The 115,343-nt window shown below is 45.6% G+C and carries 100 protein-coding genes and 1 other RNA gene (2 of these 101 only partly in view); 57 read left to right on the top strand and 44 right to left on the bottom strand.

What is annotated here, in order from left to right; genetic code table 11:
- From ACRRSW_RS18605 to ACRRSW_RS18565, 9 genes are all read left to right on the top strand, one after another.
- Positions 1-778: the 3' portion of a POTRA domain-containing protein gene (locus ACRRSW_RS18605; RefSeq protein WP_432460115.1), read on the top strand. It extends 776 nt beyond the left edge of the window; the window shows 778 of its 1,554 coding nt (coding positions 777-1,554); its start codon lies beyond the left edge, outside the window; it ends in the stop codon at positions 776-778.
- Positions 779-1,010: 232 nt separating this feature from the next.
- Positions 1,011-3,608, top strand: coding sequence for a bifunctional aconitate hydratase 2/2-methylisocitrate dehydratase (gene acnB, locus ACRRSW_RS18600; RefSeq protein ID WP_432456068.1), 2,598 nt, complete (start codon positions 1,011-1,013; stop codon positions 3,606-3,608).
- Positions 3,609-3,848: 240 nt separating this feature from the next.
- Positions 3,849-4,667 (top strand): winged helix-turn-helix domain-containing protein, encoded by an 819-nt coding sequence (locus ACRRSW_RS18595; RefSeq protein WP_432456069.1) that lies wholly within the window; start codon positions 3,849-3,851, stop codon positions 4,665-4,667.
- A 10-nt stretch (positions 4,668-4,677) separates the two neighbouring features.
- Entirely contained in the window at positions 4,678-5,025 is a 348-nt protein-coding gene (locus ACRRSW_RS18590; protein ID WP_432456070.1) for a YacL family protein, read from the top strand.
- Positions 5,026-5,622: 597 nt separating this feature from the next.
- On the top strand, positions 5,623-5,961 hold the full coding sequence (locus ACRRSW_RS18585; RefSeq protein WP_016400812.1) for a P-II family nitrogen regulator: 339 nt from the start codon (positions 5,623-5,625) through the stop codon (positions 5,959-5,961).
- A gap of 48 nt (positions 5,962-6,009) precedes the next feature.
- Positions 6,010-7,281: an ammonium transporter gene (locus ACRRSW_RS18580; RefSeq protein WP_432456071.1), complete on the top strand. Its 1,272-nt coding sequence runs from the start codon at positions 6,010-6,012 to the stop codon at positions 7,279-7,281.
- 138 nt (positions 7,282-7,419) lie between these two features.
- Positions 7,420-8,448: an extracellular solute-binding protein gene (locus ACRRSW_RS18575; RefSeq protein ID WP_432456072.1), complete on the top strand. Its 1,029-nt coding sequence runs from the start codon at positions 7,420-7,422 to the stop codon at positions 8,446-8,448.
- 94 nt (positions 8,449-8,542) lie between these two features.
- Complete coding sequence (locus tag ACRRSW_RS18570) at positions 8,543-10,219, top strand: ABC transporter permease (protein ID WP_432456073.1); 1,677 nt, start codon at positions 8,543-8,545, stop codon at positions 10,217-10,219.
- 15 nt (positions 10,220-10,234) lie between these two features.
- The gene (locus tag ACRRSW_RS18565) at positions 10,235-11,287 is read left to right on the top strand and encodes an ABC transporter ATP-binding protein (RefSeq protein WP_432456074.1); all 1,053 of its coding nucleotides are present in this window, start codon (positions 10,235-10,237) and stop codon (positions 11,285-11,287) included.
- A 23-nt stretch (positions 11,288-11,310) separates the two neighbouring features.
- Here the strand turns inward: ACRRSW_RS18565 and argR are convergent, their stop codons facing one another.
- Entirely contained in the window at positions 11,311-11,778 is a 468-nt protein-coding gene (argR, locus tag ACRRSW_RS18560) for a transcriptional regulator ArgR (RefSeq protein WP_432456075.1), read from the bottom strand.
- Between the two features lie 188 nt (positions 11,779-11,966).
- On the opposite strand from argR, the gene ACRRSW_RS18555 reads away from it, so the two are divergent.
- The 16 genes from ACRRSW_RS18555 to ACRRSW_RS18480 all read left to right on the top strand — a co-directional run bounded on the left by ACRRSW_RS18555 (position 11,967) and on the right by ACRRSW_RS18480 (position 27,206).
- The gene (locus ACRRSW_RS18555; protein WP_432456076.1) at positions 11,967-12,674 is read left to right on the top strand and encodes a transporter substrate-binding domain-containing protein; all 708 of its coding nucleotides are present in this window, start codon (positions 11,967-11,969) and stop codon (positions 12,672-12,674) included.
- A gap of 179 nt (positions 12,675-12,853) precedes the next feature.
- On the top strand, positions 12,854-13,786 hold the full coding sequence (gene mdh, locus ACRRSW_RS18550; RefSeq protein ID WP_432456077.1) for a malate dehydrogenase: 933 nt from the start codon (positions 12,854-12,856) through the stop codon (positions 13,784-13,786).
- A 114-nt stretch (positions 13,787-13,900) separates the two neighbouring features.
- On the top strand, positions 13,901-14,614 hold the full coding sequence (locus ACRRSW_RS18545; RefSeq protein ID WP_432456078.1) for a tetratricopeptide repeat protein: 714 nt from the start codon (positions 13,901-13,903) through the stop codon (positions 14,612-14,614).
- A 77-nt stretch (positions 14,615-14,691) separates the two neighbouring features.
- Positions 14,692-17,220, top strand: coding sequence for a ribonuclease R (gene rnr / locus ACRRSW_RS18540; RefSeq protein ID WP_432460114.1), 2,529 nt, complete (start codon positions 14,692-14,694; stop codon positions 17,218-17,220).
- Complete coding sequence (gene rlmB / locus ACRRSW_RS18535; protein WP_432461082.1) at positions 17,214-17,951, top strand: 23S rRNA (guanosine(2251)-2'-O)-methyltransferase RlmB; 738 nt, start codon at positions 17,214-17,216, stop codon at positions 17,949-17,951. The genes rnr and rlmB overlap by 7 nt, the downstream gene beginning before the upstream one ends.
- A 195-nt stretch (positions 17,952-18,146) precedes the next feature.
- Entirely contained in the window at positions 18,147-18,578 is a 432-nt protein-coding gene (rpsF, locus tag ACRRSW_RS18530; RefSeq protein WP_432460113.1) for a 30S ribosomal protein S6, read from the top strand.
- A gap of 5 nt (positions 18,579-18,583) precedes the next feature.
- Positions 18,584-18,898, top strand: coding sequence for a primosomal replication protein N (gene priB / locus ACRRSW_RS18525; protein WP_432456081.1), 315 nt, complete (start codon positions 18,584-18,586; stop codon positions 18,896-18,898).
- 4 nt (positions 18,899-18,902) lie between these two features.
- Positions 18,903-19,130: a 30S ribosomal protein S18 gene (rpsR, locus tag ACRRSW_RS18520; protein ID WP_137673721.1), complete on the top strand. Its 228-nt coding sequence runs from the start codon at positions 18,903-18,905 to the stop codon at positions 19,128-19,130.
- Positions 19,131-19,177: 47 nt separating this feature from the next.
- Positions 19,178-19,630, top strand: a complete 453-nt coding sequence (rplI, locus tag ACRRSW_RS18515; protein WP_432460112.1) for a 50S ribosomal protein L9 — start codon at positions 19,178-19,180, stop codon at positions 19,628-19,630.
- A 258-nt stretch (positions 19,631-19,888) separates the two neighbouring features.
- Complete coding sequence (locus ACRRSW_RS18510) at positions 19,889-21,064, top strand: ABC transporter substrate-binding protein (RefSeq protein WP_432461081.1); 1,176 nt, start codon at positions 19,889-19,891, stop codon at positions 21,062-21,064.
- Positions 21,061-22,749, top strand: coding sequence for an ABC transporter permease (locus ACRRSW_RS18505; protein WP_432460110.1), 1,689 nt, complete (start codon positions 21,061-21,063; stop codon positions 22,747-22,749). The genes ACRRSW_RS18510 and ACRRSW_RS18505 overlap by 4 nt, the downstream gene beginning before the upstream one ends.
- The gene (locus ACRRSW_RS18500; RefSeq protein WP_432460109.1) at positions 22,749-23,366 is read left to right on the top strand and encodes an ATP-binding cassette domain-containing protein; all 618 of its coding nucleotides are present in this window, start codon (positions 22,749-22,751) and stop codon (positions 23,364-23,366) included. The genes ACRRSW_RS18505 and ACRRSW_RS18500 overlap by 1 nt, the downstream gene beginning before the upstream one ends.
- A gap of 134 nt (positions 23,367-23,500) precedes the next feature.
- On the top strand, positions 23,501-23,794 hold the full coding sequence (locus ACRRSW_RS18495) for a c-type cytochrome (protein ID WP_432460108.1): 294 nt from the start codon (positions 23,501-23,503) through the stop codon (positions 23,792-23,794).
- A 132-nt stretch (positions 23,795-23,926) separates the two neighbouring features.
- Entirely contained in the window at positions 23,927-25,345 is a 1,419-nt protein-coding gene (dnaB, locus tag ACRRSW_RS18490) for a replicative DNA helicase (protein WP_432460107.1), read from the top strand.
- Positions 25,346-25,351: 6 nt separating this feature from the next.
- The gene (alr, locus tag ACRRSW_RS18485) at positions 25,352-26,431 is read left to right on the top strand and encodes an alanine racemase (RefSeq protein ID WP_432460106.1); all 1,080 of its coding nucleotides are present in this window, start codon (positions 25,352-25,354) and stop codon (positions 26,429-26,431) included.
- A gap of 169 nt (positions 26,432-26,600) precedes the next feature.
- Positions 26,601-27,206 (top strand): peroxiredoxin C, encoded by a 606-nt coding sequence (locus ACRRSW_RS18480; protein ID WP_432456088.1) that lies wholly within the window; start codon positions 26,601-26,603, stop codon positions 27,204-27,206.
- A 70-nt stretch (positions 27,207-27,276) separates the two neighbouring features.
- On the opposite strand, the gene ACRRSW_RS18475 is transcribed toward ACRRSW_RS18480, so the two are convergent.
- Positions 27,277-27,744: a chemotaxis protein CheX gene (locus ACRRSW_RS18475; protein ID WP_432456089.1), complete on the bottom strand. Its 468-nt coding sequence runs from the start codon at positions 27,742-27,744 to the stop codon at positions 27,277-27,279.
- Between the two features lie 411 nt (positions 27,745-28,155).
- On the opposite strand from ACRRSW_RS18475, the gene dusA reads away from it, so the two are divergent.
- Both dusA and ACRRSW_RS18465 read left to right on the top strand, forming a co-directional pair.
- A complete protein-coding gene (gene dusA, locus ACRRSW_RS18470; protein WP_432460105.1) occupies positions 28,156-29,148 on the top strand; it encodes a tRNA dihydrouridine(20/20a) synthase DusA in 993 nt (330 codons plus the stop codon).
- A gap of 116 nt (positions 29,149-29,264) precedes the next feature.
- Positions 29,265-29,903, top strand: coding sequence for a super-infection exclusion protein B (locus ACRRSW_RS18465; protein WP_432451771.1), 639 nt, complete (start codon positions 29,265-29,267; stop codon positions 29,901-29,903).
- Between the two features lie 7 nt (positions 29,904-29,910).
- On the opposite strand, the gene ACRRSW_RS18460 is transcribed toward ACRRSW_RS18465, so the two are convergent.
- Positions 29,911-30,366 carry a methylglyoxal synthase gene (locus tag ACRRSW_RS18460; RefSeq protein WP_432451772.1) on the bottom strand — a complete coding sequence of 152 codons (456 nt, stop codon included), beginning with the start codon at positions 30,364-30,366 and terminating at the stop codon, positions 29,911-29,913.
- Positions 30,367-30,683: 317 nt separating this feature from the next.
- Between ACRRSW_RS18460 and ACRRSW_RS18455 the strand changes: the two genes are divergently transcribed.
- Positions 30,684-31,280 (top strand): gamma-glutamylcyclotransferase family protein, encoded by a 597-nt coding sequence (locus ACRRSW_RS18455; protein ID WP_432451773.1) that lies wholly within the window; start codon positions 30,684-30,686, stop codon positions 31,278-31,280.
- Positions 31,281-31,326: 46 nt separating this feature from the next.
- Here the strand turns inward: ACRRSW_RS18455 and pykF are convergent, their stop codons facing one another.
- A complete protein-coding gene (gene pykF, locus ACRRSW_RS18450; RefSeq protein WP_432451774.1) occupies positions 31,327-32,739 on the bottom strand; it encodes a pyruvate kinase PykF in 1,413 nt (470 codons plus the stop codon).
- A gap of 251 nt (positions 32,740-32,990) precedes the next feature.
- Positions 32,991-33,701 (bottom strand): two-component system response regulator ArcA, encoded by a 711-nt coding sequence (gene arcA / locus ACRRSW_RS18445; protein ID WP_432451775.1) that lies wholly within the window; start codon positions 33,699-33,701, stop codon positions 32,991-32,993.
- Positions 33,702-34,047: 346 nt separating this feature from the next.
- On the opposite strand from arcA, the gene ACRRSW_RS18440 reads away from it, so the two are divergent.
- Complete coding sequence (locus ACRRSW_RS18440) at positions 34,048-34,494, top strand: DUF3293 domain-containing protein (RefSeq protein WP_432451776.1); 447 nt, start codon at positions 34,048-34,050, stop codon at positions 34,492-34,494.
- On the top strand, positions 34,466-34,963 hold the full coding sequence (locus ACRRSW_RS18435; protein WP_432451777.1) for a putative 4-hydroxy-4-methyl-2-oxoglutarate aldolase: 498 nt from the start codon (positions 34,466-34,468) through the stop codon (positions 34,961-34,963). The genes ACRRSW_RS18440 and ACRRSW_RS18435 overlap by 29 nt, the downstream gene beginning before the upstream one ends.
- On the opposite strand, the gene ACRRSW_RS18430 is transcribed toward ACRRSW_RS18435, so the two are convergent.
- Together ACRRSW_RS18430 and aceK are read right to left on the bottom strand one after the other, a co-directional pair.
- A complete protein-coding gene (locus ACRRSW_RS18430) occupies positions 34,960-35,514 on the bottom strand; it encodes a hypothetical protein (protein ID WP_432451778.1) in 555 nt (184 codons plus the stop codon). The genes ACRRSW_RS18435 and ACRRSW_RS18430 overlap by 4 nt on opposite strands.
- A gap of 122 nt (positions 35,515-35,636) precedes the next feature.
- Entirely contained in the window at positions 35,637-37,343 is a 1,707-nt protein-coding gene (aceK, locus tag ACRRSW_RS18425; protein WP_432460104.1) for a bifunctional isocitrate dehydrogenase kinase/phosphatase, read from the bottom strand.
- A 312-nt stretch (positions 37,344-37,655) separates the two neighbouring features.
- On the opposite strand from aceK, the gene thrA reads away from it, so the two are divergent.
- The 4 genes from thrA to tesB all read left to right on the top strand — a co-directional run bounded on the left by thrA (position 37,656) and on the right by tesB (position 43,701).
- Complete coding sequence (gene thrA / locus ACRRSW_RS18420; protein ID WP_432460102.1) at positions 37,656-40,127, top strand: bifunctional aspartate kinase/homoserine dehydrogenase I; 2,472 nt, start codon at positions 37,656-37,658, stop codon at positions 40,125-40,127.
- A 1-nt stretch (position 40,128) separates the two neighbouring features.
- Complete coding sequence (gene thrB, locus ACRRSW_RS18415) at positions 40,129-41,094, top strand: homoserine kinase (RefSeq protein ID WP_432451781.1); 966 nt, start codon at positions 40,129-40,131, stop codon at positions 41,092-41,094.
- A complete protein-coding gene (thrC, locus tag ACRRSW_RS18410) occupies positions 41,091-42,368 on the top strand; it encodes a threonine synthase (protein WP_432460101.1) in 1,278 nt (425 codons plus the stop codon). Before thrB ends, thrC begins: the two co-directional genes overlap by 4 nt.
- A 472-nt stretch (positions 42,369-42,840) precedes the next feature.
- Positions 42,841-43,701, top strand: a complete 861-nt coding sequence (tesB, locus tag ACRRSW_RS18405; protein ID WP_432451783.1) for an acyl-CoA thioesterase II — start codon at positions 42,841-42,843, stop codon at positions 43,699-43,701.
- A 70-nt stretch (positions 43,702-43,771) separates the two neighbouring features.
- Here the strand turns inward: tesB and grcA are convergent, their stop codons facing one another.
- Positions 43,772-44,152 carry an autonomous glycyl radical cofactor GrcA gene (grcA, locus tag ACRRSW_RS18400; protein ID WP_432460100.1) on the bottom strand — a complete coding sequence of 127 codons (381 nt, stop codon included), beginning with the start codon at positions 44,150-44,152 and terminating at the stop codon, positions 43,772-43,774.
- A 414-nt stretch (positions 44,153-44,566) separates the two neighbouring features.
- On the opposite strand from grcA, the gene ACRRSW_RS18395 reads away from it, so the two are divergent.
- Positions 44,567-45,139, top strand: coding sequence for a hemerythrin domain-containing protein (locus ACRRSW_RS18395; RefSeq protein ID WP_432460098.1), 573 nt, complete (start codon positions 44,567-44,569; stop codon positions 45,137-45,139).
- Positions 45,140-45,184: 45 nt separating this feature from the next.
- Here ACRRSW_RS18395 and ACRRSW_RS18390 read toward each other — a convergent pair whose 3' ends face one another.
- The 7 genes from ACRRSW_RS18390 to ACRRSW_RS18360 all read right to left on the bottom strand — a co-directional run bounded on the left by ACRRSW_RS18390 (position 45,185) and on the right by ACRRSW_RS18360 (position 51,596).
- Positions 45,185-46,192, bottom strand: a complete 1,008-nt coding sequence (locus tag ACRRSW_RS18390; protein WP_432460097.1) for a substrate-binding domain-containing protein — start codon at positions 46,190-46,192, stop codon at positions 45,185-45,187.
- Positions 46,193-46,223: 31 nt separating this feature from the next.
- Entirely contained in the window at positions 46,224-47,162 is a 939-nt protein-coding gene (rbsK, locus tag ACRRSW_RS18385; protein ID WP_432460096.1) for a ribokinase, read from the bottom strand.
- A gap of 99 nt (positions 47,163-47,261) precedes the next feature.
- The gene (gene rbsB / locus ACRRSW_RS18380) at positions 47,262-48,137 is read right to left on the bottom strand and encodes a ribose ABC transporter substrate-binding protein RbsB (protein ID WP_432451788.1); all 876 of its coding nucleotides are present in this window, start codon (positions 48,135-48,137) and stop codon (positions 47,262-47,264) included.
- Positions 48,138-48,169: 32 nt separating this feature from the next.
- Positions 48,170-49,156 carry a ribose ABC transporter permease gene (gene rbsC, locus ACRRSW_RS18375; protein ID WP_432460095.1) on the bottom strand — a complete coding sequence of 329 codons (987 nt, stop codon included), beginning with the start codon at positions 49,154-49,156 and terminating at the stop codon, positions 48,170-48,172.
- Complete coding sequence (gene rbsA / locus ACRRSW_RS18370; protein WP_432460094.1) at positions 49,153-50,658, bottom strand: ribose ABC transporter ATP-binding protein RbsA; 1,506 nt, start codon at positions 50,656-50,658, stop codon at positions 49,153-49,155. Before rbsA ends, rbsC begins: the two co-directional genes overlap by 4 nt.
- Before the next feature lie 25 nt (positions 50,659-50,683).
- Complete coding sequence (rbsD, locus tag ACRRSW_RS18365; RefSeq protein ID WP_432460093.1) at positions 50,684-51,103, bottom strand: D-ribose pyranase; 420 nt, start codon at positions 51,101-51,103, stop codon at positions 50,684-50,686.
- A 325-nt stretch (positions 51,104-51,428) separates the two neighbouring features.
- Positions 51,429-51,596: a DUF3545 family protein gene (locus ACRRSW_RS18360; protein ID WP_432451792.1), complete on the bottom strand. Its 168-nt coding sequence runs from the start codon at positions 51,594-51,596 to the stop codon at positions 51,429-51,431.
- 306 nt (positions 51,597-51,902) lie between these two features.
- On the opposite strand from ACRRSW_RS18360, the gene ACRRSW_RS18355 reads away from it, so the two are divergent.
- Entirely contained in the window at positions 51,903-53,312 is a 1,410-nt protein-coding gene (locus tag ACRRSW_RS18355) for an alanine/glycine:cation symporter family protein (protein WP_432451793.1), read from the top strand.
- A gap of 55 nt (positions 53,313-53,367) precedes the next feature.
- On the opposite strand, the gene ACRRSW_RS18350 is transcribed toward ACRRSW_RS18355, so the two are convergent.
- The 8 genes from ACRRSW_RS18350 to clcA form a co-directional block, all read right to left on the bottom strand.
- Positions 53,368-54,954, bottom strand: coding sequence for a pectate lyase family protein (locus ACRRSW_RS18350; protein WP_432460092.1), 1,587 nt, complete (start codon positions 54,952-54,954; stop codon positions 53,368-53,370).
- 874 nt (positions 54,955-55,828) lie between these two features.
- Positions 55,829-56,257, bottom strand: coding sequence for a Holliday junction resolvase RuvX (gene ruvX / locus ACRRSW_RS18345; RefSeq protein WP_432451795.1), 429 nt, complete (start codon positions 56,255-56,257; stop codon positions 55,829-55,831).
- 1 nt (position 56,258) lies between these two features.
- Positions 56,259-56,822 (bottom strand): YqgE/AlgH family protein, encoded by a 564-nt coding sequence (locus ACRRSW_RS18340; protein ID WP_432451796.1) that lies wholly within the window; start codon positions 56,820-56,822, stop codon positions 56,259-56,261.
- Between the two features lie 15 nt (positions 56,823-56,837).
- Complete coding sequence (gshB, locus tag ACRRSW_RS18335; RefSeq protein WP_432451797.1) at positions 56,838-57,794, bottom strand: glutathione synthase; 957 nt, start codon at positions 57,792-57,794, stop codon at positions 56,838-56,840.
- Positions 57,795-58,526 (bottom strand): 16S rRNA (uracil(1498)-N(3))-methyltransferase, encoded by a 732-nt coding sequence (gene rsmE, locus ACRRSW_RS18330; protein WP_432451798.1) that lies wholly within the window; start codon positions 58,524-58,526, stop codon positions 57,795-57,797.
- A gap of 134 nt (positions 58,527-58,660) precedes the next feature.
- Positions 58,661-59,128, bottom strand: a complete 468-nt coding sequence (locus ACRRSW_RS18325; protein WP_432451799.1) for a SprT family zinc-dependent metalloprotease — start codon at positions 59,126-59,128, stop codon at positions 58,661-58,663.
- Positions 59,129-59,203: 75 nt separating this feature from the next.
- Positions 59,204-60,355, bottom strand: coding sequence for a methionine adenosyltransferase (gene metK / locus ACRRSW_RS18320; protein WP_432451800.1), 1,152 nt, complete (start codon positions 60,353-60,355; stop codon positions 59,204-59,206).
- Positions 60,356-60,789: 434 nt separating this feature from the next.
- On the bottom strand, positions 60,790-62,202 hold the full coding sequence (clcA, locus tag ACRRSW_RS18315; RefSeq protein ID WP_432451801.1) for a H(+)/Cl(-) exchange transporter ClcA: 1,413 nt from the start codon (positions 62,200-62,202) through the stop codon (positions 60,790-60,792).
- Positions 62,203-62,773: 571 nt separating this feature from the next.
- Here clcA and tkt point away from each other — a divergent pair.
- The 13 genes from tkt to ACRRSW_RS18250 all read left to right on the top strand — a co-directional run bounded on the left by tkt (position 62,774) and on the right by ACRRSW_RS18250 (position 86,805).
- Positions 62,774-64,768, top strand: a complete 1,995-nt coding sequence (tkt, locus tag ACRRSW_RS18310; RefSeq protein WP_432451802.1) for a transketolase — start codon at positions 62,774-62,776, stop codon at positions 64,766-64,768.
- 78 nt (positions 64,769-64,846) lie between these two features.
- The gene (gene epd / locus ACRRSW_RS18305; protein ID WP_439037764.1) at positions 64,847-65,890 is read left to right on the top strand and encodes an erythrose-4-phosphate dehydrogenase; all 1,044 of its coding nucleotides are present in this window, start codon (positions 64,847-64,849) and stop codon (positions 65,888-65,890) included.
- 49 nt (positions 65,891-65,939) lie between these two features.
- Positions 65,940-67,103, top strand: coding sequence for a phosphoglycerate kinase (locus ACRRSW_RS18300; RefSeq protein ID WP_432451807.1), 1,164 nt, complete (start codon positions 65,940-65,942; stop codon positions 67,101-67,103).
- Positions 67,104-67,203: 100 nt separating this feature from the next.
- Positions 67,204-68,280, top strand: coding sequence for a class II fructose-bisphosphate aldolase (gene fbaA / locus ACRRSW_RS18295; protein ID WP_432451808.1), 1,077 nt, complete (start codon positions 67,204-67,206; stop codon positions 68,278-68,280).
- A gap of 470 nt (positions 68,281-68,750) precedes the next feature.
- Positions 68,751-76,691 carry a retention module-containing protein gene (locus ACRRSW_RS18290; RefSeq protein WP_432460089.1) on the top strand — a complete coding sequence of 2,647 codons (7,941 nt, stop codon included), beginning with the start codon at positions 68,751-68,753 and terminating at the stop codon, positions 76,689-76,691.
- Positions 76,692-76,770: 79 nt separating this feature from the next.
- Complete coding sequence (locus ACRRSW_RS18285) at positions 76,771-78,939, top strand: type I secretion system permease/ATPase (RefSeq protein WP_432460088.1); 2,169 nt, start codon at positions 76,771-76,773, stop codon at positions 78,937-78,939.
- Complete coding sequence (locus tag ACRRSW_RS18280) at positions 78,926-80,320, top strand: HlyD family type I secretion periplasmic adaptor subunit (RefSeq protein ID WP_432451812.1); 1,395 nt, start codon at positions 78,926-78,928, stop codon at positions 80,318-80,320. The genes ACRRSW_RS18285 and ACRRSW_RS18280 overlap by 14 nt, the downstream gene beginning before the upstream one ends.
- 31 nt (positions 80,321-80,351) lie before the next feature.
- Complete coding sequence (locus ACRRSW_RS18275; RefSeq protein ID WP_432460087.1) at positions 80,352-81,647, top strand: TolC family outer membrane protein; 1,296 nt, start codon at positions 80,352-80,354, stop codon at positions 81,645-81,647.
- Positions 81,647-82,249, top strand: coding sequence for an OmpA family protein (locus tag ACRRSW_RS18270; protein WP_432460085.1), 603 nt, complete (start codon positions 81,647-81,649; stop codon positions 82,247-82,249). The genes ACRRSW_RS18275 and ACRRSW_RS18270 overlap by 1 nt, the downstream gene beginning before the upstream one ends.
- Positions 82,250-82,258: 9 nt before the next feature.
- The gene (locus ACRRSW_RS18265; RefSeq protein WP_432451815.1) at positions 82,259-82,930 is read left to right on the top strand and encodes a transglutaminase-like cysteine peptidase; all 672 of its coding nucleotides are present in this window, start codon (positions 82,259-82,261) and stop codon (positions 82,928-82,930) included.
- Between the two features lie 9 nt (positions 82,931-82,939).
- The gene (locus ACRRSW_RS18260) at positions 82,940-84,880 is read left to right on the top strand and encodes a bifunctional diguanylate cyclase/phosphodiesterase (RefSeq protein ID WP_432460084.1); all 1,941 of its coding nucleotides are present in this window, start codon (positions 82,940-82,942) and stop codon (positions 84,878-84,880) included.
- A gap of 167 nt (positions 84,881-85,047) precedes the next feature.
- Positions 85,048-85,737, top strand: a complete 690-nt coding sequence (locus ACRRSW_RS18255) for an SIMPL domain-containing protein (protein ID WP_432460083.1) — start codon at positions 85,048-85,050, stop codon at positions 85,735-85,737.
- A 225-nt stretch (positions 85,738-85,962) separates the two neighbouring features.
- The gene (locus tag ACRRSW_RS18250) at positions 85,963-86,805 is read left to right on the top strand and encodes a substrate-binding periplasmic protein (protein WP_432460082.1); all 843 of its coding nucleotides are present in this window, start codon (positions 85,963-85,965) and stop codon (positions 86,803-86,805) included.
- A 97-nt stretch (positions 86,806-86,902) separates the two neighbouring features.
- On the opposite strand, the gene ACRRSW_RS18245 is transcribed toward ACRRSW_RS18250, so the two are convergent.
- The 5 genes from ACRRSW_RS18245 to ACRRSW_RS18225 are packed head-to-tail and all read right to left on the bottom strand — an operon-like array spanning position 86,903 to position 92,669.
- Positions 86,903-87,877, bottom strand: coding sequence for a substrate-binding domain-containing protein (locus ACRRSW_RS18245; RefSeq protein WP_432460081.1), 975 nt, complete (start codon positions 87,875-87,877; stop codon positions 86,903-86,905).
- Between the two features lie 37 nt (positions 87,878-87,914).
- Positions 87,915-88,919: an ABC transporter permease gene (locus tag ACRRSW_RS18240; protein ID WP_432451820.1), complete on the bottom strand. Its 1,005-nt coding sequence runs from the start codon at positions 88,917-88,919 to the stop codon at positions 87,915-87,917.
- Positions 88,912-90,450 carry a sugar ABC transporter ATP-binding protein gene (locus tag ACRRSW_RS18235; protein WP_432460080.1) on the bottom strand — a complete coding sequence of 513 codons (1,539 nt, stop codon included), beginning with the start codon at positions 90,448-90,450 and terminating at the stop codon, positions 88,912-88,914. The genes ACRRSW_RS18240 and ACRRSW_RS18235 overlap by 8 nt, the downstream gene beginning before the upstream one ends.
- On the bottom strand, positions 90,437-91,606 hold the full coding sequence (locus ACRRSW_RS18230) for a Gfo/Idh/MocA family protein (protein WP_432460079.1): 1,170 nt from the start codon (positions 91,604-91,606) through the stop codon (positions 90,437-90,439). The genes ACRRSW_RS18235 and ACRRSW_RS18230 overlap by 14 nt, the downstream gene beginning before the upstream one ends.
- Before the next feature lie 10 nt (positions 91,607-91,616).
- On the bottom strand, positions 91,617-92,669 hold the full coding sequence (locus ACRRSW_RS18225) for a sugar phosphate isomerase/epimerase family protein (protein ID WP_432460078.1): 1,053 nt from the start codon (positions 92,667-92,669) through the stop codon (positions 91,617-91,619).
- A 350-nt stretch (positions 92,670-93,019) separates the two neighbouring features.
- Here ACRRSW_RS18225 and ACRRSW_RS18220 point away from each other — a divergent pair, with 350 nt between their 5' ends.
- Together ACRRSW_RS18220 and ACRRSW_RS18215 are read left to right on the top strand one after the other, a co-directional pair.
- Positions 93,020-94,012 carry a LacI family DNA-binding transcriptional regulator gene (locus ACRRSW_RS18220; RefSeq protein ID WP_432460077.1) on the top strand — a complete coding sequence of 331 codons (993 nt, stop codon included), beginning with the start codon at positions 93,020-93,022 and terminating at the stop codon, positions 94,010-94,012.
- A gap of 307 nt (positions 94,013-94,319) precedes the next feature.
- Positions 94,320-95,093, top strand: coding sequence for a substrate-binding periplasmic protein (locus ACRRSW_RS18215; RefSeq protein ID WP_432460076.1), 774 nt, complete (start codon positions 94,320-94,322; stop codon positions 95,091-95,093).
- A gap of 67 nt (positions 95,094-95,160) precedes the next feature.
- Here the strand turns inward: ACRRSW_RS18215 and ACRRSW_RS18210 are convergent, their stop codons facing one another.
- The 9 genes from ACRRSW_RS18210 to ACRRSW_RS18170 all read right to left on the bottom strand — a co-directional run bounded on the left by ACRRSW_RS18210 (position 95,161) and on the right by ACRRSW_RS18170 (position 103,355).
- Complete coding sequence (locus ACRRSW_RS18210; protein ID WP_432460075.1) at positions 95,161-95,820, bottom strand: class I SAM-dependent methyltransferase; 660 nt, start codon at positions 95,818-95,820, stop codon at positions 95,161-95,163.
- Positions 95,821-95,996: 176 nt separating this feature from the next.
- On the bottom strand, positions 95,997-97,226 hold the full coding sequence (gene serA, locus ACRRSW_RS18205; RefSeq protein WP_432451829.1) for a phosphoglycerate dehydrogenase: 1,230 nt from the start codon (positions 97,224-97,226) through the stop codon (positions 95,997-95,999).
- 254 nt (positions 97,227-97,480) lie between these two features.
- Complete coding sequence (gene rpiA, locus ACRRSW_RS18200) at positions 97,481-98,134, bottom strand: ribose-5-phosphate isomerase RpiA (protein WP_432460074.1); 654 nt, start codon at positions 98,132-98,134, stop codon at positions 97,481-97,483.
- A 138-nt stretch (positions 98,135-98,272) separates the two neighbouring features.
- A complete protein-coding gene (locus ACRRSW_RS18195; protein WP_432460073.1) occupies positions 98,273-98,875 on the bottom strand; it encodes a 5-formyltetrahydrofolate cyclo-ligase in 603 nt (200 codons plus the stop codon).
- A gap of 272 nt (positions 98,876-99,147) precedes the next feature.
- A complete protein-coding gene (locus ACRRSW_RS18190) occupies positions 99,148-99,867 on the bottom strand; it encodes a YebC/PmpR family DNA-binding transcriptional regulator (RefSeq protein WP_432451832.1) in 720 nt (239 codons plus the stop codon).
- A gap of 224 nt (positions 99,868-100,091) precedes the next feature.
- Complete coding sequence (locus tag ACRRSW_RS18185) at positions 100,092-100,835, bottom strand: outer membrane lipoprotein-sorting protein (protein WP_432460071.1); 744 nt, start codon at positions 100,833-100,835, stop codon at positions 100,092-100,094.
- Positions 100,828-102,042 carry an ABC transporter permease gene (locus ACRRSW_RS18180; protein ID WP_432460070.1) on the bottom strand — a complete coding sequence of 405 codons (1,215 nt, stop codon included), beginning with the start codon at positions 102,040-102,042 and terminating at the stop codon, positions 100,828-100,830. The genes ACRRSW_RS18185 and ACRRSW_RS18180 overlap by 8 nt, the downstream gene beginning before the upstream one ends.
- On the bottom strand, positions 102,030-102,716 hold the full coding sequence (locus ACRRSW_RS18175) for an ABC transporter ATP-binding protein (protein ID WP_432460069.1): 687 nt from the start codon (positions 102,714-102,716) through the stop codon (positions 102,030-102,032). Before ACRRSW_RS18175 ends, ACRRSW_RS18180 begins: the two co-directional genes overlap by 13 nt.
- A 9-nt stretch (positions 102,717-102,725) precedes the next feature.
- Positions 102,726-103,355, bottom strand: coding sequence for a hypothetical protein (locus tag ACRRSW_RS18170; protein WP_432460068.1), 630 nt, complete (start codon positions 103,353-103,355; stop codon positions 102,726-102,728).
- A 249-nt stretch (positions 103,356-103,604) separates the two neighbouring features.
- Here ACRRSW_RS18170 and ACRRSW_RS18165 point away from each other — a divergent pair, with 249 nt between their 5' ends.
- Positions 103,605-104,261 carry a cupin domain-containing protein gene (locus ACRRSW_RS18165; RefSeq protein ID WP_432461080.1) on the top strand — a complete coding sequence of 219 codons (657 nt, stop codon included), beginning with the start codon at positions 103,605-103,607 and terminating at the stop codon, positions 104,259-104,261.
- A gap of 58 nt (positions 104,262-104,319) precedes the next feature.
- Here ACRRSW_RS18165 and ACRRSW_RS18160 read toward each other — a convergent pair whose 3' ends face one another.
- The 5 genes from ACRRSW_RS18160 to zapA form a co-directional block, all read right to left on the bottom strand.
- Positions 104,320-105,060 (bottom strand): LytR/AlgR family response regulator transcription factor, encoded by a 741-nt coding sequence (locus ACRRSW_RS18160; protein ID WP_432460067.1) that lies wholly within the window; start codon positions 105,058-105,060, stop codon positions 104,320-104,322.
- A gap of 175 nt (positions 105,061-105,235) precedes the next feature.
- A complete protein-coding gene (locus tag ACRRSW_RS18155; protein WP_432460066.1) occupies positions 105,236-106,261 on the bottom strand; it encodes a sensor histidine kinase in 1,026 nt (341 codons plus the stop codon).
- Positions 106,258-107,445, bottom strand: coding sequence for a hypothetical protein (locus tag ACRRSW_RS18150; RefSeq protein WP_432460065.1), 1,188 nt, complete (start codon positions 107,443-107,445; stop codon positions 106,258-106,260). The genes ACRRSW_RS18155 and ACRRSW_RS18150 overlap by 4 nt, the downstream gene beginning before the upstream one ends.
- Before the next feature lie 260 nt (positions 107,446-107,705).
- Positions 107,706-107,887, bottom strand: a non-coding RNA gene (ssrS, locus tag ACRRSW_RS18145) — 6S RNA.
- Between the two features lie 42 nt (positions 107,888-107,929).
- Positions 107,930-108,253: a cell division protein ZapA gene (gene zapA / locus ACRRSW_RS18140; RefSeq protein WP_432451840.1), complete on the bottom strand. Its 324-nt coding sequence runs from the start codon at positions 108,251-108,253 to the stop codon at positions 107,930-107,932.
- A gap of 266 nt (positions 108,254-108,519) precedes the next feature.
- On the opposite strand from zapA, the gene ACRRSW_RS18135 reads away from it, so the two are divergent.
- The 5 genes from ACRRSW_RS18135 (at position 108,520) to ACRRSW_RS18115 (ending at position 113,599) form a co-directional block, all read left to right on the top strand.
- On the top strand, positions 108,520-109,125 hold the full coding sequence (locus tag ACRRSW_RS18135; RefSeq protein ID WP_432451841.1) for a hypothetical protein: 606 nt from the start codon (positions 108,520-108,522) through the stop codon (positions 109,123-109,125).
- An 89-nt stretch (positions 109,126-109,214) separates the two neighbouring features.
- Positions 109,215-109,781 carry a UPF0149 family protein gene (locus ACRRSW_RS18130; RefSeq protein ID WP_432451842.1) on the top strand — a complete coding sequence of 189 codons (567 nt, stop codon included), beginning with the start codon at positions 109,215-109,217 and terminating at the stop codon, positions 109,779-109,781.
- Positions 109,782-109,806: 25 nt separating this feature from the next.
- Positions 109,807-111,102: a Xaa-Pro aminopeptidase gene (pepP, locus tag ACRRSW_RS18125; protein WP_432460064.1), complete on the top strand. Its 1,296-nt coding sequence runs from the start codon at positions 109,807-109,809 to the stop codon at positions 111,100-111,102.
- 14 nt (positions 111,103-111,116) lie between these two features.
- Entirely contained in the window at positions 111,117-112,310 is a 1,194-nt protein-coding gene (gene ubiH, locus ACRRSW_RS18120) for a 2-octaprenyl-6-methoxyphenyl hydroxylase (RefSeq protein ID WP_432460063.1), read from the top strand.
- Positions 112,311-112,387: 77 nt separating this feature from the next.
- Positions 112,388-113,599, top strand: coding sequence for an FAD-dependent monooxygenase (locus ACRRSW_RS18115; protein ID WP_432460061.1), 1,212 nt, complete (start codon positions 112,388-112,390; stop codon positions 113,597-113,599).
- A 184-nt stretch (positions 113,600-113,783) separates the two neighbouring features.
- On the opposite strand, the gene tolC is transcribed toward ACRRSW_RS18115, so the two are convergent.
- Together tolC and ACRRSW_RS18105 are read right to left on the bottom strand one after the other, a co-directional pair.
- Complete coding sequence (tolC, locus tag ACRRSW_RS18110) at positions 113,784-115,109, bottom strand: outer membrane channel protein TolC (RefSeq protein ID WP_432451846.1); 1,326 nt, start codon at positions 115,107-115,109, stop codon at positions 113,784-113,786.
- A gap of 107 nt (positions 115,110-115,216) precedes the next feature.
- On the bottom strand, positions 115,217-115,343 hold the 3' end of the coding sequence (locus ACRRSW_RS18105; RefSeq protein WP_432460060.1) for an efflux RND transporter permease subunit. It continues 2,951 nt past the right edge of the window; 127 of the gene's 3,078 nt are visible here — the last part of the coding sequence; its start codon lies beyond the right edge, outside the window; it ends in the stop codon at positions 115,217-115,219.

Here is a 115,343-nt window from a genome sequence, read left to right as displayed (position 1 = left end):
CTGGGCTCTTTCAGCTGAATATGAAAAACGCAGTCGCCGACTATATGACGAGATAGAAGGTAGTGAGTATCTTGATGCAGACTTTAGCGACACCAATTTAGCTAGCGAGCTGGCGTGGAATCGAAGACCTTGGCAGGAATGGGTGATGGGGGTCGCGGTTACACGAGGGGAGGTTAAAGCTGCAAGTGTGAATGCAGCGGCCAATTATTGGTTGTACGGGCCTTACTTCAGCTTTAGTTTCGATACCTTAAATAGTTGGGCCTTTCCTACGGACGGTAAATTATTTGAGGCCAGCTTGTATATTGATCACGAAAATATTGATGACTACTCCAGTGCTTTTGCGCCTAGCTTTGAGGCGCGCTGGAAATTGCCCTTTGGTCAAGATCAACATCATTTTAATTGGTTTGGTGAATACGGTAGTACCGGTAGTGACTTTATTATTCCAACTGACGCCCAAGATTTAGGCGGCTTCTTACGTTTATCGGGTTTTCAATATGAACGCTTATCTGGACGTTATAAGGCCTTGAGTGGTTTGATGTACTTTTATCAGTTGCACGATTATCAATCCCCGATATTGCAGGCACCGATGTTTGTTGGTGGTTCTTTGGAAAATGGTGGAGTTTGGAACGAGTCTGCAGATATCTCTCTGGGGAGTTCAATTTGGGCCGGTAGTGTTTTTGTCGCCTTAGATACCAGCTTATTGGGCCCTGTGGTCTTGTCCTATGGGCATAATCGGCAACAGCAATCCTTATATATATTTATTGGCAATGACTTCTAAAAATCCACTAAATGTGAACAAATTGTAACTTTTAGCTCTGTGGCTAAAGTATAATATTAATCTTAATCTATTGTTATATAAGAGTTAAATGATTTTACTGGCGTTTTAGCTATGAGCGTTATATTTTAATTTATGGTTAAAAAGGCTATAATGTCAGCCTGTTCGCCAGCCATATCTATGGCATATGAATACGGATATCCCTTAGGGGCATTATTACAATAAGGAGTGAGTCGTGCTAAAAAGCTACCGTAAACACGTCGAAGAGCGTGCTATTGAAGGTATAGTACCTAACCCCCTCAATGCTGAACAAACTGCCGGATTGGTCGAGTTATTAAAAGCTCCCCCTGCTGGCGAAGAAGCATTCTTACTAGATTTATTAGCCAATAGAATTCCACCAGGTGTTGATGAAGCCGCTTACGTTAAAGCAGGCTTTCTTGCTGCTGTAGCTGCCGGGGAAGTTAGCTCACCTATTGTGTCTCCGAGTTACGCTACCGAGTTATTAGGCACTATGCAAGGTGGCTATAATATCCAACCTTTAATTAGTTTGCTCGAGAACAAGCAACTCGCTCCGATTGCGACTAAAGCATTATCACATACCTTATTAATGTTTGATGCCTTTCATGATGTGGAAGAAAAAGCCAAAGCAGGGAATTCTTTTGCCCAGCAGGTGATGCAAAGTTGGGCCGATGCCGATTGGTTCCTGAGTCGTCCTCAAGTCGCCGAAAAGTCTACGTTAACGGTATTTAAAGTGACTGGCGAAACCAATACCGATGACTTATCTCCAGCCCCCGATGCGTGGTCGCGCCCTGATATTCCCTTACATGCGCTGGCGATGCTGAAAAATGCTCGTGATGGTATTGAGCCCGATGATGCAGGTAATATCGGTCCGATGAAACAAATTGAAGCACTTAAACAGAAGGGCCATCCTTTAGTTTATGTGGGTGATGTTGTGGGAACCGGATCTTCACGTAAATCGGCAACTAACTCAGTATTGTGGTTAATGGGGGATGATATTCCTTATGTTCCTAATAAACGAGCCGGTGGTTTTTGTTTAGGTGGAAAAATTGCACCAATCTTCTTTAACACCATGGAAGATGCTGGAGCCTTACCCATTGAGCTTGATGTTGAAGCGCTGAATATGGGGGATGTGATCGACATTTACCCATTCACTGGAGAAGTAAAAAAAGCTGGAACCGATCAGCTGATTACGACTTTTGAACTGAAAACCGACATATTACTCGATGAAGTTCGCGCTGGTGGTCGGATCCCACTGATTATTGGTCGTGGCCTAACGGATCGTGCGCGTATAGCAATGGGTTTGGCGCCTTCAGAGGTATTTAAGCGTCCGCAAGATGTTGTCGCTTCTAGCAAAGGTTTCACCTTAGCGCAGAAAATGGTCGGTAAAGCCTGTGGTGTTGACGGTATTCGTCCCGGTCAATATTGTGAACCTAAAATGACGACAGTTGGGTCACAGGATACCACTGGGCCAATGACCCGCGATGAGTTAAAAGATTTGGCTTGTTTGGGCTTCTCTGCAGACCTCACTATGCAGTCTTTTTGTCATACAGCTGCCTATCCAAAACCAGTTGATGTGACCACTCACCATACTCTTCCCGATTTCATTATGAATCGTGGTGGCGTGTCGTTACGCCCAGGGGATGGGGTGATCCACTCTTGGCTAAATCGGATGCTGTTGCCTGATACCGTGGGAACTGGTGGGGATTCGCATACTCGTTTTCCTATTGGTATCTCATTCCCTGCGGGTTCTGGTTTAGTTGCGTTTGCGGCCGCGACTGGCGTGATGCCCTTAGATATGCCTGAATCTATTTTGGTTCGTTTTAAGGGAGAAATGAAACCGGGGATCACCTTACGAGACTTGGTACACTCGATCCCTTATGCGGCAATTAAGTCTGGTTTGTTAACGGTTGAGAAGCAAGGTAAGAAAAATGCTTTCTCGGGTCGTATTTTAGAGATTGAAGGTTTAGAGAACTTAAAAGTTGAACAAGCCTTTGAGCTATCTGACGCTTCAGCAGAGCGCAGTGCTGCGGGCTGTACCATTAAATTGGCGAAAGAGCCGATTATAGAGTACTTAAACTCGAACATTGTGATGCTGAAATGGATGATATCCGAGGGTTATGGTGATCGTCGGACCATTGAGCGACGTGTGACTGCGATGCAAGAGTGGATCGCTAATCCAGAGTTGATGGAAGCAGATAAAGACGCTGAATATGCTGAAGTGATTGAAATCGATTTAGCCGACATCTCTGAGCCAGTACTGTGTGCGCCTAATGATCCAGATGATGCGCGTTTGTTATCAGACGTTGCAGGGCAAAAAATCGATGAAGTTTTCCTCGGTTCGTGTATGACTAATATTGGTCATTTCCGTGCCGCAGGTAAGTTGCTCGATAAGCATAAAGGTGCGCTGCCAACTCGGATGTGGGTTGCGCCACCGACAAGGATGGATCAAAAACAGCTTACTGAGGAAGGTTACTATGGTATTTATGGTCGTGTAGGCGCACGTACCGAAATACCGGGTTGTTCTTTGTGTATGGGGAATCAGGCTCGTGTTGCCGATAATTCTACGGTAGTTTCAACCTCTACTCGTAACTTTCCAAATCGTCTTGGCACCGGGGCCAATGTATACTTGGCATCGGCCGAGTTGGCTGCGGTTGCAGCTATTTTAGGGAAGTTGCCTACACCAGAAGAGTATTTAACTTACGCGAAGCAGATCGATGCAACGGCTGCTGACACTTATCGTTATTTAAACTTTGATCAAATAGGGGACTACACCAAGGTGGCGGATGAGGTGATTATTCAAACCGCAGTGTAAATTAAATGCCGTTGTTCACTAAAACGCAGCTTAAGGCTGCGTTTTTTTTTCTTAATTTATAAAAAAATCATTAGATTTACTGTCGAAATAGTATATTTTTGTAAAACATTTAATGATAAATCATAAAATTTTCATAATAAACGATATTATACACTACCGATGTTGGATAACTTTAGCATTTACTGGTATAAAGGGTGAGCTAGACTTGACTAGCTCATTTGCTTGCTTTTGGGAAACAATATGTCCTTTAATGATGTTGTTATAGTCGGTCCTTTGACCGTAGATATGAGTCAAAATAGTATTGCGTTTAAGGATAAAAGTGCCTACTTGGGACCATTAAGAACCCACCTGTTGGGATATTTGTGTAAACACGTGAATCAAGTTGTAGGAAGAGATGACTTGTCTGACGCCGTATGGGGGCGCAGCGTTTCCGACCATACGATTAATCAGCACATATCCCAGTTACGTAAGGTGATTACCACTTTAAATAATACTGATTTAACTATCGCAACGATTCCAAAGAAGGGCTACATTGCGCGTTGTGAAACGCTTGCTAAACAAGCCAGCAGTAAACCTGAGTTGGTGGTGACTCAGCCGAAGGCTTTATTGCTTAGTGATCTGAAAACTTGCCAATTGGTTCGAACGATGAAAAGTGAAGGCGAGCTGAAAGGCCTCGATACGTTTTCCGACATTGCTCGCTTACCAGAACATTTAATGGTTAATGAATATCAAGTCATTATTGTTGATATGGATCTACCGCAAGGTGCTGGGCCTCAGTTGATTAAAACTACCCGTACTGGCCAAAGCTTGCTTAGTTCTGATATTGCAATATTAGCTGTATCCTCTGAAGCTAATAATCAACTACTTGGATTTAATGTATTAATGGACGTACAAGGCTTAGTATTAAAGCCATTCAATGGTGCGTTACTTGAAAAACAGATTAAATCAGCTATGTTGACTCGTTTTAAACTGAAGCCAAATGCTGCTTATGAGTTAGTGCCTACTTTGCTTCATAGTCGTGTCGAGGTAAGCTTACAGACACCCTGTATATGTAATTAGATTAAAACTTATGGAATTGACAATACGCCGTTCTTTAGACGGCGTTTTTTTTATTGATTGTGGAGACGAACAACGCTGCTTTTCGATGTGGTTGGAGCGTGAGCTTAATCATGATCAGCATTTTGTTCAGCATTTGCTTGAACAGCTTGAATCATTAAAGGCCTTAGATGAACTGCGTATCGATAGTGCTGAGTTTCGGTTTGTAGCAAACCTTGATGAAGTCGTGATTTCGATATCGACCGATGGCATCAGCGAGTCATCGCAAGCTTTCGAGCATGAATTGAACCTTGATACCGCGCAGAGTGCCTGTGGATATGAAGATTTCATTGCCTTGTTACAGGCCATCATTCGCTATTAAAGGGCGTTATCTGGCAACTATCTTATGACTGGTATGCCAGAAGATGGTTTGCCTAATGAGGTGTTTGAGGGCTTGTCTTAAGGTTCAGAGCCCTCAACTAACTATATCTGCGATTTAACATCAATAAAGCTAATTTTTATTGTGATAGTTTTTCAACTTGGGTGCTTGAGTCGTTCAAGCCACCCCCCCCGTTTGCTTTCTGGTGCTAAATTGTTCCTGCGACGGTTCAGTTTTCTCCTGGGTTTATGCTAGAAGCTGTCACCTTTCTTCTATTTGAGATCTTTGTATAGATCCTCATCTAGGACCCTTTCCTATTGATTGACTTAGCGACTTCATTCGAGCTTGTTATTTGGCTCATATTTCCATCAACGGCAGCCAAGTGCACTTAATTAGTGCTTGTCAATGGATACCTGCGACAGTGTGACCCAACTTGGGTCAAGCAGAAAAATAATAGCACCTAATTGGTGCGAACGACTATTTCATTCGAATACAATATATTGTTAACTTATTGAATTTAATGCTTAAAATCGTATTGGCATGGCGTTTGTTAGTACTTATATGAGAAACGTTAATCGATGACTCTTTGGAGGAGCTCAAATGAAACTAATAAGCGCGATAATCAAGCCATTCAAATTGGATGACGTGCGAGAAGCCATTGCTGAAGTAGGTGTTGATGGTTTGACTGTATCAGAGGTGAAAGGCTTTGGTCGTCAGAAAGGTCATACCGAATTATACCGCGGTGCAGAGTACCAAGTAGATTTTCTACCCAAAGTTAAACTGGAAATCGCAACCAGCTCTGAAAATGTCGATCGCATTATCGAGGCAATTTCTAGCGCGGCTTACACCGGCAAGATCGGTGACGGTAAGATTTTTGTTTACGACTTAAGCAATGTGGTACGGATTCGTACTGGCGAAATGGATGCAGAGGCTATTTAAGTACAACTTAACTAGCTATTTAATAAGGATTACGGGGAAGTAATAATTATGGAAAACGAAATTTATCAACTGCAATATGCGATGGACACCTTTTACTTTTTGGTGTGTGGCGCGCTGGTGATGTGGATGGCTGCTGGTTTCTCAATGTTAGAAGCTGGCTTGGTTCGAGCTAAAAACACCACTGAAATTTTAACCAAAAATATCGCGCTTTACGCAATCGCTTGTATCATGTATTTGATTTGTGGTTACTCAATCATGTATGGCGGCGGTATATTCCTCTCTGGTATAGAAGCCTTCGATTTGGCGGGTGTTTTGTCAGCTAAGCAAGAAGCAGGCTTTGACGGTGGTAGTGTCTATTCAGCGGCTTCAGATTTCTTCTTCCAAGTGGTATTTGTGGCAACCGCAATGTCAATCGTATCGGGCGCTGTAGCTGAGCGTATGAAGCTTTGGGCATTCTTAGCATTTGCCGCTGTTCTTACTGGTTTCATCTATCCGCTAGAAGGTAGCTGGACTTGGGGCGGTGCTGATGTATTTGGTTTATACAACTTAGGCGACCTTGGTTTCTCTGACTTCGCAGGTTCTGGTATTGTTCACCTAGCGGGCGCAGCTGCGGCACTTTCTGGCGTTTTATTACTGGGTGCTCGTAAGGGGAAATACAGCAAAAACGGTGCGGTTAACCCAATTCCTGGTTCTAACATGCCATTGGCGACAGTTGGTACCTTCATTTTATGGATGGGTTGGTTTGGTTTCAACGGTGGTTCGGTGTTGAAATTAGCCGATGCTGCCAACGCTCACTCAGTTGCAATGGTATTCTTGAACACCAATGCTGCTGCGGCCGCTGGTGCTATCTCTGCGCTCATCGTCTGCAAATTGACTTGGGGCAAAGCTGACCTAACTATGTTATTAAATGGTGCCTTGGCTGGTCTTGTCGCGATTACTGCTGAGCCTTCTACGCCAACAGCGCTTGAAGCAAGTATTTTTGGTGCGGTTGCTGGTGTATTGGTTGTTGCTTCAATTGTGTTCTTTGATAAAGTTAAGATTGATGATCCAGTCGGAGCTATCTCGGTTCATGGTGTGGTTGGTCTATTTGGTTTGATGATTGTTCCATTGACTAATGATGGTACAAGCTTTACGGGTCAAATAGCGGGTGCATTAACCATCTTTGTTTGGGTATTCGCAGCGAGCTTCATCGTATGGAGTATCTTGAAAGCGGTCATGGGGATCCGAGTTTCTGAAGAAGAAGAGATGAGCGGTATGGATATGCATGACTGTGGTATCGATGCTTATCCTGAGTTTGTTACGGTTAAGTCTTCTAGCTAAATTCTAAATGCTATCATTAAGGCTCGCATCTGCGAGCCTTTTTTGTTTTTTGCAGATGGTGGATTTAACGAACCCATGTTAACATTAAGTTAAATGCAAATCGTTTTTATTTAATATCTGTATGACAAGGATGGTGTTGTGAAATATTCAGTGTTTTTAATTATAACGATGTTGACTAGTCTGCTGGCTCAGCCCTCATTTGCAGCGCAGGAAGTCAATCTCTACTCTTACCGTCAACCTAGTTTATTGCTACCTTTAACTGACGCTTTTACCCAGCAAACGGGAATTAAAGTGAACGTGGTGCATGCTGAAAAAGGCTTAGTCGAGAAAATTAAAGCCGCTGGGGCGAACAATCCAGCTGACTTGGTTCTTACTGTCGATATCGGTCGTTTAGAAGAAATTCGCGCGGCGGGTTTATTTGCCGCGGTTGACTCTCCCATCCTAAATTCGGTTGTTCCTGCCAATCTACGTCAGCCAGACAATCTTTGGTTTGCGCTTACTACCCGGGCTCGGGTGGTTTATGCCGACAAAGATCGCGTCGCTCCAGGTGAACTCCAGTCCTTGAATGATTTAGCCGATCCAAAGTGGAAGGGGCGGATCTGTACTCGCTCAGGTAAACATGTTTATAACATTGGTCTGATCGCCTCAGTGATTGCTGAAGATGGCGAGGCTGTTGCGGAAAGTTGGTTACGTGGCTTAAAGGCCAATTTAGCGCGTAAACCTCAGGGGAATGACCGTGCTCAGGCCAAAGCGATTTTTGAAGGTCAATGTGATCTGGCTATTGCAAACCTTTATTATATGGGAAAAATGTACTACAACACTAAGAGTCCTGAGCAGCAAGAATGGGCCGAACAGGTGCGAGTTGTATATCTGGATCAACAAGTGGGTGGGCGCGGTCAGCACATCAATATTTCGGGGGCGGGTTTACTGAAAACCGCTAAACACAAACAAAATGCAATTAAGTTGCTGGAATTTTTGGTGGGCGAACAAGCGCAAACCTTATACGCAACTGCTAATTTTGAAGAGCCGGTTCGTCAAGGGATCCAAACTGACGAGTATATTGAGAGTTTTGGTCAGTTTAAAATTGACCAAGTTTCTTTACAAGCCGTGGCTGAGCAGCGTGCTGCAGCTGCTCGTCTCGTGGATCGAGTGGGTTTCGACCTGTAAGGCATGTTTAAGCCTTAGCTCCTTGTTAGTGAATCAAAGCTGGCCCTTGGTCAGCTTTTGCGATTCAATCCGCCGTCATCGTATTTAGGAAACTATGAACATCGTTACCAAGTTTACGCAGAGGCGTTTTTTGGCAAAATGGGTGCTGACCGATCCTTGGGTTTGGTGTGGTTTGGTTATCGCATTGTTGGCACTGATGCCTATTGCTACTTTGTTCACTTTAGCCTGGGCAAGCAATCAGCAGATCTGGCAGCATCTATTGGATACGGTATTTTGGGTTTATTTAAAAAACACCTTAATACTGTGCCTGGGCGTTGCACTATTCACTAGTGTCATTGGAACTGGTGCAGCATGGTTAGTCACGCGCTTTGATTTCCCTTTAAAGTCGTTACTGGTGTGGGCTTTATTACTGCCGCTAGCTGTGCCCAGTTATATCTTAGCCTTTGTGATTACCGATCAGCTTGAGTACGCAGGCTTTGTTCAAAAAAGCTTAAGACTGCTGTTTGGCTGGCAGACAGCGCGCGAGTATTGGTTTCCTGAGATCCGCTCTATTGAAGGGGCAATTACAGTACTAAGTTTAGTGCTTTATCCCTATGTCTATTTATTGGCTCGGGCGGCTTTTGTTGAGCAAGCAGCGCAGTTGTATGAGATGAGTCGTTGTTTGGGTAAAAGCCAGACGCAAAGTTTTTTTAGAGTCGCTTTGCCCTTAGCCAGACCCGCGATTATTGTCGGGGTTACCTTAGCATTGATGGAAACTATTAATGAATTTGGCACGGTGGAGTTTTTTGCGGTGCCAACATTGACCGCAGGGATTTTCGATGTCTGGCTTAACATGAGTAGTTTGTCTGCTGCAGCGCAACTGGCTTTAATGTTAGTTAGTTTTTCGATTATTTTACTTGCTTTAGAGCGTTATAGCCGGCATGCGGGCAAGTTTTATAAATTGACTGGCCAATCCACTGCCATGTTTGCTGAGCCGCTAACTGGCAGTAAAGCCTATCTCGCCACCTTTCTGTGTGTATTGCCAATCGGTCTCGGTTTTATATTACCAGTAACGGTGCTGATTCATTATGCTTTGGGTAATCTTGACGCTGGCCTGGAACAATATTTAAGTAATGCTTGGAATAGCTTTTCTTTAGCAGCCATGGCAGCGTTGTTTACAACGGCTTTAGGTTTGCTGCTGGCTTACGGTGTTCGCCTATCGAAAAGCCATAAGATGCGCAGTTTAGCTGAACTAGCGACTCTAGGTTATGCCATTCCGGGGGCGGTATTAGCGGTAGGGATCCTCTATCCTTTGGGTTTACTAGACAACGCCATCGATGGTTTGATGATCGCCTGGCTGGAACATCCGGTTGGATTAATATTTACTGGCAGCAGTGCTGCATTGGTATTGGCTTACGCCTTGCGTTTTATCGCCTTAAGTTATCGAACGCTAGATGCCAGTTTGACTAAAATCACCCCTGAGATGGATGATGCTTCGCGGGTATTAGGCAGTCGTTCGGGAAGAACCTTATGGCGTATTCACTTCCCTTTGCTCAGACCAAGCTTACTGACGGCGATGTTGTTGGTTTTTGTCGATAGCATGAAGGAACTGCCCATCACTCTTATTCTAAGACCATTCAATTTTAATACTTTGTCCACCCAAGTGTGGGACTTAGCCTCATTAGAACAGTTAGAACAGAGTGCTTTGGCGGCACTCACCATTTTGCTGGCTGGTATTATTCCGGTGATCATCATGAGTCGCAATATTGGTTTATCAGAGCCTCGTCGATAAGGAAGTTTAGCCTCCATGAGTATAGAGTTACGCCAAGTTAATCATTACTACGGTAAGCAGCAAGCACTAAAAGATGTTAGTTTAACGGTGGATAGCCACCAAATTGTTGCCTTACTTGGGCCATCAGGTTGTGGAAAAACCACCTTACTAAGATTGATTGCAGGTTTAGAACGTTTGCAAAGCGGTGAGCTTTATTTGCAACAAAAATTAGTGGCAGCGCCCGCTAAAGGGATTCATCTGCCTCCTGAGCAACGTGCGATAGGCATGATGTTCCAAGACTACGCGCTCTTTCCGCACATGACTGTTCGCGCTAATATTGAATATGGTTTCGCTACTCGTCAAGACCTACCGCAACGACGTCAATGGGTTCAAGATAGCTTAGCAAACATGGGCATGAACGGTTTGCTGGAGCGCTTCCCACACACTTTATCCGGAGGTCAGCAGCAACGTGTCGCCTTACTTCGGGCGCTTGCTCCTGAGCCAAGTACGCTGCTACTTGACGAACCATTCTCGGCCTTAGATGAGCATTTACGTCAACAGGTGCGAGAAGAAACCCTCGATATTTTAAAGAAGAGTGATACGCCGGCGTTAATGGTCACCCATGATCCTTTCGAGGCAATGTTTATTGCCGATCGAATTGTCGTGATGGAGCAGGGTAAAATCATTCAAGATGACACGCCACAACAACTCTACAATCAGCCAAAGAATGCTTTTGTTGCCGCTTTATTTGGCCCGAGTAATCGATTTTCCTCCAAGGTGCGGCAAGGAAAAGTGGTGACGGCTCTGGGCTCATTTGCGGCAGAGCAATTTGCCGACGAGCAAGCAGTTGAAGTGATCGTGCGGGCCAAAGATGTCATGGTTCATCAACTCGAAAATAGTGAGATGATTGAAGCAACTATCATTTCAGTTCATCCCATGGGTAACGAAACCCATTTTAGGCTGCGATTAGCCGCGCTACCAGAGCAGGTTTTACATGCTCGCATGCGCGATCATTGGCAGGCTGAACCTGGGGTTAAAGTTTGGTTATCGGTGGAACATTTAGCGGCTTTTGTCTTCCCCAAAGCTTAGTTTGGGGAAGGGGCCATTAGGTGCTAACTGATTTCGAATAGTTCTTTGACTGATTGAAATACGTCAGCAATGTCAATTTGACGGGTAGGGGTGATAAAAATGGTATCGTCTCCGGCAATGGTGCCAAGGATCCCTTCGGCCTTACCTAAAGAATCCAATAGGCGAGCAATTAATTGTGCAGCCCCTGGGCTGGTATGAATGACAATTAGTGCATCGTTGAAGTCCATTTCTAAAACCAAGATTTTAAGTTGGCTAGAAACGGTCGGGACCCCCAATTCGGCAGGTAAACAGTAAACCATTTCCATCTTGGCATTGCGGGTGCGAACCGCCCCAAATTTGCTCAACATTCGTGAGACTTTAGATTGGTTAATGTTTTCAAAACCTTGCTCCTGCAAGGCGGTAACGATTTCAGCTTGCGAACCAAATCGTTCTTCTTTTAACAGTGATTTAAAGGCTTTTATTAACTGTTCTTGTTTATCGCTATATTTCATCGGTGATCCGAGCTTATAAATCCGCAGTTATTGTCGCCAACTTTAACTCTTATATCAACTTTATTCCCCTTTTGTGCATATAAATGCATAGTTTGGCACACTATTCGGTAGTGAAGTTCTCGCTATGAGTTGTTCGAGTGAGCAAAGCTGCATTATCATAGTTGTAAAGACATGATGAGTAATCACTTATGCGCTGCAAATTTTTGTTATTTCTATCCTTAATATTGATACATTTTGCTCAGGCAGAGGAGCTACCATTACGGGTTGTCACCGAAGCTTCATATCCGCCTTTTGAGTCGTTTGACCAAAATAAGCAGCTGGTGGGTTTTGATATCGATCTCGCGAAGGCCCTCTGTATGCAGATGAAAAGAGAGTGTCAGTTTTATCACCAACCCTTCGATAGTCTATTGGGCAGTGTGGCGGTCGGGCACTATGATTTTGCGATTTCAGCCTTGGATATTACTGAGCCTCGCCAGCGTTTAGTGAATTTTAGCCACGCTTATTTTGACAATATCGCAGTCTATATTACCAAAGCTGAGTATAAGCTCACATCTCAGTCGGTGGTTGCAGTACAGAATGGTTCCAGTTTCCAGCGTTTCTTGCGTCGCCAACGTAAAGCCATATTCTCTATTTCTTACCCTAGTTATCAATTGGCTTTGCAGGATTTGCTGCAAGATCGTATTGATGCTGTGCTGCTGGATTCTGCTGCGGCGCATTATTGGTTAGTAAAACACCCACAATATGTGCTCCAAACTGATAGAACTTATCCAGCAAGTGGTTTAGGTATTGCTGTGTCGAAACAAGATCAGCGTTTACTCCAGAAAATTAACGATGCATTGAAAGTGTTAAAAAGTAATGGCGAGTATCAGGCTATCTACCAAGCTTATTTTAAGTAGCAAATACAGTTAGACCAAGGTCTAAAACGAGTTGTTAAAGTGTGATTGAGTCGGTCTTTTAGTGTTTTATAGTTGCTTTAAAAATGTTGCTAAATTGTATTTCTTTATAGATTCCGCTATCTTGTGTGTGTCTTTAAAGATTACCCCTCTACCACAATAAAAAAGCATGGAGAAGTTGGATGAAAGTAGCCGTATTAGGTGCCGCTGGCGGAATAGGTCAAGCCCTTTCATTACTATTAAAAACTCAATTACCTGCGGGTTCTGAACTTTCACTTTATGATATCGCTCCTGTTACTCCTGGGGTTGCGGTTGATTTGAGCCATATCCCGACTCAAGTCGCAATACAAGGATTTGCAGGAGAAGACCCGACACCTGCCTTGGAAGGTGCTGACATTGTATTAATTTCAGCGGGTGTGGCGCGTAAACCTGGAATGGATCGCTCTGATTTATTTAACATTAATGCAGGTATTGTTAAAAATTTAATTGAAAAAGTTGCCGCGACTTGCCCAAGCGCGTGTATTGGTATTATCACCAACCCTGTCAATACGACTGTGCCTATTGCCGCGGAAGTACTAAAAAAGGCGGGTGTTTACAATAAGAGTAAACTTTTTGGGGTGACAACCCTCGATGTGATCCGCTCAGAAACTTTTATTGCGGAAGCCAGAGGCCTCAACCCTGCAGATATAAAACTTAATGTGATTGGTGGTCACAGCGGGGTGACAATTTTACCTTTGCTATCGCAACTAGACGGTATTGAATTTAGCGATGATGAAATCGCTGCCATGACCACGCGAATTCAAAATGCGGGCACCGAAGTCGTGGAAGCCAAAGCTGGTGGTGGCAGTGCTACGCTTTCGATGGGGCAGGCCGCAGCACGTTTTTGTCTCTCTTTAGTGAAAGCTGCGCAAGGTGAAGACGTGATTGAATGTGCCTATGTTGATGGCGGCAGTGAGCACGCTCAGTTCTTTGCTCAACCAGTTCGCTTAGGTCCGCAAGGCGTGGTTGAAATTTTACCTTATGGTGAAATTAGCAGCTTTGAAAAATCAGCTATCGATGGCATGTTAGATACCTTACATGGTGATATCGATAAAGGAATTGAATTTGTGAGTTAATCTTAGCGAATTCAGGTCAAGGAGTGCTTGCACTCCTTTTTTGTATTTGAAAAGTCGCTTTAGTTTTGTTTCAAAGTGCCGATAGCCTAGAGGTGAACGGTATAGGAACGGCAAATGAACAAGTATCTTCCCCCATTGTTACTGTTGGCGAGCTTAACGACTCCGGTTTTGGCTGAACCTATCGAGCCCTTGTCGGTGGATGCTGAATCCGAGCAAACTGCTGCACCAACTCAAATAGTTGATTCCACAGAGTACACTAGCCCTTCTGATATTGACGCGGTTCAGCTTTATAAACAAGGGGAGCTGATTTCTTGGATTAATAAAAATCAGCATCTGGCTCGCGTTAAAGCCGATGATTGTCAGTTGGTCGAAGATATTGAGGCTCGCGCCGAAAAAGTTGCAATTCCTGCCTATCAATTTTTATGGGGGGATATGCTGGCTTGGGGGGTCTGCGTGGAAGCAAACCCTGAACTAGGTATCATGTATATGTGGCGAGCCGCCAATCAAGGTTTAGCGGCAGCGATGGAACAACTGGGTCGTTATTATGCGACAGGAACGTTGGTGCAACAAGACGTGACCAAGGCTATTCCCTTGCTACGTGAAGCGGCTGGTCAGGGTTTTTTACCTGCTCAGCTGCGCTTGGTTTCCTTGTACGTTGAGGGCGAGGGCAGTCCTTATGATTACGAAGATGCCTATCGTTGGTTACATCATTCGATTATTGCAGACAAAAAGACTCACCTTCAGGCCAGTCAATTATTGGCGTCTTTGGCCCAAAAAATGCCTGATTATGTGGTCGAAAAAGCTAAAGCAAGCAACCAACCCTACTAAAGCCTTACTTAAAGCATTACCATAGGGCTATTCTATAAGGAATATCCCTTTATTTGCTCAACTTAGCAGGTTAGTTAATGCAAAATCAGGCTGTATCGGCCACTCTCAAAGTCAGTTTATTAGCGGCGCTAGAACAAGAAATGGCACCCGTTTCTATAGAGTGGTTACAAGCTTTGGTGACGCCAGAACAGGCACCCCAATTCACTGCGACCTTGGCACACTTATTAGAAGAAGGCCTATTAGTCACTACTCGGATCGGCGCTTATACCTTGCCAGAGCGTTTGGGCTTGGTTACTGGCACGGTGATTGGTCACCGTGACGGCTTTGGCTTTTTGAATACGACTCAAGAAGGGCCGGATCTATTTTTGTCGGCCAAAGAAATGCGTAAGGTTTTTCATAATGACTTTGTGCTGGCCGCTCCATCCAGTATTGATAAGCGTGGTCGTCGCGAAGGACAAGTCATCAAGCTGCTTAAGCTGCGTAAGCTTAAACTGGTGGGGCGCTATTTTGTTGAAGGCAACCACCGTTACGTGGTACCGGAAGATCCTCGGATTAATCAAGATATTTTAATTGCTAAAAATGATACTGCCGGGGCGCGTCAAGGCCAAGTAGTGGTGATTGAAGTGTTGAGTCGTCCCTCGGCTCCGAAGCTTGCTGTTGGTAAAGTCATTGATATTCTTGGTGACAAAATGGCGCCGGGGATGGAAGTTCAGGTAGCGCTGCGCAATCACGATATACCACACGAGTGGCCTAAATCGGTGATTAAGGCGGTGAATAAGCTTGAAGAAGAAGTTGATGAAGCGGCTAAACAAAATCGGGTTGATTTACGTAAGTTACCATTGGTTACCATCGATGGGGAGGATGCTCGCGATTTCGATGATGCTGTTTATTGTGAAGCGAAAAAATCTGGCGGCTGGCGTTTATGGGTGGCGATAGCCGATGTATCCTATTATGTTCGCCCCGACGCAGCCTTAGATAAAGAAGCTCTCAATCGCGGGAATTCGGTCTATTTCCCCGATCAGGTGATCCCGATGCTGCCGGAGCAGTTATCTAATGGCTTGTGCTCGTTAAATCCCCAGGTGGATCGTTTGTGCATGGTGGCAGAAATGACTATTTCGGCGGCAGGGCGCTTATCGGGCTATAAGTTTTATCAGGCGCTGATGCACTCCCATGCTCGATTCACCTATAACAAGGTGGCCGCTATTCTCGATGGTGATGAAGCCTTAAGTGCACGTTATGTCCAGCAAGTCCCTCATTTACAAGAGCTACACCGTTTATATAGCGCATTAAAAATCAACCGAGCTGAGCGCGGCGGTATCGAGTTAGAAACTCAAGAAACCCGCTTCATTTTTAATGCACAGCGTAAAATTGAACAAATTGTGCCGCTGACGCGTAACGATGCGCACAAGATGATCGAAGAATGTATGATTCAGGCAAATGTGGCGGCGGCTAAATTTGTCGAGAAACATCAGCAGCCGATTTTGTATCGAGTGCACGATCGTCCTGGAAAAGAGCGACTGACCAATTTCAAAGGTTTTCTTAACGAATTAGGACTATCACTGGCGGGTGGGGAAGAGCCTCAACCTAAAGACTACTTCAAGTTGGTCGCCGAGATCCAACAGCGGCCCGATCTCGAGCTGATCCAAACCATGTTATTACGCTCGATGATGCAAGCGGTATATCAGCCCGATAATATTGGTCATTTTGGTCTAGCTCTGAAGTCTTATGCCCACTTTACCTCGCCAATTCGTCGTTACCCTGACTTATTATTACACCGAGTGATTAAATATTTGGTGGATAAACAGGCTGCTGAAGCGGCTGGTCAAACTTTAACAAATAAGTGGACGAGCAGTGGTGGCTATTGTTACCAAGTCGATGAGATGGACAAGTTTGGAGAAAACTGTTCGATGACCGAGCGCCGTGCCGATGATGCGACGCGTGAAGTCTCTGATAGTTTAAAGTGCGAATATATGCTTGACCATGTCGGTACAGTATTGCCTGCAACGATTGCTGCGGTCACTGGTTTCGGCTTTTTTGCTCGGCTTGACGAGTTTCATATTGACGGTTTAGTGCATATCAACTCTTTACGTGGTGACTATTATCATTATGATGCAGCTCGCCAATTGTTAGTTGGTGAAAAAACGGGCAAGCGCTTCCGTATTGGTGACTCGCTGATAGTGAAGGTTGCTTCGGTGAATATGGCTGATCGCAAGATGGAATTTATCTTGGTCAATAAAGATGGTTTAGCCGACGAATTTGAGCGCCCCACACGTGCAGGTAAAGATGGGGGGCGTGGTAAGCGCTTTGTTAAAACCGGTGAGCAAGACGAAACGAGTAAGCGTGCAGGAAAAGGTAAAAAGCCGCGGCATCGCGACCTTAAAAACAAAGGGAAACGACGTCAGCCCAGCGCGAGCAGTACGCAAGATAGCAGTGCGGAGAATAAAGGTGGCTTTAGCCCTTGGCAGCAACGGGATCCGGCAGCAAAAAAAGCCAAGCTAAGTCCTGAGTCTCAGGCGAAGCCGCGTAAAAAGCCGAAGAAAAAACGCAAGCAACGCCCTGGAAAACAAGAGCGCACAGCCGCTAAACAACAGAAGAACAGATTATGAGCCAACAAGTAATTTATGGCCTGCACGCGGTGCAAGCATTATTAGAACGCAGTCCCGAGCGCATTATTGAAGTTTTTGCCTTAAAAGGTCGCCAAGATGAACGCTTACTTCCTTTACTGAACGAGCTACGTCGTTTGGGCGCGTCGGTGCAATTTATGCCACGTAAGGCTTTGGACGATAAAGCCGAAAGCACTCAGCACCAAGGTATTGTGGCACGAGTGAAAGCCGGTCGCGGATATAATGAGCACGATCTTAAATCATTGGTTGAATCATCGACGGCACCATTATTTTTAATCTTAGATGGTGTCACGGACCCGCATAACTTAGGCGCTTGTTTACGTAACGCCGATGCCGCGGGAGTTGTGGGGGTGATTGTGCCGAAAGATAACTCGGTGCAGTTAAATGCGACGGTACGTAAAGTCGCCAGTGGTGCTGCCGAAACCGTGCCATTAGTCGTGGTTACTAATCTGGCTAGAACCTTGCGTGAGTTACAACAGCTAGGGGTGTGGATTGTGGGAACGGCGGGTGAAGCTGAGCAATTTATTTACGATACCAAACTGCAAGGGCCAATGGCGATAGTGATGGGCGCAGAAGGGAGTGGTATGCGCCGCTTAACTCGGGAAACCTGTGATGAACTCGTGAAACTGCCGATGTTAGGCGCAGTATCCAGTTTGAATGTATCGGTTGCTGCAGGTATTTGTTTGTTTGAAGCGGTTCGCCAGCGCCGTTAGGCCTGAATTCCCTCTTTTATAAAAGCTGATTAAAAGCCACTGCATAGTTAATCTTACGGTGGCTTTAATTTAGCTTGATTAAATTCTCGCCTTCACATAGAATCAGCGCCCCTAAAACAGTCATTTTATTTTTAGTTCCTTGCCTCTTCGGTTTGACTGTACCATGAACGAGGCTATAACCCGTAGGGAGCAATCATGCGTCATTACGAAATCGTATTCATGGTCCACCCAGACCAGAGCGAACAAGTTCCAGGTATGATCGAACGTTATTCTGCTGTTATTAATGATAACGGCGGAAACATCCATCGCTTGGAAGATTGGGGCCGTCGTCAATTGGCTTACCCAATCGAGAAGCTGCATAAAGCACACTATGTTCTTTTGAACATTGAAGCCAGCGCAGAAGTTATTGATGAATTGGAAACTGCTTTCCGTTTCAACGATGCTGTTATCCGCAACATGATCATGCGCACTAAAGCTGCTGTGACAGAAATGTCTGCAATTGCTAAAGCTAGAGATGAGCGTCCAGCTCGTCGTGATGATGAGCGTCCAGCTCGTCGTGAAGAAGCTACAGTAACTGAAGAAGCTCCAGTAGTTGAAGCTAACGAAGAGTCAGCTAGCGAAGAATAAGACGAATGTCTGAAAATAGGTTGGTTTTGCAGGGGCGGGTAATTCGCGCACCAAAACGCTCTACCAGTCCAGCCGGTGTTGCTCATTGCCAATTTTGGTTAGAGCATCGTTCGCAGCAGCAAGAAGCTGGATTTTCTCGTCAGGCCTATTGCCAAATAGCAGTAGTCGCAAGTGGCGATATTTTGAAGCAAGATTCATCGCATATAAGTATGGGGTGTGAGGTAAAAGTAAGTGGCTTTTTAAATAGCCACAAAGCGGCCAACGGTAGTTATCGATTGGTACTTCATGCTTCTGAAATTGATTTGTTATCACGAGGATAATGTTATGGCACGTTTTTTCCGTCGTCGTAAATTCTGCCGCTTTTCAGCGGAAGGTGTTGTAGAGATTGATTATAAAGATACTACAACATTGAAAAACTACATCACTGAAAGTGGTAAAATTGTACCGAGTCGTATTACTGGTACAAGCGCTAAATACCAACGTCAACTTGCACGTGCTATTAAGCGTGCTCGTTACCTGGCTCTATTGCCATACACTGATTTACATAAGTAAATCTTTGGCATTAGCCTAACTCAACCGAGATTATTCGAGGAAAGGTAATGGAAATTATTTTATTAGACAAAATCGCTAATTTAGGCGGTTTGGGCGACCAAGTTAATGTGAAAGCAGGTTACGCACGTAACTTCTTGATCCCTCAAGGTAAAGCTGTACCAGCAACTAAATCAAACGTCGAAGTTTTTGAAACTCGTCGTGCTGAATTAGAAGCTAAATTAGCTGAAACTCTAAAAGTAGCTGAAGCTCGCGCTGAGAAACTAAATGCTCTAGAAGCAATCGTTATCTCTGCAAAATCGGGTGAAGAAGGTAAACTATTTGGTTCTATCGGGACTCGTGATATCGCTGACGCAATTACTGCGGCTGGGGTTGAAGTAACGAAATCAGAAGTACGTTTATCTAACGGTGTATTGCGCAACACAGGTGAATTTGACATTGTTGTTCAAGTTCACGGTGAAGTCAGTGCAACGATTGCTTTACAAGTTGTCGCTGCAGAATAAAATTCTCAGCCACGACTATTAAAAACCGCGCCTCGGCGCGGTTTTTGTGTTTTTAGACTATGATTTTATTAAGTTTTGAAAGATTGTAGGGATTACTCCGGTTATCTTAATTAGTGAGTTTAACTCGAGTTGCTTGTGAACTGCTTAGCGATGATTTGGCTGAGTCCATCGTGCTGCAGCTCAGGGCTGAAGTCTAGATAAAGCGATGTGATTATCGCGCTATTTAACACAATAACAGGGAGCGTGAACGTGCGGTTAATGATGCTGGTGGTAGCCATTTTTATAAGTTCAGTGAGTTTTGCCAATTCGAGTTGGTCGGACATTGAGCAGCAGGCCAAAGGACAAACCGTTTACTTCAATGCCTGGGCGGGGGCCGATAACATTAATGCTTATATTCGCTGGGCTGGTGAGCAAGTGAAACAGCGTTATCAGATTAACTTGGTGCATGTGAAAGTTAACGACACCGCCAATGTGGTAAGTCGAATTTTAGCTGAAAAAAGCAGTGGCCGAGTTGATGGTGGCAGTGTTGATTTAGTCTGGGTGAATGGTGAGAACTTTCGCAGCTTAAAACAGGCGCAACTGTTGTATGGGCCTTTTAGTCAACGCTTACCCAATCTGGCGTTAACCGATCAAAGTAGTCCAGCACTTAAATTTGATTTTACCCTACCAGTTGAGGGTTATGAGTCCCCATGGGGCGGTGCCCAACTTACCTTTTACTACGACGCTGAGCGGCTTAATCAGGCACCCGATTCTGCACCAACTTTATTAAGCTATTTACAGGTGCATCCTGGTTTATTCAGTTATCCCGCACCACCTAGCTTTTATGGGACGACCTTCATTAAGCAAATACTGTTAGAAACAATTGAGGATCCTCAGCGGCTTTATCATCCGGTTGATAAGCAAACATTTAGTGCGCTCACCGCCCCGCTTTGGGCCTATTTAGACCAATTACACCCTTTATTGTGGCGGGGGGGGCAGAGCTTTCCGAGCGGTAGTGGTCAAATGCAACAATTATTGAATGATGGTGAATTAACCATTGCTTTTAGTTTTAATCCTAATGATGCTGCCGCAGCAGTTAAACAAGGATTGCTGCCGAATACAGTAGAAAGTTATGTTCATAAAAATGGAACTTTGGGAAATACTCACTTTTTGGCGATTCCTTTCAATAGTGATGCGTCCGCTGCGGCGATGGTGGTGGCGAATTTCTTATTGTCACCAGAGGCGCAAGCGCGTAAAGCCGATTTGGCTTATTGGGGAGATCCTAGCGTATTGTCTTTGAATAAATTGACCAAGCCGCAGCGCGCGTTGTTTGCCAAGGCTCAATCAAGCCCGGCCAGTTTAAGTTCTGCCGATCGAGCTAAAGTACTTGCAGAGCCGCATGCAAGCTGGGTTGCGTTATTAGAAGCAGAGTGGTTACGTCGTTATTCTAGATGAGAAGTGGATGGGGTAAGTTTAGCGCGATATTTCCTATATTGACGGGGGGACTATTGTTAGTGCCCTTGTTATTTGGTTTTATCGAGACGGTGTTGCCAGCTTTCGATTATTTTCCGATTGCTGGAAAAAACCAAGCGAATCTTTCTCAGTGGCAGGCACTATTTTCTCAGCCTTCTCTATGGGCTTCGATTGGTTTGTCGTTACTGACAGGTTGGGTGGCAAGTCTGTTGTCGCTGTTTACCGCATTATGGTTGGCGATGCACTGTTATGGGAGTTCTTGGTGGCGTTTTTTGGAGCGCAGTCTAGCGCCATTTTTAGCCATTCCTCATGCGGCTTTAGCCATTGCGCTATTATTCTTATTGGCACCCAGCGGTTGGTTGATGCGCCTTGTTTCCCCTTGGTTGACTGGCTTTGCTTATCCACCGATGTGGCAAAGCACTCAAGATAGCTGGGGAATCAGCTTAATTTTGGCTCTGTGGGCGAAAGAGTTACCTTTTTTACTGTTTGTGTTAATGGCGAGTTGCTCGCAAATTGCGGTGCAACGTAGTCTCGCCTTAGGCCAAAGTTATGGTTATTCGACCGCTCAGCTATGGCGAAGCATATTAATCCCCCAACTGCTGCCTCGCTTGAGGTTAGCGTTTTTTACGGTGCTCGCATTTTCTTTAACCGTGGTTGATGTAGCACAAATCATTGGACCGAGTAGACCGACTACTTTTGCGATGCAGATATGGCAATGGCTTAGCGATAGCGATATTGAACGGCGATTGATGGGAACCTCCGGAGCCTTATTGTTACTCGGCTTGGTTATTTTAAGTTTGGCCTTAGCGTTAGTATTGGAGAAATTATATCTCCGGTGTAATTTGCGCTTGAGCATGCAAGGACGCCGCAGAGCGGCTTCGAATGTGAAACCTGCTCGGGCCTTATTGCTATTTCTGGTGCTGCTATTACTGAGTTGCTTGCTGTTGTTAAGTATTTGGTCCTTTACTTGGCGCTGGCGCTTCCCTGACAGCCTGCCTGCACAATGGAGCGCACACTACTGGCTGCAAGCGGGGAGCTATTTATCTCAGCCGTTGCTGAATAGTCTGATCATCGCGTTGAGTTCGGCTAGCATCAGTTTGTTGTTAGTGGTGGGTTGCTTAGAATATCAAATGCGACAGCTCAAGTATTCTAAGTGGTGGTCGGTGCTCATGTATTTGCCACTGCTATTACCGCAAGTGGTATTCTTATTTGGGGTTCAGGTGCAGTTGTTCAAATACCGTTTAGACGGCACGATGCTTGCGGTAGTATGGGCGCATTTACTATTTGTTTTACCTTACGTTTATTTAACTTTGGCTGATAATTATCGTCGCTTTGATATTCGCTTTATGCAAGCAGCAGTGAGCTTGTCGCATAGTTATTGGCGTAGTTTTTGGCGGGTTAAATTGGCGATGCTGAGTAAGCCTTTAGGCCTTGCCTTTGCCATTGGTTTTGCAGTGAGCATCGCGCAGTATCTACCCACCTTATTTGTTGGAGGAGGACGGGTGCCAACTCTCACGACCGAAGCGGTAGCGCTGGCTTCTGGAGGCGACCGGAGGGTGACGGCAGTGATGGTCATTTGGCAGAGCTTATTACCTTTATTAGTTTATGTTGCGGTGATTTCTTGGCCTAAATGGCGTTATCGTCACTATCGAGGAATGCAGAACTGATGTTGTTAATCGATGATTTTAATTTGTATTTGGCGAAACAGGTGCTGTTAAGTGGTTTTCACTTAAGGGTGGAGCGGGGAGAAATTGTCACCCTCATGGGCCCTAGCGGCTGTGGTAAATCGAGCTTGTTGGCGGCTATAGCAGGCACGCTGGATGGTAATTTTACTTGTAGTGGAACTATTCAGTTGGCCAATCGGGAGATTAGTAAGCTCCCGCAAGCACAGCGCCGAGTTGGAATGCTATTTCAAGATGACCTCCTGTTTCCGCATTTTAATGTGGCGCAGAATCTGCAATTTGCTTTAGCTCAACGGGAGCAAGCTTCGGCGTCATCTATCATTGCGCAGGCGCTGGCTGATGCTGGCATGGCGGGTTATCAGCAGCGAGATGTTGCAAGTCTCTCTGGAGGGCAACGCGCACGGATCAGCGTGTTAAGAAGTTTACTGGCACAGCCGCAACTATTATTACTTGATGAGCCCTTTAGTAAATTAGATACGCCACTTCGCCAGCAGTTTCGTCAGTTTGTGAAAGATAAAATAGAAGCGCTAAATATTCCCGCGATTGTGGTGACTCATGATGTAGAAGATTGCTTGCAAGCGTCGGCACTCCAAATTTTTTGAGCTTGGTTCACGGCTTGTTAGGCTTAAGCTGTTGCTATTTCAGATTATTTGCTAAGCTCAATTTAGCTGGGGTTAAGCTTGTGGAGAGTGTCTGGCATGTCCTGGTTTCATCAATAACAATAATGAGGAACATAATGAATAAATTGATATTTTCAATGGCGCTGATACTCTCATTTGTCGTATCAACAGCCAATGCCGCCCCAGCTAAGGCCATGATTTGTGCGGCTTGTCATGGCGCGGATGGTAAAGCTGTTATTCCGGGGTATCCTAATTTGGCGGGGCAAAACGAGCAGTATCTGATCTCTTCGGTAAACGCCTATAAGGCGAAACAGCGTAATGGAGGGCAAGCTGCGATTATGCAAGCCCAAGCAGCTTTGCTAAATGATGCAGAGATCGCTGAATTAGCAGCCTATTTTTCAAAAATGTAAGTCCCCCCTTGCGTCTCAAAGCCAGCCTTACGCTGGCTTTGTTGTTTCTTCACTTCCGATAAATGTTACTTGGTGTGATGCTGATATTGGCGCATAATAGTCGGCTGTAATAAACAACCACATTGATAGATTATGGCAGCCAGCGAGCTCTCTCGTAGATTTAAGAATACAGATAAAAAGCCGAAAGATGCACAACTTGACCAACTAAAAGCCCCTCCCCATTCGATTGAAGCAGAGCAGGCGGTGTTGGGGGGGTTAATGCTAGACAATAATGCTTGGGATAATGTGGCCGAGCAGGTGGTTGAGCAGGACTTTTATCAACGCGCCCATCAGCATATTTTTGCCGCGATGACTCGTTTGGCCGAAGCTGGCCAGCCCATCGATTTAGTGACCGTTTCTGAAGAGCTGGAACGTCAAGAGCATTTAGAGGATATTGGTGGATTTGCCTATTTAGGTGAAATTGCCAAGAATACGCCTAGTGCGGCTAACATTCGCGCCTATGCTGAAATTGTACGAGAACGGGCGGTGACCCGCGAGTTGATTGCGGTTGCCAACGAAATTGCCGATAGTTGCTACGAACCACAGGGCCGTAAGAGTAGTGACTTATTAGATTTTGCAGAAAGTAAAGTATTCAAAATTGCTGAATCGCGCGCCAATGCCAATGAAGGTCCCGTTGAAGTTAAAAGTTTGCTTGCAGATACTATCGATAGAATTGAAGAGTTATACAAAGCGCCCAATGATGGGGTGACAGGGGTCTCTACTGGTTTTGCCGATTTGGATAAAAAAACCAGTGGCTTACAAGGCTCTGATTTGATTATTGTGGCCGCCCGTCCGTCCATGGGTAAAACTACTTTCGCGATGAACTTGTGTGAATATGCCGCGATGACCCAAGATAAGCCTGTGTTGATTTTTAGCTTAGAGATGCCCTCAGAACAAATTATGATGCGGATGTTGGCCTCATTGGGCCGGATCGATCAAACTAAAATCAGAACCGGTAGTTTAGACGATGATGATTGGGCTCGCTTGTCTTCGACAATGGGCTTAATGGCCGAAAAGTCGAAAATGTATGTGGATGACTCATCGGGTTTAACCCCGACTGAAGTCCGTTCTCGCGCTCGTCGGGTTGCCCGGGAGTCTGGTGGTTTGAGCATGATCATGATCGATTACCTACAATTGATGCAGGTGCCTGGCTTAAGTGAAAATAGGACTCTGGAAATTGCAGAGATTTCTCGCTCACTCAAGTCTCTCGCTAAAGAACTGAATGTGCCAGTGGTGGCCTTATCGCAGCTCAACCGTGGTTTGGAGCAGCGTGCCGATAAGCGTCCGATCAACTCCGACCTACGTGAATCGGGTTCTATCGAGCAGGATGCGGACTTAATTATGTTTATCTATCGTGATGAGGTCTACCACGAAGACTCGGCAAATAAAGGCATGGCCGAAATTATTATCGGTAAACAACGGAATGGCCCAATTGGCCGAGTTCCTCTTACTTTCCAGGGACATTTTTCGCGCTTTGATAATTGGGCTGGGGAATTTTTTGATGATGAATAGGCTGTTATGAATATAGTAAAGGCCTTCGTGTCGCTCTCAGCGCTACAACATAACTTTTCGGTCTTAAAGCAGCGCGCGCCACACAGTAAAATTTTAGCGGTGATTAAAGCGAATGCTTATGGTCATGGCATGCTCGAGATCGCTCAAGCTTTACGCGATTTGACTGATGGCTTTGCTGTGGCTCGAGCAGAAGAAGCTTTGACTTTACGTGCTGCGGGGATCGAGTCTAAAATTTTAGCCCTAGAGGGTTTTTTCGACGAAAAACAAGCGCAAGAGTTTGCTGAACAGAATATTTCTTGTGTTATTCATAGTGAACAACAACTGGCTGTACTCGAGCAGATTAGCTTGCCGCAAGCACTCGATTGTTGGTTAAAATTGGACACCGGAATGCATCGTTTAGGTTTTTTGCCTCAACAGTTTAAGCAACTGTTGCCGCGGATCCTAGCCTGCCCGAATATTTTGCCCGATTATAAATTAATCAGCCACTTAGCCTGTGCTGATGACTTAGAGCATCCTTTAACTCGCAGACAAATTCATAGTTTTAGCGAATTGTCTTCAGGGTTAGATTGTGAACGTTCTATCGCTCATTCGGCGGGAATTTTGTTATGGCCACAAACCCATGCTGACTGGAACCGTCCTGGCATTGCGCTGTATGGTATTTCACCACAAGTTGATACCCAGGGGGCTGATTTTAACTTACAAGCTGTAATGACCTTGCAATCTCAATTGATCGCTGTACGTGAACAGCCGAAAGGTGAAAGTGTTGGTTATGGTGCGAATTGGTATGCCGAGCAGAACACTCAGTTGGGGGTTGTGGCTATGGGCTATGGGGATGGTTATCCACGTTGTGCGCCAAATGGCACGCCTGTGTGGGTAAATGGTCGTGTGGTTCCTGTGGTTGGTCGGGTATCGATGGACATGTTATGTGTTGATTTGGGGCCTGAAGCCTGCGATCAAGTCGGTGATAAAGTGGTGTTATGGGGAGCGGAACTACCGGTAGAAACTGTTGCGGCAGCCGTGGGTTCCAGTGCATATGAATTAGTGACCAAACTGAGCTCTCGAGTTCAACTCAGTTATGTTAGATAGTATTTACAAGTCATGTTTTTTAGACTATTAGTTGAATGCTGCTCTATTGAGCTTTTATTTAAAAAAATAGTCCAATCGAATTAATTTATTAGATAAATTCGTTTATTTTAGTAAATTAGTGCATTATTTGTAGCGAATATTAGTAACGTATTTAACAAGGAATAATGAAATGAGTGTTTTAGTTGGTCGTCCTGCTCCAGATTTTACTGCTGCTGCCGTGTTAGGTAATGGTGAGATCGTTGATAGCTTTACTTTAAGTGAGCATATCAAAGGCAAAGCTGCAGTTGTATTCTTCTACCCACTAGATTTTACTTTTGTTTGTCCTTCTGAACTTATTGCTTTCGATCATCGTTTTAAAGACTTCCAAGCAAAAGGTGTTGAAGTGATCGGTGTTTCTATCGATTCTCAATTTTCTCATAACGCTTGGCGTAACACTGCAATCGAAGATGGTGGTATTGGTGCGGTTCAATATCCATTGATTGCCGATGTGAAACACGAGATCTGTAAAGCCTATGACGTGGAACATCCTGAAGCGGGTGTCGCTTTCCGTGGTTCTTTCTTAATTGATACCGCGGGTGTAGTTCGTCACCAAGTAGTGAATGATTTACCGCTTGGCCGTAATATCGATGAAATGCTACGTATGGTTGATGCACTAAACTTCCATGAAGAGCATGGTGAAGTTTGTCCTGCACAATGGGAACAGGGTAAAGAGGCAATGGATGCGAGCCCAGAGGGTGTTGCTAAGTATTTGTCAGCGAACGCCGAAGGTTTGTAAATCTAAAATTTATTCGAGAACAAAAAGCCCACTCTTTAGTGGGCTTTTTTTATTCGCTTAGGCTGGTTTACTAAGTGTTTTCAAAGCATATCTCGATGGTGGCTGAGCCATAAACAGAAGTGAATGGGATTAGTACTTTAGGGCCTTCAGTTTTATGGGTAATGGTATGGGAGGGACCGGATACAACGACAGGGGTCGCCATATTAAAATCGTAACCTTTATCGGCTAACAAGCGTTTCGCGCCACCGGTGACCATATTGGTAATTTCGCCAACCATATCGGTCACTTCTTCGTTGATAGAATCCGGAGCTTCGCCTAACATGCGGCGCATGATCTCAATCGCAAGATCTTTCTCGAAACTAATCGATAACGAACCTTTGGTTTGTTGGCCTACCATGCCGATGAGTCCCGAGACATCACCACGTGCAATCTCATCCTTCTTCAACCCGGGTTTTCCGGGTTTTAGCTCCAACTGAGCCATCGTTTCTAGGACATTAAGAAGAGAACTGAGAAAAGGATTTACAAAATTTACGTCCATAAGGGCTAATGCGCTCCTGTTACTGGTGGTCTTAGTTTGCTGATAAAGAGCATCGCTAAGCCACGAATCAATATTTGAGTAGTTTTAATAAGAATCGCATGAGATCAGAAGCGCTGCAACTTTAACTCAAAACTTTACGAGTCTTCTCACCATTATAGATGAAAACTAGCTATTTTTAGTGAAAAATCAAGCGAATTAAGTTGGCTATAGGGTGAGAAAAAGTTTGTTTGAGAGATGTTTATGATCAGTGAAACGATGCGTAACAGAGTCAAACATTACCAAGTTAGTTCAGAGGGGGGTATAATCGTCCGCTTGTTGTCAGTAGGGGGCTCCAAACCTGACCGCCTACTTTTAGATGCTAGGGAATAACTTAGTGTCGTTGTTTTAATTATTTTTTAATATGTTGAGCCCATGACCCAAGTTTACTTATACCCCGCACATCGCTTTTCTGTTGCCCCGATGCTCGATTGGACTGATAGGCATTGTCGTTATTTTTATCGTTTGATGAGTCAGCATAGCTTGTTGTATACCGAAATGGTGACCACGGGCGCGATTTTACATGGGAAAGGTGACTATTTAGGTTTTTCTGAGCAGGAGCATCCGCTTGCATTGCAATTAGGCGGCTCTAATCCTCGAGATCTGCTGGAGTGTGCTAAACAAGCGGAGCAGTTGGGCTACGATGAAGTCAATTTGAATGTTGGCTGTCCTTCGGATCGGGTGCAAAATGGCCGTTTTGGCGCCTGTTTAATGGCTGAACCCAGCTTGGTTGCAGAGTGTGTGAATGCCATGCAACAACACATTAGGATACCAGTGACAGTTAAGACTCGGATCGGTATTGATGAGCAAGATAGCTATTCATTTTTAACCGATTTTATTGAACCTGTCGCAGCAGCAGGTTGTAGTACTTTTATTATTCATGCTCGTAAGGCTTGGCTGTCGGGTTTAAGCCCTAAGCAAAACCGAGATGTGCCTCCCTTGGATTATACCCGGGCCTATCAAGTGAAACGAGATTATCCGCAGTTAACGATAAGTGTGAATGGCGGCATTAATAGTTTAGAGCAAGCTGAGCAACATCTCGAACAACTCGATGGGGTGATGCTCGGTCGAGAGGTCTATCAGAATCCCTATTTATTGGCGGTTGTGGATCAACGGATTTTTGGCGATCAGCGGCAACAGCCTTCGCGTCATCAAGTGGTTCAGTTAATGTATCCGTATATTGAACAGCATCTTTCTAACGGCGGTCGTTTACAGCATATTTCTCGGCATATGCTGGGTTTGTTTCAAGGTTGTGTCGGCGCGCGATCCTGGCGACGCCACCTGAGTGAGAATGCCCATAAAGCAGGCGCAGGCATTGAAGTCATGCAAGCTGCATTAGCAAGGGTTCCTGAGTCGCTCGCGACTTAAGTTTGTTGCTTTACCGCCCCTTTGGCTCGAAATCTCTCAGCGCTTGATCATTGTTTGGCATAAGCCTTGCTATCACTATCCTCGAAGAGTCAGGTTTTTGGCAGGAGAGTGCAACAATGGAATTTCTCAGTCGTTTAATTGCGCGTTGGGGCATATTAGACATTTTAATGGCGTGGCTAGTGGTGACAAGCGCTTTATTATTGTTGATCCCGAGTTATTGGTTACCCGAAATGGGTTTTAATGCTCAGCTAAGTTTGGTATTTACTATAAGTTGTGTGGTGGGGTTGGCTTATTTTATCAGCCGTAGCTTACTATTAATCGCGACGGCTGTGGGGCGACATTTAAATGAGCGCCGCGAACACACCCGTTTAGCTGCGATGATTGCTTGTTTAGACCATTCAGAGCGAGCGGTGTTACGTGAGTTTGTGATTACCCGACGGAGTGTCCTTCATCTGCCTTTGGCGGAGCCTGCGGTGAAAAACTTACTCGAAAATGGAGTGTTGAAAGCGATGGAGCTGCAACACATTCAAGAGCAACGGACAAACGTTGATATGATGATCAATCTTGCTGCCCGCCCGATGCTTAGTTACAAGGCTTTGGGTTTACCGGTGGGAAAACTCAACGAGGAACAAATAGAGCATTTAAAGGCTATCCGTCCTCGTTTTTTGCAAGCTGATTATAAGGCCAATCGAACTCACTCGGGTAAGCTATTTCGGATCCGTGCTGACAATAGCGATGGCAGAACGGCTGCTTAACTTTGGCTTATTTAGTCCGATCTTTTAGATAGCCAGCATAATCGGGAACATCAACAGTAAACTCTTGGTTAAAATGACGGCTGGAGAGAATGAAGTCAGCCGTTGCCTGATTGGTTGCCATGGGGATGTTCCAAACGGCAGCTAGGCGAAGTAGGGCTTTCACATCAGGATCATGAGGCACTGCGTCGAGAGGGTCCCAAAAAAAGATCATTAGGTCGATCTTTCCTTCTGCGATCATCGCTCCTAATTGTTGGTCGCCACCCATTGGGCCACTGAGTAAAGCGGTGACTTCAAAGCCTTGTTGACAAAGAAGAGTCCCGGTGGTGCCAGTGCCAAATAATTGGTGTTTTTTCAGTTCGTCCTGATGAATTTTGGCCCAATTCATTAAGGCGCCTTTTTTGTGGTCGTGTGCCACTAAGGCTATCCGTTTACTGACTTGCATGGTGCGGGTTGTTGTGTCCATATTCCCTCTTAACTACCAATAAATAAATTGCGATTATGCGAGCTATGGTACTGTTTGTGCTGATTATTAGCTAGCGGCAGAAATAAGTTCGTCGCTAGGATGTGAAGCGACAAACCTTGTAAGGTTTATTGATTAGATCGTGAATATTACACAAGGCCCAGATTTAGTCGGATGGCCGATAAGATAAAGCTGTGCTGTCATTATTTCATTGGTCATTGTTTATTTGTTACAAGGGCTTAGAATGAAGGTCTTTAGCTGGGTTGCTGTGCCGCCGTTGATTAATGTATTTATTGAGTGGCTTTACTGAGGAAGGTGCAATGATTTACATATTTGGCTACGGTAGTTTAATTGACGCCGATTGTCGGCAACGAACTTTTCCAGGGGAACAGGCTTATGCCGCCCGTTTACATGGTTATCAGCGCTATTGGAGCGGTTTGAAAGGCGGTAATGATCGTTCTGCAGTGGTGATTAGTCCTGAGCCGCAAGCAACGGTGAATGGGGTATTGATCCCATTTGATGAAAAGTTTTTGCCCGAATTAGATGAGCGAGAACGAGATTATGAGCGAGTTTGCTTAAACTTACAGCAGTTGGAGCTATTACATCCCTTACCGCAGGCTGCTGTGAAAATTTATACTTATGTGGCTCATGAATATTGGCACCCTCAAGCGAATAGCCCTATTTTACAATCTTATCTCGATGTTTGTTTACGTGGTTGCTTGGAAGTCAGTGAGCAATATGCTCGGGAATTTTTGCTCTCTACAAATTACTGGGTGAGTCATTGGTTGGATGACCGGCATCAACCTATTTATCCTCGAGCCATGAATATCGATGCTTTAGCCTTGGAACAAATTGATTCTATTTTGCTGGACATGGAGCACTTAAGTGGGTTTCATCCTTTGGATCAGAACTCATAAAAAAAGGCGCCTGAGGCGCCTTTTTGGATAGCAATCAAGCGAGTGATTATAATACGTGAACAGAAGACGTATTGGTGGTGCCTGATGGTACGAGTGCACCTGAAACCATAACCACGATGTCGCCTTTATTGGCTAACCCTGATTCAATCGCAAGTTCTTTACCAAGCATGTAGAACGCATCAGTATTATCGATGCTTTCTACAACGTGAGGAATCACACCTTTAGATAAACAAAGCTGAGCAGCAGTTTTTGCGTTAGTGGTAATCGCTAAAATATTTGCTTGTGGGAAGTATTTACGAACTGACTTCGCTGACTTACCACCTTCAGTAGCAACCACGATAAGTGGTGCCGCTAATTTTTCAGAAGCTTCTACTGCACCCTTACATACCGCTTCAGTGATGCGCAATTTACCGCTATCACGTGCAGGATCTAGGTTAGAAGGCATCACGGCATCGGTACGTTCACAGATAGTAGCCATGATAGTGACTGCTTCTACAGGGTACTTACCTTTAGCTGACTCACCCGATAGCATAACCGCATCGGTACCGTCTAAGATTGCGTTGGCTACGTCGCCAGCTTCTGCGCGGGTTGGACGTGGGTTTTTAATCATTGAGTCAAGCATTTGAGTGGCTGTAATCACTAGCTTACGAGCACGATTACATTTCTCAATCATCATTTTCTGAGCGAAGATAACTTCTTCTACAGGAATTTCTACGCCTAGGTCACCACGAGCAACCATGATACCGTCAGATACTTCTAAGATTTCATCGAAGTTATCAACACCTTCTTGGTTTTCGATCTTAGAAATAATTTGAATGGTTTCGCCGCCATTTTCTTTAAGCAGTTGGCGAATTTCTAGAACGTCTTCTTTCTTGCGGATGAACGATGCAGCGATGAAATCAACACCTTGCTCACAACCAAAGATTAAGTCGCCTTTATCTTTTGCTGATAGAGCTGGTAGTTGTACGATTACACCAGGTAAGTTAACACCTTTGTTCTCGCCCAAATCACCGTTGTTAAGAACAGTACACTTCACTTCGTCATCAGAAACGGCAATAACTTCCATTTCGATAAGACCATCGTCAACTAAGATAATGTTGCCAACTTTTAAGTCTGCAGCAAGACCTGGGTAGGTAACGGCTACGCGAGTTTTATCACCAATAATAGTTTGGTCGGTCGTGAACGTGAATTCTTGACCGGCGACTAAGCTTACGTCGTTGCCGCCAGCTAGTTTAATCGTTCTGATTTCAGGGCCTTTGGTATCTAATAAAACAGCGGCAGATTTGCCGGTGTTCTTGATAACTTCACGTAGATTGTTGATTCGAGTACCGTGCTCGGCAAAATCGCCGTGAGAGAAGTTAAGGCGCATAACGTTCATGCCAGACTCAACTAATTGAGTTAGCATTTCTACTGACTCAGTTTTTGGGCCAATGGTACAAACTATTTTTGTTTTCTTCATTGAAGTGACTCTCCGTTAAGGATGCTGTTAAAAAATTCTGCGCATATTATACAAGATTGATAACAAAAGAATATGTAGAAAAATAACTACAAATCAGAACATCGATCAAAACATTGACGATTTTTTACCTCAGTAACATGATTGTGAGTTGTCTGAGTTTCGTCACCTTTATTCATGTTGCTCGTTATTTGAGCGCCTCACAAGTATAAAAAAACCTCGCGAAACTGCGAGGTTTTTTGTAAGTGAGCTGCTTATTCAATTTCACCACAGAAACGATAACCTTCACCATGAATGGTTGCAATAATTTCTGGTGTTTCTGGTATTGATTCGAAATGCTTGCGGATCCGACGAATGGTTACGTCAACCGTCCGGTCATGCGGCTTCAATTCCCGCCCTGTCATCTTCTTCAATAAATCTGCACGGGTTTGAATCTGTCCAGGGTTTTCTACAAAGTGCAACATTGCACGAAATTCGCTACGCGGCAGTTTGTAGGTTTCTTGGTTAGGACTTACTAACGATCGGCTATTAATATCTAAGGTCCAGCCGTTAAAGCGATACTCTTCTACAGAGCCCTTGTCTTCATTAGCCGATTGTCCATTGATGGTACGATTTAGTAGGTTGCGCGCACGAATGGTTAATTCGCGAGGGTTGAAAGGCTTGGTGATGTAGTCGTCGGCCCCAATTTCCAAACCTAAAATCTTATCAACTTCATTGTCGCGACCAGTTAAAAACATTAACGCGATTTGTTCACGATCTCGAAGTTCACGGGCAAGCAATAAACCGTTTTTACCTGGAAGATTAATGTCCATGATAATTAAGTGAACTGAATGAGCTTCAAGTACGCTGTTCATTTCATTGCCGTCAATCGCTTCAAACACGTTGTAACCTTCGGCTTCAAAAGTGCTTTTTAGCGTATTACGAGTGACCAGTTCGTCCTCGACAATTAGAATATTTGGTGTCATGGTCTTCCCCAATGCTATATAGAAAAAAGTTGGCTTGCGAACTGTTCGGTGTTTTATAGAAGATGAAGTAAACACTAGCTACAATGCCATGTTGAGTTTGTGTTAAAACTTCTCATATGGCAAAAAAAATAAACAAATAGTGTGCTCAAAACGAGACGTAAGTCAGCGTAAGAGATCTTCTGTATGCATGATTCGTTACAAGCAGTGAACATATTCTATGGGCTTAACAGTGATATAACAACTTGAGTCTGAAAAAAGCTTACGTTTTTTGAAGCGGATTTGATTCAAATCAATCGGAAATGGTCATAATGGCAATTTATACGCGTCATTACTGAAAATAAACTACATGTTTAATTTGTATAAAAACACTATATTTTTGGCAGATACAGCCCTTAAATATCATGGGCTTGCTGTTATTACCGCGAACAATCCTAAAGGGGTTACCCGATCTCAGCAGTTTAATCGCTGGTTAGATTGTCATTTACTTACATATTTGCGTGTCCATAAAATGCCTTGTTCTTGGGTCTTTGCAGGCGCTATTGATCTTAATCATTACGAATTTAGCGCGGTTGTTGAATGTTCGTTAATTGATGCGCAATATGTAGCAAAGGTTTTCAAACAGAGAGCTTTTTACTGGCTTGATGGTGATTGTTATCTCTATGATAGTAATGATATAAGCCGAGCATACTCATGTCTTGGCAATACCGCGAGTCGTTGGTTTGATAATCCACAGGGATATCAACAAATGATAAAGGAGTATCAGAATGCAAGATTTATTGCCGGAATTATGTGATCTCTATCCGCAACAGGTTCAGCTGTTAACCCCTATTTTTCGGTCTTATGGATTGAAAACTTGCTTTTTCGGTGAAGTGGTGACGGTTCGATGTTGGCGAGACAACAGTCGAGTCAAAGAGTTATTAGCCACTGCGGGCCGAGGGCGAGTATTAGTGGTGGATGGTGGTGCCGATATTCAACATGCATTGATGGGCGACTTGATCGCGGATTCGGCTTATCTTCAAGGATGGTCTGGGGTGGTCATCCACGGTGCGATTAGAGACGTATCGACGATTAATACGATTGACTTGGGAGTAAGGGCATTAGCTGCTTGCCCGATGAAAACCGAGCGAAAAGGTGTCGGGGATGTTAATTGCGAGCTGAATTTTGCTGGTGTAAAAATTCTACCGGGGATGTATTTGTATGCGGATGAGAATGGGATCTTGCTGAGCGAACAGGCCTTAAATCTGCCGGAAGGCTTCGCTTAAAAGCGATAACCTAAACCAAATTGAAGCTGTTGCTGGGTTTGCTTATCTTGTGCTTCAATTTGATAGACAGCTTTTACATCAATGTTATTGAGTAGGTGTAATGTACTCGATACCTCGAGGCTTTGTTCGGTGGTGTCATCATCAGGTTGGTGAATTTGTACCAATTTACTTTGAAGTGATAGGTGCCGTAGCGGCTGGTAATTTAAGCCTGTCGAAAGATTAAAGCCTCTACGTGTCGCAATATCGTCGTATTGATTGTTCACCCCTGCTTCGACAAAGAGTGAGAATTCGTTACGCAGTTGATGCTGGTAACCGCCGTTAAAAAACCATGATTGAGTTTGATCCCGGGGCCCTGTGTAAATAAATTGTTTGTTGTTATAGCCTGTTACATACCAGTTTTTAATTTGACTGCGGGTTGATAGTTGTAGATGTTGGCCATCACCGTAGCTAATACTTAATTGGTTATCAATATTTGGGATTGCAGCGAACGCTGAACGACCCGTGATCATCAAAAGAGCAGCAAAATAATACTTAAAACTAAACTTAGTCACTGCTGCCCCTTATTATTATTTTTCCCAATAACTATTATGGTCGATCTCATACAGAAGATCACGGTCGATCACAAAAAATATTTACGCGATGGCGGAACGAGTCACGGCTTGAAAGTTGGTAGCTAACGGTTGATAAATCGGCAATGCCTACGGTAAGGAAAGACATCTTCAAATTGACCATTTTCGATGTTGCGTTGCAAACTTTGCCAATAGCTGGCCTGAAACAGTTCCGCATGCAATTCTCTAAATGCTTGTTTTACAGCTGGTTTCCCTAGCAAGAACGTTGCAAATTCTTCTGGGAAAATATCATTGGGACCAACAGAATAGCTAGGATGTACGGCCCATTGGTCTTCAGGATAGGGGGATTGTGGAAATTCTCTGAAATTACACTCCGTCATATAGGATATTTCATCGTAATCATAAAATACGACTCGCCCATGCCGAGTGACCCCAAAGTTCTTAAATAACATATCCCCAGGAAAGATATTGGCTGCGGCTAGTTGTTTGATGGCGTTGCCATATTCATCGATCACTTGCCGAGTTTGCGTTTCGTCGGCTTGCTCTAAGTAGATGTTTAGCGGGACCATTTTGCGTTCGGTATAGAGGTGTTTAATGGTGAGTACGTCATTTTCTATTTTGAGCGCAGACGGCGCGACGAGTTCCAGTTCTGCAAGTAACTCAGGGCTAAAGCGGGCTAAAGGGAATTCAAAATTAGTAAATTCTTGAGTATCGGCCATTCGGCCGACACGATCGTGTTGTTTGACCAAGCGGTATTTCTCTTTGACGACCGCCCGACTGACCTCTTTGGGGGGAGTGAAGCGATCTTTTATCACTTTAAATACAACGTCATAAGAGGGCAAGGTAAATACGCTCATCACCATACCTTTAATCCCGGGGGCGAGTTCAAATTGGTCTTTGGAGTTGTGTAAGTGGTTTAAGTAGTGACGATAAAATTCGGTTTTAGCATGTTTTTGACAGCCGATTGCGATAAACAGCTCATAATCGGTTTTATTGGGGAGTAGCTGCTTTAAAAAGTTTACAATTCGTCTTGGTGCAGGGGCGTCGACCATAAAATAGGCGCGGGCAAAGCCAAAGATAATACTCACCTGATCACTATCGATTAACACGGTGTCTATCGCAACCTGGGCTTGCTGGTTGAGTAATGGAAATACGATGGGGAAAGACAGCGCTTCGCTTTGATAGTGGCCTATCAAATAGGCGGCTTTGTTCCGATAAAACACTGGCTGCAGCATGGTGATGCGGTGTAATGGTTGCTGCTTGAGCTGAGGCTGCTGTTGGAGTCGCTGTTGGATAAAATTGATATCGCGTGATAAGTCTTCGTATGGAATGGCGAAGTCATAGTCTTTAAATAAGTCGACCAGTAGCTGTTGCAGCTCGGTATGTTGGTAACGATGGGTGAGTAATTGATAGTCAAAGCGTTTGCTGCTACGACTTGGTCGAATAAATAGTTGGTCTTCTTCGATGTAGCGATGATGAAATAGTCTTTGATACACCGAATTAAAGAAAGATTCAGCGACTTCAAAATTTTCATGTTGGCTAATTAACTGGGAATACCGATATTTTACTGCGGCGCAAAATTGAGCGCTACGTTGTAGATGGCCAGTTAGTTGTTTGATGGCTGCCCTCGCTTCGGTGACATGATGATCATATAGCCGGATCCGCTCTCTAGATGCGAGTTGTACAGACATCCAGTCAGCGGTTTCGAAGCGTTGTTTCGCACCGCGGGTGACTTCTAAGAAACATTGGTAGAAGCTGTTGAAGCGTTGCAGCATCGTTTCTGCTGCGATGTGTTCCATCGAGTTTTTCATCGGCGTTTTCTTATTGTTGTTTTTTTATCCACTATGGCAGGATTTAAACGGGCGTTCAAATTTTTATCTCGGAAATGATTGTTGACTTGGATGAGTTTTGAGCTAAATAAAACTTGACTCTTTAGCCCAGCTGGTTATGGTATGAACATAATTGGAATTTAAATTTTTATTCAGATGTCAGTATATTTTGCTTACACAACCACCGGTATTATTACCCGCACCACCACATGCGGGACGGGCTTGTTGTAGCGATAAACTACATTGAAGAAAGCCCGTATCAATCACGATACGGGTTTTTTTTTGGGAGGAACAATGCGAGTTTTAAAATTTGGTGGATCATCTTTAGCCGACGCTGAGCGCTTTAATCGCGCAGCCGATATAGTATTAAGTAACCAACATCAGTCACAATTGGCGGTGGTACTCTCTGCTCCTGCGGGAGTCACCAACGATTTAGTTGCAGTGGTGGATATGGTTAGTCACGGCAACGATGGAGAGGGTTTATTAAATCGTATTGAAACCACCTTCCAGCAATTGCTCGGTGAATTAAAGAATAAATATGCAGGTTTTGCCATTGAGCAAATGCAGTTGATGATTCACCAAGAGTTGGGTGAATTACGCCAGTTACTAAAAGGGGTCGCCTTACTGCAACAATGCCCAGATAATATTCGCGCCAAGGTATTGTCTACAGGCGAAAAACTGAGCATTCACACCATGAGTTATCTGCTAGCAGTGCGTGGCCATAGTGCAGAGATCATTATTCCTCAGCAAAAATTGCTGGCCAGCTCGGGGGGCTACTTGGAGGCTGTGGTCGACATTCAGGCCAGTAAGCAGCGTTTGAATCAGAGCATGCTCCAGCAAGACCTAATTTATTTGATGCCTGGGTTCACGGCGGGTAACGCGCAGGGTGAAACCGTAGTGCTTGGCCGCAATGGTTCCGATTATAGCGCCGCGGTATTAGCGGCCTGTTTAGATGCAGAATGCTGTGAAATTTGGACCGATGTCGACGGCGTATATAATTGCGATCCTCGCTTGGTTGAAGATGCCCGCTTGTTACGTAGTTTAAGCTATCCAGAAGCCATGGAGTTAAGCTATTTTGGCGCTAAGGTACTGCATCCCAAAACCATTGCCCCGATTGCTCAGTACCATATCCCTTGCCTAATTAAGAATACTTTTAATCCTCAGGGGGAAGGAACATTAATTGGCGCACAAAGCCAAGGGCAAGATGATTTACCGGTGAAAGCTTTATCTAGCCTTGCCGAACTCACTATGTTGACGGTTTCAGGTCCTGGCATGAAAGGTATGGTGGGCATGGCTGGCCGTATTTTTGAAAGTATTTCTCGTAGTCATGTTTCTGTGGCGCTGATTACTCAATCGAGTTGCGAGTATAGCATTAGCTTTTGTATTCATAGTGTTGATGCGATCCGCGCCTTAGCGGCTTTAAATGAAGAGTTTGAGCTGGAATTAGCCAATCAATTGCTGGAGCCGATTGAGACCATCGACCAATTAGCGATTATTTCGCTGGTGGGGGACGGCATGCGCCGCAGTAAAGGGGTAGCTGCACGCTTCTTTACTTCGTTAGCGGAAGTTGGGATTAATATTGTGGCGATTGCACAAGGTTCTTCCGAACGCTCTATCTCGGCGGTGGTTTCCCAAGATAAAGTGGCGGAGGCGATCCGAGCTTGTCATCAAAATTTCTTTGAGAGCATGCATTACATCGATTTATTTTTAATTGGCGTGGGTGGCGTGGGTGGCGCGTTGTTAGAGCAAATTCATACCCAGCAGGCGCATCTAAAAGAGCAACAAATAGCGATCCGCGTTTGTGGCTTGGCTAATAGCCGCAAACTATTACTCGATCCTAAAGGCCTCGCGCTAGACGATTGGCAACAGCAACTGGCCAATTGCAGCGAGAATGGTGGGTTTACGCTGGCCAATGTGAATGAATTAGTGGGACAAAGTCATTTAATTAATCCGGTGATCGTTGACTGTACCAGTAATGATGATGTTGCTGGTAAGTATGCTGAATTTTTGGCCAATGGTTTCCACGTGGTAACCGCGAACAAGAAAGCCAATACTTCAAGTCTTGAGTATTATCAGCAACTGCGTAAAACTGCGTTGTCGATGCGTCGTAAGTTTTTATACGATACCAACGTGGGTGCTGGTTTACCGGTGATTGAGAATTTGCAGAACCTGCTCAAGGCGGGGGATAAGTTAGAGCGTTTTAACGGGATCCTTTCTGGCTCACTCTCTTTCATTTTTGGTAAGTTAGATGAAGGGATGAGCTTTTCTGAAGCGACTTCCATCGCCCGAGCAAACGGCTTTACCGAGCCTGATCCGCGAGATGACTTATCGGGCATGGATGTCGCCCGTAAGTTGCTGATTTTGGCACGCGAAGCGGGTATGCCACTAAACCTTGATGATATCCAAATCGAGCAGGCGCTGCCACCTAACTTCGATGCCAGTGGTGATACCGAAGCCTTTATGGCGCGCCTCCCCGAGGCTGACGGGTATTTCGCCACGTTACAACAGGATGCGGCAGCTGAGGGGAAGGTATTGCGTTATTTAGGTAGTATCGATCAAGGCGTTTGTAAAGTTTCGCTGGCGGCGGTTGCTGCCGACGATCCGCTTAACCGAGTAAAAGATGGCGAAAATGCGCTGGCTTTTTATAGCCGTTACTATCAGCCTATTCCTTTGGTCTTGCGTGGCTACGGTGCGGGCACGGCGGTAACGGCTGCTGGGGTATTCGCCGATGTACTTCGAACACTCAACTGGAAGCAGGAGGTGTAACATGAGTATTGTGGTTTACGCACCCGCTTCAACGGCTAATGTGAGTGTTGGTTTTGATTCTCTAGGCGCGGCCCTATCACCGATAGATGGACAATTATTGGGCGACCGAGTACAAATTGAGGCGGCCGATGGCGCTGATGTGTTGATCGAGAATGTAGGGCCTTACGCGCATAAGCTACCCGCCGACCCGAAACAAAATATTCTCTATGACTGCTACCATTATTTTGCTCAGCAGTTGTTAGCGCATCATGGGCAAGTGCTGGGGTGCGTTAAAATGACCTTGGAAAAGAACTTGCCTATTGGCAGTGGTTTAGGCTCGAGCGCTTGTTCGGTGGTCGCAGCCTTAGAAGGCTTGAATGCCTATTTAGACTTCCCATTCGATAAAGAGCAAATGCTACTGATGATGGGGGAGCTCGAAGGGCAAATTAGTGGCAGTGTGCATTATGATAATGTGGCACCATGCTATCTCGGTGGGATGCAATTGATGCTGCAACAAGCTGGAGCAACCAGCCAAGCGATACCACATTTTGAGGATTGGTATTGGATTGTCGCCTATCCAGGCATTAATATTTCCACTGCCCAAGCTCGGGCGATTCTACCCGCCCAGTATCGTCGCCAAGATACCTTGGAATACGGGCGAAATCTTGCAGGGTTTGTTCATGCCAGTTACAGCAAACAGCCTGAACTTGCTGCGTCTTTGCTAAAAGACAAAGTGATTGCTGAACCTTACCGGGCTGAATTGATCCCTGGTTTTACTGACGTTCGCAGCTATGCTGCACAAAGTGGTGCATTGGCGAGTGGTATTTCTGGGTCAGGTCCGACGGTATTTGTGGTCACGCCAGTGCTGGAACAGGCGCAGCGTCTAAAAGACTGGTTAGAGCAACATTTTATTCAAAATCAAGATGGATTTTGCCATATCTGTAAAATTGATGAACAAGGCACTCGAGTAACAGGAACATCGCTATGAATTTATACAACTTAAAATGTAACGACGAGCAGGTTAGTTTTACCCAAGCGGTAAAACAAGGTTTAGGTAAACAACAAGGGTTATTCTTCCCTGAAGCGATTCCTCACTTTGATGATATCGATAGTTTGCTTGAACTCGATTTTCATCCTCGTTGTGCCAAGCTATTGGCTGCGTTACTCGATAACGAATTGTCTGAACAAAGCCTATTGGAAATGGTCACTAAAGCCTTTATTTTTCCAGCACCTTTGGCAAAAGTGACCGAGCAGATCAGTGCATTAGAGTTATTTCACGGACCGACTTTGGCCTTTAAAGACTTTGGTGGACGTTTTATGGCGCAGTGTTTGGCCAAGTTCTCTGAAGGTAAAAAAACCACCATTTTAACCGCAACTTCGGGGGATACAGGGGCGGCAGTGGCACACGCATTTTACGGTATGGAAAATATCAATGTGGTGGTGCTTTACCCCAAAGGAAAAATCAGCCCATTGCAAGAAAAGTTGTTCTGTACCCTTGGTGGCAATATTACTACGGTGGCGGTTGAGTCGGACTTTGACGCCTGCCAGGCGATGGTGAAACAGGCCTTTGATGATCAGTCGCTAAAAACTGCGATTGGTTTGAATTCGGCGAATTCGATCAACATTAGCCGGTTGGCTGCGCAAGTGTGTTACTACTTTGAAGCGGCTGCACAGTTAAGTAAAGCAGAGCGGCAACAGCTGGTGGTTTCGGTGCCTTCAGGTAACTTTGGTAACCTCACCGCAGGTTTAATCGCCAAAGCTATGGGCTTGCCGATTAAGCGTTTTATTGCCGCGACTAATGTGAATGATACGGTGCCTCGTTATCTTGCTTCTGGTCAATGGGAGCCTAAGCCGACTCAGGCTACGCTTTCCAATGCGATGGATGTGAGCCAGCCCAATAACTGGCCACGCGTTGAAGAGCTGTTTAAAACTCAAGGTTGGTCTTTAAGTGACCTAGCCAAGGGGGTGATGACCGATAAACAGACTGCGGAGGCGCTTAAAGCTTTGGATGCACAGGGCTATTTATGTGAGCCGCATGGCGCAATCGCTTATCAGCAATTGAGCGAACAGCTGATGGATGGCGAACAAGGTTTATTTCTGTGTACCGCTCACCCGGCTAAATTTAAGGAAAGTGTTGAAGAGATCTTGCAGCGCAAAATCGATATTCCTAAACCGCTTGCCGATCGTGCGGATCTAGATTTACTGTCGAAGCAGATGCCTGCAGATTTCGCACAATTAAGAGCTTTATTACTGAGCTTATAATTTAATTTTCGGCTTCGTTAAAAAAAGCAGTGGGTGTGAAACCCATTGCTTTTTTTTGTGTTTGGGAGGCTGCTATGCAAGTGGTCGTTTTGGAATGCGTTTCGTTATTGAAACAGTAATAAAGCTGAGCAAAGCAAACGAAATCTTCATCAATTTACGCACATTTTTATTTATCTTACTTAAAGGGCTGGTTATCGTTAATCACTTAAATCTCTAGTCTATATGGTTTTTCTCTTGGTTAAGAGTTTCAAGCGAGAATCAAAATTGACCAAGCTGAGGCTTTCAAGTTTACCGAGCGCACTGTCTACCGTTATTTTCAGGTCTGCTCACATCATCGACGCTCGTCCCAACAATCTGTCTCGGGATACTTTATTTACGTTTTTAACATTAACTGTTATTCGCTTTGGCTGAGTTGATCTTTGCAAACTTCTCGCGCATATTGCACCGATTGACCTCAAAAATTACGATTATTATGAGTAAAGTGTTAAAAGATCTGCTCGAACTTTTGAGCTTAGAGCGCATAGAAGAAGGACTATTTCGTGGCCAAAGCCAAGATTTAGGTTTTGGTGCAGTGTTTGGTGGGCAAGTGATGGGACAGGCATTGTCGGCAGCCAAAGAAACGGTAGCCGAAAATCGCCAGGTGCATTCATTTCACTCTTATTTTTTAAGGCCAGGCGATCCGAATCACCGGATTGTATATGATATTGAAAGCATTCGTGATGGACGCAGTGTGTCTACTCGCCGAATCAAAGCGATTCAATTTGGCAAGCCAATTTTTTACATGACGGCTTCTTTCCAAGAGGTGTCTGCTGGTTTTGAGCATCAGGATGCGATGCCAGAGGTTCCCGCTCCAGAAGATCTACTCTCTGAACAAGAGTATGCATTTCAGTTACGAGAGATGCTGCCCGATGCGGTGCGCGACAAATTTATTTGTGATAAACCTTTAGAAATGCGTCCGGTCGAGTTTGTTAACCCTTTATTACCAGAAAAACGAGCTGCAAAACGCTGTGTATGGTTTAAGGCGAATGGTCAAATGCCCGATGATAGTCGTATTCATCGTTATCTGCTGGCCTACGCTTCAGATTTTAACTTCTTACCGACCGCCTTGCAGCCCCATGGCCGCTCCTTTATTGAACCGGAAATACAAGCCGCAACGATTGATCATAGTATGTGGTTTCATCACGATTTTCGCTTAGATGATTGGTTGTTATATGTGGTTGATAGCCCGGTGGCGTCTCAGGGAAGGGGTTTAGTTCGAGGACAGTTTTATACCCGAGAGGGTAAGCTAGTGGCTTCTACCATTCAAGAAGGTTTGGTACGCGAGCGTCGTTAGAGCTAGGTTGGATCTCATGTAATAAAAAAGCATGCTAAAGCATGCTTTTTTTGTTTTTGCAGACTGCGTGTTATAGCGACTCAGTGAAAGTCCGAGTGATAACATCTTGTTGTTGTTCAGTGGTTAGCGAGTTGAAACGTACTGCATAACCAGAAACACGAATGGTTAACTGTGGATATTTTTCGGGGTGCTTCACGGCATCTTCTAACGTTTCGCGACGTAGTACATTCACGTTAAGGTGTTGACCACCTTCTTCCAGTGCCTGTGCTTTCATCGGTACTTCGCGATATTCGATCTGACCCAATGTATCGATGGCGACGACTTCATCTTCTGCAAAAAGTTCATCTTTAACACAAAGGCAGCGCGCTTGATTTTGTTCGTTATCTAACAGCCAAAAAGAACCAAGTAGGGCTTGATTGTTTGCTTTAGTGATTTGAATACCTGTGGTCATAACATACCTCATTAGCTTAAAAGTGTAATTTTATTACAGCATATAGCGATGCCTGAGCCATTACTTGAATCATTATCGCCACTTGCTGAAACTATACTACAATTGACCTTAATCAAAAAAGGGTTTTTTTTAATTTTTTTTACGGTGTTTGTTGACTCAGTGCAAGCCGTTAGCTTGGTAATTATGCTTGCAACCGAACATTCTTGACTAAATGCTGTACAAGGGGTGGGTGTTTGTTGAACAATAAGTCATATTGATTGTTCAACGCTCGTTTTGCGAAGCCTTGAACAGGGATTGTAAAATTTGTGAACTAGGCAAAGAGGCAATCGGTCTAATAGACGATCTAGCGCAATAATCTAAAAATAATAAGTACCTTATACTGAATCTAAGAGTGCGGTTAGCTAAGGAGCAGCAATGTTACAAAGTCTTCATCAAGACCATCAGAATATCGCCAAGTTGTTAAAAGTGTTGGAGCAGAAACTGGAGCATATTCGTAACGAAAAAGCAGTTAAATATAAATTAATTGCTCATATTATTAGTTATATGCAAGAGTACGCTGACCGTTGCCATCATCCTAAAGAAGATCTGATTTACGATTATTATACCAAGTATCGAGTTGTCGAAGATGACTTGTCTGGGCAACTAAAGCAGCAACATCTCGACTTACTGGAGATGACCGCTGAGCTCAGCGATATTATTGATATTATTTTATTGGACGCGGTGGTTCCTCTGGATCAATTTAGCGACAAATTAGAAGCATTTATTAAAGCCCAATGGGATCACTTGAATTATGAAGAAGAGGTGATCTTTCCGGCCTTAAAAAGACATTTAACGGAAGACGATTGGCGGGCGATAGAGCAAAGCTGGCAACATGGTAATTTCGAAGATCCTTTATTTGGTCATCGAGTGCAAGAGCAATATAAAGCTTTAGCTGAGCGGATTAAGCTCTCGGAACCGCATGAGGAAAGCCCAGGCGATTCGGTTTAGAATCGATTTGAATCAACCCGCTAAGAAGCGGGTTTTTAGCCTCAATTAGGCAGAATAAGTCAGAACGCTGTCACGGATCACTAAGCTTGGCTCTAACTGGATAATTTGGTTTGGTTGACCGGGATACTCTATTTTTCTTAGTAGGCTATCGACGGCCTGCTGCCCTAAGCGGTGTTTGGGTTGATGAATCGTGGTGAGTGAGGGAGTAATGTATTTGGCTAATTTAATGTCATCATAACCGATCAGCGAGAGTTGCTCAGGAACCTTAATACCGAGCTTGCTAGCGGTATTAATTACCCCCATGGCCATCATGTCATTGGATACGAATAACGCACTTGGCAGGGGAGCATTCGCATGAATGGCTCGAAATGCCTGCTCGCCGCCCTCGCATTCGAAGTTACCAGAGGCGACCCAAGCTGGATTTACTGGTAGCTTCGCCTGTTCCATCGCTCGCAAAAATCCTGCGTAGCGCTGTTGCGCAGTTTGTTTGTCGAGAGGCCCAGTAATGCAGCCAATTTGACGATGGCCCTGGCTAATTAGATGTTGGGTGGCTAATTGACCACCTTGCAGTGAATTATCTTGGATTTTGTCGCTGGGGAAGTTGACTGGACCCCAGTCCATCACCACCGTTGGGACTGGTTGATGGCGGCTAAATAAATCGAATTCGGGGTTTTCTAATTCGCCGCACATGAGTAGTAGTCCGTCTACCCGTTTTTGTAGTAAGGCGTCCAGGTTTGATTTCATCCGCTCCTGGTCACCTTCGGTATTACACAAAATTAGATTGTAGCCGTGTTGGTAACAGCTGCGCTCCACGCCTTTAACCACTTCACCGAAAAAGGGGTTGGTAGATGTCGTGACCAACATGCCGAAGGTTTTGGTGTGTTGTACCTTTAAGCTACGAGCCAGAGCCGATGGTGCATAGTGCAATTGATCGACTGCGGTCATCACTCTAAGAATGATATCTTCGCTTACATAACGGGTTTTATTTAATACATGGCTTACCGTTGAAGTAGAGACTCCAGCATGCTTCGCTACATCTTTTATGGTCGCCATGGCGATTAAATTCTCCTGATTAATCAGACTATTAATTAACTATAGTCGCAGAATCTTGCTGTGCAATAAACTCAAAAACCTGTTGTCGATCAGGAATTGAAGGTTGGGCTCCAAATTTCGTGACCGAGAGTGCTGCAGCGGCATGTGCAAAACGTATTGCCGATTCTGCCGGCTGTTGTTCTAATAAAGCGGTGACCAAGGCGCCATTAAAAGTATCGCCCGCTGCCGTGGTATCTAGCGCCTTGACTTTATAGCCTGCAACTAGCCGGCCTTCACCTTGATGGCTGACCCATGCCCCCTGACTGCCCATCGTGATCAATACCCAAGGGATACCTTTAAGGTGTAAGACTTGCGCGGCTTGAGCGGCGCTGCTGGCGTTCACCACTTTGATCCCAGTGAGCGCTTCGGCCTCGGTCTCATTGGGGGTGATCATATCAATCAGAGCCAATAAGTCATCATCAAGTGCCCTTGCTGGGGCAGGGTTGAGTACGACTCGGGTTTGGTGCTGTTTTGCTAATTGAGCCGCAGCGGTCACCGTTTCGATAGGGCTTTCCAATTGCATCAATAAGGTATCGGCTTGCTCAATTAACGAGGTGTGAGCGGCTAAGCGTTGTGGCGTTAGCTGAGCATTTGCCTCGGCGGAGATGGCTATACTATTTTCGCCAGTTGCTGCAACTAAAATCATAGCAATGCCAGTAGGGCAGAGACTGATTTCCATTACCGCTTCGGTATTGATTCCGTCTTTGGCAAAATTGATACGGCTTTGCTGGCCAAAGGCGTCGTCTCCAATGCAGGCGATAAAGGCAATATCGGCCCCTAGGCGTGAGGCTGCGACGGCTTGGTTGGCGCCTTTACCGCCCGCAACCACTTGGTAGCCGCTACCTTGCAAGGTTTCACCTGGTTGAGGAAAACTATTCACCTGTAATACATGGTCAGCATTGACACTGCCTAATATAACCAATTTGCTCATTTGTTACCTCGATGATTGCTACTTATGGAACTGAGCTGGAAGCTTGTTCTGCTCAGTTCCGGTTGATTATTTAGCTGTAAGTAAAGTGCTTCTTTAGGCTTATTTTGTGACCACTTTTAAAGGGACTGGAATGTATTTCTCTACCGTTTCACCTTTTAACATTCTATCAGCAGTCTCAATCCCTAGGGCTCCAATTTTTTCAGGCTGTTGGGCAATCGTTGCTGCCATCAAACCGCGTTTTACTGCAGCAATACCGTCGTCGGTGCCATCAAAACCAACGATTAGTACTTTTTTGCCTGAGGCTTGTACCGCACGCAAAGCGCCTAACGCCATTTCATCGTTTTGCGCAAATACAGCCTTAACATCAGGATTTGCAGCAAGCATATTTTCCATCACGTTCAGCCCTTTGGTGCGATCAAAGTCAGCTGGTTGGCTACCGAGTAACTGCATTTTGCTGCTTTCGACCGCTTGCATAAAACCTTGGCCACGCTCGCGTGCCGCGGAGGTTCCAGCGATCCCTTCTAGCTGAATTACTTTTGCAGTTGCGCCAGCCTGCTGCACTATAAATTCACCTGCCATTTTTCCGCCCGCGACATTGTCTGAAGCGATATGGCTGACCACATCGCCACGGCTAGCACCGCGATCGAGCGTTAATACTGGAATTTTGGCGTGATTGGCGATGCGGATTGCGTTTGAGACCGCATCGGAGTCAGTTGGGTTGATCAGAATTGCTTTTACACCACGTACTGTTAAGTCTTCCACGTTGGAAAGCTCGCGGCTTGGGTCATTCTGTGAATCCAAGACCAACAGATCGTAACCGAGTTGTTTAGCCTTTGCTTCAGCACCATCTTTCATCGATACGAAAAATGGATTATTTAGGGTTGATACCACCATCGCGAGAGTATCGGCGGCGGCGGTGGTGCTGATCGCAGTACCAAGTACAGCCATAGAAAGTAATGTCGTGAGCTTGTTCATAACGATGTTCCTTGTAGTTGAGGTTCTATCTATTATTTGTTTTTGTTGTCTACCATGACTGCCAATAAAATCACCGATGCTTTGGCGATCATTTGGAAGTACGAAGATACGTCTAATAAATTTAAGGCATTGTTTAAAAAACCAATGATTAAGGCGCCAATAAGGGTACCCATAATCCGTCCTTTCCCACCCATTAAACTGGTTCCACCTAATACCACGGCAGCGATTGCGTCTAACTCGTAGCCCATTCCTGCGGTTGGTTGAGCCGAGGAGAGCCGAGAGGTGACGATCAAGCCAGCTAAGGCTGCAAGTAGTCCACAAATGGCGTAAACACCAATTTTTACGCGATCTACATTGATTCCAGAAAGGCGAGTCGCCGCCTCGTTGCCACCGAGTGCATACACATAGCGACCAAAGCGGGTGTGATTTAGTAGGTACCAAACCGCAGCAAATACCAATGCCATTAACCAAATAGGCACAGGGATCCCCAGCATATAACCAGTACCGAACCATGCGAAGCTATCGGCAACGTCGGTAAAGCCTGTAGAGATGGGGCGGCCATCGGTGTACACCATGGTCACACCGCGTAGTAAAGTCATGGTGACTAAGGTTGCGATGAAAGCTTGAACCTTTCCTTTCGCAATAATCAGTCCACTCACCGCACCTAAAGCTGTTCCCGCTAACAGTGCGGCTGGCACCGCGATGTAAACGGGGATTTCCAAGCCAATCATTGAGGCGGCAAAGGCTCCACAGAGGGCTAAGATAGAGCCGACACTTAAGTCAATCCCTGCGGTTAAAATCACTAGTGTCATGCCAACCGCAATAATGGCGTTAACAGAGGTTTGCCGAAGAATATTAAGGAGGTTATCTAGGGTAAAAAAATTGGGATTTAGTATTGAAACGACGACGATGAGTAAAATCAGCGCAATCAACGATTTTTGCTCAATTAACCAATGCTTACTAAATATGCTTGATGTTTGGGCTTGGGGGCTTTGTTTCGCTAGGGCTTTGCTGTTCATGCTGCGTCCTCATTAATTTTTTTACCAACAGCGCAGGCCATTAGTGTCTCTTGATCGGCTTGTTCGGCGCTAAATTCACCGCTTATGGTGCCTTCGTGCATCACCAATATTCGGTCACTCATGCCCAGTACTTCAGGCATTTCTGAAGACACTAAAATAATGCTCATGCCTTCAGCCTTAAATTGATTGATTAATTGGTAGATCTCTTTTTTGGCGCCGACGTCTACGCCGCGGGTGGGTTCGTCTAAAATCAGGATTTTTGGACGGGTCATCAAGCCTTTTGCTATCGCTACTTTCTGTTGGTTGCCGCCTGATAAATTACCGATGATTTGTTCACGGCTGGGGGTTTTGATATTGAACAGCGTGATAAAGTCTTCGACGGCGATAATTTCATCGCCATGCTTCAATTGTGGCCCATTAGAAAGTTGTTTCAGGCAAGATAGAGACATATTTTCTTTGACCGATAGCCCCAAAACTAAGCCTTCTTTTTTGCGGTCTTCCGAGATGTAAGCGATGCCTAAGGCCAAGCCTTCTTGTGGGCTGCAAGGGTGAATGGCTTTTCCTTCTAAATAGACTTCACCAGAATCACGGTTGAGGGCACCATAGATCACCTTCATCAATTCAGTTCGACCTGCGCCCATCAAACCAGAGATACCGAGAATTTCGCCTTTATTTAAGTGGAAACTGACTTGACGTATGCCGGAGCCACTTAAGCCTTTTAGTTCAAGGCAGGTATTGCCATGCTGGTGGTTGATACGAGGGAATTGCTCATCAAGACGACGCCCCACCATCATTTCAATCATGCTATCTTCGTCGATATCGTCAATGCTGCGTTGACCTATAAATTTGCCGTCACGCAGCACCGTAATGTCATCGCAAATCTCAAATATTTCTTTTAAACGGTGGGAAATATAAACAATGCCGCAGCCCTGGTTTCGGAGCTCTTTGATCACGGCAAATAAAGCTTCGGTTTCGGTGTCGGTGAGAGCATCGGTGGGCTCATCCATGATGATCACCTTGGATTCAAAGGACAGCGCCTTGGCGATTTCGACCATTTGTTGTTCACCTAAACTAATCGAACCCAGCAATTGTTTGGCGCTGTGTTGAATTTTGAGACGAGCCAATAGTCGGTCGGCTTGTTGATACATGAGTGGCCAATTGATTCCGCCAAAGACATAAGTAGGTTCTCTACCTAAAAAGATATTCTCGGCAATACTTAGCTCAGGGATCAGGTTGAGCTCCTGATGAATGATACTAATACCTGCGCTTTGCGATGCGCGAGGGCCATCAAAACTGACTGGTTTATTTTGATAGTTAATCTTGCCGCTATCGAGGCTATAAATACCGGTGAGCACCTTCATTAAGGTGGATTTTCCTGCACCGTTCTCACCTAATAAGGCCATTACCTTACCGGGATAAACACGCAAGCTAGCGCCATCTAAGGCTTTCACGCCAGGAAAGCTCTTTTCGATATTGTTGAGTTCTAGGATCGGCTGAGTCATGAAAGCTCCAGATTCGGATAAAGGGCTAAAACACCACGCCTGCGTGGAAAATAACATTGGCGTAAGGGGTGAATTCGCCAGTTCTGACGACGGCTTTTGCACTTGCTGTTTGTTGTTTAAAAGTCTCATGACTCAGCAAATTAAGGCGGATTAACTGACCCGATAATTGCTCTTGTTGTTGGATTAGCTGGAGCAACTGTGCATGCAACTGTGGGCTATGGCTCAAGGTTTCTTCGGCGAGAGTCACGGCTTCAATTTGCATTTCACCAAGTACCGCTTTAACGGTGTCAATAAAGCTAGGAATGCCTTTAGTTAATGCGAGATCAAGGCGTTGGCAGCTGTCGGGGATTGGTAGGCCAGCGTCGCCGATACAGAGCTGATCTTGATGGCCCAATTTGGCGATAATGTAAGACAGTTCAGCATTGAGTAGGGGTGCTTTTTTCATGATAGTTATCATCTCTGTCAGTGATTAGGGAACGATTTTTATTTAGATTTACTCTTCATCGAAACGTTTGCGCAAACGTTTCGATGAAGAATTTAGCGCTAATTATTATAATTTGCATGTGTCGTTTGCAGTTCTTGAGGCTTAGCTCACGCTTTTTTTGTAGGCGAGATTAGGTGAGTCGTAAAAATTGTCAAATAGTTTAACTTTTGTGCCGCAGAGGATGAGTCTTCGATGATTTCTCCCTTCCGTTGAAGGGGGGCTGTTGCGAATATAATAAAAACCCGGCTTAACCGGGTTTCCTGTCATATTCGTATTTCGTCACAGATTAATATTCGTATTCGGTATGAAGATCGAAACTATGGTCGATTGACTGTAGTTCCTTCTGTAAGCGGATTTTATCTTTTATTGCCTCAATTTCTCGCCATTTGCGCTTTTTGTTTGAGCTGCGAGAAGCCTTGCTGGTTTCAACAGTATCCAAGTCTAGCCTATCCATGGTTATCTCCTTGTATGTTGTTGCAGTTAATAAGTACCACAGGTTCAATGAAAGTAAAATACCAATGTTACAAAAAAGTTTCTGAGCTGCATTTTTTTGACTATAAATCGCAAAACATATAGCTATTTTGTAGGATTAAAGTGGTTGTTTTATAGCGTTAATGCCTTTTATTTATATATATGCGCTTTTTTATCTTGTTTTTGTTATATATCAAAGCATGGTTATTGGTGCCTCTCTAAACTTCGCCTCCGCAACAGTATGTTGAAGGTATGGCATCAACGTCCAAAAAAGAGGTAAATAATAGGTATGAATGAAGTTATAAACTGGATGAATGATGTACTTTGGGGAAATCTACTAATTTATATATTGGTTGGCTCAGGGGTGTTATTTACGATTAGAACTGGGTTCATTCAGATTAGACATTTTGGCCACATGTTCTCAGTGATGAAGTCTAGCCGTAAGGGCGATGCTAGTGGTATTTCTTCTTTTCAGGCCTTATGTACGAGTTTAGCCGCGCGAGTCGGCACTGGTAACCTCGCTGGGGTTGCCGTGGCTATCACACTGGGTGGCCCGGGCGCGGTATTTTGGATGTGGTTAATTGCTTTCCTGGGCATGGCGACTAGTTTTGCAGAGAGTAGCCTTGCGCAGTTGTATAAAGTAAAAGATAGCGATGGTAACTTTCGTGGTGGTCCATCTTATTACATGGAACAAGGCTTAGGAAAACGCTGGATGGGCGTGGTTTTTGCCATCTGCCTGATAGTTGCCTTTGGTCTGGTTTTTAATGCGGTGCAAGCCAATTCTATCGCTTCCGCTCTCAATGAAGCTTTTGGATTCGATAAGGTCTTGGTGGGCCTGGTATTAGTGGCGGCGGCAGCCTTGATCATTTTTGGCGGGATCCGCAGTGTCGCTCGATTCGCGGAACTGGTGGTGCCCGTGATGGCTTTAGCCTACGTTTTAGTTGCCTTGGTGGTTGTGGTAATCAACATCGATAAGATGCCTGAGGTGTTTAGTCTTATTTTCCGCTCGGCCTTTGGTTTTGAAGAGGCGGGAGCTGGTGCTTTCGCTGCCGCAATGATGAATGGTATCAAACGAGGATTGTTTTCCAACGAAGCAGGCATGGGCAGCGCACCGAATGCGGCTGCAACCGCGACGCCTTATCCTCCGCATCCGGCTTCCCAGGGGTATGTGCAAATGTTGGGGGTATTTATCGATACTATTGTCATTTGCACTGCCACTGCGGCGATTATTTTGCTGAGTTATAATGAGTCTCTTGCGGGTGGCGGGATTGCGCTCACTCAACAAGCGCTTAGTAGTCAAGTTGGTGCTTGGGGGAGCTATTTTGTTGGTGTTGCGATCATCTTTTTTGCTTTCACTTCAATTGTCGGGAATTATTCTTACGCAGAGACTAACCTGATTTTTCTTGAGCATAATCATAAAGCTGGTTTGTGGATCTTTCGTCTATTGGTGTTGGCGATGGTGATGTTTGGTGCGGTGGTTAAAATTGATATTATTTGGAACCTGGCCGATGTATCCATGGGACTGATGGCAATTGTTAACCTCGTGGCGATCCTGATGTTGTCGGGCGTTGTGGTTAAGCTGGCAAAAGATTATAACCGTCAACTAGATGCGGGTAAGCTTCCTTGCTTTGATAGTAAGGACCATCCAGAATTGCAAAAGCAAATTGATCCAGAAATTTGGTCGAATCCGCAATCATAATTGTATTCAATTAATAAAAAAAAGCCTCGAATCTTTCGAGGCTTTTTTGAATGAATTATTTAGGAACAGAAATATTTAGTTTTCCGATGCCTGCATTGTCCAGCACATAATCTTTAACCACCGATGGATTACGGCCCACTGTATAGTTATAAGGAGGGGTCCAATCTAACTGGTTGGTACAAGTTTCTAATGCCCAACTCGCTGGCTCTTTATTTGCCAGGGCTGCTTTTTCTTTTTCTTTTGTTTGTAGCTCGGTACATTTATCTAAGGCTATTTGATTTAATTCTGTAGCGGGCTCATCATTAAACCAAGAGCCATTGTCTTTAAATTTACTTCCTTTATAAGCACCAATAATTGTGCTTTCTTCTGCCCCACTTCCTTGGAAATCAAATACATTACTTTCAGAAAGTATCGATGATCCATAACCCATTCCAATGGCATACAGAATGGGGTAATCGGCGTCAGTTGCACCTTGATGATAGTTATTAATTAAATGAACTTTGCCAAAGCGTACTCGTGGAGTGCGTTGTTTATTGTTCTTCCAATAGTTACCTTCGAAGGTAATACGATAGTCTCCGGTATCGCCATCTCCAGAGCCGATGATCATTGTCTTATCGTGTTCTGAAAAAATATTATAAGAGAGAGTAATATAATCGGAGTCATCTTCTATATCTAACAAGCCATCATGGCGTTGGACATGTTTACCGAAAATATTCTCTTCGTCTTTGTCAAGGTGGTCTCCATCAGAAAATGAACAATGGTCAATCCATATGTTATTACTGGCATTAATCGATACGGCATCATACCGAGCATTCCAATTACCAGAGTCACCATCGCCAGCATCCCACGCAGGAGCAAAATCACGGGGAGCTTGGAAAGTGATATTGCGAATAATAATGTTGCTGTTATCTGTGCGATCAAAGGTATGGCTCAGTGTATTTAGAGATAAATAGCCTTCAATTAACTTGGCATCATTGCCGACCCCTAACAGAGTCGTATTGGGTGGTACTTGAAATTGAATTTGTGATTTTTGATTATTGGCATATTGAGAACGTTGACCATTCTGTCTTTTTAACAGGTCAAGCTCCGTTTTAGCGGCCTCCGCATCAGCGCCATTTGCGTCGATGGTCGCTTGCAATTCATCGCGATAATCTTGGTCGAAAGCCTTCACATAGAGATCAAAATCAAATTTAGTTCTATTTGGTTTGGACTTATAGTATTCGGCATCCGCATAGCTACCATCGCTTAATTCATCACCGCGAATCGTACCTTGCCAATAGATGATTTTGGGCTCAAGTTTGGCTTTCAATTCGGCAGCACTATCTCCGGAAATATAGTTTTCGCTATTAATGTTATTCAGTGCATCTCTTAATTCTTGACGGCTAGAAACGACATAAATACTGTCTTCAGTGGCACCTGCGCCACCAGTAATTTGATGAGCATTACCGTCTGGATCTTTATATTGCGTAACCCAGCCAAAGGGAGCATTTTTAACTTGTAGATCTTGTTGCTGACTAGCATCATCCTTTCCATCAGCGGTGTATTCAATACTATCATTACATCCGGTGAGTAATAAACTGGATGTGATTAAGGCAAGGGTACTTAGGCGTAGAGTATTATTATTTATTTTTTTATAAGACATTTTATTTTTCCAGCATCCTCATGAACTTCGCGAATGTTTGATGTAAGTGGTCTTTAAATTTGTGATTAAATTTATTGGCTTGTTTTACAGGTAACATGACACTTCAATCGGTGCTTTTAGTCGTTAATATTAGTCATCAGTGTGACGCGTTCATTTGTAATATAATAATCTCTTAATATTTTTTTGTGATGAATGTCTTTGTATTTATTAAAATGAGCTAACACATTAATTTTATTGTATTAATTTCTAGTTTCATCACATATTTAGGGAAATATTTAGCGGATAGTTTTGGCTGTTTTTTGACCGGCGGGTTCGGGGTATCGACTTGATATATGTATGAGAGTGTTTTTATTCAATTTTTTACAGCTTTGTCATGAATTAAAAATTTTATGATCTCAACGTTATAAATAGGGGCTTTAAATATACTCGGTATATCGGATGACTTGTTTGAGATATGCTTGCTCGGTGTTTGAAATTGCCTGTGGGCAAATTGATTTTGCGCATTTATTCGCCTGATATTTGTGACGTTAATAACAGCTAATTGAATGATGATTGATATTTTCGCTGCGAACCACACCGCTTTCCGTTCATGAGAGGTTTAGCTGTTCTTTATGCGAGCAAGGAGTGAGTGGGAGAGCGCCTCGTATCATACCAATCTAGCTAATTATCAGTTCATTTTGCGGGCCTAAATCAGTGCTAATTACGTTATTCATCTTGTAATTAGATTCACTCGTTACTGCAGTTTATGCCTCGTTATCGACAACTTTATTTTGCGCAATAAATAGGTCATATCATGAATCAGATTGGTAGCAGTGGATCGCGTCCCTTGCTCTCATCGGCTTAAGTTGTTTCGCCGGATTTAAGGCTTAGGCGCTCAAACTTGTTCTGAACACCAGCTTTCAAAGATTAAGGCGGCCGCGAGGCTATCGACAGCACCTTTTTCTAGCGCCTTGTAACCACCTAATTCAAACAGTTTTTCCTTGGCATCAACGGTGGTTAGACGCTCGTCCTGCAGCGCAATGGGATAGCCGAATCGCCCATGTAAGCGATTGGCGAATTTTTTTGCACGGGTGGTCAGCTCCTGCTCACTGCCGTCCATGTTGAGGGGTAAGCCGATAACCAGCAGGTCGGGTAGCCATTGTGCCAGTAGTTTTTCCACCGTTTGCCAGTTGGGGATACCATCCTGAGCTTTGAGCGCTGCCAACGGTTTGCCGCTGGCGGTGAGCTCTTGGCCGATAGCTACCCCGATACTCTTGGTGCCAAAATCAAAGGCTAATACCGAACGTTCTCCAGCTCTTGCCATGTTAGGCGTGCCCCACTTCACTGGACAGTTGCCAAACATCGATCCCCAGGCTTTTGGCTGCAGCCTCCCAGCGTTTATTGCTGGGAACCTTGAAGATGATTTCGCTATTGGCTGGCAGGGTAAGCCAATAATTATCGGCAATCTCTTGTTCTAATTGACCCGCCTCCCAGCTGGCATAACCTAAGGTGACGATGTAATCCGAAGGCTGGGCGTCTGTACCAAGTGTGTCTAATACGTCTTTGGAGGTGGTGACCATCAGATCGTCGCTTACTTTCAAGCTGCTGCTAAAGCCATGCATGGATGAATGCAACACAAATCCACGCTCCAGAGCCACCGGTCCACCTTGGTATACCGGGCGGTCTAGATGCTCTCGATGTACTTCGGTAGCGTCATGTAGTTCGATTTGTGCCAGTAGTGATTCGACCGAGAGATCCACTGGTACATTAATGACTAAGCCCATCGCGCCCTGTTCATTATGCTCACAGATATAAACCACCGCTCGTTTAAAAAACGGGTCATTCAGGCTAGGCATCGCTAATAAGAACTGGTTTTGCAGTGTATTCATGGCTGACCACTTCACTTAGGTTGATACTATAAGTTTAGCTTCAATGGCATCCATTAACTTGCCTGTAATCGAAATATTGAAGGCTGCTTCTATTTCTTTAATACAAGTCGGGCTGGTGACGTTAATTTCGGTGACTTTATCACCAATCACATCGAGGCCGACAAATACCAGCCCTCTGGCTTTGAGTTCTGGGCCAATTGCGTTTGCTATTTTCCAGTCACTCTCTGATAGCGGTTGAGCCACACCGCGTCCGCCCGCGGCTAAATTACCGCGAGTTTCACCTTCTGAAGGGATCCTTGCTAGGCAATAGGGCATCGGCTCGCCATCCACGATTAAGATCCGTTTGTCGCCGTCGACAATTTCAGGAATAAAACACTGAGCCATGCAGTACTCTTGACCGTGGTTGGTTAAGGTTTCGAGGATCACGCCAACATTGGGATCGCCTTGTTTTAAGCGAAATATCGAAGCGCCGCCCATCCCATCCAGTGGCTTCATGATCACATCTTGATGTTGTTGATGGAAAGCTTTCAGACGCTTCATGTCACTGCTGACCAGGGTTGTCGGAGTGAACTCGGCAAACCAGGCGGTAAATAGTTTTTCGTTGGCATCGCGTAAGCTTTGAGGTTTGTTAATGATTAAACAACCTTCGCTCTCGGCGCGCTCCAAAATGTAGGTGGCGTAGATAAACTCGGTATCAAAGGGGGGATCCTTACGCATCAGGATCACATCTAATTCACTTAAACTTTGATCGACTTCTGGGCCTAATTCAAACCAAGACTGGGCATTTTCTTGGACTGCCAAAGGGCGCATAGCGGCTGCTGCGCGACCATTTTCCAGATACAAGTCTTGCATTTCCATGTAATAGATTTGATAGCCACGTGCTTGCGCTTCCATCAACATGGCGAAGCTTGAGTCTTTCTTAATATTGATTTGGGTGATGGGGTCCATCACGATCCCGAGTTTAATACTCATTTATGCTAAGTCTCCAAATTGACATTGCAAAGCCGTTATTGCTGTTAGTGCGGCAGTTTCGGTGCGCAGCACTCGTGGACCGAGTAGGGTCTCTTGAAAGTGATGCTGGTTACAGACCGCAATTTCTTGCTCTGTGAGCCCTCCCTCGGGCCCGATCAACAATCTTACGCCATGCAGCGGAATGGGGAGGGTCTTAATGCTATATGGGGCCTTTGGATGCAAATTCAACTTCATTGCTTGACTGTTTTCACCAGCCCACTGCTCAAAACTCTGTAGTTCGGCGATCTCGGGTACGACACTGCGCCCTGATTGTTCACAGGCGGCAATCGCGATTTTTTGCCATTGTTGGCGTTTTTTCTCAAAACGCTCTTGGTTAAGTTTGACCCCACAGCGCTCACTGGTGAGTGGGGTGATTTTATTGACCCCCAGTTCCACCGATTTTTGAATGGTAAATTCCATGCGGTCACCGCGGGAAATCACTTGTCCTAAATGGATCCTGAGGGGGGATTCGCTGGCATTAAGTTGTTGCGTTAATATTTTTACACTCACCTGCTTCTTGCCGCTACTTTCGATACTTGCGGAGTAATTGTTGCCGTCGCCATTAAATAGCTCTAAGTGTTGGCCTGCTGTCATCCGTAATACTCGACCGACATGGTTGGCGGCCTCGCTATCTAATTCAACGATTTGCTGAACGTTGAGTGGGGAGGGTTGATAAATACGAGGAATACGCATGCTAAGTGTCGGCTCCTGAGCGAGTGAAAATTGAAGCAAATAAGGTTGTTAAGGATAAACTGTTCGTCGCTCGAAGCCTAGCCTGCAAATCGTTGCGGTTGTTAGTGCTGCTCATTTGGCTGGCAAGTTATGGTTTATTGAGCAACCAAGGTTTGTTTACAGCGTTTACATTGATAGCGAGCCCCTTGCAGTACTTTATTATGACGGCGGATCCCCAATTGATGGTTTTGGCACTGGCAGCGATACATCACCGTGCTTAGCTCGAGAGTTTCCAGGGAGTAACGATGGGTGGTTGTAGGTGAGCAGTGGAACACCTGTTGCATCAAGGTTTGCCATTCTTTGCCGTGTGGTTTGATTCGACCATAGAGGGCGTGGCAAATTAGATGAGCCACTTCGTGAGGCACGGTTTGAGCGAGGAAGTGTTGTGGTTGTTGTTGGTAAAAATGCTGATTAAAGCGTAGTCGCCATTGAATTAGGTTGGCGCTGCCCGCAACTTTACTGCGACGTGCCGATAACACGATTTCTGGTCGTGTAAATGCACGTTGATAGAAGCGTTCTGCTTGTTGAAAGCAAGCTTCAACCTGTTGCGAAAGTTGTTGCACCTTAAGATCCAAAAAGCCGAAAGGATAATCGCTGATTATACGCTTTCGGCTGCTTCAAGCTAGTGAAGCTTGGGTTTATAGGCCAGCATCGGCTTTCAGGGCTTCGGCTTTATCGGTTTGTTCCCATGGGAACTCGTTGCGACCAAAGTGACCATAAGCGGCTGTGGCTTGATAGATGGGGCGCTCCAGGTCGAGCATTTTCAAAATACCATAAGGGCGAAGGTCGAAATGCTTGCGTACCAAGGCAATCAATTTGTCTTCAGCGAGTTTACCACTACCAAAGGTTTCGATACTAATAGAAGTCGGCTCGGCGACTCCAATCGCATAAGACACTTGAATCTCACAACGCTCTGCTAAACCTGCTGCGACAATATTCTTGGCGACATAACGGCCTGCATAAGCGGCACTACGATCCACTTTTGATGGATCTTTACCGGAGAAAGCCCCCCCGCCATGACGCGCCATGCCGCCATAGGTATCCACAATGATCTTACGGCCAGTTAAGCCACAGTCGCCCATTGGCCCACCAATGACAAAACGACCTGTGGGGTTGATATGGTACTGGGTTTTGTCATTGAGCCACTGTGCTGGAAGCACTGGTTTAATGATTTCTTCCATTACCGCTTCACGCAAATCTTCGGTGGAAATGCTGTCGCAATGTTGGGTCGAAAGGACTACTGCATCGATCCCGGTAATGATGCCATTCTCATAAGCAAAGGTAACTTGAGATTTTGCATCTGGGCGCAACCAGCTTAAGACTCCATTCTTGCGAACCTCTGCTTGGCGTTTGACTAGTAGGTGAGAGTAGGTAATAGGTGCTGGCATAAGCACATCGGTTTCGTTGGTCGCATAACCAAACATTAAACCTTGGTCTCCGGCACCTTGTTCTTCTGGTCGAGCACGGTCAACGCCTTGGTTGATGTCTGGAGATTGTTTCCCAACCACGTTTAATACCGCACAAGAATCTGCATCGAAACCCATGTCGGAGTGGGTATAACCGATTTCTCGTACCGTTGAGCGAGCTAATTCTTCAATATCCACCCAGGCTGAGGTTGTGATTTCCCCGCCAACCATCACCATGCCCGTTTTGACGTAAGTCTCACAAGCTACACGGGCTTTGGGATCCTGGGTTAAAATTGCGTCCAATACAGCGTCAGAAATTTGATCTGCAATTTTGTCTGGATGCCCTTCAGACACTGATTCTGAAGTAAACAAGTGTGTAGTCATGTGATTGGACTCTCTTAGAATGTAATGTTGATGACGTATAGATGGATGACCATCTGGACGTCTATTCTAGTTTCGCTGACTTTATTTTTCCACTCTATTCGCTCATTAAATCATGAATCTGCGAATAATCTGTGAGAATGGCTACCCTCGCGACTGAATCAGGGGGCTTGCAGCAATACTGTTACCGGGCTTAAAGCCCACTTTACTGATGATTTTTATTTGGGAAGCGCTGAATCAAATGTTATGTACCATATAACAAGTCGCTGCTGAGTGTTGCCGACGAGGGACGAAAAGAACAAGCTCAGCAATTGTGCTATCGTTCTTGGCGATGACTTTAACTTTGGGCTCGAGCTTTCCGATGTGATGGCTGTATATCTGGGTCATTTACTATTTTGAACCGTAATGCCTGATCCTTACGCACAGCGATTGCGAGTTTAGCTTGTTTTACTATCCTCGTGACTTTCGTTGATCTGACGTTTGATTTCAGGATTGTTACGCAGTGATTGCTTCAATAGTTCAGAATATAGTGATTTCCCTTTCAAGGCTTGGGCAATGAAGGTCGCTCCTAAACAAGTAACCAGTAACGGCAAAATGAGCTGGTAGTTATCGGTCATCTCAACCACTAAAATGATGCCGGTGACTGGCGCTCGAACTGTTGCGGCAAACAGAGCCCCCATGCCAGCAATGGCAAAGATGCCTGGTTCAGGAACCAGGTCAGGAAAATAACTTGCCATTAAGCTGCCATATGCTAATCCAAGCAGAGTGCCCAGTGCGAGCATGGGAGAGAATACTCCCCCAGGTGCAGCCGAACCAAAACTCGCAATGGTCGTAAATAAGCGAAGCACAAACAATAACAGGCAAACACCCCAAACAATTGGATTTCTAAACAACTCGGTGATGAGTTCTACTCCGCCGCCGGTGATATCGGGAACCAAGCTTTGCAGGGTCGCAAATACTGCACCAAATGCCGCACCTGTCATCACGATCCGCGAAATTCGGTTTTTTTGGAGCTGTTGTACTTTAGCCGTGGTACTCAAGACCCAACGGTTAAAGTTAACGCCAACAATACCAAAAATAATTCCTAGTAAAGCGAATAACCACAGAGAGTTGAGTGCTGGAATCGAAAAGTTCGGAATATCCATCACTGCCGATTGGCCATGAATCGAGCGCATCACAATGGTTGCCGCGGCGCTAGACAAGGTGACGCATTTGAATGAGGTAATGCTATAGCGAAATTGCGGCCGCATCTCTTCAATTACAAATAGCACGCCGGCCAAAGGGGCGTTAAAGGCGGCCGCTAAACCAGCGGCAGCACCCGCCGCTGTTAAGATATGGGTGGCGTGTTGATAACGTTTGGCCCTGCCGGCAAACATTCGACCTACCGAACCACCGATTTGAATCGAAGGACCTTCTCTTCCAAGTACCATTCCGGAACTGATGGTGAGCGCCCCAGCGAAGAACTTTATCGGTAGCACTCGACGCCAACGGATATCATGTAAGCCATCCAGAGCGCCTTCTAAGTGCGGGATCCCGCTTCCTGAAGCTTCCGGCGCAAAGCGAGCCGTTAACCAAAATCCCAAGGCGGTGATCAGAGCGCCAATCAAGGCACCTGCGATAATACTTAAGAAAGGACTTAGCGAAGCGCTCTCGACTAAGTGAATCCGAAAGTCACCAACCCAATTAATCAGTTCTTCAAACATCGCGATCACTAAACCGACGGTTGCGCCAACAAAGCCAGAAAGAGCAATCAGAACCATGTAATCGTATTGGGTGGTAAAGAATTTAGGGGTGGTTCGGTGCTTGATTAATCCACCTTGAAAAAACCGAAAGTTGGGAGACTTAGGCATTTTAAATCTAAAACCTTAATAGCAAGAATGACTTCAACGTATGAATAATTATTCATACGTCCATAAAATTAATCAGCGCTTAGTTGGGGTGAAAGTAAATCACCATGCTGTTTCGTTGGTGCCGACTCAGCGGTTCAAACATATAAAATAAGCTCTTGTCGCAGGTAACGGATGACGAAAATGAATTAAGGGGTGGAGAGGCGTAGAAGCCGATAACTCATCTATCAAAGGAATAATCCGTTATTGCTAATCATTTAATGTTTGATTGTGTTGTCACCACTCCAGAGCGAGGAGTGTGTAACTAGGTTACGTGCTTTTGCGACAGGTTGGTATGATTTTAATCAAAAAAACGTGATCGGTATCACTTAGACATTTTTGCGTTGGGACATTGTCTCTTCGGTTCTGTTATTTGCGCCATTATTTTGAGTAATTGTCCACGTGAGTACTCAATAAGTGGAACTCAGCCATAAATTTACCGATTCTTTTTAGATAATTATTGAGTAACATCGTTGACTTTGTGACAATACGCGCCTCTCGATACCCTATAGCCTATAATTTGCAGGAGAAATTCATGTCTTCTCGTCGTCAACTCGCCAACGCCATTCGTGCTTTAAGTATGGATGCAGTTCAGCAAGCTAACTCTGGTCACCCTGGAGCCCCCATGGGAATGGCTGATATTGCTGAAGTGCTATGGCGCGACTTTTTGAAACATAACCCGAATGACCCAAATTGGGCAGATCGTGACCGCTTTGTTCTATCGAATGGTCATGGCTCGATGTTGTTGTATTCTCTACTGCATCTTTCTGGTTATCAACTGCCTATCGAAGAACTAAAAAACTTTCGCCAATTACATTCTAAAACGCCAGGCCACCCAGAATATGGTTATGCGCCGGGTGTAGAAACCACTACCGGTCCGCTTGGTCAAGGTCTTACCAACGCTGTGGGTATGGCTTTAGCAGAAAAAATATTAGCGGCTCAATTCAACAAAGATGGTTTTCCTGTGGTTGACCATTATACCTACACCTTTCTCGGTGATGGCTGCTTGATGGAGGGGATCTCTCACGAAGCTTGTTCACTTGCTGGTACTCAAGGTTTAGGTAAATTGATTGCCTTTTGGGATGACAATGGCATTTCGATTGATGGTGATGTCGAAGGTTGGTTTACCGACGATACCGTGAAACGTTTCGAAGCTTACGGTTGGCATGTGATTGGTGGTGTCGATGGCCATGATAGCGACGCAATTGCGGCTGCGATTACGGCAGCCAAAGCTGAAACAAGCAAGCCAACCATGATTTGTTGTAAAACTGTGATTGGTTTTGGTTCACCGAATAAATCGGGTAGCCACGATTGTCACGGTGCACCACTTGGTGCTGACGAAATAGCGGCTGCTCGTGAATTTTTAAATTGGCCCTATGCTGCTTTTGAAATTCCTCAAGATATTTATCAAGCTTGGGATGCAAAAGAGGCTGGTGGCTCATCACAATCAGAGTGGAATCAGTTATTTGCTGGCTACGAAGCTGCTTACCCAGCACTTGCGGCCGAGTATAAACGTCGTATGAACGGCGACTTACCAAGTGATTGGACAGCATTTGCTGATTCGTATATTGCTGATTTACAAGCTAACCAAGCTAAAGTCGCGACGCGTCAGTCTTCACAAAAAACCTTAGAAGCTTTTTGTCCTAAATTGCCTGAATTACTGGGTGGCAGCGCAGATTTGGCTCCGTCTAATCTTACGATGTGGTCTGGGTCTCAAGCGGTGACTGCCGAGGACGCTTCCGGTAACTATATGCATTACGGTGTGCGTGAGTTTGGTATGTCGGCAATCATGAATGGTGTAACCTTACATGGTGGTTTAAAAGCTTACGGTGCGACTTTCTTAATGTTTATGGAATACGCACGTAATGCCTTACGCATGGCTGCATTAATGAAGCAACCGACTATTTTTGTGTATACCCATGACTCGATCGGTTTGGGTGAAGATGGTCCAACTCACCAAGCGGTAGAACAAACTGCGAGTTTACGTTTAACCCCCAACATGAGCACTTGGCGTCCCTGTGACTCGGTAGAGTCAGCGGTTGCTTGGCGTCATGCGATTGAACGCAAAGATGGCCCAACATCGTTAATCTTTTCTCGTCAGGGTTTGGCACCGCAAGCGCGTGATGCTCAACAACTGGCTGATGTTGCTCGTGGTGGTTATGTATTGAAAGATTGTGCTGCTACGCCAGAACTTATTTTGATTGCAACGGGTTCCGAAGTTGAACTTGCCGTGGCTGCTTATGAAGAACTGAGCGCTGCAGGTAAAGCTGTTCGAGTAGTTTCTATGCCTGCAACGGATGTTTTTGATGCGCAATCAGCCGAATATCGTGAATCTGTATTGCCTTTCGCAGTCCGTAAACGAATTGCAGTTGAGGCGGGTATCGCTGATTTCTGGCATAAGTATGTTGGTTTCGATGGAAAGGTCTTGGGAATGACCACCTTTGGTGAGTCTGCGCCAGCGGGTGAGCTATTTAAGTTGTTTGGCTTCACTCAAGAGAACCTCGTGAAGATGGCTAACGAACTGTTGTAAGACAGTCGTTAGTTATTATTTATGAGTAAAACCCTCTGAATTATAGAGGGTTTTTTGTTTTGTTGCTTATTTATGGAAATGCAAAATACTATGCAGCATCATCCTATTCGGGTCGCTATTAATGGTTTTGGCAGAATTGGCCGCAGTGTGCTTAGAGCGTTATTTGAGTCTCAGCGACAAGATCAGATCCAAGTGGTGGCGATTAACGAGTTAGCCAGTCCAGAAGCCATGGCTCATTTACTTAAGTATGATTCTACCCACGGTACTTTTGCTGAACATGTCTCGCTACAGGGGGAATGTTTATCAGTGGCAGGTCAGCAGATCCAGCTGCTGCATAACCGTGAACCAAGTGCTTTGCCGTGGGCTGAGTTTAAGGTGGATATCGTGCTGGAGTGCACCGGACGTTTTAGCTCAGTCGCTGATGCGCAAATGCATATTGACGCTGGCGCTAAAAAAGTATTGTTCTCTCATCCAGCCGATCCTTGCGTTGACCACACGGTAGTCTATGGTGTTAATGAGCATATGCTGAATGCGGCGAGTAAGGTGGTCTCTAACGGCTCTTGTACTACGAACTGTATCGTGCCTGTGATTCAGGTATTGGATGAGGCCTTCGGTGTGGAATGTGGTACTATTACTACAATTCACTCATCCATGAATGACCAGCAAGTGATCGATGCTTACCACAGTGACCTGCGTAGAACACGCGCGGCCGGGCAATCAATTATTCCAGTTGATACCAAGCTGGCTAAAGGTGTAGAGCGTATTCTTCCTAAGTTTGCAGGTAAGTTTGAGGCTATCGCTGTGCGGGTGCCAACACAGAATGTTACGGCGATGGACTTGAGTGTAACTTTGTGTAAAAAAGTTACAGTTTCTGATATAAATCAAGCCATTCAAGCGGCAGTTTGCGGTAAATTAGCGGGTATCTTGAGCTATACCGAAGAACCCTTGGTGTCTATCGATTTTAACCACAATAGTCATTCAAGCATTATTGATGGCTCACAAACACGAGTAAGTGGCCAACACTTAGTCAAAGTGTTGGCTTGGTGTGATAACGAATGGGGCTTTGCCAACCGTATGTTAGACACCACCGTTTTAATGAGTCAGATGGAATTATCGGCTTAGCCAAGCGGCTGGGTTGTAAGTTTAATTTAAAACTAAATGAGGACAGATAATGTCAATTATCAAAATGACCGACTTAGATCTTGCTGGTAAACGCGTATTAGTACGTCAAGATCTGAATGTTCCTGTAAAAAATGGAAAAGTGACTTCCGATGCTCGTATCTTAGCATCGATTCCAACCATTAAGTTGGCCTTAGAGCAAGGCGCTAAGTTGATGATTACTTCTCACCTTGGTCGTCCTACTGAAGGTGAATATAACGCAGAATTTTCTCTTCAGCCTGTGGTTGACTACTTAAATGAAGCTTTAGATGTGCCAGTACGTCTTGCGACTGACTACCTCGATGGCTTAGAGCTTAAAGCTGGTGAATTGGTGGTTCTTGAAAACGTTCGTTTCAACGTTGGTGAGAAGAAAAATGAAGAAGCTTTAGCTAAAAAAATGGCTGCACTATGTGATGTTTACGTGATGGATGCCTTTGGTACCGCTCACCGCGCTCAAGCGTCGACTCATGGTGTAGGTATGTTTGCTGAAGTTGCTTGTGCTGGTCCTTTACTTGCGGCTGAACTTGAAGCATTAGGTAAGGCAATGGATAAACCAGAACGTCCATTGGTTGCGATTGTTGGTGGTTCTAAAGTTTCGACGAAGCTAACTGTATTAGAGTCACTCTCTAAAATAGCTGACCAATTAGTGGTTGGTGGTGGTATTGCAAACACCTTTATCGCCGCTGAAGGTCATAACGTAGGTAAGTCTCTTTACGAAGCGGACCTACTTGAAACCGCTAAAAAATTGATGAAAGAGTGTGCTATTCCAGTTGCCACTGATGTTGCATGTGCCAAAGCATTTGATGAAAATGCTGAAGCTGAAATTAAACATGTTTCAGAAGTTCAAGATGATGACATGATCTTCGACTTGGGTCCTGATTCAACAGCGGCGCTTGCAGAAATCATTGGTAATGCTAAAACTATTCTTTGGAATGGTCCTGTGGGCGTATTCGAATTCAAGAATTTTGAAGCGGGTACAGCAGGCATTTCTAAAGCGATTGCTGAATCAGCTGGTTTTTCTGTAGCCGGCGGTGGTGATACACTAGCAGCGATTGATAAGTTCGGAATTAAAGACCAGGTTTCTTACATCTCTACTGGGGGCGGTGCCTTCTTAGAGTTTGTAGAAGGTAAAGTATTACCTGCCGTAGCAATGCTTGAGGAGCGTGCTAAAGGTTAACTGGCGACAGTGTGGAAGCTTTGCTTCCGCACTGTGATAAGTAATAAAGCACAGAAGTGTTCATAATTTTAATTAAATATAAGTAGATGGAATCATTGATATGTCTAAGATCTTCGATGCAGTAAAACCTGGGGTTATCTCTGGCGACGATTTGCAAAAAGTTTTTGCTATTGCTAAAGAAAACAAATTCGCACTTCCAGCAGTTAACGTAGTTAACACTGACACGATTAACGGTGTATTAGAAGCTGCAGCTAAGGCTAAAGCGCCAGTTGTTGTTCAATTCTCAAACGGCGGTGCCGGTTTCTTCACTGGTAAAGGTGTTAAACTTGAAGGCCAAGGCGCTGCGATTCAAGGTGCTGTTGCGGGCGCTAAGTACGTTCACGCTGTTGCTGAATCTTACGGTGTTCCTGTGATCCTTCACACTGACCACGCAGCTAAAAAATTGCTACCTTGGATTGACGGTCTACTCGATGCGGGTGAAGAATTCTTCGCACAAACTGGTAAGCCTTTGTTCTCTTCTCACATGATTGACCTTTCTGAAGAGCCACTAGAAGAAAACATCCAAATCTGTGGTGAGTATCTTGCTCGTATGGCTAAAATGAACATGACCCTTGAGATTGAATTGGGTTGTACTGGTGGTGAAGAAGACGGCGTAGATAATTCTGATATGGACGCGTCTGAGCTTTACACTTCTCCAGAAGACGTAGCTTATGCATACGAGAAACTAACCGCGATTAGCCCTCGTTTCACGATTGCTGCTTCTTTCGGTAACGTACACGGTGTTTACCAAGCGGGTAACGTTGTACTTACTCCTACTATTCTTCGTGATTCACAAGCTTACTGTGCTGAGAAATTTGGTATTGCTCCAAATGCACTTAACTTCGTATTCCACGGTGGTTCAGGTTCTTCTCAAGCAGAAATTCAAGAGTCTATCGGCTACGGTGTGATCAAAATGAACATTGATACTGATACTCAATGGGCTAGCTGGGACGGCGTACGTGCTTACTACGTTGAAAATGAAGCTTACCTACAGGGCCAAATTGGTAACCCTAAAGGTGCTGATCAACCGAATAAAAAATTCTACGATCCACGCGTTTGGTTACGTAAAGGTCAAGAAAGCATGGTTGCACGTTTAGAGCGCGCTTTTGCTGATTTGAATGCAGTAGACGTACTGTAATTTTATAGCGATACCGTGTGATATAAGGCTCGCCTCGGCGAGCCTTTTTGTTTTCAGTGTATTGATTATCATCTATTTTGCTTGTTCTCAAAGTTTCCACTCCCTTATTTGTCTTGATTAAAGACGCATTATCACCAACCCAAATTGATACTTATGCTGGGAACTTAGAGCTTATCGCTGCTTAATTGTGTTTATTGTGATAATACTTCTCTTCATTGGTTTACACCTTCTAGTTGATGAATGTTTTAGTTATTCTTTATAGAGTATGTGAATCAATCAGTTGTTGATTGGTGATTCTGTTATTGGTATGTGTTTCAGGGCCCTAGATCGCAAGTTAAAATTTGAATTAGTAAAATTCATTCGTTAAATGTTAATCTGATGGCTAAAATTTATACTTTAACAACTGTGTTATCTGTGAGTATTGTCGCCGCAGAAATCTAGAACATCGATCATGTTGAAAGGAAATAAATATGGAACAGAGCATTGCAACTTCAAGTGCAACAATCGTGTCTATTCAAGGGCAAGCGTTTGCTGTGGATGAACTTGGCAATATTAGGGCTCTGCAGCCAGGCGATCAAGTTCAAGCTGGGGAGTTAATTATTAGTTCCCAGGGAGCGCAATTAGGTTTCTATTATGGTGGTGCTGAATATCAGTTAGGAGAGAACAGCGGCACTCAGTTACCAGTAGATGTTACCACAGGACAAGCGCAGCAGCTGAGCGCGGTGAATGATGTTGACATCGAAGCCTTACAACAAGCGATTTTGGATGGTGTGGACCCCACGACTTTATTTGAAGCGACGGCGGCTGGCGGCGAAACAGCTGCAGTGAGTGAGGGCAATGGTGGTTTTGTTAGCATTGAGCGAGTCGGCAGCGAAATTATTGCTGAAGTCGGTTTTGATACCCAAGGTATAACAGTTAATCCGACTCCCACGGTTAATCAACTCGCAGCGAATGTTCAGGATACAATTGCACCTTTTCCGAATGATCAAGCTCCCACCATTAGTATTAATACGGAAACTATCAGTGAAGGGGCGGTTGATGAAAGTACAGTGGTTGCCAGCTTTGTGTCTAGTGATCCTGATGGTGATCCGCTGAGTCACAGCATCATCAATGATAGTCAGGGTTATTTTTTGCTTGATGGCAATCAGGTGAAATTGACCCCCGAAGGGATCGCTGCAATTAACAATGATCAGCTGAATTTAACCGAGTTAAATTTGACGGTTCAGGTCGAGGCCAACGGACTTAGTACTAATGATACAGCAACGGTTGTGATTGCTCGGGTTGATGCTGGAGACCAAGGTCCCAGTATTCAGGTTTTAGCCGTAGACAATATTACTGAAGACTCGGTTAGCACTGATACTGTGGTTGCTAATTTCAGTTCTAGCGACCCGGAAGGGGATGTTCAAACTTATCAGTTATTGAATAACGACGATGGATATTTGGTGATCGATGGTAACACTGTCAAGCTTAGCGAGGCTGGCGTTGCGGCAGTGAATAATGACAGCTTAAACCTTAGCCAACTGAATGTTACGGTGGAGGTAACGGCTAACGGTCAAACAGATTCTGCCAGCGATCAGTTATCCATCATACATGTCAACGATGCCCCAGAAAGTACGGCGCTTGTGTTAGATCCGATCGCCGAAGACAGCGGTGCGCGCATCATCACCAGCGAAGAATTACTGGCCAATGCCAGCGACTTGGAAGGCGACGATTTAACGGTCAGCAACTTGCAGCTGAGCAGCGGCGCGGGCAGCTTAGTGGATAATGGCGACGGTAGCTGGACTTATACGCCGGCGGCCGATGATGACAGCAGCGTTCGCTTCTCTTATCAAATTACCGACAATGGCAGCAGCAATGGTGTAAGCGATCCATTAAGCGTGGATGCGAGCGCCAGTCTCGATCTCACTCCGGTGAATGATGCCCCAGAAAGTACGGCGCTTGTGTTAGATCCGATTGCCGAAGACAGCGGTGCGCGGCTGATTACCAGCGAAGAACTACTGGCCAATGCCAGCGACTTGGAGGGCGACGATTTAACGGTCAGCAACTTGCAGCTGAGCAGTGGTAACGGCAGCTTGCTTGATAATGGCGACGGCAGTTGGACTTATACGCCGGCGGCTGATGATGACAGCAGCGTTAGCTTCTCTTATCAAATCACCGATAATGGCAGCAGCAATGGCCTCAGCGATCCACTCAGCGTGGATGCGAGCGCCAGTCTCGATCTCACCCCGGTCAACGATGCCCCTGAGAGCAGCACAGTAGTCTTAGAGCCTATCGCCGAAGACAGCGCTGCGCGGCTCATTACTAGCGAAGAACTACTGGCCAATGCCAGCGACTTGGAGGGCGACGATTTAACGGTCAGCAACTTGCAGCTGAGCAGTGGTAACGGCAGCTTGCTTGATAATGGCGACGGTAGCTGGACTTATACGCCGGCGGCCGATGATGACAGCAGCGTTAGCTTCTCTTATCAAATCACCGACAATGGCAGCAGCAATGGCCTCAGCGATCCACTAAGCGTGGATGCGAGCGCCAGTCTCGATCTCACCCCGGTCAACGATGCCCCTGAGAGCAGCACAGTAGTCTTAGAGCCCATCGCCGAAGATAGCGGCGCGCGCATCATTACCTCTGAAGAATTACTGGCCAATGCCAGCGACTTGGAAGGCGACGATTTAACGGTCAGCAGCTTGCAGCTGAGCAGTGGTAACGGCAGCTTGAGTGACAACGGCGACGGCAGCTGGACCTATACGCCGGCGGCCGATGATGACAGCAGCGTTAGCTTCTCATACCAAATTACCGACAATGGCAGCAGCAATGGCGTCAGCGATCCATTAAGCGTGGATGCGAGCGCCAGTCTCGATCTCACCCCGGTCAACGATGCCCCTGAGAGCAGCACAGTAGTCTTAGAGCCCATCGCCGAAGACAGCGGCGCGCGCATCATTAGCTCTGAAGAACTGCTGGCCAATGCCAGCGACTTGGAAGGCGACGATTTAACGGTCAGCAACTTGCAGCTGAGCAGCGGTAATGGCAGCTTGAGTGATAACGGCGATGGCAGCTGGACTTATACGCCGGCGGCTGATGATGACAGCAGCGTTAGCTTCTCTTATCAAATCACCGATAATGGCAGCAGCAATGGCCTCAGCGATCCACTAAGCGTGGATGCGAGCGCCAGTCTCGATCTCACTCCGGTGAATGATGCACCCGAATCAAGTGCGGTCGTCTTGACCCCCATCGCCGAAGACAGCGGCGCGCGCATCATTAGCTCTGAAGAACTACTGGCCAATGCCAGCGACTTGGAAGGCGACGATTTAACGGTCAGCAACTTGCAGCTGAGCAGCGGTAACGGCAGCTTGAGTGACAACGGTGATGGCAGCTGGACCTATACACCGGCGGCCGATGATGACAGCAGTGTTAGCTTCTCTTATCAAATTACCGATAATGGCAGCAGCAATGGCCTCAGCGATCCACTAAGCGTGGATGCCAGTGCCAGCCTCGATCTCACTCCGGTGAACGATGCCCCAGAAAGTACGGCGCTTGTGTTAGATCCTATTGCTGAAGACAGCGGCGCGCGGCTGATTACCAGCGAAGAATTACTGGCCAATGCCAGCGACTTGGAAGGCGATGATTTAACGGTCAGCAACTTGCAGCTGAGCAGTGGTAACGGCAGTCTGGTCGACAATGGCGACGGCAGCTGGACTTATACGCCGGTGGCCGATGATGACAGCAGCGTTAGCTTCTCATACCAAATCACCGACAATGGCAGCACTAATGGCCTGAGCGATCCACTCAGCGTGGATGCCAGCGCCAGCCTCGATCTCACTCCGGTGAATGATGCACCCGAATCGAGTGCGGTCGTCTTGACTCCCATCGCCGAAGATAGCGGCGCGCGCATCATTAGCTCTGAAGAATTACTGGCCAATGCCAGCGACTTGGAAGGCGACGATTTAACGGTCAGCAACTTGCAGCTGAGCAGTGGTAACGGCAGTTTAGTGGACAACGGTGACGGTAGCTGGACTTATACGCCGGCGGCCGATGATGACAGCAGCGTTAGCTTCTCTTATCAAATTACTGACAATGGCAGCACCAATGGTCTCAGCGATCCACTCAGCGTGGATGCCAGCGCCAGCCTCGATCTCACTCCGGTCAACGATGCCCCTGAGAGCAGCACAGTAGTCTTAGAGCCTATCGCCGAAGACAGCGGCGCGCGGCTGATTACCTCTGAAGAACTACTGGCCAATGCCAGCGACTTGGAAGGCGACGATTTAACGGTCAGCAACTTGCAGCTGAGCAGCGGTAATGGCAGCTTGAGTGATAACGGCGATGGCAGCTGGACTTATACGCCGGCGGCCGATGATGACAGCAGCGTTAGTTTCTCTTATCAAATCACCGATAATGGCAGCAGCAATGGCCTCAGCGATCCACTAAGCGTGGATGCCAGCGCCAGCCTCGATCTCACTCCGGTGAATGATGCACCCGAATTAAGTGCGGTCGTCTTGACCCCCATCGCCGAAGACAGCGGCGCGCGCATCATCACTTCTGAAGAATTACTGGCCAATGCCAGCGACTTGGAAGGCGACGATTTAACGGTCAGCAACTTGCAGCTGAGCAGCGGCGCGGGCAGTTTGATAGATAATGGTGACGGCAGTTGGACTTATACGCCGGTGGCCAATGATGACAGCAGCGTTAGCTTCTCATACCAAATTACTGACAATGGCAGCACTAATGGCCTGAGCGATCCACTCAGCGTGGATGCCAGCGCCAGCCTCGATCTCACCCCGGTGAATGATGCACCCGAAAGTACGGCGGTAGTGTTAGATCCGATTGCCGAAGACAGCGGCGCGCGCATCATTAGCTCTGAAGAATTACTGGCCAATGCCAGCGACTTGGAAGGCGACGATTTAACGGTCAGCAATTTGCAGCTGAGCAGCGGCGCGGGCAGTTTAGTGGATAATGGCGACGGCAGTTGGACTTATACGCCGGTGGCCGATGATGACAGCAGTGTTAGCTTCTCTTATCAAATCACCGATAATGGCAGCACTAATGGCCTGAGCGATCCACTCAGCGTGGATGCCAGCGCCAGCCTCGATCTCACTCCGGTCAATGATGCACCCGAATCGAGTGCGGTCGTCTTGACTCCCATCGCCGAAGATAGCGGTGCGCGGCTGATTACCAGCGAAGAACTATTGGCCAATGCCAGCGACTTGGAAGGCGACGATTTAACGGTCAGCAACTTGCAGCTGAGCAGTGGCGCTGGCAGCTTAGTGGATAATGGCGACGGCAGTTGGACTTATACGCCGGCGGCCGATGATGACAGCAGCGTTAGCTTCTCATACCAAATTACCGACAATGGCAGCACCAATGGTCTCAGCGATCCACTCAGCGTGGACGCCAGTGCCAGCCTCGATCTGACCCCGGTCAACGATGTGCCAGAGGCGATTAATGACCATTTCAATTTACTCGCATCGGGAGGTACTGTATCACTCGATCTTTTAGCGAATGATTCTGACCCAGAGGGTGATGCGATTAGCATTAAATCCATTGATGGTACTTTGTTAACTCCCGGAACCGCCCAGACTATTGCTGTCGAACAAGGGCTTGTGAATGTGAGTGCAGCGGGTTTAGTTAGCTTTACCGCGAACCCTGATAGTGGTGGCGATGTTCGTTTCTCTTATACGATAGAGGATCAAGGGGGTCAACAAAGCCAAGCGACGGTGAGTGGCAATATTATTGATTTGAATAGTGACAGCGCGCAGGTCTTTGAAGCGGGCCTGGCCACAGGCTCGGCACCTGGGGTTGCCAATAGTTCAGCAAGTGGAAACTTATTAGCCAACGACGGCGGAGATTTTTCCGAGTTATCGATAAGTAGTATTGCCTATGAAGGCAGCCCGTATACTGCTGATGTTAATGGCGTGATTAGCATTGACACTGAGCAGGGTGTATTAACGGTGTATACCGAAGCCTATGATGGCTTTGGTAAGGGAGACTATCAATACCAGTTAAATACCTCGCGCTTAGCGGGTGATGGTCAAAGCGAGAGTTTCTCTTATATTGTTAGTAATGCTCCCGCTGGTTTTACCAGTCAGGCGACACTTGAGGTGAGTATTGTCGATGATGCCCCTGTCGGTAGTCAGGTTGCATTGACTCTGGAGTCGAGCCCCTTGTCGGTCACGACTAATTTAGTCTTGGTATTAGACACATCGGCGAGTATGAATAATGGAGAGCATGGCGATGGGCTCGATTACTTAAAAATTGCCGTCGATGCTTTAACCCATTTGATTGATCAGGCCGACGATAAGGGCAATGTGAATGTACAAATCATTGGTTTCTCTGATTCTCAAGTGAGTAGTGGGTGGATCATTGATAACGTGGCCGACGCCTTAGACTACTTGCAAAGCTTAGCCTCCGGAGGCGGTACTCACTATGATTCAGCCTTGAATCAAGTTATTCAATCCAGCATCGTTGCCGAGCAACCGAGTGCCGATAGTACGCTGTTGTACTTTATTTCCGATGGTGAACCGAATCAGGGTTATGGTATTGACGAGACGGTCGAGTATAAGGGCTTAACTGGACAGGATGCTTGGGATACTTTTGTTAATGAGAATGTCGATATTAGCTATGGAGTGGGGATTGGTAATGCCAACTTATCGGTGTTACAAGACATTGCTTCAGATTCTGCGAATGATGAATACGCATTTATTGTAAATGATGTGACTGATTTATCGACTAGCTTGGTAGAAAGTTATTTAGACGAGGCAGTGAGTGGCTCGTTAGGCTTAGTTGACACGGCATCAACCAGTGGTTTCATGGTGGGAGCGGATAATGGCTACGTGAGCGCTATAAAGGTTGATGGTACCACTTATACCTATGATCCAGATGCTAGACCAGAGCAGCAACAAACCCTGAGTATCGCCACTGCTCTGGGGGGCTTGTTAGTCCTTAACTTTGTGACTGGTGCCTATAGCTATGAACTCAGCTTGAATAGTGATGGCTGGGCGCAACAAGAAAACTTCAGTGTCACAGTGTCAGACTTCGATGGTGACAGTGCTGTTACCGACATTGTAATTCATACTGTATTTGAACCAATTGTTGATGCTAATCGTGATTATGTGATCACTTCTCAGGATGGCACCAGCAGTATCAGTATTCCGAGTCTGGCCCTATTATGGAATGATCAGGGGCATGCGATTGAATTGAGTGGTGTTAGTGATGCGCAAGGCGGTAGTGCTAGTCTGGATGATTCAGCTAATATCGTGTTTGAATCCGATGATGGCATCGGTTTAGGTATTAATGAAAGTAATTTTGAAACTGAAGCCGTGGCCACAATCGCGATTGAAAATCCGCTCGATAGCGGTTTATCGCCAATCAATAATTCATTGTTAACGGCGGTTGATTTAAGTGACCGCTCTTTATTCAGTGCCAATGATCGCAATATCATCAATACCAATAACATTGACGGATACTCTTACGCTTTTCAAGGGACTTTAGAGAGTGATACTTCAGTCGTTGGTGGTGTTGACCAAGATTGGTTTAAGGTGACATTGGCAGTAGGCGAACAGTTACGTATTAATGTCAGCTCTAATGATGATGCTTCTCGGTCCGTGGATGTGGATGTGTATTTATATAATGAATCAGGAGAGCAGATAGCCGTTATCGATGATTACTGGGCCGGTGCCAAGGAAACTTACACTGCCGATTATCAAGGTGATTATTATATCCAAATTGTCGCGGAACAGGGTGCTGATAATGGCCAAGCTTATCAACTTGATTTAACTATTTTGACCGATACTGCGGAGTACAATAAATCGGCCGCAACAGATGTATTGGAGCAGTTTGATTATGGCATCAATGCTGATGGTCTCTCGGATACCGCCACGGTCGAAATTGTTGGTGAACATAGTCAAACGCTACAAGGCAGTGACGCCGATGAGATTTTAATTGGCAATGAGCATAGCGATAGTTTGCTGGGTGGCGGCGGTCAAGATGCCTTAATAGGAAATCAGGGTGATGATGTCTTGATTGGCGGTAGCGGCGAAGACTTACTCATTGGTGGTCAGGGTAACGATATACTTACTGGTGGTGATGATAGTGATATGTTTGCTTGGTTAGCAAATGATGATCAAGCGAGCGTGAATGATACGATTACCGATTTCACTGTTGGTGAAGGCGGTGATGTGCTTAACTTAAGTGATTTGTTACAAGGGGAAACGGAAGCCAGTTTGGAATCTTTCCTCTCCTTCGAAACGGTGACTCATGGAAGTGGTGTCGATACCATTATTTCAATCGATAAAGATGGTGGCGACAATGGTTTCAGTGTTCATCAGACCATTACCCTCGAGAATGTTGATTTTAGCGGTATGAGTGATAGCGAAATATTGACTCAATTAATTGAAGATCAACAGCTTAATGTCGATAACTAAACCTTTTTATTTGGGTTAATTTAATTACAAGAGTAAGCTAAGGCTTGCTCTTGATGTTTTATATTGTAAAGGATGCAAGGTGCAGGAAGCCAACCCACAGCAACACCATCACCGTGATTTAGATATTGCTGCTGAGCGCAGTGACCCCTTACTGAATAGTTTGGTATTTTTGTCCAAGTATTACGGCAAGCCTTTTTCAGCGAAGGCGCTTTCGGCTGGTCTACCGTTAAAAGACGGCTTGTTGACGCCTGCGTTATTACCTCGCGCGGCATTACGCGCCGGAATGGATGCATCTTTGGTTAAAAAACCAATTGATAAAATTCCCGACTTATTATTGCCTTGTATTTTGCTATTAGAAGATGGTCGCTGTTGTGTATTGCTTGCTCGTAACCAGCAAGATATTGAAGTAGCTTGGCCGGAATTACCTGATAGCCACGAGCATATTACTTTAGACAAATTGGCTCCGAGTTATAGCGGTTTTTGTTGTTATGTTCGTAAACGTTATCGTTTTGATGCGCGTTCTCCGGAAGCTTTAAAGAGTAACCGTGGTCATTGGTTCTGGAGTACTTTGCGTCGCTCGGCTCCTCTCTACCGAGACGCCTTGGTCGCATCATTATTTGTGAATTTATTTGCAATTGCTTCGCCCTTATTTGTGATGAATGTTTATGATCGGGTCGTACCCAATTCAGCGATGGATACCTTATGGGTATTGACAGCTGGAATGGCGCTGGTCTTGGTGTTCGATTTCGCTTTAAAGCAGATGCGTGCTTACACTTTAGACTTAGCAGCTAAGAAATCAGATATTTTATTATCTGCCCGAATCTTCGAAAAATTGCTGAACATGAAGATGGAGACTCGTCCTACCTCGGTAGGTGCCTTCGCAAAAAATATACAAGAGTTCGATTCGATCCGAGAATTTATTACCTCCGCCACGATTGCCGCTTTAGTTGATGTGCCATTTTCTTTGCTGTTCCTTGCGATTATTGCACTGGTTGCCGGCCCCTTGGTATTAGTGCCTGCTGGGGCGGCGCTGGTGATGCTTCTGTATTCATTTTGGATCAAACGTAAGATGCATCAAGAGGTCGAGTTAGGCAGCCGATTTGCCAGTCAAAAGAATGCTCATTTAATCGAAAGTCTTTCTGGTATCGAGTCTTTGAAGTTAGCGGGGGCAGAAAGCCAATTCCAGCATAAGTGGGAAGAGTTAGTCGGTAATATCGCCACTTGGAATATGCAAATTCGTAAATTGGCGACTTCGGTGGGCAGCGTTAACGGCTTTGTTTCACAAAGTACCACGGTGTTATTAGTGGTGGTTGGGGTATTTCAAATCTCTGTTGGTGAATTGTCGATGGGGGGCCTGGTGGCGGCGGTTATGTTAACCGGACGCGCTTTGGTTCCTTTCTCTCAAGTCTCATTATTGGCAACGCGTTATAATCAGGCGCAATCGGCATTGCAAAATCTAGAACAGATTATGGCTTTGCCGGATGAGAATCTAGAGCGTTATATGCATCGTTCTCATTTCGATGGCGATATCAGTTTTAGCGATGTAGATTTCACTTATCCGGGTTCTGAAGTTCAAGTGCTTAAACAGGTAAGCTTTGCGATTAAAGCCAAGGAAAAAGTCGCAATTATCGGGAAAATCGGTGCAGGAAAGACCAGTATTGAAAAACTTCTGCTGGGATTTTATACGCAACAGCAAGGCGCTATTCGTCTCGATGGTGTTGATTTAAAACAGATTAGTCCTGCAGATATTCGTCAAAAACTGGGGTGTTTACCTCAAGATATTAATCTGTTTTATGGTTCTATTCGGGAAAATATCACCCTCGGGGTGCCGCATATCGAAGATGAGCTGATTTTTCGCGCAGCAGAGTTAGCTGGGGTGAATGAGTTTACTGATATAGATCCTGAAGGTTTAGATCGTCAAGTGGGCGAGCGGGGTCAATATTTATCAGGGGGACAGCGCCAGGCGGTCGCTTTAGCACGTGCTTTGCTGTTTAACCCTCCGGTATTAGTGCTCGATGAACCGACCAGCAGTATGGACGCTCACTCTGAGAATTTAGTGAAGGCACAACTGAAACAAGTTGTCGCCGATAAAACCTTTATTTTAATTACACACAAAATGTCGATGTTGGATTTAGTTGATCGGATTATTGTATTGGAACGTGGTCGAGTGGTTGCCGATGGCAGTAAAGCAAAGGTTCTAGAGCTACTGCGTACTGGTCAAGTGAGGTCACCAAATGGCCAAGCGTAAGCTAAATGTTTCTGAGAGTGATCTGCAATTTGTGGATGATATTAACGCCGCGATATTAATGAAAACGCCGCGTAGTTCGCGTCGTTTACTATGGTTGATCTTTATTTTGATGATCTGCGCCTTATATTGGGCTCATTGGGCCAAAGTGGATGAAGTTACGGTCGGCGCGGGGAAAGTGATCCCTTCCCAACAAATTCAAACCATTCAAAATCTTGAAGGCGGTATTCTTAAACAAATTTTGGTGAAAGAAGGCGATACTGTTGAAATAGGCCAGCCTTTATTGTTGATAGACGATACTCGTTTTCGTTCCGATTTTCGTGAACGAGAGCAACGCTTAATTAATCTTCAGTCTGATGTAGCGCGCCTGCGTAGCGAAATTACCAGTATTAAAATGCACCCCGAGTTGGACATGACACAGTGGCGTAAACAAGTATTAATTAGTGATGAGCCCATAGACTTTGATGCCGAGTTTAGCCAAAAGTACCCTGAAGAAGTGAAGGGGCAGCAGTTGCAAAAGATGGCTAGGTTGCGGGCCTTACAAAATCAATTGTCGATTACCGCAGGGCAAATTGAGCAGAAACAACAGGAGTTATTGGAGCTTAAGTCTAAGGTTGAGCATGCTCAGCGGAGTTACAGTTTGGTGCTAGAAGAGCTCGCCCTCACGAAACCCTTAGCCAAAGAAGGTATTGTTTCTCAGGTCGAATTGTTAAAATTGAAACGTCAAGCTAACGACCTTAATGGCGAACTTCAAAGTAGCAAGCTATTAGAACCAAAAATTCGCAGTGCTATCGCCGAAACGGTGTATAAGCGTCGAGATATTGCGCTCGCTTTTTTGAGTGATGCTCGTCAGCAGTTGAATAAAATTGAATCTGAATTGCAGCCATTAACCGAGGGTCAAGTTGGTCTGCGGGATCGAGTCGCTCGTACTTCAGTGGTCTCGCCAGTCAAGGGGACTGTGAAAAAAATCTATAGCAATACGGTGGGTGGAGTGGTGCAACCAGGGATGAGCATCATGGAAATCGTACCTATGGAAGATAATTTATTGGTTGAGGCGAAAATTCAACCTAAAGATATTGCTTTTCTTCGTCCGGGGCTTAAAACTGTTGTTAAATTCAGTGCTTACGACTTTTCAATTTATGGCGGTTTGAATGGTCATTTAGAATTAATAAGCGCAGATACGATTTTGGATGAAGAAGGTCATAGCTACTATTTAGTGCGGGTACGTACAGATAAAAACTACTTAGGTAGTGATAACATGCAGTTACCAATTATTCCTGGAATGTTGGCCAATGTAGACATTATCACCGGTAAAAAGAGTATTTTGGATTATCTATTAAAACCGATTATGAAGGCGCGACAGACTGCGTTAAGAGAACGTTAATCGTGAACGTACCAGTTAACAAGGAGAGTTAATGAACAAGTTGTGCTTAAGCGTTACGTTTGGATTGATGATGAGCTGTAATTTCGCTTCGGCTCAATCTTTAGAGCAAGCGGTGGCCAAAGCTTTAACCGAGCATCCTCAATTACAATCTTCTTTTAACCAGTTTAAGGCAAGTGGTGAGCAATATCAGGGGGCAAAGGGCGGCTTTTATCCCAAGGTTGATTTGAATGCTGGCGCGGGGTGGGGGCAACGGGAAACAAACGCGTCAGGTACCAATAGCGCCAATCCTACAGAGCTTGGTATTAGTATTCGTCAGTTATTATTTAGCGGTTTTGCGACTACCGGTGAGGTATCGAGAACCGAGAATGAGGCGCGGGCCGATCAGTGGTTATTGTATAACGATGCCGAGAATATTGCGTTGCAGGTAGTGAATGTCTATTTAGAGGTGCTCAAGCAACAGCAATTGCTTACCTTGGCTGAGAATAATTTGCAAACTCATCTGGCGATCCAAGGGGATATTAAGAAGCGCACCGATGCCGGGCTAGGTTCTAGTGCCGATCTTACTCAAATTAACGGTCGAGTGGCACGAGCGAACACCAATGCTCTCTCCGCTCAAAATAACCTATTGGATGCTCAAAGCCAGTTTTTGCGAGTGGTGAATAGTCTCCCTCAGGATTTGGTCATGCCGGCGGCCGATATGAACTTGTTACCGCCGGATCTTGATAGTGCGGTTGATGCGGCCTTGAAAGTTCACCCCGCATTAAAGTCTGCGCAATATGATGTTGCAGCCGCGAACGCCCAAAATACCGTGGCTAAGTCGCGTAATTACCCAGAGATTGCTTTAGAGTTAGATGGGGATTGGAATCGTAACCAAAACGGTCTCGCTCATACCAAAGATTATGAGCTAGCGGCGATGCTACGCTTGCGTTATAACTTATTTAATGGTGGCAGTGATTCAGCGGCGATTCGTCAGAGCGCTTATCAGGTCAATCGGGCCAAATCGATGAATGAGGATGCGCTGCGTCAAGTCACTGAGGGCACGCGCTTGGCTTGGAATGCCTGGGATGTATTGGTTCGTCAAAAATCATTCTTGCAGCGGCACGTTGATGCGAGTTACCAAACAGTGAGCGCCTACAAGAAACAGTTTAATTTGGGAAAGCGTAGTTTGTTGGATGTACTGAATACTGAGAACGAGTTATTTGAAGCTCAAAATGAGTTTATTGCTGCCGATATTGACGAATTACGAGCGAAATACCGTCTGCTGAATGCCACTGGGCAATTGCTCGAAGGATTACGGGTAGACCGACCCGAAGATTGGACTTTTTAATGCTTAAATTGAGCGCAGTCATCTTACTGGCGATCTTCAATCTGATGGCTTGTAGCCAGAGTGTTGAGCCTTATAGGGTTGAATTGGCGGGCTACGACCGTGCTGATCAAGATCGCGATGGGGTCATTAATCAACGAGATCTTTGCGTCGATACCGAATCTGGGGCTGAAATTGATAATAATGGTTGTGCTGCTTATCAATTAAATGTTGATAGTTATGAGCTGATGGTATTTTTTGAAAATGATTCGAGTCAATTGAAGCGTGAGTTTGAGCCGCAGTTACAGCAAGTCGCTGAATTTATGCGGCGTTATCCTCAGGTTGAAATTGGAGTTGAAGGTTACGCCAGTGCTAGCGGTCGTGCAGACTATAATCTGCAACTTTCGCGGCAACGGGCGAAGGCTGTGAGCCAGGTACTGGTTGAGCGTTTTCAAATAAGTGAGCAGAGGATCCAACTACAGCCTATGGGCGAAAGCCAACAGTTGGTGGATGATGATTCACCTCAAGCGGCGGCTGCCAATCGTCGAGTCCGTATATTTGTGCAACAACAATACCGCAATGTGGTCCCTAAATGGACTATCTACACGTCTCAGTTAAAGCCTTAGGTTAGCGGCATGCGGCGCCTTTTTTCACGCTGGTGGCTGATGGCTTTAATTTGGCCAATGCTGCTACTCGCTTCGGCCTATCAACTGGAAGAACTTGCCGCCACGGTCCGCAGTTTTTATGGTGAAAGAGCCGAATTAAGAGTTCGCGCCTGGCGTCAGTTGATTGCCGAGAGTCAAACCATTGCAGAGGCCGAGCAGCTCAATCGGGTCAATGATTTTTTCAATCAAATGTTATTTGTCGATGATATTGAAGTTTGGGGACAAAAAGATTACTGGGCGACTCCGGTTGAATTTTTAGGCGCAGCCGCTGGTGATTGTGACGATTTTAGCATCGCCAAATATTTCTCCTTAATCGAATTAGGGGTTGATGATAGCAAGATGCGCTTGGTCTACGTTAAGTCTTTGACTTATAATCAGTTTCATATGGTTGTTGCGTATTATAAAACTCCGGCTTCGGTTCCCATTATTCTTGATAATATCAATCCAAGGATCCTGCCTGCGACACAACGTGGTGACTTAGTGCCGATCTATAGCTTCAACGGTCAGCATCTTTGGCTAATGAAAGAAAAAGGTCGAGGTCAGTTGGCGGGTAACTCTTCTCGACTTAAATTATGGACCGATTTACAACAGCGCTGGCGGCTCAATCAATTGAAAAAACCAGTAAAGAATTTTGAGGGCTAGGGGACCACTATGACCTTATATCGCCAATTATTGATAGTCGTATTGCTGATTTATGGTGGCTTACTTGCCGTTGTATTTACGATTGATGTTAACAATACTCGAACTTATTTGTCTGAACAGCAGCTCTCAGATGTGAATAATACAGTTACCTCTTTGGGATTGTCTTTGAGTCCTTATCTTGAAGCGAATGATAAAGTGGCGGCCGAGTCGGTGATTAACGCGATGTTCGACAGTGGCTACTATCAGCAAATCAGCCTGAAAATGTTCACTGATAATCAATTGATTGATCGACGTAATAGCGCCAGCATTGAGGGGGTACCTGATTGGTTTATCTCGCTGGCGTGGTTTAAACCGAGCGCCCAACAGCAGGTGCTCACTAGTGGTTGGATGCAGTTGGGCGAATTAAATGTGGTCGCTCACTCTGGCTATGCCTACTTGCAGTTATGGGATGCCATGCTTGATCTCGCCAAACTGTTTGTGGTGGGCTATTTGGTTACAGTGCTATTGCTGATGCGAGCGCTACGTTATTTATTAAAGCCGCTAGAACAAATTCAAGAGCAAGCCAAACAGTTGGAACAGCGTAACTTTGGGCAAACCATCCCCTTGCCTCGCACTCAAGAGCTGCGCAGTGTGGTGGGGGCGATTAATCATATGTCAGATAGTATTGCCCAGCAGTTTGAGCAACAGGTCCGGGAGGCGAGCATCCTCCGTCAGCAAGCTTTTCAGGATTCGGTCTCAGGTTTGGGCAATCGAGCTTATTTTGTCAGTCAGAGTCAGTCTTGGTTGGCTGAATCCGGAGTGGGTGGTGTCGTCTTGCTCTCGCTTGATGTGATAGAAGCCATCCATCTGCGAGATGGTTTTGTCGCACGTGATCACTTGATTCAATCCGTGGGCGAATTATTTTCTAGTTATATCCAGCAACAACAACAATTGGTATTTGCTCGCATTAGTAAATTAGAGTTCGCTATTTTAGCGGAAGGCTTTGATAAGCAACAATTGTTAGCGCTGACCAAGCAAGTTCATCAAGACATTATGCAACGACTGGGGCCTTGGCAGCATTATCTTAGTCGGCCGATGGTGATGGGTTTAGTATTGCGCCAGCATGATGAGAATATTAGCCAATTACTGACTGCCGCCGATGCAGCTTTGCATGCTGCGCGTGAGCAACGTGAGGGGTATTATAGTCTGGCAGCGGTTGAAGATAATGCGATACCTCGTAGCCAATGGAAACAGTTACTGGAAAGCACTATTGAGCGGCAAAGTTTGAATTATAAAACCCAAGTGGTTCAGTTTATTCATACCGATAGTGTGTTACACCATGAACTGTTTACGACTATCGAGGTCGATGCTCAAGATTATGCCGCTGGGCAATTTATGCCAGCAATTGAACAATTTAGACTGGGCGCTCAATTTGACCAAATGGTGGTAGAAAAAGCCGCCATTGCCTTGCATCGACAGCTAGACTTAAGCTTAGCCATTAATCTCACCTTGTCGGCCTTGAGTGATGTTCAGTTTTTAAACTGGTTGGTTGGTTTTGCCCGGCAGCAGCAAACAGTGGCGAAGCGGATGGCTTTTGAGATCCCAGAGACCGCATTTTTGCATGAAAATAGTGAACTTAGCCGATGCATCGATTGCTTGCGTGACCTTGGTTTTCAGATTGGCATCGATCAATATGGTCGTAACCTAAACTCACTGAGTTACTTAAGTCGAGTCAAACCAGATTATGTGAAAATTGATTATGGCTATACCGCTCAGGCTTTGGTTGAAGGGGGCGATAGTCATTTCTTGAGTGCTATTTGTCGTGCGGCTAAAAATTTGCAAATTGTGACGGTGGCACAACGGGTGGAGAATCAACAGCAAGTTGAGCGTTTAGCCAGCCTACCGGTGGATGCCTATCAAGGTTATGTGGCGCCACCTGAAAAATTCAACTTGATTGGGGAGCGGCGATGAAGCGATGTTTGTTGATTGTTTGCTAAGGCAGATTGAGCGGATATATTTTCGGGGTCTGTTGCAGATAAAGCCTCTACTAAGGCGGTTCAACGGCTCCGTAAGGTTTTTTATCTAGAGAAGATTAACCATAAAAGATGAATATGCCCGAGGGCTTACGAGGGAATAAGATGAAGAATTATCTGTTAGCGCTAGTCATTTGCTGTTGCGCGACAGCTCAACCAGTGTTTGCCGCATTGTTACATACGAATGGTGAAGCGAAGCTATTGGTAATTGCCGATCAGGTACAACTTGATTTACAGGCCTCGAGTCTGGCGAAGACCGCTGGTGATGCGAAGCAACAAGTGGATAAAATCGTGAAGGTGACACAGTCAAAATTGGCTAATCTGCTCAGCGAATCTGATCGTTTCGAAGCTAGCCAATTACAAATTCAAGCTGAGTACCGCTATCAAGACCGCGAACGAATATTTGTCGGTTACCGTGCACAACGTAGTATCGTTGTAGAGCTCTCAAGTCTGGACTTACTCACTCGCGTATTGGATGCTGCGATGCTCAGTGGTGTGGATGAGGTTCGTCGCTTGCAATATACCAGCTCACAAGCTGAACAATATCAGCATCAGGTTCGCGCGATGGCTGTGGAAGATTCCTACGCAAAAGCCAAACAACTGGCCGATGCATATAATAGCCGTTTAGGTGCCGTCGCCGAGGTGAACTACCGTAGTCAAACGGCTGTGCCAATGATGAAAATAGAACGGGCGAATTTAGCCGCGGATGGGAATAGTAGTTCCTATCAGGCTGCTCAGCTAGTATTTAGTGATAACGTCGATGTTAGTTTTAACTTATTAACCGAAGATGATTGATTGGACAAGCGAATCATAAGTCCGAGCCAGAGGATGTAGTTGACTCAACCCAGTGACGATCAAGTAGCGGCCAGTATCCTTGTGCCGGACGGTTGATGAAAGATGCCGATTCTCAAACTTCACGGCGGACTACGAATAGGCTTAGCTTGTGGTGTACGAGTTGGCTTTCAGCAGCAGGTTTACGCTGAACCTGCTGAATTGGTTTGAATTGTCAGAGCACTTAACATGGATAAAAAGTTTAAACAATCGCTCCCTTTACTGCAGCTGATGTGGTTGGTGTTGATGATGAACTTTGCTTTGCCGCTGGCCGCACAGCCAGTGCCGCCCACCGAAGTCGAGTTTGTCACCATCGATTATCCGCCGCTACTGGGCAAGAAAGACAGTATCATGACCGATATTACAACGGCGGCCTTTAATGCGATGGGAATAGCCGTTACTTATAAAGTGTATCCGTTAGCGAGGGTGGTGAGAGCGGTTACCAGTAATAGTGTGGTAGGGGCCTTAGGCAGTAATAGTTGGTTTCATTATGCGCCCGCTGATGAACCGGTTGCTTTCATTCGTATGTATAGCCTGAATATGCTGCTCTTTTATTTAAAATCTCGTTTTCCCGAGGGACTCAAGTATCAAGATTTAAGCGAGCTCAAAGACTACCAAATCGGTTATATCCGTGGCGGTTCACTGATTCCTGTATTTGAACGTGAAGGGATTAAACCGGATTTAGTGAGAAATTTGAGCCAAAATGTGCATAAGGTTTATGCGGGGCGAGATGATATGTTTGCCGCTACCGAGCTTGGAGGCTGGGCGATTATTGAGCGCTACTATCCTGAGCATGTCGATAAGTTTTCGTCCGCAGAGCAAGCGATCCTCAACATTAGTGGGGATATTATTTTCGCGAGTCAACAGCGCTATTTGGCTGCGTTATTCCAACAGGGTTTTGAAGCCATCAAGGCGAATGGAGAATATTTGACCATTATTCAAAAGTACTACGGTGGGAGAGCTTTACCGCAACACATGCTCGATTTTATGCAGCAGCCAATTATCCTTGAAACACTTAAAGCCGTCGAATAAGCTTGGCATTTTGTGAGAACTCTCCAAGTCAAGTCCTGCCGCGTGGAATGGACTTGTGACTTGGAGAGTTGCATCAATATACGATTAGTCGGTCGACTTAATAGGCGGCATCGCTTACCACAAAGTCTTGGGCGTTGTGGGTATCAACCAGTTCGGCCGCTAAAATCACTCGTGATGGTGCACTGTGATACATTCTACCTAAATGTTCATGACGTAACCCGGTAATTGCTAACGCAATCCCTGAAGCAATCATGCTTGGTGGATAGGTCACTGTGGCTCTTACCACGGGGTTTCCATTAACGATCATGGCTATAATGTCCTGTGAACCTGCGCCACCTAAAACGGTTTTAATATCGCTGCGCCCAGATTCTTTGATTGCCTGCATCACACCCTTTAACATATCGTCATCTTGGCACCATACCGCATCAATTTTAGGGTGTTTTTGTAAATAGTTTTCCATGACAGCCAAGGCTTTTTGGGTCGACCAATCGGCTGGCTGACTGTCTAATATGGTGATTTCTGGATGTTTCGCTATCACTCGATTAAAGGCGTCTACTCGCTGCTTGTTAATCGGAATGGGCATGCCTTCAATCACAACCACCTTTCCTTTGTTTTTCATTTCTTTTGCAAGCCATTCACCACTGACTCTGCCAAGACCTGCGTTATCTCCGGCAATAAATACATTTTGGGCGGGAACTTCCAGTTCTCGGTCAACCACGACGGTATAAATACCGCTGTTGTAGGCTTCTTCGATAACTTTCTGTAGCGTTGCTGGATTGTGGGGTAAAATGACGAGCGCATCGATCCCTTTAATCATTAAATCTTCCACATCTCCCACTTGTTTTGAGCCTGAGCTGGCTGCGACTACATAAAACTCCAGCCCATCTTCTTGTTGTTTAAAATCTTTGGCGGCTTTTTCTGCCCACCACAGCAACCCAGCGGTCCAACCATGGTCTGCTGAGGGTACCGATACTCCAATTTTGAGGTTTTTTGCTATCGCGATATTGATGCTTAGCGAACTGACAAGCACAATACCCAGTAGCAGTTTTCCTATGTGTTGTAATAAACTCATGACTTGCTCTCCTTCGTATTAAATTGACGGCGTGGCTTTAGCGGTCTCGTTTGAATTGCATTAATACCGCAATCAAAATAACCAAGCCTTTTACCGTTCCTTGTAGATAGGGAGAAACCCCTAATAAATTCAGCATATTATTAATAATCCCCAGAATGATGGCTCCAATAACCGTCCCCCATAAGGTTCCTTTGCCACCGGATAGCGAAGTGCCGCCAATCACCACCGCGGCAATCGCATCCAGCTCGTAAAATAGGCCCGCGTCCCCAGGGCTCACCGAATTCAGCCGTGACGAAAGCATGAGTGCGGATAAACCCACGGTAAACCCCACAATCACAAAGCTTAATAAGTACACGCCTTGTACATTGATTGCCGAGTAAGTTGCTACTTTAGGGTTTGAGCCCACCGCGCAAAGGTGGCGCCCGAACGCGCTGTGGCGCAATACCACATGGCCTAATAGCGCTAAACTCAAAAATAGCCAGACTGGGATCGGAATACCTAGCCAGTAGCCCCCTCCGAGATCTGGGTAATAGGAGTTTTGCGAGACCATTTCTCCAGCATCGCTAATGTAAAGGGTGAGTGAGCGAAAAATAGACATGGTGGCTAGAGTCGAAACGAAGGCGGCAATTTTACCTTTGGTCGTGAGCCAGCCGTTGAGCGCCCCAAAGGCAGCTCCCATTGCCATTGCTGCGACAATTACGATGACAACGCTAGTCCAACCATCCCCTAAATAGTTGAGTAACATAATGACTAATACACCGACCAAGGCCAGCATCGAACCGACCGACAAGTCGATCCCACCAGCGATAATCACAAAGGTCATCCCAAGGGCGATAATTCCGGTGTAAGAGACTTGGCGTAGTACATTCGTGAGGTTTCTGGGGATCAGAAAGTGTTCGCTCGCTAAGGCCGAGAGTAAGATCAAAATTAACAGCGCGAGGAGTGGAGCCCAATTTGAAATACTAAGTGTTGGCAATCTGCTGAGCCAAGTTCTTGCTCGCTTCGGCTGGTTTTTAGTTTTCATTTTTGCAAGCTCATTCATGCTCGCTCTCCTGTCGTTGAAGTGTGGTGGTGGTCGCTTGTGAGGTTAGCCCCGCTGCCAGAAACATAATTTGTTGTTCATTAATTTGCTGGGCCTTGAGTTCGCCTTGGATCCGACCCTCGCGCATCACCAGTACCCGGTGAGCAAGGCCTATTAACTCTTCCATATCGGAGGAAATCACTACGACCGCTAAGCCTTGTTCGGTAAGGTTTTGTACAAAGTGATAAATTTCTTTCTTGGTATTTACATCCACTCCCCGAGTGGGTTCATCGAGGATTAAAATTTGTGGTTGGGTGTCCATCCATTTCGCCAGATAAACCTTTTGTTGATTCCCTCCGCTCAAATACAATAATTCGCTATTTAATGACGCGGCTTTAATATCGAATCTCTTCACATAGTGTTCGGCTGTCTGGTGAGTTTTACGATGATTAATTAAGCCTTTGCAGTATTGGCTTAAAGAAATCAAACTGATGTTTTCGGGTAGGTTAAAGTTCATGGTAAGGCCACAGCCTTGGCGATCTTCACTTAAGTAAGCCAGACCGTGTTTTAGGGCATCCTTAATGTTATGGATCGATACCATTTGTTGCTGAACCCATATTTTTCCAGAATGGCGTCGGCGGAGGCCCATGATTGCCTCTGCCATTTCGGTTCGGCCACTACCGACTAAGCCAGCAAAACCCAGAACTTCACCCCGGCGTACACTAAAACTGATATCGTGCAGCAGGCCTTTGATTGAGAGCTGCTGAATCTCTAGTGCTTGCTGGGATTGAATTTCGGAGCGCAGAGGAAATACTTGATTAAGTTCTCTACCAACCATCTTACGGGCCATGTCTTGTTCGTTGATTTCGCTTACCTGTTCAATCGTGATGAGTGAACCATCACGCAAGATCATCAGCCGATCGCATAATTGTTTTACCTCTTTAAGCTTGTGCGAGATGAATAAAATAGTGACACCTTGCGCTTTTAACTTTTCAATCAGTTTAAATAACACCGTGACTTCTTGGCTGGTGAGCACGGTTGTTGGCTCATCCATAATCAGCAGTCGAGCGTCATTAACCAAAGCTTTGGCTATTTCGACCATCTGTTTTTCGGCGACACTCAGTTGCTCAATCAGGGCATCTGCTGATAGCTCGGTTTCAAGTAAACTTAATAACTCTTGAGTTCGTTGGCGCATCGCTTTTTTATTGAGTAATATTGGCCCCTTGAGTTCTTGCCCAAGAAAGATGTTCTCAAATACGTTCAAACTAGCGATGAGGTTAAATTCTTGAGGGATCATGGCGATACCGAGTGCTTTCGCATCGCTAGGGCTATTGATCTTTACTTGTTTTCCGGCGACTGAAATTCGACCGCCACTACTTTGATAAATACCGGAAATAATTTTCAGTAGCGTGGATTTTCCAGCTCCGTTTTCGCCTAAAATCCCCATCACTTCGCCGGGCATTATCTGTGCACTAATGCCATCTAATACAGGTACCCCAGAAAAGTGTTTACTGATTTTCTCTAGGCTTAGAATGGGTTCAGCTTGCTTCATGCCCATTCTCCAAAGCGGTCCACTGGCCGTTATTTTGTGAAGAAAACAACATTGCATTGATGAATTGTAAGCCTTCAACACCTTGTTTTACGCCCGGTAATAGGCTGTTGGCAAAGATTTCAGTGGGAGATTTTCCTGCCGCGCACAGTCGGATAGCTTGCGCGGTTTCTTGATATAAATTAGCAAAGCCCTCGAGGTAACCCTCGGGGTGGCCTGCCGGCGTTCTAACTAAATGGGGGGATCCTGATTGATAACCATAACCAGCTCGACTTAAGATCCGGCTTGGTTGCGCAAAGGGGCTGTAAATTAGCTGATTGGGCTGCTCTTGCGCCCATTCTAAACCGCCATCACTACCGTAGACCCGGATCCGCAGCCCGTTTTCATTGCCGGGGGCGACTTGCGAACTCCACAACATACCGCGTACACCTTGCTCAAAACGCAGCATTGCATGTACGTTATCGTCTAATATTCGATTTTCGACGAAGCTGGTGAGTTCTGCGCTGACTTGTTCGACTTGTAAGCCAGAGACAAAGGTGGCTAAGTTGAAAGCATGGGTACCAATGTCACCTAAACAACCCGCAGGACCAGAACGTCGGGGGTCGGTGCGCCAAGCTGCTTGTTTATTACCGCTATTTTCGGTGGCGGTGGTCAGCCAATCTTGGGCATACTCGACTTGAACTAAACGCAGTCTACCTAAGATCCCTTCGCTGACCATTTGGCGGGCCTGCCGTATCATCGGGTAGGCGCTATAATTATGCGTTAATACAAATAATTTTCCGCTTCGAGTGGCCAATGTTTGCAGGCTTAAGGCTTCTTGTAGTGAGCAGGTCATTGGTTTGTCACAAATGACGTGAATGCCAGCCTGTAAAAACGCTTCCGCAATCGGGAAGTGTAAGTGATTTGGTGTCACAATGCTTACCGCTGTGATGCCATCGCTACGTGCAGCTTCGGCTTCGGCCATGTCTCGATAATCGAGATAACAGCGTGTCGGTTCAATACCAAGTTCTGCTGCCGATTGTTTGGCTTTGTTCGGATCAGCGCTGAGGGCGCCAGCGACCAGCTCAAATTGATCATCTAAACGGGCGGCTATGCGATGAATTGCGCCGATAAATGCGCCACTTCCCCCGCCAACCATGCCTAATTTAATCTTAGTCATACCTTGTTCCTTATAAACCTAAAATGCGTAAGTTGGCTGCTTGATCGATTGCGCTATCGGCAAAGTCGTCAAAGGCCTTATCGGTCACCTGAATGAGGTTTCTCTTGACAAAGGTTGCTCCCTCGGCAGCGCCAGCTTGAGGATGTTTCAGGCAGCATTCCCATTCCACCACAGCCCACCCAGTAAAGTCGTACTGTGCCAGCTTGGAAAAAATGCTCACAAAATCAACCTGCCCATCACCTAAGGAGCGAAATCGGCCAGCTCGTTCACTCCAGCTTTGGTAGCCTCCATACATACCTTGTTGGCCACTTGGATTAAATTCAGCGTCTTTGACATGGAACATTTTTATACGTGGGTGGTAGTGGTCAATAAAGTCTAAATAATTGAGTTGTTGTAAAACAAAATGGCTCGGATCAAATAGGATGTTGCAGCGTGGATGGTATTTAACTGCAGCTAAGAATCGATCAAAGCTCACGCCATCGTGTAAGTCTTCTCCGGGATGTATTTCATAACATAGATCGACACCAGCTTGGTCGAAGGCATCCAAAATGGGCAGCCAGCGCTTAGCGAGTTCGGCAAAACCCGTTTCAATTAGCCCTTTTGGACGCTGTGGCCACGGGTACATATAAGGCCATAGCAAGGCTCCGGAAAAAGTGACGTGGGCGTGAAGCCCAAGGTTTTGTGATGCCTTTGCTGCCAGTAACAATTGCTCGACAGCCCATTGTTGACGCTCTTTCGGTTTGCCGTAAAACTGCTCGGGGGCAAAGCCGTCAAACATTTCATCGTAAGCGGGGTGTACTGCCACCAGTTGGCCTTGTAAATGAGTCGATAATTCGGTCAGGGTGAGACCGTGACCGTCAAGCAGCGCTAAAATTTGTTGGCAATATGCTAAATCGTTGGCGGCGCGCTCCAGATCAAATAAACGTTTATCCCAGCTCGGTATTTGTACCCCTTTGTAACCTAAGCTTGCAGCCCAACGGGCAATATTATCGAGGGTATTAAAGGGGGGCTCATCACTGGCAAATTGAGCCAGAAATAGCGCGGGTCCTTGTAGGTTTTTCATCGGTATTCCTTATCGATCCGTTGAATCAGTAATGACAAATGTAATCGATTACATTTTTGCATTTTAAGAGTTATCATGTTGTTCATTTACTCCGGTGGTTTATTTCGCTTCGTCATATGTTTTTTTCATTGGTGGATAAAATCTATACAAGATGTTGGCTTTTATCTAGCGGTTGTTGCGTAAATGTGATCAATGTTGAGCTTTAATGGTCACCGGTTAAGAAACGTTATCCGTAAAGCAAATAGCGTAAAGCGCTTTTGCAAAAACCGATGTAATCCGTTACATTTAGATGGACTTACGGAGCGTCGACCGAAGCTTTGTGCTGGTGTTATTAGCAACTAGGACTGTTCATGCCAACCATAAAAGATGTTGCCAAGCTTGCTGGAGTATCAACTGCTACGGTCTCTCGTGCTATGACGGATCCAGCAAAAGTATCGGATAAAACTCGGCTTAAGGTTGAGCTGGCGATTGCCCAGTCGGGCTACGCTCCTAATGTTATCGCTCGTAACCTGAGGCGAAGTGAATCGAAAACGGTGGTCATTATTGTGCCGGATATCGCCAATATGTTTTTTGCAAATATTGTGCGTGGTATACAGCAGATTGCCTTACAAAATGCTTATAAAGTATTACTCGGTGACTCAATCCACACTGTAGAACAAGCCAAAGAATATATGGACTTAGTCCGCAGCAAGCAGGCTGACGGCATTATCTCTTTAACTGCCGAGCTACCGATGGAGATCCGACAAGGGACGAGCATTCCAATGGTTATGGCTTGTGAATATTTTCCCGATTTTCCTATACCAACGGTCCGCATCGATAATCGAGGTTCGGCTAAACGGGCGGTGGATTACTTGCTGGATATAGGGCATCACCAAATAGCTTGTATTACCGGTCCCATGGAAAATCCTATCTGTATTGACCGTAAAGCGGGTTATCAAGATGCTCTACTTCAAGCTGGATATACGCTCAATGAAGCGGCTTTTGAGGAGGGGGATTTTAGTTTTCAGTCTGGCTATAGTGCGTTTATGCGTTTACAGCAGCATTACTCGATGACTGCTTTATTTTGTTTTAATGACATGATGGCGTTAGGGGCGATGAAGGCTGCGACTCAGCTTGGTATTAAAGTACCACAGCAATTATCTATCGTAGGTTTTGATGACCTCCTGTTTGCCGAATACACTAATCCAGAACTCACGACCATTCGCCAACCGCAAGAAGATATTGGTAAAATAGCGATGCATACCCTACTAAAAATATTGACAGGTGGTAAAGTTAACCAAGATACGGTCGTGCCAACTCAGTTATTGGTTCGCTCTAGCGCAACCCCTCCGGAAATGATCTAACTAAACAGCTGAATGAGGCTGGCATTCCCACTTGATATGACTTTTAAACTCTTCCTCAGCTTTTGTTTGCTTGTTATTTAGAGTGTAAGTTAATCGGCGATCCTAAACATATTTAACATTTACTAATTTAAGATACTCGGCGAAGGTGTGGGTCGTGGTCGTGAGCATCTGCGATGTAAAAATTAGGTGTTTTGCTTTCTTTGGTTATACTTACAAAACTTATGGATTTCAGCCCTATTAGCTAATAGCAAGGAGGTGATGAGCGATGAAGGTTTGTTTTGCAAGACGACTCAGGAGCGTTTGCTTAATGCTCATTACATTTCTCATCGTGACCTCTGGCCGAGTTCAAGCGGACCCTCAACTAGATATCGATACCGTTGAGTTGGCGACAATAGACTATCCACCGTTAATGGGAGGTCGAGAAGCGATTCTTTCTGAACTTGCTAGCGCAGCCTTCGCAGCAGTGGGAATCAAGGTTAATTATCGAGTTTACTCTCTGCCCCGAGTGGTTCGGGCCGTTGCAACTAACGCGGTCGCCGGAGCCCTGGGGACTCATAATTGGTTCTACTATGATGATGCGAAGTTGCAAATATCATATATACCTATTTACGCCGTTAATATCCGATTATTTTATTTAAAGAGCCATTTCCCTCAAGGGCTGGACTACCAAGAGCTTCGTGATTTGCAAGGCTATAAAATCGGTTATATTCGTGGTGGTGCTTTACTCCCAGAGTTTGCTAAAGCCAATATTGAACCAGAATTAGTTCGAACTTTGCATCAAAATGTGGAAAAAGTGTATGCGGAACGCGATGATATGTTTGTTGCCACCGAGCTAGGAGGATGGGCTGTCATTAAGCAGCATTTCCCCGAGGATGTCAGTAAATTTGCGCAGGCTGAGGATCCCTTATTTATTGACGAAGGAGATATCATTTTTTCTCATAAGTATAAACATTTACAAGACATTTTTTGGCTTGGTTTTCAGATGATTAAAGAGAATGGCCAATATTTAAAGGTGGTTGAAAATTACTATGGTAAACACCAAGTTCCGGCTTATTTGCAAAGGTTTATTGAGTCGCCCTAAGGGCTAATTTCGCGCGAAGCTGAATCACATCAACATGTGCACTGGACCATCATTTTGCCAGCTTGTTTTAACTATCACGCCAAAACTTCAAGATGTGCCCTTTAAAAGGCGTATTTAAATAGTCAGTATGTAGCGGTTTTTCATGAGTATTAAGGTATCCATATTGGGTCATACATTGACTCAGCTTACTTTTTCGACCTCGACCGGGGTCAACTAAAATCACTTCGCATTTACGGTTGGCATGGTTTTCAATGAAATTTGCCAGTAGTTTAATATGCTCATCTTCATAAAGCAGATCACTGCCGATGATTAAATCAAACCGACCTAAATGATCTCGCTTGTCTGCCCAATCAACTCGTTGATAGTCAATGGATTTATCTCCATTAAGTAAGGTGTTGCGCTGCAAGAAAAACTCTGCTTCGGGGTGGTAATCGGTCGCGGTAATATCGGCATTTTGTTGATTAAGCAATAAACTAGAAAGTCCAATACCACAGCCTATCTCAAGAATGCGTTTGTTGCCTGTTTGATAGTCTGAAATATGATGGGCCAGTACCATGCTTGAAGGCCAAACAATACCAAATAATGGCCAAGTGGCTGACGAAATCCCTAATTTTAATGCGATACCATCTGGGTCGCTAAATTGCTGATTGTCACGTAAGGTGCAAAGGTGAATGTCGGTACTACCAAACTCGATAGTTTGGTAACGAAGCCGCAGTGCTGATGTCATAATTATCCAAAGGGATTAAGAAGGCTAAGCCAGCTATCTAGGATAAGTGACGAAACAGAGTACACCAAGAATATAGCAATTTGAGTCTTGTACAAGTAATTTGCCTAGACTGGTTTTCTATAGGCACAAAAAAAGCCAGCATTTAGACTGGCTTTTTTGCGACTTAGCGAATCAAATTAATGCAAAATACGCGCGCGTATTGTACCTTCAATTTCTTTTAGTTTCGCTATCGCTTGATCTGCTTGTGCTGTTTCTACATCAATTACGACGTAACCAATGTTAGCATTGGTTTGTAGATATTGAGCAGCAATGTTGATCGCATCTTCAGCAAAAGCTAAGTTGATTTTGGTTAATACGCCCGGTTGGTTATGGTGAATGTGTAACAGGCGGCTGGTGCCCGTATGCTCAGGCAGAGCCACTTCTGGGAAGTTAACCGCTGACAGCGTTGAACCATTGTCTGAGTACTTGGCTAGTTTCGCAGCCACTTCGATGCCGATATTCTCTTGGGCTTCCTGAGTTGAACCACCAACATGGGGGCTTAATAGGACGTTGTCGAAGTCACGTAGCGCAGAGACAAATTCTTCTTTGTTTGATTTTGGCTCGGTTGGGAATACATCGACAGCTGCCCCGGCTAATTTTTTACTTTCTAAAGCAGCAACCAGCGCTTCGATATCGACTACAGTACCGCGTGAAGCATTGATTAAAATTGAATTTTGCTTCATTGCTGCAAATTGAGCTTCTCCAAACATGTATTTGGTTTGGGGGGTTTCAGGCACGTGTAAACTAACCACATCACTCATCGCCAAGAGTTGGTTTAAGTCATTTACTTGGCTTGCATTACCCAAAGATAGCTTACTTTCGATGTCGTAATAGTAGACTTGCATGCCTAGGGTTTCAGCTAAGATCCCGAGTTGGGTGCCAATATGACCATAACCGATGATGCCCAATTTTTTACCGCGAGCTTCAAAAGAATTATCCGCAGATTTGATCCACTCGCCGCGGTGTGCTTTGGCGTTTTTCTCTGGAATACCGCGAAACAATAAGATGATTTCACCTAATACCAACTCGGCAACGCTACGGGTATTAGAGAAGGGAGCATTAAATACGGGAACGCCCTTTTTTTGCGCGGCGGCTAAGTCAACCTGATTCGTACCAATACAGAAACAACCAATCGCCACTAACTTATTCGCGGCGGCAAGCACTCGTTCGTTGAGGTTGGTGCGAGAACGAATACCGATGAAATGAACATCTTTGATTTTCTCTATCAGTTCGTCTTCTGCTAGCGAAGTTTTGATCATTTCTACATTCTCATAACCAGCTAATTGAAAGGACTGTAATGAACTCGGGTGCAGACCCTCTAATAACAAAACCTTAATTTTTTCCTTGCCTAACGAATACTTTGCCATGTTTGCTTCCTAAAACCCATGTTACCGCTTGAGCGAGTAAATTTAGCAAAAAAGCACCACTTAGGGAATGTAATTTTATTACATCAAAATTTATTCATGTTTCGGCTAAAACACTGAGTTTGCCATGATTGATAGTTTTATATTTGGTATATTTGTACTTGGCTGGCAGTAATTAGAGACGAATTGAGACTGGTTGGAATATGTCACAAAAAAAGGAGTGCAGAAAGCACCCATTTTTTTGTTCGCTTGCTTATTTAGCGTTTTAGAGCGCCTTCTGGAGTACCAATCACCACATGATCTGCGCCGCGAGCGGCAAACAAGCCATTGGTCACGACACCAGCAATAGCATTGATATCACGTTCCATTTCAAGCGGGTTGATGATCTTCATACTATGTACATCCAAGATAACATTGCCGTTATCGGTGACAACTCCCTCACGGTATACTGGATCGCCTCCCTGTTTTACCAATTCACGCGCCACATAGCTGCGAGCCATAGGGATCACTTCTACTGGTAGTGGAAACTCACCTAAAACATCCACTTGTTTGGTATTGTCGACGATACAAATGAATTTTTCGGCGACCGCTGCAACAATTTTTTCTCGGGTTAATGCCGCACCACCGCCTTTAATCATATGATTTTGGCCGTTAATTTCGTCGGCTCCATCGACATAAATAGACAATTGGTCGACGCTATTCAAGTCGAATACTTCAATGCCATAAGCCAATAGTTTTTCGGTTGATGCCTCAGAGCTGGATACGGCACCGATGATTTGATTCTTCATGGTGGCGAGAGCATCAATAAAATGATTAACCGTAGAACCCGTGCCAACACCAACAATCGTGTCTTTTTGTACGTAATCTAAGGCGGCCCAGCCTGCGGCCTTTTTCATTTCATCTTGTGTCATTGCGATGCTCCGAAGCGATAGTTGTGAGAATTTGCCAATAAGTTGGCTATTTGGCGCGCAGTATAACCAAGCACAAAGGTGAACGCCAATGTCGATTGTTGTTTTTAGGCTGCGCGTCGGGTGAGCTAAATTAGGCGCTTACCAGCGCCAGTCTTTGCTGGGGGTGAGGATCCGTTTTAAGGGCTGATCCCATACCTGAACAGGAACTGCATCGACTTGCTGGCAGTCGTGAGCCAAGCCAACCACCAGCGGGGGATCGGTTTCTATATTCGCCAATAAACGATCGTAATAGCCACCGCCCATACCCAGTCGATTTCCCTCGGCATCGAAAGCAACCAAAGGGGTTAAGATCAGTTCTAATTGCTGGCCGGCAATGACCGCCGCTGGGTCAAAAATGGGTTCGGCGATCCCAAAGCGGTTTTGTTGCATCAGTGTGTTGGCATGATAGTGATGAAAACACATGTTTCCATTGGTATTTGGGTCGACTAAAGGGACAAAGACTTGTTTGTTTTGCTGCCACAACCAGTCGATAATTAATGAAAGATCCAGTTCCCCATCAAAGGCTAAATATAAGGCGATTCGTTGTGGTTTTACTAGGGTGGGATCCGCTTGTAAGTATTCGAGGATTGCTTGGCTGGCCTGTTGCTGCTGGGTGGGGCTTAAGCTGCCGCGCTGTTGGCGGATCTGATGGCGTAATTGTTGTCGCCACTGCTGATCTTGCGCCGCATCAAGTTTGCTCATACCAAAGGCTTAAGTTGCTATTAGATTGTTTCAGTGTGCAATGAGATGCAGAGGGAAGCAAGTTTTAAAGTCCCCCAAGCCTGAGTGTATCAGGCTTGGTTGGTCCACTTGAGTTTATACCGAGCGAAACAAGATGCTGATCATAGGAGCAGGTTAAAATCGAGAAGCATGGTTTTTGAAATTGGGCGTCCGGTAATGGTGACTTCAATTTCAGCCTTGTTTTGTCGATCTTAAGCGGGTAACTTTTGATCATCAACCGATTTCAATTGGTATTAGTCAAGTTCCACGTTGTGATAAACGTTTTGTACGTCATCACAGTCGTCCAACATAGCTTGAAATTTTTCAAACATCGCCACATCATCACCGCTAATTTTGGTGTAGTTTTGCGGAATGAAGCTAATTTCTTCCATCTCAAACTCTAGTTCTGGTAGCGCTGTTATCAGTGAAGTTTTAACTTTGAAGTACTCAGTATGAGGAGCAAACACGGTAATCATGCCGTCTTCGCACTCTACGTCAGTGACTTCTACGTCATCCATTAATAGGATTTCTAGAATGGCATCTTCGTCGTCACCTTGAAAAGCAAAGATTGCTTGGTGATCGAACATGTGAGCCACGCTGCCTTGGTTGCCAATTTTTGATTTGGTTTTAACAAAAGCTTGACGAACGTCGGTAAAGGTACGGCTGTTATTATCGGTTAAACAGTCAACAATCACCATACAACCGCCAGGGCCATAACCTTCGTAGCGGGCTGGTACGTAATCTTCACCTGCTCCACCTTTCGCTTTCTCTATGGCTTTATCGATAACATGGCTAGGTACCTGATCTTTCTTGGCGCGGTCAATTACACTGCGTAATTGCAGATTTGCGTCGATATCGGCACCGCCGTTTTTAGCGATAACATAGATTTCTTTACTGTATTTAGAATAAACCTTGGTCTTAGCACCTGCGGTTTTGGCCATCGAGGCCTTACGTACTTCAAAACTTCTGCCCATGGGTTGCTCTTTCTCGGATACTTAAAAATTCTGGGAGGGATTTTACCAGCTGAAACGCAGGGAACAAGGGCTGGGTAGGTTTCTGGGTGAAGAATGTCCTTAAACTTGTTAATTCGTGAGGTATTTAACTGTAAATACCTCACAGGCGAGGGGCGGGAGAGTAATACCGAGAGACTCGAATAAACGGGTGACTCGGTGGGGTGAAAATAATCTAAAATGTGAATTTACAATTGATCTAATGATTGTTTACTGAGATAAGCTGGATTGTAGTATTTGTCGGCTAAGCGATAGTCGGTGACGGATTGATAGTCAATCTGGGTACTTTTATAGCTTTGAATGCTATCTATCAGAGTCATGCTTTGTACCACGATTCTGCCATCGCGCTGACCCGCACTAAAATAGGCTTGTTTGGCTAGTTTCCCGGATCTTAAGTAAAGATCGGCCTGAACTGGAAAGTTATTGGCTTGCTCCACCCACAGCTCTATTTTTTGATAAGTGGCTCCACTGGTTTTAGCCTGCAATTGTAGTTTGATAGCGGGTTTGCCATTGAGCTCGGCAGAGTCGCCAATTTTGCCTCGATAAGATTCACTCCAAGTGAGCGTCGAGATATCACCAACCGAGGCTTCGCCTAGTAGTTTTTGCATTGGAGTTATGCGAATCGGCCGTCGACTATTGGGCATTAATAACCAGTATTTATCACCCAACATTAGTAATTTTTGGCCGCGTTCGGCTGACGCTTTAAATACCACCAGTGACTTTTGTTCTGGGCGAATATATACATGATAGCGATGCTGCTTGGTTCGTTGTTGGTGCTTATATTGACTCACGATGGTCACTACTTTGGCCGAACGACTTTGCAGTCGATAAGAGTCGGCTTGCAATAAACGCTGCTGGATTTCGCTGTCGGCATGGGCGGCATTAAATGGCAACAAACATAAAAATAACCAATATTTCAATAAATTAAACATAAATTAGAGCCTCTGTAATCGGTTTTTTTAGACCTTTTCGGGCTGCAATGGCTGAAGCTAGGCTGCAGATCAATACGACGCTCAAGGCAACGATGCCGGCGAGCGGCCAAGAAAAGTGAATCAATAAGGGGTAACCAACACTACGTCCTGGGGGGGCGGGCATTTGAATATCGGCAAATAGTAGCGTTAGGGATAGCCCTGCGCTCAGCAAGATCCCGAGGGCTGCACCAAACAATGCCAATATCACCGCTTCTAAGACAAAACCGTTTAGTTGTTCGGAGGGGGCGGTTCCTAAAGCGGCGAGGGTGCCAATTTCGCGAGTCCGTTCGGTGACCGACATGCTAAGCGTATTAAATAACGAAACAAATACCACTAATCCCATTATTAGGCCCAATACGCTGAAAATGCGGTTATATAAGTTGCGTACCGCATCATAAAAAAAAGCTTGCTGCCACCAAGGCCTGACCAACAGGCTAGGAAATTGCTGTTCCACTTGTCGTTGTAAAGTTGGAATATCTTGATCAGCGAAGGCAAATACCGACATCAAGCTCACTTTATCACTGCCCAATAAGGCTTGGCTTAAGCTTAGAGAGGTGTAAACCAAGCGTTTATCCAAGTCAGGTACGCCGGTGGACACCAAGCCCTGCACCTTAAAATCGTAAGCATTCAAAGCACCTTCGCTCGTGGTGGCGAGTAAAGTCAGCCAATCGCCGACTTGAACTCGCATGTAAGTTGCCAGTGTGTCTCCAAGTAAGATTTGTGGCTGCGTTGGATCTTCAGCTTCGGAGAGCAGTTTGCCAGATTTTAGCGTCAGAAATGGCCCTTTTTGGCTAAACTCGCTGGCTAGTACTCCTTGACCAACAAAAATGGCAGACTTCTCGCCGTGGCTAATCAAACCGCTAAATTCGATGCGCGGTTGTACAGCCTTAATTGCGGCGAAACTGAGTAAGCTATCGCGTTGTGCTTGCCAATTGTTTAAACCAAACTGTAGAGAATAGTCTTCTTGTTGACTTAGGTATTGGCGATTAGACAAAGTAAGATGGCCAGTTTCGCGAGCGGCGGCTTCGGCCAAAGATTGGTAAGTAAATAAACCGAAACCGCCGGCACTGAGCAGTGCAAACACCGCAATCGCAATTATGAGTAGTGACATGAGGCTGCGACGGCGATTACGTTGTACATTGAGTAGCGCATGTTTTAAGCGACGCATTGGCGATCTCCCCCACTTTGTATTTGCCCATCGTGAAGTAGTATTTGTCGCTCACAATGCAGACTCATACGGCTATCATGAGTTGCGATTACAAAGGTGGTTTGTTGCGCTTTACCGATGCTTTTCATCAATTCAATCACCTGATGAGCACTCACGCTATCAAGACTAGCGGTTGGCTCATCGGCAATCACCAAGCGAGGTTGATGAACCAGCGCTCGGGCGATGGCGACGCGTTGCTGTTGACCGCCCGATAAACATTCGGGTTTCGCCTGGGTAAAAGACGACATACCGACGGCGTCAAGGATCTGTAACACCTTTTTGCGGCGAGTGGCTGCACTCATTTTGTTGAGTAATAAGGGGTATTCCACGTTCTCATAGGCGCTCATCACTGGCACTAAATTAAAACGTTGAAAGATAAAGCCGAGCTGCTGTCGGCGCAGTAACATACAATGGTGAGCATTGTTGTGAAGATGCTCGCCGTCAAAATATAGTTCACCTTGATATGCCAAGTCGAGTAAGCCACAGATGTTCAATAAGGTACTCTTACCAGAGCCCGATGGGCCGCAGAGGGCAACCATTTCACCGTGTTTGATCTGGAGGTTGACGCCCGATAAAGCTTGGCACTTTACTTGTCCAGCTTGATAAGACTTGGCGATATTGTTGAGTTGCAACATGATAGCTCCTTAGCGTTTGCTATATTGAGCATATAATTGTTCGGCTTGTTGGCTATACGAGTCATCGATGCCACTGGCTCGCAGCTGCTTCAACCACGCTTGGGCCTGTGGCTGTTGGTCTTGCTTGAGGGCCGTTTCAATGGCAAAACTGTAGATCCAGGTGCTGGCCTGTCCGGGAGCGTTCAGTAATTGAGGATCCGCGAGGACTTGGCGAAATAACTCGAAGCCGCGTTCTTGGTAGTTAAAAAATTGCGGTACGCTGCTATAGGTAATGGCTGCCATTGCCTGCATATACAGCGCTTGTGGCAGGCTGCGATATTGTTGTTGCCAGTGGTTGGGGCCTATCATATTGAGGGCTTTGTCCATTCGAGCCAAACCATCTGCGGTGAAATTAAGTTTGCGCCACGGTAGCCAGGCATCATCACCCTTTAGCGTTTCCGTTGCGCCCAAATAAAACAGCGCCCATGCATCGCCGGGTTGCCCTTGCTGAGCAGTTTGCATTTCCTGATAGAGTTGCTCCAACTCAGAATAATCGCCTTGGGCGGCTTGAAAATAACGAGTTAGTAATTGTGGCTCTAAATCTGCCATGGCCGAGTAACTCACGATGAGTAATAGGCTTGCGAGCGTTAGTTTTTTCATGATTCATCCTTGGGATTGGAAAGTGACCGTTTAAGCCTAAGTGAGAGACGACTCGGGGACAGTGCTTTGCGATGAATTGCAGTTCAAGGCGATGAGCGGTTATATCTTGGTTTCGCCAAGGGCGTAGGAGGTTTCGGCGGGTGGCCCGAGTTAGTTTAGCTGCTAATTAGCATCGTTTAATACTTGCATTTTTGTTGAAATAGGCTGAGTCTAATGGGCAAGTTTTATGAGCAACTTACAGGATCGAGTATGTTGAATATGGACTTTAACCAAGCGGTGGCGATTAATACCCAGCAAATGGCCTGGCAAACTAGCCCATCGATAGGCGTATTGCGTAAACCTTTGGAGCGTGCGGCCAAAGAATCGGGTCATGTCACCAGTATTGTTCAATACCAAGCCAAGTCTCATTTTGCCGAACATCTGCATCCTTTAGGTGAAGAAATTTTGGTACTGGAAGGGGTTTTTTCTGATGAACAGGGAGACTACCCGGCAGGTACTTATTTGCGAAATCCTCCGGGGAGCAAGCATCGTCCTTTTAGTCAGTTGGGCTGTACTCTGTTTGTGAAGCTGAATCAATTTGCTCTGGCCGATACTAGTGAAGTGCGGATCAATAGTAATCTCGAGCCTTGGCTGTCTGGTTTCGGTGGCTTTGCTGTGCTGCCTTTACATCAGTTCGAACAACAGCAAGTCGCGCTAGTAAAATGCCCTGCAGGTAAGGTGATTAAGACTCACCATCACTTTGGCGGCGAAGAATTGCTGGTGGTTAGCGGGGAGTTGAAAGATGAACACGGTCGTTACCCACAACATACTTGGCTACGTAGCCCGCACTTGAGTGAACACCATCCTTTTGCCGAACAAGACACGGTTATTTTGGTGAAAAGAGGTCATCTAAGGCTGGATGCTTAGCAGGGCATCGTCACTTTGGGAAAGCTAAAGTGCGATAACAAACCCGATGTGAGCATCGCTACATGGCCTTAAACAGATGATGCGCACTACGGCTAACCGGATACTCATGACCATCGCTCAGGCATACGCTCAGCTTACCAAGTAAGTTTCTGCTCACCTGCTTAATGGCACTCACTCGCACTAAGCTTGCGCGATGAATTTGCCAGAACTGTTCTGGTTCAAGTTGTTTGATGAGTTCTTTGAGTGGGGTGCGGATAACATATTCTGCGTGTTGGCAGCGCACCGTGGTGTACTTATCTTCGGCAATAAAAGCCAAGATATTGTCAACAGCCACCAATTCTAAAGTTTCTCCTTTATTGACTCTGATCCATTGTAGATACTGCGGCTTTTGTTCGAGAGCGCTGACCAGAGCTGGTAAGTCAAACGTGTTTTTGCTGCGGGTTTGTGCTTTCAAGCGTTGGCAGGTGCGTAACAGTCGTTGCTCATCGATTGGTTTCAGTAAGTAATCAATGGCTTGTTGCTCGAAGGCTTGAATCGCATATTGGTCGAAGGCGGTGGTAAATACAATCTGCGGAGGATCCGCTTGTTGATTGAGCTGCTGTGCGACTTCTATTCCGTTCATTCCTGGCATCCGAATATCTAAGAATACGATGTCGGCACCTAATTGCTCGACCGCCGCCAATGCACTGGGACCATCCCCTGCTTTATCCACAATTTCAAGTTCTGGCCAGCACTCGGCAAGCATCTTATCCAAGTGGAAACGCAGTAGCGGTTCGTCATCAACAATTATGGCTCGCATAGAAACTCCAGTTCTAGGGTTAAGCACAAGTGGGAGCCAATGCCATCAGCGGCTAGGGCTGTGAACCAATGTGACTGAGTCGGGTACTCTCGCATATAACTTAGCTCTGGCCAGCACTCGGCGAGCACCTTGTCGTTATTCAGGTGGCAGCGCCGTCGCGGCTTGTTAGCAACAACTATGCCTCGCATGGAAATTCCAAAGTGGCCACAGTGCCTCCGCCTGTTTGAGCGCTTAAACTCAAGCTTGCTTGATTTTCGGGGTAAAGACTGACCAATCGTTGTCGAATGTTATTCAAGGCAAGTCCGTTGCCTTGTCGTTGCTTGTTATCGATGCCAAGCCCGTTGTCACAAACTTGAATCTGCCAGCGTTGCTGCAACATGGCTATTTTCACTCGTACCTCACCACCTTCGGGTTTAGGCTCGATGCCATGAAATACCGCATTTTCTACTAGGGGTTGCAATAGCATTGGCGGTAGCTGAGCTTGGCTTAAGTCACCATCGGTGAGTTCAATGGCAAAGCTTAAGCGCTCGCCTAAACGGATCTGTTGAATGCTTAAATAAGCTCGGATGCCAGTCAGTTCGTCGGCGACGCTAATGCTTGCTTGGCGGCTTTTCTTCAAGGTGATCCTCAGTAATTCGGTCAAGGTATCGAGGAGTCGCTGAGCCTGCTCTGGATCGAGTGCAATCAGCGCCTTTAAGTTGGCTAAAGTATTAAATAAAAAGTGGGGTTCAATTTGGCTTTGCAAGAGTTTTAGTTGGCTTAAGGTGAGCGCTTGCTCAGCCCGAATTTTATCGAGTTCGGCTTGCTGAAGCGCCGAGAGCATGGCTAAGTTCTGTTCTCGGCTAAAAAAATAGTAGTACACGACACTGATAAAGACCAAAGAGATCAATATTATTTTTAGCATCAGTGGCCAATCAATGTTGCTGTAATAAGGATTAATCCAATACCAGACTTGCAGGCTTCCGATGCTTAGGGTGAGAGTGGCACTGAGGGTGAAGCTCCAAAGATGAGAGAGTTTTGGAAATCGAGCTCTCACAAACATACTGCTGAAGGTGCCAACGACACTATAGCTCATTGCAATCCGATAATGCATCGAGTAATGGCCACCCCAAATTGCATGAGTCATATAGGCGATCGGTAGTGAAAATAGCGCACAAATCAACAGCGAACGTAATAATGAATAAAAGGGTTGAGTCTTCAAAAGCGTGCCTCTAATTTTATCAAGCCGATGTAACGCTCAGGCAATAGTTGATACACCGCATCATTCTTGCCTCCAAGATAGCGCAGCTGAGCCCCTAGCGTCCAACCTTGACTGAATTCATAGTTGATTTTTGCAGTGCTGATTAGTCCGCCGTCGCTTGGCGAGAATAGTAGGTCGAGGGCGGGCTGCCAGTCTGTCAGATCGCGGTGCCAGTGCAGTAGCAAATTATGTTGAACTAGATTCTTTCCTTGAAATACCGCCGCTTGCGAAAGGCGTAGCGGATCAAATTGCGAGCCTAATACTTGCAAGTCACGGCTTAGCTGGGTCACGGCTCGCCATTGCCGAAGGCTGAGGGCTCGGTTATCAAACCAATACTCAATAATCAGATTATCACCCACTAAGTTTGCCCAAGTCATACCAAATAAGGTTTGCCAACCATTTACAAATTGCTGCTCAATAATCGCCGCTTGTCTCTCCAAAGGGGGAAAATCAAGGCGGCTCATCATGTGGCTGTAATACTGTTGGTAGCGAGATTCGGCGTGCAGTTCCCAAGCATCTCCTAAGGTGGTGATCCAGCTGCCACCTAGGTTTAATCCACGCTGATTATCCACATACGCTAGACCTTGCCATTCCTGATGACCCGTAAGTCGATAATTGCGGATCCCGATCCCGCGCTGGGCGAAAGCTGCACTATCATGGCTAAGATAGGCATCGGTATAAAATAAGGACAGCTCGTCAGCATCGCTAAATTGGCTAAGACTTACAACGGCAAGTCCTTGCTCAATTTGAATGGCGATAGGATTACGTTGATAGGGCGAAAATATGTCTAAGGGACGAAAGCCGTAACCGACACCTAAGTTGAGCCTTTGCTTGCCAATCAGCAAATCTTTTCCCTTAACTTCGCCACTCCAAAATAGTTCGGCTACTCGTAATTGTGTTTGCTGGTTTAGCTTGAGGGCAACCAACTGAGCCTGCCACTGGTTAGTTTGAGGGAACCAACGCAGCGCCATATCGTTAAAGGTTTGATTCTGGCTAGCAAATAGGGGGCTGGTTGAGGCTTGACTATAACCACTCTCGGCTTCTAACTGCCAATGCTGTTGCCAGTTCATTTCTGCATGAGGAGCCCCGCTGAAGAATGCTAAGGCGCAGAGTTGTTGAGCCCGCTGCTTACTGAGTCGCATCATCGTGAATGGCCGCCAGTAAACTCATTTTTGAGTATGGTTTTAAGGAAGGGACTGAACAATGCGGCTTATCCTGCGTACAAGAAGTTGGTGCCAGTGAGCATAATCAGTCGAAATGGGTATCGATAGGGCTTGCGCTAAAGTGGGTTTAATGGCGATAAAGTGTTGCAGGTGGTGATGAATGAATCAAAGCTCGCTCGGTTTGGGAGTGTTACAAGCCACAAGAAAACAAGCGAAGGTGACATCAAGTCACGCTTTAGAAATAAGAACCCGGGATGCCGCTGTTGATTTTAGCCCTTGAACCATGAGGTTCAAGGCGGGAAATAAATTTCATACCGTAGGCTTCTCAGTCGGGCTGAGCATGCTCAAAAGCAGAAAAAAATCACCCTTAAGATACAATTATCGGCTCAGGGACATCACCAACTGGCAAACACCCCAGGAAAACTAAACTCTTTTATCTAACTCTAGTCAAACTTCAGTTAGTGCGCTAACTGCTTTCGTCGACCTCGCCAGCGGGCAGGCTTTGTTCTAATAAAGCGCGCTCGATGGTATATTGTAAGTCCTTAATTCGCTGATTCATGTTATCGGCGTAATTTTGATTTTTAGCTTGCTCGTTATGTAACTCATAAGCGAGGTGCAAGCCGACCATAATCGCTAAGTGCTCGGTGCTGCTGACACGGCTCTTCTCTTTCAGCGTTTGTAAGCGTTGAGATAATTCGTCGGCGGCTTGGCGAAGTTTATCTTCTTCACCTTCCGGGCAAGCCACCCGATAGCTCTTACCTAACAATATTATGTCTACGCCCTGAGCCATGATTTGCCTTAGCTAAACTCTATTATTCGCTGAATATATAGCGCTGCGGCTTAACTTGCAACCGTTGTCGCCCCAGTAAGGGGCAAGCTGGAGTATTTACCAGCAATTTGCTCTAAAGCTAAACAAATCTAGATTGTTTGCGGCATAAAGCGTGGGCTTAGGCTTGAACATCGTGGTTTTATTGGCGACCATTGGCTTGATTATCGATCGGCTTGCGCTTTTGTGTCCGCATCGCTAAACATACTCGGCATAGGAAATTTGGTTTAATGACGCAAACAGGCATTGCAGCAAAGGAACGTCGTGGTTCCTATCGGGTTGTTTATCCAGTACGGCTAATCCAGTTATTCATCAAAATGGTGAATGCTAAAGCGGCCCGCGGAAATTTTATTGATGGCGTAGTTTCGGCTGAAAAATTGGCTCATATTGGTCAATTGATGCCAATGGTGCAGCTGGCTAAGCATGTTTTTCCAGTGTTAGATGTATCGGAAGGCGGCTTTCGTACCCAGTGGCGCACTACGGCTGAACCCTTGCCAATCTCAAGGCAAGTATTGCTTGGTCGGCTTATTTTCCATCAAGACTTTAGTCAGATTGTCGATTATTTGCCAAAGGAGCTTCAACAACAGTTTGCCGAGTTTAGCCTGTTGTATGGCCCCCAAGGCTATGAACACTCATTTCAGGCGCGTATCTCCCGAAAGATTGAAAATCAGCGAGATCCTTACCCGCAGTTGTGTTTGCAATTTAGCAAAACGAGCTACCTGCCTGCTCGCTTCGTTCGTCAGCAAGAAACGATGCTGATCAAATTATTTCGTGAGCAATATATCGAGCGGGTGAGAGTCCGTCGTCAACAACTCAAACGGACCTTACAAAAATAGTGATTTTACCTGTGATGTGAGTCAATAACATGACGACGAGGCTTGTCCAATGTTAGGATGAGCGGATCCAATACTTATAGGTATTCCACGTGACTAGAATAGTTTATCCAGACTACGAAGACTTAGCTGAGTTGCTACTGTCTTCAAAAATATTGATTAGCCCTGCAGAAGCGCACGGCATCTTAAGCGGCATGTTAGCCGCTGGTTTACCGACCGATGGCGACTGGTTAAGTCAAATGAATATGCTGATCAACGATGGTCAGGGTTTACCCGTTGATCTGAAAAAACAACTTACTCAGGTGATGGAGGCCACTTACGCAGGCATGAGCGATAGCTTATTGGGTTTCCAGTTATTGTTACCCGATGAGGAAGCCTTGGTGGAAGATCGAACCGAAGCTTTGGCACAATGGGTACAAAGCTTTTTAGTCGGCTTTGGCGTGGTGCAAAGCGAACTCAATAAGTTAGCCGCAGATATTCAAGAGTTGGTTAAAGATTTTACCGAAATCAGCCAGTTGTCATCGGATTTAGAAGATGATGAAGAAGAAAATGAGCAAGCCTTATTCCAGGTTGTGGAATATGTGCGGATTGGTGCGATTACTATTTTTGCGCATTTAACGGCGAGTGCTTCTGACCAACAAAGTCCAACTTTGCATTAATCATTTCCCAAGCCAAGGAGTTGCTGTGTTTATACAACGTCGTCAGCAGTTATTTGCTGCCATGTCCGATAATAGTGTCGCGATTTTTGTTGCTGCAGAAGAGCAAGTACGCAGTCGTGATACCGAATATCCCTTTCGTCAAGATAGTGATTTTTTCTATTTTCTTGGTTTTAACGAACCCAAAGCTCTATTGCTGTTGATTAAGCAAGCGGGCGAAACCCGCACCGTGTTATTTAATCGACGCAAAGATAAGCTTGCAGAAGTATGGCAGGGACGTCGTTTGGGTCAAGAGCAGGCCTTGCTGACATTGGCTGTAGATAAAGCCTTTGCCATTGAAGATCTCACCGAGTACCTGCATCTTGAGCTGGATGGTTTAAGTAAGGTTTATATGGCTCAGGGGCGTTATCCCGCTTACGACCAGCAGATATTTGCGGCCATCGAGCGCTTACGCCTTGGTTTACGCCAAGGTTGGCAGGCGCCAAAGCAAATTGAAGATTGGCGTCCCATAGTGGATGAGATGCGCTTGTTTAAGTCGTCAGAAGAACTGGTATTGATGCGCAAGGCGGGAACGATATCGGCCGAAGGTCATTGCCGCGCGATGCGAAGCTGCCAACCGGGGATGTGGGAATACCAATTGGAAGCTGAAATTCATCATCAGTTTTTAATGGCCGGAGCACGCTCACCAGCTTACGGCACGATAGTTGGTAGCGGCGAGAATGCCTGTATTTTGCACTACACCGAGAACGAAAGTCAGCTGCAAGCTGGCGACCTAGTGTTGATTGATGCCGGGGCCGAGTATCAAGGTTATGCGGGCGACATTACTCGAACTTTTCCGGTGAATGGTCAGTTTAGTCGTGAGCAAGCTAAGTTATACAATATTGTTTTAGCCGCAGAGCTGGCTGCCATCGAGATGCTCAAGCCTGGGGTTTCGTTGTTTGAAGCGAATCAGCAAGTATTGCAGATCATGGTTGCTGGCATGGTAGAACTTGGGATCATGCAGGGTGACGTCACCGATTTAATTGAACAAGAAGCTTATAAAGAATATTACATGCATGGTGTGGGCCACTGGCTGGGCTTAGATGTACACGATGTGGGAGATTATCACGATAGCAAGCGTAGTCGTCCATTGGCTGAGAATATGGTCTTCACCATTGAGCCCGGCCTTTATATTCCGCTTGATGCAGAGGTTCCTGAAGCCTATCGAGGCATGGGGATCCGTATCGAAGATAATGTGGTCATTACCGCCACGGGTTGCGAAGTATTAACGGCTGCTGCGCCGAAAACGGTGGCTGAGATTGAAGCCTTGATGGCCGCGAGTTAGGAGCGATTCAATAGATGGATAAGCCTCTGCAAGCGTTTGATATTGTGATTGTTGGTGCGGGCATGGCTGGGGCTAGTCTGGCTTTAGCCTTGTCGCAGTCTCAGCAAGATAAACCGCTGAAAATAGCGTTAATCGAAGCGGCGCCGCTGAATTTTGGGCAGCATCCTGGCTTTGATGGTCGTGCGATAGCCTTATCGGCTGGCTCTGAGCAATGGTTACGAGAACAAGATTTATGGGCACCTTTGGCGCCCTATGCCTGCGCCATTGAGCATATTCACGTCTCGGATCGTGGCCATTGCGGCTGGACCAAGTTGGACGCCGATGAATATCACTTGTCAGCCCTAGGCCAAGTGATCGAACTGGAGCATGCCGGACGTGAGTTTCATCGTTTATTAGCCGAGCGTTCGGTTCGTCTATTTTGCCCGAGTAAACTGGTGAAATTGGAGCAACAGCAGCAACAAGTGCGGATTACTCTGGACGATCAGCAAAGCCTTACTGCTCGTTTACTGATTGGTGCCGATGGCGCTGATTCGCAGGTGGCCTTGCAAGGAGGCTTACAACAACAGCTACATGACTTTGCCAAGTATGCTGTGATTGCCAACGTTGAGGCCGAGCAAGCGCCTGCTGGTCGAGCTTTTGAGCGTTTCACCATTGACGGTCCCTTGGCTTTGCTACCGATGAATGGCCATCGTTGGTCGGTGGTGTGGAGTGTTAGTGCTGCAGAGGCGCAACGCTTACAAAATTTAGCCGAAGCCGATTTTTTAGCCGCGCTACAGCGAGCTTTTGGCTATCGAGCCGGACGTTTTATCGGCCTAGGAAAGCGTTATGCCTATCCTTTAGTACTGCGTTATTATCCTCGTCTATTTAACCATCGTTTATTATTGTTGGGCAATGCGGCGCATAGTTTGCACCCAATTGCAGGGCAGGGCTTTAATCTGGGCCTACGTGATGTCGCTTGCTTAGCGACATTGATTGAACAACACTGGCAGCAGGGCAAAGACATAGGTGGGCATGCGTTATTAGATGCTTATCAACAATCACGACAAGCCGATATAGAGCGTACCATTTTGATGACTTCGTCGTTGGCGAGTCTGTTTGCTGGTGATGATAAAAGCATGGTGATCCCGCGTAATCTGGGTTTGATGGCAATGCGCTTATTACCGGATCTTAAAGCAGTATTAGCCAAGCAAAGTCTAGGTTTGTTTTAGGCTAGTCAGCATGGGCATTTCGCTGGTGGATTCGCACTGGCCAAACAGCAACTTAATTTGATTCTAGGAAGGGCAATATGCAAGCGGTAGATATAGCGATTATTGGGGGTGGTATGGTGGGTTTGGCTTTGGCGCGAGCCTTGGCCGACAGTCCACTCCGGATCGCCATTGTGGAGCCTTCCCCTGCGCAGTCCCCCGATTTAGCTAACTATAGTTTACGAGTCAGTGCGCTCAGTTTATCCTCACAACGCTTGCTTGAATCACTCGGTGCTTGGGATGAAATTGTGGCTCAGCGCTTGGCACCTTATCACGATATGCAAGTGTGGGAACGTGACAGTTTTGCTAAGATCCGTTTTCAAGCCAAACAAGTGATGCTGCCTCAAATCGGCCATATCGTTGAAAATGAGGTGATTCGTTATGCTTTATGGCAGCAAGTGTGTAGCCAAAGTAATGTTGCGATCATCGAATCTTCAGTTGAAAAGTTGCATCGAGGCGAAACTGAGTCTTGGCTTAGTTTTGACAACGACCAAAGTTTAAGTTGTAAGTTGCTGGTGGCTGCCGATGGTGCAAATTCCTGGTTACGTCAACAACTCGATATTCCACTCACCTATTGGGATTATCAACACACTGCGATTGTTGCGACGATTAAAACCGAAATGCCCCATCAAAATTGTGCGCGGCAAATCTTTAGTCAGGAAGGGCCTTTAGCCTTTTTACCTTTGGCAGAAGCTGATCATTGTTCCATCGTTTGGTCGGTATCGCCGGATCGAGCTGCCGAGCTACAAGCCCTACCAGAGCTCGAATTTAATCGACAATTGAGCATCGCTTTCGACGCTCGTTTGGGGTTGTGTGAACGGGGTGGCGAGATAGCGGCCTTTCCATTGCGAATGCGTTATGCGCGAGACTTTGCGGGCCAAGGTTTCGCTTTAATTGGCGATGCGGCCCATACCATTCATCCTTTAGCGGGCCAGGGGGTGAATTTAGGCTTGATGGATGCAGCCGCTTTGGCTGAGGATATATTGGCCTTGCAGGCGACGGGCAAATCGCTATCGGATTATGCTAATTTACGTCACTTTGAACGCTGGCGGAAGAGCGAAGCCACGCAAATGATTGCCTCGATGGAGTTTTTTAAGCGACTATTTGGTAATAACCTTGCGCCGCTTAAGTTAGTGCGTGGACTAGGGATGAATTTGTTGGATAAGGCTGAGCCCTTAAAGCAACAAGCGATGCGCCGCGCCTTAGGTCTGGAAGGTGATTTACCTCGTCGTGCAAAAGTGAGGTCTTATTGATGATTGTTACCCAATGAGAGGCACGCCCTGAGACAGCGTTTCACGCAAAAAAAAATCCAGTAGGGAAGGCTACTGGATGGTGAAGTTACATAACAACTTCAAGGAGGATCTTTCCTAGTTTTCACCAAGGAAAGCGCTCTGTTATATCGATGCCAGCAGTCGCTGCAAAAACTGGCATCGATAGTTACAGACTTTTCATTAACCCTGCATTAATCAGGGCTAAGTCATCTTGGCTTAAGTTGCCAGCGGTTTGTTTTAGTTCCAACATGTTTAGGATGTAATCGTAACGGGCGTTGGCCAGTTGATTCATTGCTGAATACAGATTGCGGGTTGCATCTTGTACATCAACAATGGTGCGAGAGCCCACTTCAAACCCCGCTTCGGTGGCATCTAAGGCACTTTTTGAAGACACAACTGTTTGCTGATAGGCTGTTACAGAACCGATACTAGAAGTGACATTATTGACCAGTGAATGGATCGAACTTTGTACCGAGCGGTAGCTCTGCTCTAGGGCTTCCGATGATTCAATATAACTGAGTTGAGCCTGCTTCACTTGAGAGTTAATACTGCCTCCGGAATATAGTGGCCAGCTAAATTCTAAACCGATATTACCGCTATTTGTGTCTCCCCCGTTGAGGGTGTTGTAGCTATCGTTACCATATTGATTCTTTTCATAGCCGATCCCCGCGGTCAAATTTAAGCTAGGTTGATGGCCGGTTTGGGCGAGTTTGATCTGCTGTTTAGCGATCTGTTGCGCGATGCGTTGGGCATTCAGCGTTAAGTTATGCTCACCCGCCGTGGAGAGCCAATAATCGACGTTGTGGCTCAATTCCCGAGGCTCAAAACGTTCGGTATTGAGTATCTTTAATTGACGGGCCTGAACGCCGGTCAATTCGCGCAGTGCCTCGTAGCTATTGGATAAGTCGTTATTCGCTTGAATTTCTTCCGCAAGGGTCCGGTCGTACTCAGCTTGTGCTTCATGCACGTCGGTAATCGCGGTTAAGCCAACCTTAAAGCGTTGCTTGGTTTGCTCTAGTTGTCGCCCTACCGCGGTTTTGGTGGCAGCCACAAAGTTGAGATTGTCCATGGCACGTAACACCGCAAAGTAAGCCTTACTTACTCGAATGATTAAGTTTTGTTGTTCGCTTTGGTAGCTGACATCGGCCTGCGAAGCATTTTTTTCAGCAATACTTAAATTGGTCCAATTACTCTGTGAATAGAGTGATTGGCTCAAAGAAACCGAGGCTGAACTATTGCTGATGCTATCGATAGCTTGATTGTCGGTATCGGTATAAGTCGCCCCCGCGCTAAACCCAATTTGAGGTAATAGTGAGGCCTTGCTTTCGCTGATTTGTTCAAAAGCAATGTCACGCTGTGCTTTACTCTGCAAAATCACCGGATCTTTCTCTTGAGCAAGTTGGTAAATTTGTAGTAAATCATCGGCTGATACTTGAAAGGCACTTATGCCGAGCAAGCTACCTAAGAGTAAGGATTTTATTTTAAAACTCATTTCATGGTTCCTTAAGTCGCGGCTTATTCGAGTAATACCGCCACCCTGCTAGAGGTTGTTGCTTCGATTTGGCCTCAGAAGGCTGAGGCCAAATGACTGCGAATGAATTAACTGGTTTTTGGTACTTTGATGCGATATATCAGGGTATAAATCACAGGGAGTACCACCAGTGTTAATACCGTGGCAAAACCTAAACCAAACACAATGGTGACCGCCATCGATTGAAAGAAGGGA

Source organism: Agarivorans sp. QJM3NY_25, assembly GCF_050870875.2.
Classification (GTDB): Bacteria; Pseudomonadota; Gammaproteobacteria; order Enterobacterales; family Celerinatantimonadaceae; genus Agarivorans.
The sequence above is the reverse complement of the archived record's forward strand: the minus strand, read 5'-3'. Positions and strand labels throughout refer to the sequence as shown.

Coding starts and splice junctions, on each gene's coding strand:
- ACRRSW_RS18595 (WP_432456069.1), top strand. CDS start 3,849: ATGTCCTTTAATGATGTTGTTATAGTCGGTCCTTTGACCGTAGATATG.
- ACRRSW_RS18590 (WP_432456070.1), top strand. CDS start 4,678: ATGGAATTGACAATACGCCGTTCTTTAGACGGCGTTTTTTTTATTGAT.
- ACRRSW_RS18585 (WP_016400812.1), top strand. CDS start 5,623: ATGAAACTAATAAGCGCGATAATCAAGCCATTCAAATTGGATGACGTG.
- ACRRSW_RS18580 (WP_432456071.1), top strand. CDS start 6,010: ATGGAAAACGAAATTTATCAACTGCAATATGCGATGGACACCTTTTAC.
- ACRRSW_RS18570 (WP_432456073.1), top strand. CDS start 8,543: ATGAACATCGTTACCAAGTTTACGCAGAGGCGTTTTTTGGCAAAATGG.
- ACRRSW_RS18565 (WP_432456074.1), top strand. CDS start 10,235: ATGAGTATAGAGTTACGCCAAGTTAATCATTACTACGGTAAGCAGCAA.
- argR (WP_432456075.1), bottom strand. CDS start 11,778: ATGAAATATAGCGATAAACAAGAACAGTTAATAAAAGCCTTTAAATCA.
- ACRRSW_RS18555 (WP_432456076.1), top strand. CDS start 11,967: ATGCGCTGCAAATTTTTGTTATTTCTATCCTTAATATTGATACATTTT.
- mdh (WP_432456077.1), top strand. CDS start 12,854: ATGAAAGTAGCCGTATTAGGTGCCGCTGGCGGAATAGGTCAAGCCCTT.
- ACRRSW_RS18545 (WP_432456078.1), top strand. CDS start 13,901: ATGAACAAGTATCTTCCCCCATTGTTACTGTTGGCGAGCTTAACGACT.
- rnr (WP_432460114.1), top strand. CDS start 14,692: ATGCAAAATCAGGCTGTATCGGCCACTCTCAAAGTCAGTTTATTAGCG.
- rpsF (WP_432460113.1), top strand. CDS start 18,147: ATGCGTCATTACGAAATCGTATTCATGGTCCACCCAGACCAGAGCGAA.
- priB (WP_432456081.1), top strand. CDS start 18,584: ATGTCTGAAAATAGGTTGGTTTTGCAGGGGCGGGTAATTCGCGCACCA.
- rpsR (WP_137673721.1), top strand. CDS start 18,903: ATGGCACGTTTTTTCCGTCGTCGTAAATTCTGCCGCTTTTCAGCGGAA.
- rplI (WP_432460112.1), top strand. CDS start 19,178: ATGGAAATTATTTTATTAGACAAAATCGCTAATTTAGGCGGTTTGGGC.
- ACRRSW_RS18510 (WP_432461081.1), top strand. CDS start 19,889: ATGATGCTGGTGGTAGCCATTTTTATAAGTTCAGTGAGTTTTGCCAAT.
- ACRRSW_RS18505 (WP_432460110.1), top strand. CDS start 21,061: ATGAGAAGTGGATGGGGTAAGTTTAGCGCGATATTTCCTATATTGACG.
- ACRRSW_RS18500 (WP_432460109.1), top strand. CDS start 22,749: ATGTTGTTAATCGATGATTTTAATTTGTATTTGGCGAAACAGGTGCTG.
- ACRRSW_RS18495 (WP_432460108.1), top strand. CDS start 23,501: ATGAATAAATTGATATTTTCAATGGCGCTGATACTCTCATTTGTCGTA.
- dnaB (WP_432460107.1), top strand. CDS start 23,927: ATGGCAGCCAGCGAGCTCTCTCGTAGATTTAAGAATACAGATAAAAAG.
- alr (WP_432460106.1), top strand. CDS start 25,352: ATGAATATAGTAAAGGCCTTCGTGTCGCTCTCAGCGCTACAACATAAC.
- ACRRSW_RS18480 (WP_432456088.1), top strand. CDS start 26,601: ATGAGTGTTTTAGTTGGTCGTCCTGCTCCAGATTTTACTGCTGCTGCC.
- ACRRSW_RS18475 (WP_432456089.1), bottom strand. CDS start 27,744: ATGGACGTAAATTTTGTAAATCCTTTTCTCAGTTCTCTTCTTAATGTC.
- dusA (WP_432460105.1), top strand. CDS start 28,156: ATGACCCAAGTTTACTTATACCCCGCACATCGCTTTTCTGTTGCCCCG.
- ACRRSW_RS18465 (WP_432451771.1), top strand. CDS start 29,265: ATGGAATTTCTCAGTCGTTTAATTGCGCGTTGGGGCATATTAGACATT.
- ACRRSW_RS18460 (WP_432451772.1), bottom strand. CDS start 30,366: ATGGACACAACAACCCGCACCATGCAAGTCAGTAAACGGATAGCCTTA.
- ACRRSW_RS18455 (WP_432451773.1), top strand. CDS start 30,684: ATGATTTACATATTTGGCTACGGTAGTTTAATTGACGCCGATTGTCGG.
- pykF (WP_432451774.1), bottom strand. CDS start 32,739: ATGAAGAAAACAAAAATAGTTTGTACCATTGGCCCAAAAACTGAGTCA.
- arcA (WP_432451775.1), bottom strand. CDS start 33,701: ATGACACCAAATATTCTAATTGTCGAGGACGAACTGGTCACTCGTAAT.
- ACRRSW_RS18440 (WP_432451776.1), top strand. CDS start 34,048: ATGTTTAATTTGTATAAAAACACTATATTTTTGGCAGATACAGCCCTT.
- ACRRSW_RS18435 (WP_432451777.1), top strand. CDS start 34,466: ATGCAAGATTTATTGCCGGAATTATGTGATCTCTATCCGCAACAGGTT.
- aceK (WP_432460104.1), bottom strand. CDS start 37,343: ATGAAAAACTCGATGGAACACATCGCAGCAGAAACGATGCTGCAACGC.
- thrA (WP_432460102.1), top strand. CDS start 37,656: ATGCGAGTTTTAAAATTTGGTGGATCATCTTTAGCCGACGCTGAGCGC.
- thrB (WP_432451781.1), top strand. CDS start 40,129: ATGAGTATTGTGGTTTACGCACCCGCTTCAACGGCTAATGTGAGTGTT.
- thrC (WP_432460101.1), top strand. CDS start 41,091: ATGAATTTATACAACTTAAAATGTAACGACGAGCAGGTTAGTTTTACC.
- tesB (WP_432451783.1), top strand. CDS start 42,841: ATGAGTAAAGTGTTAAAAGATCTGCTCGAACTTTTGAGCTTAGAGCGC.
- grcA (WP_432460100.1), bottom strand. CDS start 44,152: ATGACCACAGGTATTCAAATCACTAAAGCAAACAATCAAGCCCTACTT.
- ACRRSW_RS18395 (WP_432460098.1), top strand. CDS start 44,567: ATGTTACAAAGTCTTCATCAAGACCATCAGAATATCGCCAAGTTGTTA.
- ACRRSW_RS18390 (WP_432460097.1), bottom strand. CDS start 46,192: ATGGCGACCATAAAAGATGTAGCGAAGCATGCTGGAGTCTCTACTTCA.
- rbsK (WP_432460096.1), bottom strand. CDS start 47,162: ATGAGCAAATTGGTTATATTAGGCAGTGTCAATGCTGACCATGTATTA.
- rbsB (WP_432451788.1), bottom strand. CDS start 48,137: ATGAACAAGCTCACGACATTACTTTCTATGGCTGTACTTGGTACTGCG.
- rbsC (WP_432460095.1), bottom strand. CDS start 49,156: ATGAACAGCAAAGCCCTAGCGAAACAAAGCCCCCAAGCCCAAACATCA.
- rbsA (WP_432460094.1), bottom strand. CDS start 50,658: ATGACTCAGCCGATCCTAGAACTCAACAATATCGAAAAGAGCTTTCCT.
- rbsD (WP_432460093.1), bottom strand. CDS start 51,103: ATGAAAAAAGCACCCCTACTCAATGCTGAACTGTCTTACATTATCGCC.
- ACRRSW_RS18360 (WP_432451792.1), bottom strand. CDS start 51,596: ATGGATAGGCTAGACTTGGATACTGTTGAAACCAGCAAGGCTTCTCGC.
- ACRRSW_RS18355 (WP_432451793.1), top strand. CDS start 51,903: ATGAATGAAGTTATAAACTGGATGAATGATGTACTTTGGGGAAATCTA.
- ACRRSW_RS18350 (WP_432460092.1), bottom strand. CDS start 54,954: ATGTCTTATAAAAAAATAAATAATAATACTCTACGCCTAAGTACCCTT.
- ruvX (WP_432451795.1), bottom strand. CDS start 56,257: ATGGCAAGAGCTGGAGAACGTTCGGTATTAGCCTTTGATTTTGGCACC.
- ACRRSW_RS18340 (WP_432451796.1), bottom strand. CDS start 56,822: ATGAATACACTGCAAAACCAGTTCTTATTAGCGATGCCTAGCCTGAAT.
- gshB (WP_432451797.1), bottom strand. CDS start 57,794: ATGAGTATTAAACTCGGGATCGTGATGGACCCCATCACCCAAATCAAT.
- rsmE (WP_432451798.1), bottom strand. CDS start 58,526: ATGCGTATTCCTCGTATTTATCAACCCTCCCCACTCAACGTTCAGCAA.
- metK (WP_432451800.1), bottom strand. CDS start 60,355: ATGACTACACACTTGTTTACTTCAGAATCAGTGTCTGAAGGGCATCCA.
- clcA (WP_432451801.1), bottom strand. CDS start 62,202: ATGCCTAAGTCTCCCAACTTTCGGTTTTTTCAAGGTGGATTAATCAAG.
- tkt (WP_432451802.1), top strand. CDS start 62,774: ATGTCTTCTCGTCGTCAACTCGCCAACGCCATTCGTGCTTTAAGTATG.
- epd (WP_439037764.1), top strand. CDS start 64,847: ATGCAAAATACTATGCAGCATCATCCTATTCGGGTCGCTATTAATGGT.
- ACRRSW_RS18300 (WP_432451807.1), top strand. CDS start 65,940: ATGTCAATTATCAAAATGACCGACTTAGATCTTGCTGGTAAACGCGTA.
- fbaA (WP_432451808.1), top strand. CDS start 67,204: ATGTCTAAGATCTTCGATGCAGTAAAACCTGGGGTTATCTCTGGCGAC.
- ACRRSW_RS18290 (WP_432460089.1), top strand. CDS start 68,751: ATGGAACAGAGCATTGCAACTTCAAGTGCAACAATCGTGTCTATTCAA.
- ACRRSW_RS18280 (WP_432451812.1), top strand. CDS start 78,926: ATGGCCAAGCGTAAGCTAAATGTTTCTGAGAGTGATCTGCAATTTGTG.
- ACRRSW_RS18275 (WP_432460087.1), top strand. CDS start 80,352: ATGAACAAGTTGTGCTTAAGCGTTACGTTTGGATTGATGATGAGCTGT.
- ACRRSW_RS18270 (WP_432460085.1), top strand. CDS start 81,647: ATGCTTAAATTGAGCGCAGTCATCTTACTGGCGATCTTCAATCTGATG.
- ACRRSW_RS18265 (WP_432451815.1), top strand. CDS start 82,259: ATGCGGCGCCTTTTTTCACGCTGGTGGCTGATGGCTTTAATTTGGCCA.
- ACRRSW_RS18260 (WP_432460084.1), top strand. CDS start 82,940: ATGACCTTATATCGCCAATTATTGATAGTCGTATTGCTGATTTATGGT.
- ACRRSW_RS18255 (WP_432460083.1), top strand. CDS start 85,048: ATGAAGAATTATCTGTTAGCGCTAGTCATTTGCTGTTGCGCGACAGCT.
- ACRRSW_RS18250 (WP_432460082.1), top strand. CDS start 85,963: ATGGATAAAAAGTTTAAACAATCGCTCCCTTTACTGCAGCTGATGTGG.
- ACRRSW_RS18245 (WP_432460081.1), bottom strand. CDS start 87,877: ATGAGTTTATTACAACACATAGGAAAACTGCTACTGGGTATTGTGCTT.
- ACRRSW_RS18240 (WP_432451820.1), bottom strand. CDS start 88,919: ATGAATGAGCTTGCAAAAATGAAAACTAAAAACCAGCCGAAGCGAGCA.
- ACRRSW_RS18235 (WP_432460080.1), bottom strand. CDS start 90,450: ATGAAGCAAGCTGAACCCATTCTAAGCCTAGAGAAAATCAGTAAACAC.
- ACRRSW_RS18230 (WP_432460079.1), bottom strand. CDS start 91,606: ATGACTAAGATTAAATTAGGCATGGTTGGCGGGGGAAGTGGCGCATTT.
- ACRRSW_RS18225 (WP_432460078.1), bottom strand. CDS start 92,669: ATGAAAAACCTACAAGGACCCGCGCTATTTCTGGCTCAATTTGCCAGT.
- ACRRSW_RS18220 (WP_432460077.1), top strand. CDS start 93,020: ATGCCAACCATAAAAGATGTTGCCAAGCTTGCTGGAGTATCAACTGCT.
- ACRRSW_RS18215 (WP_432460076.1), top strand. CDS start 94,320: ATGCTCATTACATTTCTCATCGTGACCTCTGGCCGAGTTCAAGCGGAC.
- ACRRSW_RS18210 (WP_432460075.1), bottom strand. CDS start 95,820: ATGACATCAGCACTGCGGCTTCGTTACCAAACTATCGAGTTTGGTAGT.
- serA (WP_432451829.1), bottom strand. CDS start 97,226: ATGGCAAAGTATTCGTTAGGCAAGGAAAAAATTAAGGTTTTGTTATTA.
- rpiA (WP_432460074.1), bottom strand. CDS start 98,134: ATGACACAAGATGAAATGAAAAAGGCCGCAGGCTGGGCCGCCTTAGAT.
- ACRRSW_RS18195 (WP_432460073.1), bottom strand. CDS start 98,875: ATGAGCAAACTTGATGCGGCGCAAGATCAGCAGTGGCGACAACAATTA.
- ACRRSW_RS18190 (WP_432451832.1), bottom strand. CDS start 99,867: ATGGGCAGAAGTTTTGAAGTACGTAAGGCCTCGATGGCCAAAACCGCA.
- ACRRSW_RS18185 (WP_432460071.1), bottom strand. CDS start 100,835: ATGTTTAATTTATTGAAATATTGGTTATTTTTATGTTTGTTGCCATTT.
- ACRRSW_RS18180 (WP_432460070.1), bottom strand. CDS start 102,042: ATGCGTCGCTTAAAACATGCGCTACTCAATGTACAACGTAATCGCCGT.
- ACRRSW_RS18175 (WP_432460069.1), bottom strand. CDS start 102,716: ATGTTGCAACTCAACAATATCGCCAAGTCTTATCAAGCTGGACAAGTA.
- ACRRSW_RS18170 (WP_432460068.1), bottom strand. CDS start 103,355: ATGAAAAAACTAACGCTCGCAAGCCTATTACTCATCGTGAGTTACTCG.
- ACRRSW_RS18165 (WP_432461080.1), top strand. CDS start 103,605: ATGTTGAATATGGACTTTAACCAAGCGGTGGCGATTAATACCCAGCAA.
- ACRRSW_RS18160 (WP_432460067.1), bottom strand. CDS start 105,060: ATGCGAGCCATAATTGTTGATGACGAACCGCTACTGCGTTTCCACTTG.
- ACRRSW_RS18150 (WP_432460065.1), bottom strand. CDS start 107,445: ATGATGCGACTCAGTAAGCAGCGGGCTCAACAACTCTGCGCCTTAGCA.
- zapA (WP_432451840.1), bottom strand. CDS start 108,253: ATGGCTCAGGGCGTAGACATAATATTGTTAGGTAAGAGCTATCGGGTG.
- ACRRSW_RS18135 (WP_432451841.1), top strand. CDS start 108,520: ATGACGCAAACAGGCATTGCAGCAAAGGAACGTCGTGGTTCCTATCGG.
- ubiH (WP_432460063.1), top strand. CDS start 111,117: ATGGATAAGCCTCTGCAAGCGTTTGATATTGTGATTGTTGGTGCGGGC.
- ACRRSW_RS18115 (WP_432460061.1), top strand. CDS start 112,388: ATGCAAGCGGTAGATATAGCGATTATTGGGGGTGGTATGGTGGGTTTG.
- tolC (WP_432451846.1), bottom strand. CDS start 115,109: ATGAGTTTTAAAATAAAATCCTTACTCTTAGGTAGCTTGCTCGGCATA.